This window comes from Bradyrhizobium sp. CCGUVB14 (assembly GCF_024199935.1).
GTDB lineage: Bacteria > Pseudomonadota > Alphaproteobacteria > Rhizobiales > Xanthobacteraceae > Bradyrhizobium.
In genome coordinates, this window is sequence record NZ_JANADS010000001.1 from 6,340,668 (window position 1) to 6,452,594 (window position 111,927).

General features: G+C 64.4%; 111 protein-coding genes, 3 tRNA genes and 2 riboswitches (2 of these 116 running past the window's edge). Of the genes, 57 read left to right on the forward strand and 57 right to left on the reverse strand.

Annotated elements, in window-relative coordinates; genetic code table 11:
• Both NLM32_RS29755 and NLM32_RS29760 read right to left on the reverse strand, forming a co-directional pair.
• Window positions 1-2,131: the 5' portion of a bifunctional diguanylate cyclase/phosphodiesterase gene (locus NLM32_RS29755; protein WP_254132321.1), read on the reverse strand. Its footprint begins 332 nt before the window's first position; the window shows 2,131 of its 2,463 coding nt (coding positions 1-2,131); the start codon lies at window positions 2,129-2,131; its stop codon lies off the left edge, out of view.
• 191 nt (window positions 2,132-2,322) lie between these two features.
• The gene (locus NLM32_RS29760) at window positions 2,323-3,183 is read right to left on the reverse strand and encodes a LysR family transcriptional regulator (protein WP_254132322.1); all 861 of its coding nucleotides are present in this window, start codon (window positions 3,181-3,183) and stop codon (window positions 2,323-2,325) included.
• Window positions 3,184-3,301: 118 nt separating this feature from the next.
• On the opposite strand from NLM32_RS29760, the gene NLM32_RS29765 reads away from it, so the two are divergent.
• Entirely contained in the window at window positions 3,302-4,294 is a 993-nt protein-coding gene (locus tag NLM32_RS29765; protein WP_254132323.1) for a zinc-dependent alcohol dehydrogenase family protein, read from the forward strand.
• Window positions 4,295-4,359: 65 nt separating this feature from the next.
• Here NLM32_RS29765 and NLM32_RS29770 read toward each other — a convergent pair whose 3' ends face one another.
• Both NLM32_RS29770 and NLM32_RS29775 read right to left on the reverse strand, forming a co-directional pair.
• A complete protein-coding gene (locus NLM32_RS29770; RefSeq protein ID WP_254132324.1) occupies window positions 4,360-4,554 on the reverse strand; it encodes a hypothetical protein in 195 nt (64 codons plus the stop codon).
• Window positions 4,555-4,845: 291 nt separating this feature from the next.
• On the reverse strand, window positions 4,846-5,829 hold the full coding sequence (locus NLM32_RS29775) for an aldo/keto reductase (RefSeq protein ID WP_254132325.1): 984 nt from the start codon (window positions 5,827-5,829) through the stop codon (window positions 4,846-4,848).
• Window positions 5,830-5,932: 103 nt separating this feature from the next.
• On the opposite strand from NLM32_RS29775, the gene NLM32_RS29780 reads away from it, so the two are divergent.
• Window positions 5,933-6,826, forward strand: a complete 894-nt coding sequence (locus tag NLM32_RS29780) for a LysR family transcriptional regulator (protein ID WP_254132326.1) — start codon at window positions 5,933-5,935, stop codon at window positions 6,824-6,826.
• 158 nt (window positions 6,827-6,984) lie between these two features.
• Here the strand turns inward: NLM32_RS29780 and NLM32_RS29785 are convergent, their stop codons facing one another.
• Complete coding sequence (locus NLM32_RS29785; protein WP_254132327.1) at window positions 6,985-8,061, reverse strand: hypothetical protein; 1,077 nt, start codon at window positions 8,059-8,061, stop codon at window positions 6,985-6,987.
• A 243-nt stretch (window positions 8,062-8,304) separates the two neighbouring features.
• Between NLM32_RS29785 and NLM32_RS29790 the strand changes: the two genes are divergently transcribed.
• Window positions 8,305-9,333, forward strand: a complete 1,029-nt coding sequence (locus NLM32_RS29790; protein WP_254132328.1) for a patatin-like phospholipase family protein — start codon at window positions 8,305-8,307, stop codon at window positions 9,331-9,333.
• A gap of 21 nt (window positions 9,334-9,354) precedes the next feature.
• Here NLM32_RS29790 and NLM32_RS29795 read toward each other — a convergent pair whose 3' ends face one another.
• Window positions 9,355-9,783, reverse strand: a complete 429-nt coding sequence (locus NLM32_RS29795; RefSeq protein ID WP_254132329.1) for a CBS domain-containing protein — start codon at window positions 9,781-9,783, stop codon at window positions 9,355-9,357.
• Window positions 9,784-9,971: 188 nt separating this feature from the next.
• Window positions 9,972-10,781, reverse strand: a complete 810-nt coding sequence (locus NLM32_RS29800; RefSeq protein WP_254132330.1) for a rhomboid family intramembrane serine protease — start codon at window positions 10,779-10,781, stop codon at window positions 9,972-9,974.
• A 453-nt stretch (window positions 10,782-11,234) separates the two neighbouring features.
• Here NLM32_RS29800 and NLM32_RS29805 point away from each other — a divergent pair, with 453 nt between their 5' ends.
• Window positions 11,235-11,789 (forward strand): PAS domain-containing protein, encoded by a 555-nt coding sequence (locus tag NLM32_RS29805; protein ID WP_254132331.1) that lies wholly within the window; start codon window positions 11,235-11,237, stop codon window positions 11,787-11,789.
• 64 nt (window positions 11,790-11,853) lie between these two features.
• Window positions 11,854-12,282: a cupin domain-containing protein gene (locus NLM32_RS29810; RefSeq protein ID WP_254132332.1), complete on the forward strand. Its 429-nt coding sequence runs from the start codon at window positions 11,854-11,856 to the stop codon at window positions 12,280-12,282.
• A 56-nt stretch (window positions 12,283-12,338) separates the two neighbouring features.
• Here NLM32_RS29810 and NLM32_RS29815 read toward each other — a convergent pair whose 3' ends face one another.
• Complete coding sequence (locus tag NLM32_RS29815; RefSeq protein ID WP_254132333.1) at window positions 12,339-12,728, reverse strand: hypothetical protein; 390 nt, start codon at window positions 12,726-12,728, stop codon at window positions 12,339-12,341.
• 143 nt (window positions 12,729-12,871) lie between these two features.
• Between NLM32_RS29815 and NLM32_RS29820 the strand changes: the two genes are divergently transcribed.
• Both NLM32_RS29820 and NLM32_RS29825 read left to right on the forward strand, forming a co-directional pair.
• Complete coding sequence (locus tag NLM32_RS29820; protein ID WP_254132334.1) at window positions 12,872-13,375, forward strand: GNAT family N-acetyltransferase; 504 nt, start codon at window positions 12,872-12,874, stop codon at window positions 13,373-13,375.
• Between the two features lie 126 nt (window positions 13,376-13,501).
• Window positions 13,502-13,852 carry a hypothetical protein gene (locus NLM32_RS29825; protein ID WP_254132335.1) on the forward strand — a complete coding sequence of 117 codons (351 nt, stop codon included), beginning with the start codon at window positions 13,502-13,504 and terminating at the stop codon, window positions 13,850-13,852.
• Window positions 13,853-13,930: 78 nt separating this feature from the next.
• Here the strand turns inward: NLM32_RS29825 and NLM32_RS29830 are convergent, their stop codons facing one another.
• Window positions 13,931-15,940: a DEAD/DEAH box helicase gene (locus NLM32_RS29830; RefSeq protein WP_254132336.1), complete on the reverse strand. Its 2,010-nt coding sequence runs from the start codon at window positions 15,938-15,940 to the stop codon at window positions 13,931-13,933.
• 307 nt (window positions 15,941-16,247) lie between these two features.
• Here NLM32_RS29830 and NLM32_RS29835 point away from each other — a divergent pair, with 307 nt between their 5' ends.
• The 3 genes from NLM32_RS29835 to NLM32_RS29845 all read left to right on the forward strand — a co-directional run bounded on the left by NLM32_RS29835 (window position 16,248) and on the right by NLM32_RS29845 (window position 17,721).
• Window positions 16,248-16,769 carry a hypothetical protein gene (locus NLM32_RS29835; RefSeq protein ID WP_254132337.1) on the forward strand — a complete coding sequence of 174 codons (522 nt, stop codon included), beginning with the start codon at window positions 16,248-16,250 and terminating at the stop codon, window positions 16,767-16,769.
• A gap of 115 nt (window positions 16,770-16,884) precedes the next feature.
• Window positions 16,885-17,250, forward strand: coding sequence for a nuclear transport factor 2 family protein (locus tag NLM32_RS29840; protein WP_254132338.1), 366 nt, complete (start codon window positions 16,885-16,887; stop codon window positions 17,248-17,250).
• 117 nt (window positions 17,251-17,367) lie between these two features.
• Entirely contained in the window at window positions 17,368-17,721 is a 354-nt protein-coding gene (locus tag NLM32_RS29845; protein WP_254132339.1) for a cupin domain-containing protein, read from the forward strand.
• Between the two features lie 11 nt (window positions 17,722-17,732).
• Here NLM32_RS29845 and NLM32_RS29850 read toward each other — a convergent pair whose 3' ends face one another.
• The 3 genes from NLM32_RS29850 to NLM32_RS29860 form a co-directional block, all read right to left on the reverse strand.
• Complete coding sequence (locus NLM32_RS29850) at window positions 17,733-18,245, reverse strand: hypothetical protein (protein WP_254132340.1); 513 nt, start codon at window positions 18,243-18,245, stop codon at window positions 17,733-17,735.
• A gap of 135 nt (window positions 18,246-18,380) precedes the next feature.
• A complete protein-coding gene (locus tag NLM32_RS29855; protein WP_254132341.1) occupies window positions 18,381-18,863 on the reverse strand; it encodes a DUF5680 domain-containing protein in 483 nt (160 codons plus the stop codon).
• A 3-nt stretch (window positions 18,864-18,866) separates the two neighbouring features.
• Complete coding sequence (locus NLM32_RS29860) at window positions 18,867-20,018, reverse strand: zinc-binding dehydrogenase (protein ID WP_254132342.1); 1,152 nt, start codon at window positions 20,016-20,018, stop codon at window positions 18,867-18,869.
• 109 nt (window positions 20,019-20,127) lie between these two features.
• Here NLM32_RS29860 and NLM32_RS29865 point away from each other — a divergent pair, with 109 nt between their 5' ends.
• The 4 genes from NLM32_RS29865 (at window position 20,128) to NLM32_RS29880 (ending at window position 24,005) form a co-directional block, all read left to right on the forward strand.
• Window positions 20,128-20,607, forward strand: coding sequence for a GNAT family N-acetyltransferase (locus NLM32_RS29865; RefSeq protein ID WP_254132343.1), 480 nt, complete (start codon window positions 20,128-20,130; stop codon window positions 20,605-20,607).
• A 250-nt stretch (window positions 20,608-20,857) separates the two neighbouring features.
• The gene (locus NLM32_RS29870; RefSeq protein WP_256568304.1) at window positions 20,858-22,105 is read left to right on the forward strand and encodes an MFS transporter; all 1,248 of its coding nucleotides are present in this window, start codon (window positions 20,858-20,860) and stop codon (window positions 22,103-22,105) included.
• A 52-nt stretch (window positions 22,106-22,157) separates the two neighbouring features.
• On the forward strand, window positions 22,158-23,324 hold the full coding sequence (locus NLM32_RS29875) for a CynX/NimT family MFS transporter (protein ID WP_254132344.1): 1,167 nt from the start codon (window positions 22,158-22,160) through the stop codon (window positions 23,322-23,324).
• A gap of 69 nt (window positions 23,325-23,393) precedes the next feature.
• Window positions 23,394-24,005 (forward strand): PilZ domain-containing protein, encoded by a 612-nt coding sequence (locus NLM32_RS29880; RefSeq protein ID WP_212331855.1) that lies wholly within the window; start codon window positions 23,394-23,396, stop codon window positions 24,003-24,005.
• Here the strand turns inward: NLM32_RS29880 and NLM32_RS29885 are convergent.
• Window positions 23,992-24,195, reverse strand: coding sequence for a hypothetical protein (locus NLM32_RS29885; protein ID WP_254132345.1), 204 nt, complete (start codon window positions 24,193-24,195; stop codon window positions 23,992-23,994). The two genes, NLM32_RS29880 and NLM32_RS29885, sit on opposite strands and share 14 nt — an antisense overlap.
• Before the next feature lie 140 nt (window positions 24,196-24,335).
• Between NLM32_RS29885 and NLM32_RS29890 the strand changes: the two genes are divergently transcribed.
• Window positions 24,336-24,962, forward strand: a complete 627-nt coding sequence (locus NLM32_RS29890) for a transglutaminase-like cysteine peptidase (RefSeq protein ID WP_254132346.1) — start codon at window positions 24,336-24,338, stop codon at window positions 24,960-24,962.
• A 164-nt stretch (window positions 24,963-25,126) separates the two neighbouring features.
• Here the strand turns inward: NLM32_RS29890 and NLM32_RS29895 are convergent, their stop codons facing one another.
• From NLM32_RS29895 to glsA, 4 genes are all read right to left on the reverse strand, one after another.
• On the reverse strand, window positions 25,127-26,467 hold the full coding sequence (locus NLM32_RS29895; RefSeq protein ID WP_254132347.1) for an amidohydrolase family protein: 1,341 nt from the start codon (window positions 26,465-26,467) through the stop codon (window positions 25,127-25,129).
• Window positions 26,468-26,492: 25 nt separating this feature from the next.
• Window positions 26,493-27,056: an HdeD family acid-resistance protein gene (locus NLM32_RS29900; RefSeq protein ID WP_254132348.1), complete on the reverse strand. Its 564-nt coding sequence runs from the start codon at window positions 27,054-27,056 to the stop codon at window positions 26,493-26,495.
• Between the two features lie 399 nt (window positions 27,057-27,455).
• Entirely contained in the window at window positions 27,456-29,096 is a 1,641-nt protein-coding gene (locus NLM32_RS29905) for an MFS transporter (protein ID WP_254132349.1), read from the reverse strand.
• A gap of 69 nt (window positions 29,097-29,165) precedes the next feature.
• Window positions 29,166-30,164 (reverse strand): glutaminase A, encoded by a 999-nt coding sequence (glsA, locus tag NLM32_RS29910; protein ID WP_254132350.1) that lies wholly within the window; start codon window positions 30,162-30,164, stop codon window positions 29,166-29,168.
• A gap of 374 nt (window positions 30,165-30,538) precedes the next feature.
• Here glsA and NLM32_RS29915 point away from each other — a divergent pair, with 374 nt between their 5' ends.
• Window positions 30,539-30,748 carry a hypothetical protein gene (locus NLM32_RS29915; protein ID WP_254132351.1) on the forward strand — a complete coding sequence of 70 codons (210 nt, stop codon included), beginning with the start codon at window positions 30,539-30,541 and terminating at the stop codon, window positions 30,746-30,748.
• 18 nt (window positions 30,749-30,766) lie between these two features.
• Here the strand turns inward: NLM32_RS29915 and NLM32_RS29920 are convergent, their stop codons facing one another.
• Window positions 30,767-31,474 (reverse strand): GntR family transcriptional regulator, encoded by a 708-nt coding sequence (locus NLM32_RS29920; protein WP_254132352.1) that lies wholly within the window; start codon window positions 31,472-31,474, stop codon window positions 30,767-30,769.
• Window positions 31,475-31,742: 268 nt separating this feature from the next.
• Here NLM32_RS29920 and NLM32_RS29925 point away from each other — a divergent pair, with 268 nt between their 5' ends.
• The 6 genes from NLM32_RS29925 (at window position 31,743) to NLM32_RS29950 (ending at window position 37,383) form a co-directional block, all read left to right on the forward strand.
• On the forward strand, window positions 31,743-32,729 hold the full coding sequence (locus NLM32_RS29925; RefSeq protein WP_254132353.1) for an ABC transporter ATP-binding protein: 987 nt from the start codon (window positions 31,743-31,745) through the stop codon (window positions 32,727-32,729).
• Window positions 32,730-32,772: 43 nt separating this feature from the next.
• Window positions 32,773-34,062: a PotD/PotF family extracellular solute-binding protein gene (locus tag NLM32_RS29930; protein WP_254132354.1), complete on the forward strand. Its 1,290-nt coding sequence runs from the start codon at window positions 32,773-32,775 to the stop codon at window positions 34,060-34,062.
• Complete coding sequence (locus NLM32_RS29935; RefSeq protein WP_254135451.1) at window positions 34,062-35,021, forward strand: ABC transporter permease; 960 nt, start codon at window positions 34,062-34,064, stop codon at window positions 35,019-35,021. Before NLM32_RS29930 ends, NLM32_RS29935 begins: the two co-directional genes overlap by 1 nt.
• A 3-nt stretch (window positions 35,022-35,024) precedes the next feature.
• Entirely contained in the window at window positions 35,025-35,903 is an 879-nt protein-coding gene (locus NLM32_RS29940; protein ID WP_254132355.1) for an ABC transporter permease, read from the forward strand.
• A gap of 5 nt (window positions 35,904-35,908) precedes the next feature.
• Window positions 35,909-36,640: an aspartate/glutamate racemase family protein gene (locus NLM32_RS29945; protein ID WP_254132356.1), complete on the forward strand. Its 732-nt coding sequence runs from the start codon at window positions 35,909-35,911 to the stop codon at window positions 36,638-36,640.
• Between the two features lie 248 nt (window positions 36,641-36,888).
• Window positions 36,889-37,383 carry a hypothetical protein gene (locus NLM32_RS29950; RefSeq protein ID WP_254132357.1) on the forward strand — a complete coding sequence of 165 codons (495 nt, stop codon included), beginning with the start codon at window positions 36,889-36,891 and terminating at the stop codon, window positions 37,381-37,383.
• A 218-nt stretch (window positions 37,384-37,601) separates the two neighbouring features.
• Here the strand turns inward: NLM32_RS29950 and NLM32_RS29955 are convergent, their stop codons facing one another.
• Window positions 37,602-37,952, reverse strand: coding sequence for a hypothetical protein (locus NLM32_RS29955; protein WP_254132358.1), 351 nt, complete (start codon window positions 37,950-37,952; stop codon window positions 37,602-37,604).
• Window positions 37,953-38,147: 195 nt separating this feature from the next.
• Here NLM32_RS29955 and NLM32_RS29960 point away from each other — a divergent pair, with 195 nt between their 5' ends.
• Complete coding sequence (locus NLM32_RS29960; RefSeq protein WP_254132359.1) at window positions 38,148-38,378, forward strand: hypothetical protein; 231 nt, start codon at window positions 38,148-38,150, stop codon at window positions 38,376-38,378.
• Window positions 38,379-38,384: 6 nt separating this feature from the next.
• Here NLM32_RS29960 and NLM32_RS29965 read toward each other — a convergent pair whose 3' ends face one another.
• A complete protein-coding gene (locus NLM32_RS29965; RefSeq protein ID WP_254132360.1) occupies window positions 38,385-38,915 on the reverse strand; it encodes a gamma carbonic anhydrase family protein in 531 nt (176 codons plus the stop codon).
• Window positions 38,916-39,002: 87 nt separating this feature from the next.
• Complete coding sequence (locus NLM32_RS29970; protein WP_254132361.1) at window positions 39,003-39,332, reverse strand: DUF6949 family protein; 330 nt, start codon at window positions 39,330-39,332, stop codon at window positions 39,003-39,005.
• 224 nt (window positions 39,333-39,556) lie between these two features.
• Here NLM32_RS29970 and NLM32_RS29975 point away from each other — a divergent pair, with 224 nt between their 5' ends.
• A complete protein-coding gene (locus NLM32_RS29975; protein WP_254132362.1) occupies window positions 39,557-40,270 on the forward strand; it encodes a hypothetical protein in 714 nt (237 codons plus the stop codon).
• 163 nt (window positions 40,271-40,433) lie between these two features.
• Here the strand turns inward: NLM32_RS29975 and NLM32_RS29980 are convergent, their stop codons facing one another.
• From NLM32_RS29980 to NLM32_RS30005, 6 genes are all read right to left on the reverse strand, one after another.
• Entirely contained in the window at window positions 40,434-41,597 is a 1,164-nt protein-coding gene (locus NLM32_RS29980; protein WP_256568305.1) for an aminotransferase class V-fold PLP-dependent enzyme, read from the reverse strand.
• Between the two features lie 17 nt (window positions 41,598-41,614).
• A complete protein-coding gene (gene glyA / locus NLM32_RS29985; protein ID WP_254132363.1) occupies window positions 41,615-42,913 on the reverse strand; it encodes a serine hydroxymethyltransferase in 1,299 nt (432 codons plus the stop codon).
• Between the two features lie 64 nt (window positions 42,914-42,977).
• Entirely contained in the window at window positions 42,978-43,772 is a 795-nt protein-coding gene (locus NLM32_RS29990; protein ID WP_256568306.1) for an amino acid ABC transporter ATP-binding protein, read from the reverse strand.
• Window positions 43,769-44,902: an amino acid ABC transporter permease gene (locus tag NLM32_RS29995; protein WP_254132364.1), complete on the reverse strand. Its 1,134-nt coding sequence runs from the start codon at window positions 44,900-44,902 to the stop codon at window positions 43,769-43,771. The genes NLM32_RS29990 and NLM32_RS29995 overlap by 4 nt, the downstream gene beginning before the upstream one ends.
• A complete protein-coding gene (locus NLM32_RS30000) occupies window positions 44,899-46,092 on the reverse strand; it encodes an ABC transporter permease subunit (protein WP_254132365.1) in 1,194 nt (397 codons plus the stop codon). The genes NLM32_RS29995 and NLM32_RS30000 overlap by 4 nt, the downstream gene beginning before the upstream one ends.
• A gap of 53 nt (window positions 46,093-46,145) precedes the next feature.
• On the reverse strand, window positions 46,146-47,174 hold the full coding sequence (locus tag NLM32_RS30005; RefSeq protein WP_254132366.1) for a transporter substrate-binding domain-containing protein: 1,029 nt from the start codon (window positions 47,172-47,174) through the stop codon (window positions 46,146-46,148).
• Between the two features lie 193 nt (window positions 47,175-47,367).
• On the opposite strand from NLM32_RS30005, the gene NLM32_RS30010 reads away from it, so the two are divergent.
• Genes NLM32_RS30010 through NLM32_RS30020 form a run of 3 tightly spaced genes read left to right on the forward strand, consistent with a single transcriptional unit; the run spans window position 47,368 to window position 49,565 of the window.
• Window positions 47,368-48,276, forward strand: a complete 909-nt coding sequence (locus NLM32_RS30010; RefSeq protein ID WP_254132367.1) for a LysR family transcriptional regulator — start codon at window positions 47,368-47,370, stop codon at window positions 48,274-48,276.
• A gap of 5 nt (window positions 48,277-48,281) precedes the next feature.
• Entirely contained in the window at window positions 48,282-48,677 is a 396-nt protein-coding gene (locus NLM32_RS30015; RefSeq protein WP_254132368.1) for a PaaI family thioesterase, read from the forward strand.
• Between the two features lie 15 nt (window positions 48,678-48,692).
• Entirely contained in the window at window positions 48,693-49,565 is an 873-nt protein-coding gene (locus tag NLM32_RS30020; RefSeq protein WP_254132369.1) for a PhzF family phenazine biosynthesis protein, read from the forward strand.
• A gap of 126 nt (window positions 49,566-49,691) precedes the next feature.
• On the opposite strand, the gene NLM32_RS30025 is transcribed toward NLM32_RS30020, so the two are convergent.
• Window positions 49,692-49,910, reverse strand: a complete 219-nt coding sequence (locus NLM32_RS30025) for a DUF3126 family protein (protein ID WP_007602550.1) — start codon at window positions 49,908-49,910, stop codon at window positions 49,692-49,694.
• Window positions 49,911-50,033: 123 nt separating this feature from the next.
• Entirely contained in the window at window positions 50,034-50,858 is an 825-nt protein-coding gene (gene cysE / locus NLM32_RS30030) for a serine O-acetyltransferase (RefSeq protein ID WP_254132370.1), read from the reverse strand.
• Window positions 50,859-51,134: 276 nt separating this feature from the next.
• Between cysE and NLM32_RS30035 the strand changes: the two genes are divergently transcribed.
• A complete protein-coding gene (locus tag NLM32_RS30035) occupies window positions 51,135-52,514 on the forward strand; it encodes a hypothetical protein (RefSeq protein WP_254132371.1) in 1,380 nt (459 codons plus the stop codon).
• On the opposite strand, the gene NLM32_RS30040 is transcribed toward NLM32_RS30035, so the two are convergent.
• Both NLM32_RS30040 and NLM32_RS30045 read right to left on the reverse strand, forming a co-directional pair.
• Window positions 52,500-53,255, reverse strand: a complete 756-nt coding sequence (locus tag NLM32_RS30040) for an alpha/beta fold hydrolase (RefSeq protein WP_254132372.1) — start codon at window positions 53,253-53,255, stop codon at window positions 52,500-52,502. The genes NLM32_RS30035 and NLM32_RS30040 overlap by 15 nt on opposite strands.
• Before the next feature lie 34 nt (window positions 53,256-53,289).
• A complete protein-coding gene (locus NLM32_RS30045; protein WP_254132373.1) occupies window positions 53,290-54,426 on the reverse strand; it encodes a hypothetical protein in 1,137 nt (378 codons plus the stop codon).
• Window positions 54,427-54,746: 320 nt separating this feature from the next.
• Between NLM32_RS30045 and NLM32_RS30050 the strand changes: the two genes are divergently transcribed.
• The gene (locus tag NLM32_RS30050; protein WP_007602543.1) at window positions 54,747-54,992 is read left to right on the forward strand and encodes a zinc-finger domain-containing protein; all 246 of its coding nucleotides are present in this window, start codon (window positions 54,747-54,749) and stop codon (window positions 54,990-54,992) included.
• A gap of 19 nt (window positions 54,993-55,011) precedes the next feature.
• Complete coding sequence (locus NLM32_RS30055; protein WP_254132374.1) at window positions 55,012-56,214, forward strand: FAD-dependent monooxygenase; 1,203 nt, start codon at window positions 55,012-55,014, stop codon at window positions 56,212-56,214.
• Between the two features lie 100 nt (window positions 56,215-56,314).
• Here NLM32_RS30055 and NLM32_RS30060 read toward each other — a convergent pair whose 3' ends face one another.
• Window positions 56,315-56,725, reverse strand: coding sequence for a twin-arginine translocation pathway signal (locus NLM32_RS30060; RefSeq protein ID WP_254132375.1), 411 nt, complete (start codon window positions 56,723-56,725; stop codon window positions 56,315-56,317).
• A gap of 172 nt (window positions 56,726-56,897) precedes the next feature.
• Here NLM32_RS30060 and NLM32_RS30065 point away from each other — a divergent pair.
• Window positions 56,898-56,986: transfer RNA gene (locus NLM32_RS30065), tRNA-Leu, on the forward strand.
• 333 nt (window positions 56,987-57,319) lie between these two features.
• Here the strand turns inward: NLM32_RS30065 and NLM32_RS30070 are convergent.
• The 4 genes from NLM32_RS30070 to NLM32_RS30085 all read right to left on the reverse strand — a co-directional run bounded on the left by NLM32_RS30070 (window position 57,320) and on the right by NLM32_RS30085 (window position 62,606).
• Window positions 57,320-58,900 (reverse strand): patatin-like phospholipase family protein, encoded by a 1,581-nt coding sequence (locus tag NLM32_RS30070; protein WP_254132376.1) that lies wholly within the window; start codon window positions 58,898-58,900, stop codon window positions 57,320-57,322.
• Window positions 58,901-59,031: 131 nt separating this feature from the next.
• Entirely contained in the window at window positions 59,032-60,378 is a 1,347-nt protein-coding gene (locus NLM32_RS30075; RefSeq protein WP_254132377.1) for a hypothetical protein, read from the reverse strand.
• A complete protein-coding gene (locus tag NLM32_RS30080; RefSeq protein ID WP_254132378.1) occupies window positions 60,375-61,682 on the reverse strand; it encodes a hypothetical protein in 1,308 nt (435 codons plus the stop codon). The genes NLM32_RS30075 and NLM32_RS30080 overlap by 4 nt, the downstream gene beginning before the upstream one ends.
• Window positions 61,683-61,826: 144 nt before the next feature.
• A complete protein-coding gene (locus tag NLM32_RS30085; protein ID WP_254132379.1) occupies window positions 61,827-62,606 on the reverse strand; it encodes a crotonase/enoyl-CoA hydratase family protein in 780 nt (259 codons plus the stop codon).
• A gap of 89 nt (window positions 62,607-62,695) precedes the next feature.
• Here NLM32_RS30085 and NLM32_RS30090 point away from each other — a divergent pair, with 89 nt between their 5' ends.
• Together NLM32_RS30090 and NLM32_RS30095 are read left to right on the forward strand one after the other, a co-directional pair.
• Window positions 62,696-63,277, forward strand: a complete 582-nt coding sequence (locus NLM32_RS30090) for a TetR/AcrR family transcriptional regulator (protein ID WP_254132380.1) — start codon at window positions 62,696-62,698, stop codon at window positions 63,275-63,277.
• Window positions 63,278-63,414: 137 nt separating this feature from the next.
• On the forward strand, window positions 63,415-64,665 hold the full coding sequence (locus tag NLM32_RS30095; protein ID WP_254132381.1) for a multidrug effflux MFS transporter: 1,251 nt from the start codon (window positions 63,415-63,417) through the stop codon (window positions 64,663-64,665).
• A gap of 205 nt (window positions 64,666-64,870) precedes the next feature.
• Here NLM32_RS30095 and NLM32_RS30100 read toward each other — a convergent pair whose 3' ends face one another.
• From NLM32_RS30100 to NLM32_RS30110, 3 genes are all read right to left on the reverse strand, one after another.
• Window positions 64,871-66,469 (reverse strand): glycosyltransferase family 39 protein, encoded by a 1,599-nt coding sequence (locus NLM32_RS30100; RefSeq protein ID WP_254135454.1) that lies wholly within the window; start codon window positions 66,467-66,469, stop codon window positions 64,871-64,873.
• Window positions 66,470-66,731: 262 nt separating this feature from the next.
• Entirely contained in the window at window positions 66,732-68,342 is a 1,611-nt protein-coding gene (locus NLM32_RS30105) for an ABC transporter substrate-binding protein (protein WP_254132382.1), read from the reverse strand.
• A 114-nt stretch (window positions 68,343-68,456) separates the two neighbouring features.
• Window positions 68,457-70,067 (reverse strand): ABC transporter substrate-binding protein, encoded by a 1,611-nt coding sequence (locus NLM32_RS30110; RefSeq protein WP_254132383.1) that lies wholly within the window; start codon window positions 70,065-70,067, stop codon window positions 68,457-68,459.
• A 268-nt stretch (window positions 70,068-70,335) separates the two neighbouring features.
• Here NLM32_RS30110 and NLM32_RS30115 point away from each other — a divergent pair, with 268 nt between their 5' ends.
• From NLM32_RS30115 to NLM32_RS30155, 9 genes are all read left to right on the forward strand, one after another.
• Complete coding sequence (locus NLM32_RS30115) at window positions 70,336-71,466, forward strand: M20/M25/M40 family metallo-hydrolase (protein WP_254132384.1); 1,131 nt, start codon at window positions 70,336-70,338, stop codon at window positions 71,464-71,466.
• A 95-nt stretch (window positions 71,467-71,561) separates the two neighbouring features.
• Window positions 71,562-71,666, forward strand: a riboswitch (glycine riboswitch).
• Window positions 71,667-71,669: 3 nt separating this feature from the next.
• Window positions 71,670-71,795, forward strand: a riboswitch (glycine riboswitch).
• A 67-nt stretch (window positions 71,796-71,862) separates the two neighbouring features.
• Window positions 71,863-73,176: a D-amino acid dehydrogenase gene (locus NLM32_RS30120; protein WP_254132385.1), complete on the forward strand. Its 1,314-nt coding sequence runs from the start codon at window positions 71,863-71,865 to the stop codon at window positions 73,174-73,176.
• A 181-nt stretch (window positions 73,177-73,357) separates the two neighbouring features.
• Window positions 73,358-74,299: an ABC transporter permease gene (locus NLM32_RS30125; protein WP_254132386.1), complete on the forward strand. Its 942-nt coding sequence runs from the start codon at window positions 73,358-73,360 to the stop codon at window positions 74,297-74,299.
• Window positions 74,300-74,317: 18 nt separating this feature from the next.
• A complete protein-coding gene (locus NLM32_RS30130; protein ID WP_254132387.1) occupies window positions 74,318-75,205 on the forward strand; it encodes an ABC transporter permease in 888 nt (295 codons plus the stop codon).
• On the forward strand, window positions 75,205-76,872 hold the full coding sequence (locus NLM32_RS30135; RefSeq protein ID WP_375143581.1) for an ABC transporter ATP-binding protein: 1,668 nt from the start codon (window positions 75,205-75,207) through the stop codon (window positions 76,870-76,872). Before NLM32_RS30130 ends, NLM32_RS30135 begins: the two co-directional genes overlap by 1 nt.
• Window positions 76,873-77,166: 294 nt before the next feature.
• Window positions 77,167-78,672, forward strand: coding sequence for a M81 family metallopeptidase (locus NLM32_RS30140; RefSeq protein WP_254132388.1), 1,506 nt, complete (start codon window positions 77,167-77,169; stop codon window positions 78,670-78,672).
• 27 nt (window positions 78,673-78,699) lie between these two features.
• Window positions 78,700-79,863: a M20 aminoacylase family protein gene (locus NLM32_RS30145; protein ID WP_254132389.1), complete on the forward strand. Its 1,164-nt coding sequence runs from the start codon at window positions 78,700-78,702 to the stop codon at window positions 79,861-79,863.
• 2 nt (window positions 79,864-79,865) lie between these two features.
• Window positions 79,866-81,287, forward strand: coding sequence for an amidase (locus NLM32_RS30150; RefSeq protein WP_254132390.1), 1,422 nt, complete (start codon window positions 79,866-79,868; stop codon window positions 81,285-81,287).
• Between the two features lie 299 nt (window positions 81,288-81,586).
• A complete protein-coding gene (locus tag NLM32_RS30155; protein ID WP_254132391.1) occupies window positions 81,587-82,477 on the forward strand; it encodes a crotonase/enoyl-CoA hydratase family protein in 891 nt (296 codons plus the stop codon).
• Between the two features lie 104 nt (window positions 82,478-82,581).
• Here the strand turns inward: NLM32_RS30155 and NLM32_RS30160 are convergent, their stop codons facing one another.
• The 3 genes from NLM32_RS30160 to NLM32_RS30170 all read right to left on the reverse strand — a co-directional run bounded on the left by NLM32_RS30160 (window position 82,582) and on the right by NLM32_RS30170 (window position 84,999).
• Entirely contained in the window at window positions 82,582-83,559 is a 978-nt protein-coding gene (locus NLM32_RS30160) for an NADPH:quinone oxidoreductase family protein (RefSeq protein ID WP_254132392.1), read from the reverse strand.
• Window positions 83,559-84,167: a 2-hydroxychromene-2-carboxylate isomerase gene (locus tag NLM32_RS30165; RefSeq protein WP_254132393.1), complete on the reverse strand. Its 609-nt coding sequence runs from the start codon at window positions 84,165-84,167 to the stop codon at window positions 83,559-83,561. Before NLM32_RS30165 ends, NLM32_RS30160 begins: the two co-directional genes overlap by 1 nt.
• A 130-nt stretch (window positions 84,168-84,297) precedes the next feature.
• Window positions 84,298-84,999, reverse strand: coding sequence for a glutathione S-transferase N-terminal domain-containing protein (locus NLM32_RS30170; RefSeq protein WP_254132394.1), 702 nt, complete (start codon window positions 84,997-84,999; stop codon window positions 84,298-84,300).
• 109 nt (window positions 85,000-85,108) lie between these two features.
• Between NLM32_RS30170 and NLM32_RS30175 the strand changes: the two genes are divergently transcribed.
• Window positions 85,109-86,131, forward strand: a complete 1,023-nt coding sequence (locus NLM32_RS30175; RefSeq protein ID WP_254132395.1) for a methionine synthase — start codon at window positions 85,109-85,111, stop codon at window positions 86,129-86,131.
• Entirely contained in the window at window positions 86,131-86,364 is a 234-nt protein-coding gene (locus NLM32_RS30180) for a hypothetical protein (protein ID WP_254132396.1), read from the forward strand. The genes NLM32_RS30175 and NLM32_RS30180 overlap by 1 nt, the downstream gene beginning before the upstream one ends.
• Here NLM32_RS30180 and NLM32_RS30185 read toward each other — a convergent pair.
• From NLM32_RS30185 to NLM32_RS30200, 4 genes are read right to left on the reverse strand one after another with little or no spacing between them, the layout of a single operon-like run.
• Window positions 86,361-86,978: a hypothetical protein gene (locus NLM32_RS30185; protein ID WP_254132397.1), complete on the reverse strand. Its 618-nt coding sequence runs from the start codon at window positions 86,976-86,978 to the stop codon at window positions 86,361-86,363. The genes NLM32_RS30180 and NLM32_RS30185 overlap by 4 nt on opposite strands.
• Complete coding sequence (locus tag NLM32_RS30190) at window positions 86,978-87,775, reverse strand: class II aldolase/adducin family protein (protein WP_254132398.1); 798 nt, start codon at window positions 87,773-87,775, stop codon at window positions 86,978-86,980. Before NLM32_RS30190 ends, NLM32_RS30185 begins: the two co-directional genes overlap by 1 nt.
• Before the next feature lie 13 nt (window positions 87,776-87,788).
• Window positions 87,789-88,316 carry a xanthine phosphoribosyltransferase gene (gpt, locus tag NLM32_RS30195; RefSeq protein ID WP_194482023.1) on the reverse strand — a complete coding sequence of 176 codons (528 nt, stop codon included), beginning with the start codon at window positions 88,314-88,316 and terminating at the stop codon, window positions 87,789-87,791.
• Window positions 88,317-88,354: 38 nt separating this feature from the next.
• Window positions 88,355-89,092: a molybdopterin-binding protein gene (locus tag NLM32_RS30200; protein ID WP_254132399.1), complete on the reverse strand. Its 738-nt coding sequence runs from the start codon at window positions 89,090-89,092 to the stop codon at window positions 88,355-88,357.
• Between the two features lie 277 nt (window positions 89,093-89,369).
• Here NLM32_RS30200 and NLM32_RS30205 point away from each other — a divergent pair, with 277 nt between their 5' ends.
• From NLM32_RS30205 to NLM32_RS30235, 7 genes are all read left to right on the forward strand, one after another.
• Window positions 89,370-90,788, forward strand: coding sequence for a circularly permuted type 2 ATP-grasp protein (locus NLM32_RS30205; RefSeq protein WP_254132400.1), 1,419 nt, complete (start codon window positions 89,370-89,372; stop codon window positions 90,786-90,788).
• 4 nt (window positions 90,789-90,792) lie between these two features.
• Window positions 90,793-91,737, forward strand: a complete 945-nt coding sequence (locus NLM32_RS30210; RefSeq protein WP_234679117.1) for an alpha-E domain-containing protein — start codon at window positions 90,793-90,795, stop codon at window positions 91,735-91,737.
• A 169-nt stretch (window positions 91,738-91,906) separates the two neighbouring features.
• Complete coding sequence (locus NLM32_RS30215) at window positions 91,907-92,755, forward strand: transglutaminase family protein (protein ID WP_254132401.1); 849 nt, start codon at window positions 91,907-91,909, stop codon at window positions 92,753-92,755.
• A gap of 112 nt (window positions 92,756-92,867) precedes the next feature.
• A complete protein-coding gene (locus NLM32_RS30220; RefSeq protein ID WP_254132402.1) occupies window positions 92,868-94,064 on the forward strand; it encodes an acyl-CoA dehydrogenase family protein in 1,197 nt (398 codons plus the stop codon).
• Window positions 94,065-94,118: 54 nt separating this feature from the next.
• Window positions 94,119-94,526, forward strand: a complete 408-nt coding sequence (locus tag NLM32_RS30225) for a carboxymuconolactone decarboxylase family protein (RefSeq protein ID WP_254132403.1) — start codon at window positions 94,119-94,121, stop codon at window positions 94,524-94,526.
• Window positions 94,527-94,632: 106 nt separating this feature from the next.
• Entirely contained in the window at window positions 94,633-95,391 is a 759-nt protein-coding gene (locus NLM32_RS30230) for a proteasome-type protease (RefSeq protein WP_011088363.1), read from the forward strand.
• A gap of 24 nt (window positions 95,392-95,415) precedes the next feature.
• The gene (locus NLM32_RS30235; RefSeq protein ID WP_254132404.1) at window positions 95,416-96,174 is read left to right on the forward strand and encodes an SDR family oxidoreductase; all 759 of its coding nucleotides are present in this window, start codon (window positions 95,416-95,418) and stop codon (window positions 96,172-96,174) included.
• A 273-nt stretch (window positions 96,175-96,447) separates the two neighbouring features.
• On the opposite strand, the gene NLM32_RS30240 is transcribed toward NLM32_RS30235, so the two are convergent.
• The gene (locus NLM32_RS30240; protein ID WP_254132405.1) at window positions 96,448-97,683 is read right to left on the reverse strand and encodes an MFS transporter; all 1,236 of its coding nucleotides are present in this window, start codon (window positions 97,681-97,683) and stop codon (window positions 96,448-96,450) included.
• 159 nt (window positions 97,684-97,842) lie between these two features.
• Here NLM32_RS30240 and NLM32_RS30245 point away from each other — a divergent pair, with 159 nt between their 5' ends.
• Entirely contained in the window at window positions 97,843-99,093 is a 1,251-nt protein-coding gene (locus NLM32_RS30245; RefSeq protein ID WP_254132406.1) for a NupC/NupG family nucleoside CNT transporter, read from the forward strand.
• Between the two features lie 35 nt (window positions 99,094-99,128).
• Here NLM32_RS30245 and NLM32_RS30250 read toward each other — a convergent pair whose 3' ends face one another.
• Entirely contained in the window at window positions 99,129-100,199 is a 1,071-nt protein-coding gene (locus tag NLM32_RS30250; RefSeq protein ID WP_254132407.1) for a low specificity L-threonine aldolase, read from the reverse strand.
• A 27-nt stretch (window positions 100,200-100,226) separates the two neighbouring features.
• Window positions 100,227-101,147, reverse strand: coding sequence for an amino acid ABC transporter substrate-binding protein (locus NLM32_RS30255; protein WP_254132408.1), 921 nt, complete (start codon window positions 101,145-101,147; stop codon window positions 100,227-100,229).
• Between the two features lie 150 nt (window positions 101,148-101,297).
• Between NLM32_RS30255 and NLM32_RS30260 the strand changes: the two genes are divergently transcribed.
• Entirely contained in the window at window positions 101,298-102,218 is a 921-nt protein-coding gene (locus tag NLM32_RS30260; protein ID WP_254132409.1) for a LysR substrate-binding domain-containing protein, read from the forward strand.
• Window positions 102,219-102,237: 19 nt separating this feature from the next.
• Here the strand turns inward: NLM32_RS30260 and NLM32_RS30265 are convergent, their stop codons facing one another.
• The 3 genes from NLM32_RS30265 to NLM32_RS30275 form a co-directional block, all read right to left on the reverse strand.
• Entirely contained in the window at window positions 102,238-103,452 is a 1,215-nt protein-coding gene (locus NLM32_RS30265) for a rhomboid family intramembrane serine protease (RefSeq protein ID WP_254132410.1), read from the reverse strand.
• Between the two features lie 294 nt (window positions 103,453-103,746).
• The gene (locus NLM32_RS30270; RefSeq protein WP_254132411.1) at window positions 103,747-104,313 is read right to left on the reverse strand and encodes a cupin domain-containing protein; all 567 of its coding nucleotides are present in this window, start codon (window positions 104,311-104,313) and stop codon (window positions 103,747-103,749) included.
• Window positions 104,314-104,497: 184 nt separating this feature from the next.
• Window positions 104,498-104,785, reverse strand: coding sequence for an usg protein (locus tag NLM32_RS30275; protein ID WP_254132412.1), 288 nt, complete (start codon window positions 104,783-104,785; stop codon window positions 104,498-104,500).
• A gap of 388 nt (window positions 104,786-105,173) precedes the next feature.
• Here NLM32_RS30275 and NLM32_RS30280 point away from each other — a divergent pair, with 388 nt between their 5' ends.
• Together NLM32_RS30280 and groL are read left to right on the forward strand one after the other, a co-directional pair.
• Complete coding sequence (locus NLM32_RS30280; RefSeq protein WP_014494241.1) at window positions 105,174-105,488, forward strand: co-chaperone GroES; 315 nt, start codon at window positions 105,174-105,176, stop codon at window positions 105,486-105,488.
• Between the two features lie 48 nt (window positions 105,489-105,536).
• Entirely contained in the window at window positions 105,537-107,177 is a 1,641-nt protein-coding gene (gene groL / locus NLM32_RS30285) for a chaperonin GroEL (RefSeq protein ID WP_254132413.1), read from the forward strand.
• Window positions 107,178-107,354: 177 nt separating this feature from the next.
• Here the strand turns inward: groL and lepB are convergent, their stop codons facing one another.
• The 5 genes from lepB to NLM32_RS30310 all read right to left on the reverse strand — a co-directional run bounded on the left by lepB (window position 107,355) and on the right by NLM32_RS30310 (window position 110,918).
• A complete protein-coding gene (gene lepB / locus NLM32_RS30290; RefSeq protein ID WP_254132414.1) occupies window positions 107,355-108,104 on the reverse strand; it encodes a signal peptidase I in 750 nt (249 codons plus the stop codon).
• A 160-nt stretch (window positions 108,105-108,264) separates the two neighbouring features.
• On the reverse strand, window positions 108,265-109,416 hold the full coding sequence (locus NLM32_RS30295) for a slipin family protein (RefSeq protein WP_254132415.1): 1,152 nt from the start codon (window positions 109,414-109,416) through the stop codon (window positions 108,265-108,267).
• Window positions 109,417-109,752: 336 nt separating this feature from the next.
• Window positions 109,753-109,818 (reverse strand) — tRNA-Asn (locus NLM32_RS30300).
• Window positions 109,819-109,822: 4 nt separating this feature from the next.
• A tRNA-Ser gene (locus tag NLM32_RS30305) sits at window positions 109,823-109,891 on the reverse strand.
• A gap of 193 nt (window positions 109,892-110,084) precedes the next feature.
• A complete protein-coding gene (locus tag NLM32_RS30310) occupies window positions 110,085-110,918 on the reverse strand; it encodes a LysR family transcriptional regulator (RefSeq protein ID WP_254132416.1) in 834 nt (277 codons plus the stop codon).
• Between the two features lie 126 nt (window positions 110,919-111,044).
• Between NLM32_RS30310 and NLM32_RS30315 the strand changes: the two genes are divergently transcribed.
• Both NLM32_RS30315 and NLM32_RS30320 read left to right on the forward strand, forming a co-directional pair.
• Complete coding sequence (locus NLM32_RS30315; RefSeq protein WP_254132417.1) at window positions 111,045-111,638, forward strand: cysteine hydrolase family protein; 594 nt, start codon at window positions 111,045-111,047, stop codon at window positions 111,636-111,638.
• 12 nt (window positions 111,639-111,650) lie between these two features.
• Window positions 111,651-111,927, forward strand: the start of a protein-coding gene (locus NLM32_RS30320) for a glutathione binding-like protein (RefSeq protein ID WP_254132418.1). The gene runs 362 nt beyond the window's last position; the window shows 277 of its 639 coding nt (coding positions 1-277); it begins with the start codon at window positions 111,651-111,653; the stop codon falls past the right edge of the window.

The following is a 111,927-nucleotide window of genomic DNA, read 5'->3' on the forward strand; positions in this document are numbered from 1 at the left end:
TCACGCCGAGCTCGCGCAATTGATGCAGGATCGCGAGATTGGCATCGGTCTCGGCCAGGAAGATCGACTCGGTGATTTCGAGCTCGAGCCGCTTCGGCGACAGGCCGGACTGCGCGAGCGCCGAGATCACGACCTGAACCAGGTTGCGGCTGCGGAATTGCGCGGGCGACAGATTGACCGCGACCTTGACGTCGGCTGGCCACTTCACCGCTTCGGCGCAGGCCTCGCGCAACACCCACTCGCCGAGCTGGGTGATCAGGCCGATATCCTCCGCGACCGGAATGAACTCCGCCGGCGAGATCATGCCCTTGTCGGGATGACGCCAGCGCAGCAGCGACTCGAAGCCTGAGATGCGGTCGGAAGCGATCGACACCAGCGGCTGGTAGTGCAGCTCGAACTCGCCATTGGCGAACGCACGACGCAGGTCGAGCTCCATGTCGCGACGCTTCTGCGCCTGCAGATCCATCTCGCGCTCGAAGAAATGATGCACGCCGCCGCCGTCGGATTTCGCCCGATACAGCGCCATGTCGGCGTTGCGCATCAACTCCTCCGAGGTCACGCCGTCGCCCGGCGACAGCGCGATGCCGATGCTGGCGCCGATCACCATCTCCTGGCCATCGATGTCGTAGGGCGCTTTCAGCATGTCGATCAGCAGGGCCGCACAGGCGCTGGCCTCGTTCGGCGAGACCTCGGCCGCCAGGATCACGGCGAACTCGTCGCCGCCGAGCCTTGCTACGAGGTTGACGCCGCGGACCACGGTGGAGAGGCGTTGGGCCACCTCCTTGAGCAGACGGTCGCCCGCCGGATGCCCGAAGGAGTCGTTGATGTTCTTGAACAGGTCGAGGTCGATATAGAGCACGCCGACACGCTTGCCTGCGGCCTGATCGAGTGCCTGCTTCAGGCGCTCCTGGAAATATTCACGGTTCGGCAGATCGGTGAGCCCGTCATGGTGGGCCATATGCGCGATCCGTGCCTCGGCCTTGCGCCGTTCGGTGATGTCGACGACCGCGACCAGGTAGCCGTCGCGATCGTCGAAGGTGACGCGGCGGCCGAAGGTCAGCACCTCGATCTCGCTGCCGTCTGCGCGCAGATGCCGCCAGTTGCGCGAGGAATGATAGGTGTCGCCGATCCGCTCGAGCGCCTCGGCATGGCTGTCCCATTCGTCCTGCGGCCAGATCTCGGGCAACGTCATGCGCAGGAACGCAGCGCGGCTGTAGCCGTAATGCTGGACCGCGGCATCGTTGACGCCAAGGAACTGCTTGGTCTCGGCGTCGAACACCCACATCGGCATCGGGTTATTGTCGAACAGCAGGCGGAACGAGGCGTCGCGGCGCTTCAGCGCAGTGACATCGGAGATCGTCAGCGAGACCACGTCGGCGAAGGCCGTGGCGCTGAACCGGAGGTATCGACCCTCGTGCTCGATCTCGAGCTGCTCGCCGCGGCCGCCGGAGACGGCCTTGAGCAGAAAATGCATGATCTCGGGCGAAGCCAGCAGCGTGCGGCCCTCGCCGATCCGCCGCCAGAGCAGGCTTCCGCTCGCGACCTTCAGCAGCAGGCCCGCGCTCTTGTTGTGGTGCACGACCTGCAGATCGAACGGCGCGCCGTTGGCGTCGCGCAGGGTCGCCAGCGACACCACCGCGTCATCGGTCGACGAGAAGATCGCGTCGAGCAGATTATATTGCGCGCCGCGTTCGTTGACGTAGGCGCCGACCAGCGTCGCGCCCCAGCGCGAGGCCGTCGGCAATGCCAGCACATCGTAGGTCCGGACCATGCCGTCGCGCACGCAATGGGCGCTGGCCTGGTGCGGCTGTCCGTTCTTGAGCGCGCTTGCCACCGCTTCCGACAACGCGGTGGCGCAGTCCGGCGACAGCTCAGCGACCGGAATGTCCCAGCGCTCCTCGCCGAGCCATTTCTGCACGTAGCGTCCGCTGCGCGAGAGTTCGAGCGCGCCATCACCCTTGAGCAACGCGATATGGTCGGCCAGCCGTCCGAGGCTGCCGAGCATCACGTCCTCATAACGCGGCAGCCGGTCACCCGGCTTCAACGCGGCACGCCATTTGCGCTGAAGCACCGGGATGTCGTCAAACATTTCGGTGACCGGTTTGCCCGGTATCTTCTTCGCGGCACTCATTGTAGTCCCCAACGCACTTTCCCACCGCATCCAATGCAAGCCCGCTTAATGGCATGTAAAAAGGCCGCAGCCGCGGTTCCATTTTAGCGATTATGACAGTTTTAAGTCGCGCCTTGGTTAGTGCGCGTTAGAGACTATGACGGTCGCTTAAAATGCGATGCGTCGCCACGTCGTCATTGCTTCGTCCGAGGCTACGGCCGCGCTTCTGCCAGTTTCTCGATCACCAGATCCAGCAACGCCCGCAAACGCGCCAAACGCCTGAGATCGCGGTGATAGCCGACATAGGTGTCGCGACCGGGCGGGCTGGCGCCGATGTCGAGCGCGACCAGGCGGCGATCGCGATCACCAAGTGGACGTGGCAGCACAGCAAGGCCGCCACCACCGGCGCAGAGCTCGGCCTGCGCCTGGCGGTTGTTGCTGCGTGAGGCGATCTCCGCCTTCGGCAGCGTGCGCTTCAGCCAGACCGCGTCGGGCATATCGGAAAATTCGGCGTTCATGGTCACGATGCGGACGCCGCTGCCGTCACCGGCACGCGGCGGCTTGCTGCCCTTCTTGCCGTAGAGCCCGTAGGGAATGTGGAGCAGTTTCCTGGAAATGACCTCGGGCTCATCGAAAGGCTTGATGCGAAACACCAGATCGGCTTCGCGCCGCGGCAGGCTGTAGAGCCGCGCATCGGTGAGGAGCTCGACGACCACCTTGGGATGGCGTTTGCCGAAGGCCGCAATCACCGGCGACAGCATCACCGTGCCGAACCAGTCCGACGAGGACAGGCGCAAAGTCCCGTCGAGCTGCGTCTCCGTGCCCGTCGCCTGCCGTTGAAGCGCGATCGCCTCCTCCTCGATCCGCTCGGCATGCGCCAGCACGGCCGTGCCTTCATCGGTGAGGACAAAGCCGTCGGCGGTGCGCTGGAACAGCGTCTGCCCGAGCGCCTGTTCCAGCGCACGCAGCCGCCGCCCCATGGTCGGCTGGGTCTGGCCGATTTTTCGCGCGGCAGCGCCGAGCGTGCCCTCGCGCGCAATCGCCAGGAAGATGCGCAGATCGCCCCACTCCATCGGAGTTCCCCCGATCAAAACCTGGTCATTCAAAAATGCACGATCATCGTACATCCTTGTTCGTTCCCATGCAAAAAATCATGGGCATATTGGAGGGCGACAACGGAGCAAGACGATCATGACGAGACAATCGACAATGCGCGCAGGCGTGCTGGAGACCCATAACGCGCCCTTGCGCATCTCCACCATCTCAACGCCCGAGATCGGCCCCCGCGAGGTGCTGGTGCGGGTGCGCGCAAGCGGGGTCAATCCGCTCGACACCAAGATCCATGCGGGCGCCGCCGCCCATGCCCGCCATCCGCTGCCCGCGATCCCCGGCATCGATCTCGCCGGCATTGTCGAGCAGGCCGGCCGCGAGGTCTCGCGGTTCAAGGCTGGCGACGAAGTCTATGGCATGACCGGCGGGGTCGGCGGCGTGCAGGGGTCGCTCGCCGAATTCGCCGCAGTCGATGCCGACCTGCTGGCGCTCAAGCCGGCCAATCTCAACATGCGCGAGGCCGCCGCGCTCCCCCTGATCTTCATCACGGCGTGGGAAGGCCTGATCGACCGGGCTGGCCTCAAGGCCGGACAGAAGGTCCTGATCCATGGCGGCGCAGGCGGCGTCGGCCATGTCGCGATCCAGATCGCGCGCGCGTTCGGCGCGGAGGTGTTCGCGACCGGCTCGGCGTCCCAGCGCGCGACGATCGAAAGCTTTGGCGCTGCATTCATCGACCGCGATACCACGGTTGAGGCCTACGTCGGCGAACACACCGGCGGCCGCGGCTTCGACATCGTCTACGATACCGTCGGCGGCAAGGTGCTCGATGCGTCCTTTGCGGCGGTGCGCCGCTTCGGTCATGTCGTGAGCGCGCTCGGCTGGGGCACGCATGCGCTGGCGCCGCTGTCGTTCCGCGCCGCCACCTATTCCGGCGTGTTCACGCTGCTGCCGCTGCTCTCCGGCGAAGGCCGCGGGCATCACGGGGAGATCATGGCGGAAGCCACGCGGCTCGCCGAGGCCGGCAAGCTGGTGCCGCTGCTCGATGCCAGGCGCTTCACGATGGAGAGCGTTGGCGAGGCCTATGCGCTGATCCGGGACCATGCCGCCAAGGGCAAGCTGGTGGTCGATATCTGAGGGCGCGAACTCTTGTAGCCCGGATCCAGCGAAGCGAAATCCGGGCAACCAAGCTTCACGCGCCCCTAATCCTCGCTCGACGCCGTGAAGCGGTTGCGCAAATGGGCCTGCGACAACAGGAAGAACAGCGCGCGCTCGCCATAATATTTAGCGGACGGCCGCGAACGTTCGAAGCCGTCGGCAAATATCTTGCCGGACTGGTCGCAGACCTGCCACCGCCAACCGAACCGTTTGCGTCTGGTGAGGATCACTTCGAACATGCCGACGAGTTTGCCCCTGCTCCTTGCCGGTCGCGCAAGCCCACAAGGCTGCGCCGGCCTCCCCCATTGGACGGATGCCCGACATATAACCCAGCAGGAAGGAAAGCGAATTAAATTGATTATCGGAAATACGTATCCTGCACCGGTATGACGAAGTCGCAACGCGCCTGGAATAAGCGGGTGCCGCCGGTGTTTTTAATGCCTTCGCGGCAGAGCTTGGTAGCGCTTACAGCGATACACAGGGGAGAAATGTCCGGTAAGCGAACGCTCACCGGGCATTCACAACAAATGTTAGCGGCCGACCCGCGCCTGAAGATGTGCGGGGTAACGGTCGCCTTGCACCGTCACATTGGCCAGCTCCCCCAGAATCGCAGCGAGATCCGCAGTCGTTAGTGTCACCGCAGCCGCGCCGAGATTTTCCGCGAGCCGGTGCAGCTTGGTGGTGCCGGGTATCGGCACGATCCAGGGCTTCTGTGCGAGCAGCCAGGCCAGCGCGATCTGTGCAGGAGTCACATTTCGCGCTGCGGCGAGCTCGCCGAGCAGATCGACCAGCGCCCGATTAGCTTTGCGTGCGCTCGATGAGAAGCGCGGCACGATATTGCGGAAATCGCTGCTGTCGAACGCCGTGCTCTCGTTGATCGCGCCGGTCAGAAAGCCCTTGCCGAGCGGGCTGAACGGAACGAAGCCGATGCCGAGCTCCTCCAGCGTCGGCAAGATCTCCTGCTCCGGCTCACGCCACCACAGCGAATACTCGCTTTGCAGTGCGGTGACGGGCTGCACCGCGTGGGCACGACGGATGCTCGAGGCGCCCGCCTCGGACAGGCCGAAATGCAGCACCTTGCCCTCGCGGATCAAATCCTTGACCGCGCCGGCGATATCCTCGATCGGCACCGCCGGATCGACGCGATGCTGATAGAACAGATCGATGCGGTCGGTCCTGAGCCGCTTCAACGCAGCCTCCGCCACCGCCTTGACGTTGGCGGGAGAGCTGTCGAGCCCGGCGTCGACCTTGCCGCCCTTGAAGCCGAACTTGGTGGCGATCACCGCCTTGTCGCGGAACGGCGCTAGCGCCTCGCCCACCAGCTCCTCGTTGACGAAGGGGCCATAGGCCTCGGCGGTGTCGAAGAACGTCACGCCGCGTTCGAACGCCGTCCGGATCAGTGTGATTGCTTGTGACGTCTCGGTCGCGGGGCCGTAGCCGTAACTCAGTCCCATGCAGCCGAGGCCGAGGGCCGAGACCTCGAGACCACTCTTGCCCAGTTTGCGCGTCTGCATTGCTGCTCTCCTCTAGAGATCAATTTCGGCAGCAAATTTAGGCCGCGCGCGGGCCTGCGATTAGGTGATAAAATCGGCATGTACTCATGATCTGGACTCATGAATGGCCCGCACCAACACCAACGATCTGCTCGCCTTTCTCGCCGTCGCGCGCGAACGCAGCTTTACCCGCGCAGCCGCCCAGATCGGCGTGTCGCAATCGGCGCTCAGCCACACCGTGCGCGCGCTGGAGGAGCGGCTGGGCTTGAGGCTTCTCACCCGCACCACCCGCAGCGTCGCGCCAACGGAGGCCGGCGAACGGCTGCTCCGAACCATCGGGCCACGGTTCGACGAGATCGATGCCGAACTGTCAGCGCTCACCGCGCTGCGCGCCACACCTGCCGGCACGGTCCGCATCACCACGGGCGAACACGCGGCGCAGACGATCCTGTGGCCGGCGCTGGCAAAACTCTTGCCGCGCTATCCCGACATCAAGGTCGAGCTCGTCGTCGACTATGGCCTCACCGACATCGTCGCAGAGCGTTACGACGCCGGCGTCCGTCTCGGCGAGCAGGTCGCCAGGGACATGATCGCGGTGCGGATCGGGCCGGAGATGCGGATGGCCGTGGTCGGCGCGCCCGCCTATTTCGCCGCGCGCGGCAGGCCGAAGCGGCCGCAGGATCTCACCGAGCACAATTGCATCAACCTGCGCCTGCCGACCTATGGCGGGATCTATGCCTGGGAGTTCGAGAAGCGCGGCCGCGTCATGAAGGTACGCGTCGACGGCCAGCTCGTGTTCAATACCGGCCTGCTCAGGATGAATGCCGTGGTGGCGGGGCTCGGCCTCGCCTACATCCCGGAAGATCTCGTCAAGCGCGAGATCGCCGACGGCCGGCTAATCCGCGTGCTCGCCGACTGGTGCGCGCCGTTCGCCGGCTATCACCTGTATTACCCCAGCCGGCGGCAGCCGACGCCGGCGTTTGCGGTGCTGGTGGAGGCGCTGAGATACCGGAAGTGAGGGAGCACGCTCTCGTGCCCCGGACGCAGCGCAGCGTCGCTTCGACGGTGCGCTGCTGAGCCGGGGCCCACGTCTCCGCATTGTGCCGTGTTGCTTCCTGGGTCCCGGCTCTGCGGAGCGTCACTTCGTGCCGCACCGCGTCCGGGACACGAGCAAGGTTAGCGCGCGACGACTTCGACTTCGCCGTCGACGCCGTTGACGACGTTGAAACCGCGCTCGTAGACCTTGCCCTCGTTCTTGGCGATGGCGCGGTACTCGCCTTCGGAGAGCACGACGCGCGGGAAGGCGCCGATCGATTCCTTGATGACGTCGCCACCCGGGGTCAGCACCGACCAGGCGGTGTTGGCGAGCGCCTCACCGCCCTTGTCGCTGACGAGCTTGAGAGTGATCACGGCGGCGCGGTGGGTGATGGTGACGTCGGTCAACTTGCCGGCCTGGACGCGGATATCCGAGCGCACTACCGAGTTGGCGTCGCCATAGTTGGAGATGATGTAGTAGGTGCCCTCCGGCAGCAGCACCACGTCGCCGGCGGCGACGTTCGGCACCAGCGAGGCACGCTCGCCGGACTCGAACTGGCTGCCTTTGTAGATCGCGAACGAGATCTGGTTCAGCGGAATGCGGCTGGTGCCGACGCGGCCCTCGATGCGCAGGCCGCCGGCCGGCAGCACGAAGGATTCGCGATCGGTCTCTGCCTTCAGGCTGACGGTGCGCACCGCGCTGACGAGGCCGAAGGCGACGTGCACGACATAATTGCCCGGCGGCAGCACGATGTTGGGCGTCGCACTGCGATCCTCGCGGATCAGCTTGAAGGTGCCGTTCTCGTCGGGACGATCGGCGAACACCCGCCACACCAGGCCGCTGCTGATCGCCGGCGTGTCCTTGCCGTATTTGGCGCTCAGCGACAGCACGGCCTGTCCGGGTGCGGCCGCATTGAGGGGGGCTGCCGGCGGAACGCTCGTCACCGCGGGCGGCGGCATGCTGGGCGTATTCGGCTGTGTCAGGGTCGGCGGCAGGCTCGGCGGGGGACCGGCGCCTGGACCGGAGGGCGGCGCCAGGCTGACGGCCCCGCCGGGATCGGGCACCGAAGCCGGAGGTACCGGCGGCGGCCGATCCGAAAAAAGCTGCGCTTGGGCGGCAGTCTGGCCGAGAACGACAAGGCACGCGGCAAGGACAAGCGCCGGCAGCAGCCTGCCGCCGCGCCGCCATCCGATGATGCCGTCACCCCCGAGAGTCATGCTCTCTGCTTTTCACCGAAAACGCGGCAAATTCAAGCCTCTGAAACCCCAAGAACTACGGCCTCAAGGCATTCTTTGGAACCCGGTTGACGCCTGCGTGATTACATCAGAGGCAACCGGCCCCCGCCACACTCCTGGCCCCTGCGTCCCAAACGCTATAAACCAAGCTTTGCCGTCTTTCTGGCGAAGCGGAAGCGCGGCGCCTACTCTGGAGTGAGGACGGCCCGGAGTAGGAGAGTTTCGGTGCTGGAAATCTTGAGAGGTCGCGGCGTGAACGGCGCGAACGGAGAAAAAGTCGGCCTCGGCAGCATCCGCCGGCCCGTCATTGGCCTGGCGCTGGGCGGCGGCGCGGCGCGCGGTTTTGCCCATATCGGTATCATGAGGACGCTGCTGGCCAACGGCATCGTACCCGATGTCGTGGTCGGCACCTCGATCGGCGCGGTGGTCGGCGGCCTCCATGCGGCCGGCCGCCTCGATACGCTCGAAGAGTGGGGTCGCAGCCTGCAAGGCATGCGCAACATCCTCGGCTATCTCGACATCCGTCTCGACGGCTCCGGCCTGATCGGAGGCGAGAAGCTCGCCATCCGGCTTGAGAAGGCGGTCGGCCCAACCCTGATCGAAGACCTTCCGGTCAAGTTCGCGAGCGTCGCGACCGAGGTCCGCACCGGCCACGAGATCTGGCTGACTCGGGGACGCCTGGTCGAGGCGATGCGCGCCTCCTATGCGCTGCCCGGCATCTTCTCGCCGGTGATGATCGGCGACCGCTGGCTGGTCGACGGCGCGCTAGTGAACCCGGTGCCGGTTTCGGCGGCGCGGGCGCTCGGCGCCGAAATCGTCATCGCCGTCAATCTGTCCACCGACGTCTTCACCCATTCGACGACGATCTACCAGCACGGTGCGGTGCCCGCGCCGGTCGCCCAAGTGACCGAGGAGGCCCCGGCCAAACGGCGCTTTCCGCGCTTCTTCTCGGCGGAGAAAACCGTCAAGCGCGAGTTCTTCGGCAGCGCCGGACGTCCCGGCATCTCCTCGGTGATGATCGACGCCTTCAACATCATGCAGGACCGCATCACCCGCGCGCGGCTTGCCGGCGATCCGCCGGACCTCCTGATCACGCCACGAGTCGGCCAATTCGGCTGGTTCGACTTCCATCGTGCCGAGGAGCTGATCGCGCACGGTACCCGCGCCGCCGAACGCGCGCTGGAGTCGATTCAGGAGACGATCGACGTGCTGGCGCCGGCGCCCGAAGGCACCGCGCCCAAAGCGATCGAGTAAGCCCGCGGCGCCTAAGCCCGCTCAGGCCGTCTTGATGTAGTCGCGCAGGGCTTCCTGCTCGGACTCGTATTCCTGGACCCGGCGCTTGACGATGTCGCCGATCGAGATCAGCCCGACCACCTTGCCGTTTTCGACGACGGGCAGATGGCGGAACTTGCCGGTGGTCATCATCTCCATGAGTTCGGCAACCGTGTCGGTCTCCTTGCAGGTGACGACCTTTCGGGTCATGACCTGAGACACCGGCTCTTCCAGCACACCCGCACCGCGCTCGCCAAGCACACGAACGATATCGCGCTCCGACAGGATGCCCTCGAGCCGGCTCTGGTTCATCACCAGCACCGCGCCGATCTTCTTCTCGGCAAGCAGCTTGACCGCGGCAGCCAGCGTCGCGTCGGGCTCGACGCTCATGATCTGGTGGCCCTTGGTATTGAGAATGGAACGTATTGTCATTGTCGCCTCCCTGAATCGAATCCGTCCGCTTGGCGCGGTTTGGACTTGTTCGCGAGTCTTCAACTAACAGTTTCGGCGCCGGTTTCACGTTCAGGCGCTTTGCGAAGCGCAGCTTCTATGAGCTTGCTGCTTCGGAACATTCTTCCAGCGAATGATGGATGAATTCGGGCCGCGCCGCAAGCGCCGCGTCAAATACCGTCCGAAATGTCCTGTGATGACGCATCCGCAGCATCATCGTTTCGCACGCGCGGCACGGGATCGAACAGCGCGAACAGCAACAGCCCAGCGAAGAAGCCACCGATATGCGCTTCCCAAGCGACACCCGCGCTGTCGCTTTCGACACCGATGGCGCCGACGCCAAAGACGATGTTCATCACGAACCAAACGCTCAGGAAGCCGACGATCCGCCGGTCGCGCAGTGCCTGCAACAGCGGCAGTGCCGGAACCTTGGCGGCGGTATCGGCGTCCGAACGGCTGAACGACAGGAAGCTGCCACGCACAAAGGCAAACCGGATCGCCGCCGCCATCGCGCCCGACACCGAGGCTGAGGCGCCGATCATCGGCACCACCGCGTGCTCATGGGTGACGAGATGGGCGAGCGCGCCGGCAGCCGCCGTCACCGCCAGGAACACGAAGAAGCGCACCGCGCCAAAGCGCCGCGCCAGCGCACTGCCGAACGGCAGCAGCCACAGCACGTTGAAGGCGAGATGGGTGAGATTGGCATGCAGCAGCGAATAGGTGACGAAGGTCCAGACCTTGGCACCGGCGCCGCCCTCAAACTGCAAATTGACCAGCGAGGAATCGTAGCGCTTCGGGATGAAGCCGAACACGTCGATGGTCCAGTTCTCCAGCTCCGGCGGCAGCAACACCCGCAGATGGATCACCGCCAGCAGGACGACATAGGCCGTCAGCGGCCAGGGCAGCGTCAGGATCGGCTCGCGCGGGGCCTCTTCGGCGACGACCGGCTGGTCTGACGGTGGTTCTAGCGGGGAATCCAAGGCGGTTCGCTTTCAGGCGCGATCGAAGCAAGAAACTTGGAGATAGTCGCCTTTACCGGCCTTGCGCAAGTGCACAAAAGGAAAAGGCAGGGCCCTGGGAATGCCCTGCCTGTCCGTGTCGATCTTCCTGACACTGCAGAGGAACAAGGCGTATCCCCACCCCTCCCCGCGGCCAGTGACCAAACTGTTTGACGCCCGTGTACAGGCCTCGCCGAGAACCTGGAAGAAAGCGGCGAAGCTTGCGACCGCGATGACCTTAGCAGCCGCGCGGCCGAGCGAAAGCGCATAGTTAATTTAACGTTAACGACGCAAAGACGGCCCGCACGAGGCCAAAAACGCTCCCACGGCATGGACGCTGCAATTCCCCTCCTGCACAACAACACAGGGATCTCAGGTGCACTGAAGCGGGACAGATTTGTCCCATGAGGTTGCGCCGAGGGGTGAGCGTCAGTCATGAAACATCCATCGAGCCGCGCGTTCTTCGCGTATTGGGACAAGAAGCGCGGCGGCGCGCGAGCGCCTGACCGAGCCGATATCGATCCCGCCGCCGTGCGAGAATTGCTCGGCGACATCTTCGTCCTGTCCTGCGAGCCGAAGCTCGGCTTCCCCTTCCGCGTTGCCGGCACCCGTGTCTGTGCGCTCGCAGGCTGCGATCTCAAGGACCAGAGCTTTGCGGCGATGTTCACCGAGGCCAGCCGCCGCGAGATCGAGGAAATCACCACCATCGTCGCCGACGAGACGTTAGGTGCCATCGCCGGTCTCACGGCTACGCGCGAGGACGGCAGCAAGGCCCATCTCGAACTGCTGCTGCTACCTTTCAACGCTCGCCCGCACACGCCGGTCAGCGTCACCGGCGTGCTCGCGCCGTTCGACGACGAATGCGGCGCGCTCGGCCCGTTCACCGTCACCTCCTGGCGCTATCTGCACCAGCCGGAGAAATTGTTGCCGCGCGCGATCCGAAAATTGCAGATCGCACGCGGGCTGATGGTGTATGAGGGGCTGCGGTAGCTTTCGTTTCGACGTGAGCGAGCGCCGCAGCTTCGATGCAGCCCCCTCACCTGGACGAAGAACCATGTCCGACATCATCAATTTCGGCGCGCTCGCGCTCCGCTTCCTGCACAGCAAGGATGACACCGGCGGCAGCGTCGACATCTTCGAAATGACGTTGCAGCCGAATGCGCGGATGCCGATCCCGCATTATCACGATCGCTGGGACGAAACGATCTACGGGCTGTCCGGCGTCTCGACCTGGACGATCGACGGCAAGCAGAACAACGTTGCCCCCGGAGAATCGGTCTTCATCAAGCGCGGCATCGTGCACGGCTTTACCAACCGCTCCACGGAGCCGGCGACCTGCCTGTGCATCTTGAGTCCCGGGGTATTGGGCCCGCAATATTTTGCGGAGATGGCCGCGCTGCTGTCGGCCGGCGCGCCACCCAATCCCACAAGGATGAAAGAGACGATGCTGCGCTACGGTCTGGTGCCGGCGCCGCCTGCGTAAAACCCGCGATGCGAGGACAGGCTGCATGGTACAACCCGCCCCGCGCGTGAGATCGCTTACGGCATCGCCAGATGCCAGGCACCGTTCAGGAAGCCGTCGCCGGTGACATCACCGGGCTTGGTGTCCTTGGCGAAGGTGTAGAGCGGCTTGCCCTTGTGGGCCCACTGCTTGGAGCCATCGTCGCGGGTGATGATGGTATAGCCGTCGCCGGCGGCGTCGCTGGCCTCGGCCTTCAGCGCCGGCCAGTTTGTCGCACACGGGCCGTTGCAGGCCGACTTGCCGTCCATGTCCTTGTCGAAGGTGTAGAGCGACATGCCCTTGGCGTCGGTGAGCACGTTGCCCTTGTCGGTCTTGCCGGTCTTGGTCGGCGGCGCCGCGAAGGCGGCCGAGGTCATCGCGAGCGTTGCGGCGAGCGTCAGCGCGAGGCGGATCGAGGATGTCGTCATGGTCTCTCCTGTCATGCAATTGGCTTGCACGAGGTAGGACGCCGCGCGACAACTCATATTCCTGAGACGGCAGCAAAGATATTTTTGGCTGCGCACATCAGCGCGGCGGAATAAATCGCGATGGTTGATACGGAACAAGCAAGATGAGCAAGCCGCACTGGCGCCGCGCGCACGCCGGCGACCTCGCCGCGATCAGCGCGATCGCAGCGCGCATTCATCCCGATCTCCCCGAGCGCCCGGACGTGTTCGCGGAAAAGATGCGGCTTTATCCGGATGGCTGTTGCGTGCTCGCTGCAGGCGACGAGATCGCAGGCTACGGCCTCGCGCATCCCTGGATGCAGCAACAGATTCCACCGCTCGACGGATTCCTCGAGCGATTGCCCGATGCTGCAGACTGTCTCTATGTGCACGATGTCGCCGTGCTGCCCGACTTCCGCGGCGGCACGACGCGCGCTTATGTCGCGGAGATCGAACAGCTCGCGCGATCATCAGGCATCACGACGTTTGCGCTGGTCTCGGTCTACACCACGCGACCGCTGTGGGAGCATCTCGGCTTCCGAGGCGTCGTGCCGGATGCGGCGCTGCGCGACAAACTCTCGTCCTACGGCGCGGGCGCGACCTACATGCTACGCGAGCTCGCCCAATAGCCGCCCCCTCCGCGCAGTCGGCCTCACGCGGGCGTGAAGCCGATCCCCGAACCGATTTCCACCAGCCGTCGTCGAAGACCTGTGCGAGCCCTTCCGGTCTCGCCGAACAGAGGCTGGAGAACTCCCATGAAACTCACATTGCCTGGCGTGGCGTTGATTGCACTCGCGGCGACGACCGCGTTCACCGCAACCAGCGCCAACGCGCTGCAGCTCCGCACCTATCGCTGCGACGTTCCCTTCTTCGAAAGCTGCGGCGTCATCAACCTCCAACCGCAGCCCCCTGCACCGCCCCCCATCACCCGCCGCAACCGCGATACGTCGCCGACCTACATGAAGCAGATCGATTCGCGTTACAGCTCCGCGATGAATAACGCCGGCGGAGGCGGTGGTGGCGGCGGCGGTGGCGGTGGTGGCGGCGGCGGTGGCGGTGGCGGCGGAGGCGGTGGTGGTGGTGGTGGTGGTGGCGGAGGTCGCTGAGCTCACACTTTGCTTTTCAGATGATGTCGCCGGCGCAACCCGGCGGCATCATCGCTGTCTGCGCTGACGGTCGGCCGCTCAGCCGCGGTGCTTCTTCTTGTTCTTCTTCCCGGCAGCACCCGGCCATTCGGTGACGGACGGCGCATATTTGGCGTCACCCGATTTGTTTCCGAATTTCTTGTTCTTCTTCCCAAACGCCGGCTTGCCGAATTTGTCGCCGTCGTGAGGCTTACCGTGGGGCTTGGCCTGCGGCTTACCCTGGTGCCTGGCTTCCGGCTTTCCGCGCGGCCTGTCGTGAGGCTTCGGCCCCTTCGCATTCCAGGGATCGTCACTGCGGCGGACAACATGATCGTCGTCCCCTTCATCGCGCTGCGGAGCGCGTGAGCGCTTCTCCGCAGGCGCCTGCTCTTGCGGCGCGCCCGTCATCGGCTCGATGCGGATGCTGTCTTCCTTGTCCGGACGCTTGACCTTGGCGGCGAAGGACTCGGCGACACGCTCGGAGATCTCGAACTCGGTGGTGGTGTCCGAGATCTTGATCGCGCCGATGTCGCGCTTGTCGATGCCGCCACGGCGGCAGATCATCGGCAACAGCCAGCGCGCTTCCGCATTCTTGCGGCGGCCGATGGCAGCGCGGAACCAGACCGTGGGCTCCGCCATCACATGCTTTTTCCCCGATTTGGCGCGAGGCCTCTCGGACCGGTCGTCGTCACGCGGCCTTCGATCGTCGCGCGATGTGCGATCGTCACGATGACGCTCATCGCGCGGCCGGCTGCTTCGCTCACCGGGATCGATGATGTCTTCAGGCGACGGCAGTCGCGCCCGATAGAGCCGCGCCAGCGCTGCGGCGATATCCTCGGCCGACCGCTCGGCCAGCAGGGCCTTCGCCAGCTCCAGATCGTCGGCGGTCGTCTCTTCGGTGAACAAGACGTCCTTCATGCGCTCATGATCGAGCTTGCGGATCTCATCCGCCTGCGGCGCCGTGCCCCAGACCGCATCGGTGCCCGAGAGATTGAGCAGCAGCTCCGCGCGACGCCGTCGCGCGGGCGGCACCAGGAGGACGCTTGTCCCCTTGCGGCCCGCGCGCCCGGTTCGGCCGGAGCGATGCTGCATCACCTCGGGGTCGTTCGGCAGGTCGGCATGAATGACGAGGTCGAGGCTCGGCAGATCGATACCGCGGGCGGCAACGTCGGTCGCGACGCAAACGCGGGCGCGCCCGTCCCGGAGCGACTGGAGCGCCAGAGTGCGCTCGTTCTGCGTCAACTCGCCTGACAGAGCGACCACGGAGAAACCGCGCTCCAGCAGCGCCGCCTGCAAGTGCCTGACGGCATCGCGCGTGTTGCAGAACACCAGCGCGCTCGGCGCCTCGTAGAAGCGCAGCACGTTGACGGCCGCATGCTCGACATCGCCGGGAGCGACGCGGATGGCGCGATACTCGATGTCGGCGTGACCGCCCTCGTCGCCGGCGACCTCGATCCGGAACGCGTCCTGCTGGTACTGTTTTGCCAGTGCCACGATGCCGCGCGGGAACGTCGCCGAGAACAGCAGCGTGCGGCGCGTCTCCGGCGTGGTCTCGAGGATGAACTCCATGTCCTCGCGAAAGCCGAGATTGAGCATCTCGTCGGCCTCGTCGAGAACGACGACCTTCAATTCCGAGATGTCGAGCCGGCCGCGACGCAAATGATCGCACAGGCGGCCGGGCGTGCCGACGACGATGTGGGCGCCGGCGGCAAGCTCGCGCTGCTCGCGGCGCGGGTCCATGCCGCCGACGCAGGAGACGACGCGCGCGCGCGCTTGCGCATAGAGCCATGTCAGCTCGCGCTGGACCTGCAAGGCGAGCTCGCGGGTCGGCGCGACGATCAAGGCCAGAGGTGCTCCGGCCTGCTCGAACTGCTCGGCACCATCGAGCAAATCCTTGGCCATGGCCAAACCGTAAGCGACGGTCTTGCCCGAGCCGGTCTGGGCCGACACCAGGAGGTCGCGGTCGACCGCATCCTCGCCGAGCACGGCGAGCTGAACGGGGGTCGGGGAATCGTAATTGCGCTCAGCCAAGGCACGGGCGAGCGGCGGGGTCAGGGCCGGAAAGGACACGGAATGGAAAACCTTGGTTGGTCCGGGGGCGCGGAACGGAAAGCCGAGGGGCCCGACGCTACAGTCACTGCAGAAGGCCCGGTCACACCCATGATGATTTTGATTTGGACGCTCTTTACGCCAGAAGCGGCCAAATCACCATGGCTTTGATGCATGGCATTGGCGACAGGGTGAACACGGCCGGGATGCTCAGCCCCGCATTTTTGGCGCGCTTTAGCCCCTTCAGCGCACTTTTGGGCCGGAACGGCGGATTTTTGCGGTCATCTCGCCTAGATTGCGCGCGGTCGGGCGTACCAGGGATGCATGAATGACCTCGGCGGGCGAACGTCAGTGCGGCGACTGCACGCTCTGCTGCAAGGTCATGGCGATCGAGGCGCTCGCCAAGCCGGCCGGCAGCTGGTGCGCGCACTGCAAGCCCGGCCGCGGTTGCGCGATCTACGCCGACCGGCCTGCCGAATGTAAGGAATTCGCCTGCCTCTGGCTCGTCAACGAGCTCCTCGACGAGCGCTGGAAGCCGAGCCGCTCGAAGCTGGTCGTGACCACGTCGGACGACGGCGTCGAGATCCGCTGCGACCCGGGCTCTCCCAACGCCTGGCGCAAGGAGCCTTACGCCACCGATATCCGCACCTGGGCCGTCGAAGGCGAGCACAACGACATGACGGTGCTCGTGATCATCGGCCAGCGCATGATTTTGGTCACGCCGGAGCACGAGTTCGATCTCGGCATTGTGGGGCCGGATCAACGTATCGTCCGTGAGCTGGAGGGCACGAAAGTGGTGGGCGTAACGGTAAGCGACGTGACAACCGCGTGCAGCCACGACCAGGACTAAATGCTGTGGCCGAGTGAGCATCCTTCGGTCGACACCGAACCATCAGATCGGCCCATTGCGCTAGGCTCCGGACAATCGCGGCAATCGATGCGAGCATGCGAAGAGGTGAACACAGATGCCCGACAACAAGACAGCCGAGGCCGCTTTGGCGGATCTCAATCGCAACTATGTCCGCGCCGTTGACGAGGCCGATGTCGCCTGGTTCGACGCCAATCTCGCCGTTGACTTTCGCAACACCAACCCGGACGGCACACTGATCGACCGGTCGGCATTCCTGGTGCAGATCGGCCGCGGCTCGACGGTACGCGACATTCGCGAGCACGACGTGATCATCCGCGTGCTCGGCGACTTTGCCATCATTCACGCGCGCACCAGCTATCGTAAGCCGGACGGCAGCGAAGGTGCAGGCCGGTACACGGACGATTGGCAGTTCCGGGACGGACGTTGGCAGTGCGTCTCTGCTCACGTGTCACGCGCATGAACGAGAGGACCGCGGCCGATGCCCGTCGCTCCGCCGCTGTCACGCGGATGGATGCCGGGCTTGCCATATCGGTCATCCGATCCCAAATCGGGGCTCACGAGACTCATGGGGTGAAATATGGCCGACAGCATATCGCTTGCCGACAAGCTCGCGACCTTTCAAGATTTCTGGTCGCCGCGCACGGTCACGACCTTCAACGATTGCGACGTGATGGTGGTGAAGGTGAAGGGAGAGTTCACCTGGCACAAGCACGACGACACCGACGATTTCTTTCTCGTGCTGAAGGGCACGCTCGACATCGAGTTGCGGGACCGCACCGTGACGCTCGGACCGGGCGAGCTCTATGTGGTGCCCAAGGGTGTCGAACACCGCCCGGTGGCCCGCGAGGAGGTTCACCTGATGCTCATTGAGCCCTCGGGCACGCCGAACACAGGCGACAAGGCCACCGCGGCAGCGCGCAAGCTCGCGTAGCAAGTGCGGTGCTAATCCCTTGAGGCCACCAGCCTGCTGACACCGCCGGCCAGCCTTGCCTTGGTCCGCACCACAAAATCTTTTGCCGCACGGCTCAAGGCGCGGATGGCGCGCCAGGCCTCGGTCGCCTGCAGCCATGCCTTCATCTCGGAAAACTTCCCGTAGACCCAGGCGAACGCCGGAATTCGCATCAGCTTGTCGCGCGTGAGGTGGAACAGGCGCTCGACCAGCACGAGCTTGAGCAGCTCGCAACCGATGAACGCCGCAACACCGCTCAGGAACTGCCCGGTCGCGACGAGGTACGCCGCCACCGGCTTGATCGGCTCCAGGATGATCACGGGCACGGAGAACAGCGCGAGCGACGGATAAGGCGGCAGCGACTTGATCCAGGCGCGCAGCCGCTTGAATTCGAAATGCCGCGAAAGCCAGCGCGAGATCGGCCGCGCCACGGCCATGAACATCGCATCCACCAGAAAGTAGATGGCAGCCAGGATGTAGGTGATGGGCTTCAGGATTCGCTTCACAATAACTCTCCCGCGAACTGAAAGCCGGAACCTTGGCCTAAGTTTCACCGCGACGTGAATAAGTCGCGGATTCCCTGTGGAACTTTTGGGGCAGTTGCCCTGCCCTGATTTAGATCTCGGCGTGGATCTCCAGATTCATCGCAACAAGCCGCCACTATACCGCAGTTCGTAAAGCGATGCGCCATCATGCCGCGCGATCGTCTCGATGCCATGGAAGCGATCGAGCGCGCCCTCGGCCTCGTTGCGATAGATCATGCCCGCCTGCTCAAACCGGCGCGGTCCTCGAACGGGCTCCTCGACGCTGACGCCCAGCAGCGCCTGGCGCAGGGATTTGTAGACGGCGAGAAAACTGTCCCGCTCCTTGATCTCTGCGCCGACGCCTCCGCTGTAGCTCATCGACCAGATGACGCGATCGTCGCGCGACACGGTCTCCTGGCCGACGAAAAATCCCATCCCGAAATAGATATCGCGATAAGCGTAAGGCAGCGCACGGTGCTCGAGCTGCTTTGAGCCGGCGAGCAGCGGCGCGGCCACGGTCGCGTCGTCATCGAGGCCTGCATAGGTGCGCCGCTTGGCTTCGACCAAAAATGCCGCGAGATCGCGCGGAATGGACGACATCGTCTACTCCACCAAGTCCGGCCACGGCACGATGGTCGATTTCACCGTCTTCATCGCCATCGCGTCCTTCACGGCTTGCGAGACGCCCTCCTCCGTGAACGGATAGATCGTCTGCATCTTCAGCCAGGGATATTTGTCGCGGGTGCGATAGAGCATGTCGACGCCGAGCGGCAGATCGTTGCCGGTGAAGCCCCAGGATCCCAGCACGTTGAGGTCCTTGGTGCAGATGCGGTGCCAGGAGGTCTCGATCGAGCCGGCGTCGGTGAACTGGCCCATCTCGACATAGGTGCCGCCGTCGCGCAGCATCTCGATGCCCTCGGGCCCCGCGGTCGGGTGGCCCGAGCAATCCATCACCAGATCAGCACCAAAGCCGCCGACGATCTCGCGCACGCGCGCGATGCGCTCCTGCGGTGATTTGATCTCCTCGATATTGACCGTCGCTTCCGCGCCGAACTCGCGCGCCAGCTTGAGGCGCGGCTCTTCCGGCGCGCCGACGCAGATGACGCGCCCTGCTCCCATCTCGCGTGCCGCCGCGACCGCCAAAATGCCGATCGGGCCGGAGCCCTGGATCACCACCGTGTCGGCCCAGGTGAACCCGCCGGCGCGGGTCGCGCGGTTGAAGGCGCGGATGCAGGAGGTCAGCGGCTCCGACAGCGCGCCAAGGCGCAGCGACATGTCGTCGGGCAGCTTGTAGATCTTGGTGCCCGGAAGCATGTCGAGATCGACATAGACATATTCGGCCCAGCCGCCCCACATGTGCGGCGCCTTGTCGAAGCCGAGATAGCGGCCGTAATAGACCGGCGTCAGGCATTTGTTGGCGGTCTGCGGATAGTGGATGCAGTAATAGCATTTGCCGCAGGGCATCAGCGGCGGGATCATCACCTTCGATCCGACCTTGAGCGGCTTGCTCATGAAATCCTCGGTGAACTCGTCACCGCATTCGACGATGACGCCGCCGATCTCATGGCCAAGCGTGAACGGCCAGGGCAGCGGCTTCGGCCAATGGCCTTTCAGGATATGCAAATCCGTGCCGCAGACGCCGCACGCGCCGATCTTGATCAGCGCACCCTTGCGGCCGACCTTCGGCCACGGCACGGTCTTGATCACGGGCTCCGAGCCCGGTCCGGCGTGGGTGCAGACGCGGATCTGTTCCATGGCTGTTTCCTCGGGGCCCGTCTGTTATGATTGATGGGTGCGGGCGTGGGGCGAAGCGTATGTGAGATGCGCGGTCGTGCCAAGGTGCGATAGTTCGGGGACAACGCCGATGCTGCGTGATTATCGCGACGACGATGCCGAAGCGATCATACGCGTCGCGCTCGCCGCATTCGCCGAGTTCGAGCAGCACTATTCCGACTGGCCGTTGTTCAACACCAATGTCGCAAAAATGCCGACGCTCGCGAGAACCGGCGAGATCATCGTCGCCGAACATGACGGCCAGATCGTCGACGCCGTGGCCTATGTCGGCCCGAAGGCGCCGAAGCCGGCCTTCTTCGAGCCGGCCTGGCCGATCATCCGCATGCTGGTGGTCGACCCCTCCGTACGCGGCAAGGGCATCGGCCGGCAACTGACGGAAGAATGCCTGCGCCGCGCGGAGCGCGACCAGTCGGGTGTCATCGCGCTGCATACGACGCCGATCATGACGGTCGCGCTGCCGATGTATCTGCGGATGGGATTTGTCTGGGTTCGCGAGGCGCCGGATATTCTGGGCGTGCCGTATGGGGTGTATGTGAAGTCGCTTGCGTAGTCTCCTGGCTACATCGCCGCGACAAACTCCGCCGTCATCCTGAGGTGCTCGTCTTGCGAAGCAAGGCGAGCCTCGAAGGATGGGCCGCGAGCGCTTGCGGCTCATCCTTCGAGGCTCGCTTCGCTCGCACCTCAGGATGACGGCGGTGTGTGTGGCGACAGTGCATGGCAGATGCCTGAGCACATCCAAGTGTCTTGAGCGCCCGCCGTCGAACGTGTAAGGCCCGAGCAGTCCCCATCCAGGTGCTCCCTTGAACCCCCTCCCCCAAAATCCCGTGGCTGCGTCCGGCTCGTTCGCGGCGATGAAGTCCGTGCCCTATCGACTCCAGTTCATCGCTTACGTGCTGGCGATGATGGCGGACAATATCGAGCATGTGATCAGCTACTGGGTGGTGTTCCAGAAATTCCACTCGCCGACGCTGGGCGGTTTTGCGGTGCTGTCGCACTGGCTGCCGTTCCTGCTGTTCTCGGTCGTGGTCGGCGGGCTCGCCGACCGGTTCGATCCGCGCCGCATCATCCAGTGCGGCATGCTGCTGTTCATCGTGGCCTCGGCCGGCTGGGGCTTCTTCTTCATCACCGACACCATCCAGATGTGGCACGCGATGCTGCTGCTGGTGATCCATGGTTGCGCCGGCGTGCTGTGGCAAACGCCGAACCAGCTGCTGCTCTACGATCTCGTGGGTCCTGCCGACCTTCCGAGCGCGGTGCGGCTGAACGCGATGGCGCGCTATCTCGGCATCCTGGTCGGGCCTGCGGTGGGCGGGCTCATCATGCTGACGCTCGGCACCTCGCACGGCATCATCTTCAACACGCTGTTCTATCTGCCGATGCTGCTGTGGCTGTTCTGGGCGCCGGTGCGCGACAGCAGCATGGCCGTGCGGCGTTTCGCCGTGCGCGGCTTTGCTGACATCCTGCTGACAATGCGCGCCATCGGCACCCAGCCGGTGCTCACCGCCATGACATGGCTCGCCGGCCTCACCTCCTTCATGATCGGCAACGCCTATCACGCGCAGATGCCGGGCTTTGCCGGCGATCTCGGCCATGGCGATCCCGGCGTCTCCTACAGCGTGCTGCTCGCGGCCGATGCCGCCGGCGCGCTGCTCGCCGGCATCGCGCTGGAATCCTGGGGACGGTTGAAAGGCACGCCGCGCACCGCGATCCTGCTGGCAACGCTGTGGAGCGTCGCGCTGCTCGGCTTCGCCGCGGTGCGGATCTATCCGGTCGCGATCGTGCTGCTGTTCTTTGCCGGCTTCTTCGAGCTATCGTTCAACACCATGGCGCAGGCGCTGGTGCAGTTGAATGCGCCGGCCGATATCCGCGGCCGCGTCGTCGGCCTCTATAATATGGCGGGACTTGGCATGAGGGCGTTCAGCGGCATCACCGTCGGCGTCTTTGGTGCCGCGATCGGCATTCACTGGTCGCTGGGACTATCGGCCGCAGTGCTGCTGATGCTGCTGCTTTTGCTGTATCAGCGCGCGGCGAGGACGACTGTCGGTTGACTCTCGTCCCTCCCCACCGCACGCTCGATCAGCGGGCGGGGGAGATCAGGCATTGCGCAATCGCTGGACCATTCTTGCGATCCTGTTCGTCGTTCGCCTCACCATCGCGTTCCAGTTCCAGAGCGTGGCCGCCGTCGCGCCGCTGCTCAGCAAGACATTCGGTGTCGGGCTCGCCGACATCGGCATCCTGATCGGGCTCTATTTCACGCCGGGTGTCGTGCTGGCGCTGCCGGGCGGCGCGATCGGCCGCACCCTCGGCGACAAACCGACCACGATCGCCGCGCTGCTGCTGATGACGGCCGGCAGCCTGGTGATGGCCACCACCGAGATCTGGGCCCTGCAGATGGCAGGCCGGCTGATCTCCGGCGCCGGTGGTGTGCTGCTGACGGTGCAGCTCACCAAGATGGGCACCGACTGGTTCGCGGGGAAGGAGATCGCCACCGCGATGGCGATCTTCGTCAACTCCTGGCCGGCGGGCGTTGCGATCTCGCTGCTGGTGCTGCCGGCGATCGGCACCGCCTATGGCGCGGGCGCCGTATTCGCCGCGACGGGTGCGCTGAGCGCGATCGGTGTTGCGCTGATCATGTTCTATCAGCCGCCACCGGGCGCAACGGTCAGCGCCGCCGGCTCTGCGCGTCTCGATCCGCTCGCGCTGCTCGCAGTGATCGTCGCGGGCCTGATCTGGGGCCTCTTTAATGTCGGCTTCGCCATGATCTTCTCGTTCGGCCCCGCCTTGCTCGCCGAACGCGGCTGGAGCATCGCCGCGGCAGGCTCGGCGATCAGCGTCGTGATGTGGCTGTCGGTGGTTTCGGTGCCGGCCGGCGGATACCTCGCCGATCGTTTCAAGCACCCCTTTATATTGGTGATCACCGCCAGCCTCCTGGTGGCCGCTCTGCTGGCCTGGTTGAGCCGGTCCGACGCCGTCATCACGATTCTGGTCCTGATCGGCCTGATCGGCGGCCATCCGGCCGGCCCGATCATGAGCCTGGCCGCCCGCGTGCTCGTGCCGGAGACCCGGGCGATCGGGATGGGCGTGTTTTACACCCTCTTCTATGCCGCGATGATGCTGGGGCCGGCGGTGGCCGGGCGGCTGGCCAAATCGGCGGGGACGGCGGCGGTCGCGCTCGACCTCGGCGCGCTGACGGTATTGGCCTGCCCGCCCTTGATGTGGCTTTTCGAATGCATTGTGTCGGTGCGTATTCGTCGCGCCAAATCATAACGCGGCATTAACCCTATGCACCTTAGGGTCGTGCCGGACTCCGCCCGGGCGGGGGGTCGGGTAGTGAAAATGGCGTTGGCGAACAAAAAATTTCTTCCGGCCGCCGAGGAACGTCGGCGTTTCCAGCGGGTGAAGGTGCACCTGCTCGGCCGTTACATGCTGCCGGATCGCCGTGAATTCCCCTGCCAGGTGATCAACATGTCGCCCGGCGGGCTGGCGCTGCTGGCGCCCGGCATCGGCAATGTCGGCGACCGCGTGGTCGCCTATCTCGACCATATCGGCCGCGTCGAAGGCAAGATCACCCGGATCATCGACAACGGTTTTGCCATGACGGTCGGCGCGACGCCGCGCAAGCGCGACAAGCTCGCCGCCCAGCTGACCTGGCTTGCCAACCGCGACATTCTCAACCTGCCGGAAGATCGCCGCCACGACCGTATCGTGCCGCGCAACCCGATCGCGGTGCTGACGCTCGAGGACGGCACCAAGATGACCTGCCGCATCATCGACCTCTCGCTGTCCGGCGCGGCCATCGCCGCCGAGAACCGCCCGCCGCTGAAATCGACGGTGATGCTCGGCCGGGTCCAGGGCCGCGTGGTCCGAAACCTCGAAGACGGCTTCGCGCTGGAGTTCCTGCACTCGCAGCCGATCGAGACACTCGAAGAGAGCGTTACCGCGCGGTAAAGCGAGAGCTCCCCAAAACCGCTGTTTTCCAGGCCTCAAAGGCGGCTTCCGTGATCCGGACGCCGCCTTTTTCGCGCGCGGCGGTGACCATTTGCGCGTTAACGCGCAGCCTGTTCGCGCGCTGAAACATCGGCTCCGCCAGCGTTTCCGCGTTAATCCCTAAAATTTGAATCAATTGCAGTATTCTCAAATTTTACTCGAATTTTCTTCAAGTATAGATCGAATTCACCTCGCCTTTTACTTGCATTCGTCTCGACTTGACTTGGTCGACTTAGCGGCAACTCAAAAGCTCCATGCGAAATGTGGTCCCAACAAGAAACGGGGGCCGCAATGTTGGACTTCAGGGGACGGGGGAAGGCACTGGCACTTGCTGCCATGCTCTTCGGGATCAGCGCTGCAGCGCAGGCCGGTGAAAGCCGTCTGCTCTACGCGAGCCTCGGCGACACCACGCGTGCGCCGATCGGCTGGGTCGAGTTTTGTGCAGAGAATGCCGCTCAGTGTCAGGGCGGGCCGACGCAGCCGCGCGACATCGTGATGTCGCAGACCGCGTGGCGCGATCTGACCAAGGTCAATCGCTGGGTCAACGAGACCATCAAGCCTTTGACCGACCAGGAGCACTGGGGCGTGATCGAGAAGTGGTCGCTGCCGACCGACGGTTACGGCGACTGTGAAGACTACGTGCTGTTGAAGCGCAAGATGCTGATTGATGCCGGTTGGCCGCGTGAGGCCCTGCTCATCACCGTCGTGCGCGACAAGAAGGGCGAAGGACACGCGGTGCTGACGGTGAAGACCGACAAGGGCGAGTTCGTTCTCGACAATCAGAACGAGAGCGTCGTTGCCTGGACGGAGACCGGCTACCGCTTCGTCAAGCGCCAGTCGCAGGCCGATCCCAATGTCTGGGTTTCGCTCGGCGATACCAAGCCGGCGGTCTCCACCGCCAGCGCAAGAGACCAGTAGTTAGATCAGTAGGAACGAGACAACGAGTTACGCGACCCGGTCACATCCCCACCCCTCCCCGTCCCAGACCGGTTCGCGCGCGGCCAGCCATCCCCCAATGGCTGGCCGCAACTTTTTTGAGACTTTAAGACAGCCCTTCGAGGTGCAAACGACGCGCGCCTTCGTCAGCGCGGCAGGATGTTCTTGTAGACCTTGCCGTCCTTCATGATCACCACAAAACTCTTCGCGGGATCCGCAACGAGGGTGATGTCGTCAAGCGGATTGCCATCGACCAGCAGGAGATCGGCGAGCGCGCCCTCCTCGACCACGCCGAGCTTGCCGGGATAGGGATTGCGCAGGCCCGACAGGCTCAGCAGTTCGGCGTTGGTCGACGTCGCCATCACCAGCGCTTCGGCCGGCGTGTACCACCGCGTCAGCGCGGCCAGCATCGAGCCCTGCTTCTCCGCCAGCGCCTGCGAGAACAGGACGTCGGTGCCGAAAGCGGTCTTGAGGTGGTATTTCTTTGCCAACTCATAGACACGGTCGGTGCCGGCAACGACCTGCCGCAACTTGTCCTGCTCCGAAGGCCCGAGCCCGGCGCCGGCCGACATATCCAGGAACGGCTGTGTGCTCAGCCAGATCCCCTTCTCCGCCATCAGCTTTGCGCTCGCCTCGTCCATGAGGTGACCGTGCTCGATACATTTCACACCGGCGGCGATGGAGCGCTGGATCGCGACCGGCGTATAGGCGTGCGTGGCGACGTAGGTGCCCCAATTGTCGGCGGCCTCGACGGCGGCGCGCAGCTCGGGCTCGGTGAAGGTGGAGACGTCGAGCGGGCTGAACGGGGATGCGACGCCGCCGCCCGCGGTGAGCTTGACCTGCGAGGCCCCCTGCATCAGCTGCTCGCGGGCGCGCACGCGCACTTCGTCGGGACTGTCGGCAACCATGCTGCCGCCGATCCGCTCCATGCGGCTGAGCATGCCGCCGATGGTGCGCGGCAGATCGGAGAGCTGGCGGAAGTCGCCGTGACCGCCGGTGATGGTGATGATGGCGCCGGACGGATAAATGCGCGGACCGGCAACGAGGTCCTCGTCGATGGCCTGCTTCAGGCCAAAGGTCGGCCCACCCATGTCGCGTATGGTGGTGAAGCCGCGCATCAGCGTTGCGGTCGCCTCGCTGGCGGCGAGCAGATTGTTGTAGCCGATATCGCCTGCAAGAGCCGCCATCGGCGTCGGGCGCACCAGCATGGCGTGCCAATGCGCATCGATCAGCCCCGGCATCAGCACACGGCCGCCGCCGGCGATGATCTGGCTGGTCGCGGTGATGTCCGTGGTCGAGATCTTCTCGATCTTGCCGTCCCTGACGAGGACATTGGATGCGGCCGAGAGCGTCGCGTTCCTACCGTCAAAGATCCTGACGTTGCGGAACAGGACGGTCGCGTCCTGCTGGCCGGCCGCAGGCGATGCGCTACAGACAATCATTGCGAGCAGCGCCGCGAGGCCGGCCCGCATACTCAATCCCGACATGTTCGATCTCCGCGCTGAGGTGCCGCTACGCGGCGGCTCCGACAGGCCGCCAGGCAATGGTCAGCCAGCCGATGCCGTGCGACAACAGATCAATGCCGAGCAGCATGCCCAACACCCAGAGCCCTGTCATCGGAAAACCGGTGAGAATGATCAGACCGGCGAGCACGCCGAACAGTCCGGACGCCAACATGATGCCGCCGCCCTGCTGCCAGCGGCCGATGCCGATCAGGATGCGGACTATTCCGGAGATCAGGAGTGCAAGGCCAAGCGCATAGGTCAGCAGCAGCGCGCCGGTCAGCGGCTGGCTGATGAGCACGATGCCGAAGGCGATGTAGAGAACGCCAAGCACCACCTGCCAGACAAAGCCGCCCCAGCCCTTGGTCCAGAACGCGTGGAAGACCTCGAAGGCGCCGGTGGCAATCGCCATCCAGCCGATGAACAGCGCGCTGATCACGGTAAAGAAGGCAACATCGCCCAGCACCATCAGCCCCGTGAACACCATGAAGAGACCCAGGAGCACGCAGACCCAGCGGCGTGGCTGCGGCAGGCCGGTCGCGCCCATGGGCGCACCATGATCGTAAGTCGTCATGACCTTCTCCCTTGATTATCTCCAGCGCCAGCCGCAATGGCGCCGACCGCGATGCCACCAGCACACCCAGCGCCGGCGCTTCCGATGCCGCGGCGGTGGCCGGTGCGGCGGTCGATGTGGTGGTCGATGCGGTGGGCGGTGTGGCGGCCGAGGCGATGGGCGGTTGGGTGACGCCGACGACGGACCGGCACCTTGCGCGTAGGTTTGGCCGGCAGGATCACGCGCGCCGGAGGCAGAATGATCGGCCGGCGACGCCTCAGGCAGAGCCTCGGCGTCCCCTGACCAAATGCTTGCTCCTGCGCCCGCCAGGATAACACCGCCGAACAGCGTGCGCAGCGCATCGCGGCGATCGATCTCATGCATAGGACCCTCCTTCACAAAGTCCCCTGCCCTCTGAACTCACGTCTTTGCAGCCGATTCATCACTCGGAATCTCACCCGGCAGATAATCCGGCAGCCGCCCGGCCGGGATGATCGCGATCAGTGCGAGGCCCGCCATGAAGAGCAGTCCAATCTTCAGCGCACGCAGCCGCGCTTCGGTATTCACGCGCACGGCTTCGGCGACCTGTTGCGGCGATCCGTTCGTGCGTTCCAGAACGCTGAGCAGACGGTCGTTGCTGACGAAAGTGATGTTGTCGAGATCGACCTGGGCCTGCAGTTCCGGCGTCAGCAGCGGGCTCGCCGTGATCTTGCCGAGCGCGATCGTGCTGAGCAGGCCGACCATCAGCGCACCGGCCACCGCCGTTCCGACCGCGGAAGCCAGGTTCTGCGTCGTCCCGCGCAGGGACCCGACGTCGCCCGCGAGTATCTTCGGCGACGACGTCACCAGGACGTTGAACAGCAACGTCACCAGCGAGCCCTGACCGATGCCGAACAGGACGAGCCCGAACAGCACCGGAACCTCGCTCCAGTCGTTGTGCACGACGAAGGCGAGCCAAGCCAGCCCGACGGTGCAGAAGGCGAAGCCGTAGCGGCCGATCTGGCGCGGTGTCAGCCGGTCGTAGACATTGACGATCAGCATTGCCGCGAAGAAGACGGTGAGATTGAACGGCATCATCGCGATCGCGGTCGCGAGCGGCGTGCGCCCCTGCACGATCTGGATGTAGAGCGGCACGGTGAAATTCAAGGCGGCCTCGAGCGCCACCACCGCAAACAGCGAATAGACGGCGCAGCGTTCTTCGGGAGAGTCGATCACCGCAAGCGCCAGCAACGGCGTCTTGCCGGCGGCCTGCCGCCGGTGCGTCCACATCAGGAAGGCCTGGCCCAGCACGATTCCGAGCACGATCATGACCGGCGCGGGCGAAAGACCGACGAGATCGAACGGCGCATTCGCCGTCGCAACCGCAAGGCCCCATCCGTTGAGATTGTTGAAGCCGAAACTGATGAGGACAATCGCACTCGCGGCGAGCACGACGCCGACGAGATCGATCTCCACATCCGGCCGGCCGTGATCGGGCTTCAGACGGAAGCTCAACAGGAACGCGATGGCGGACGCAGCAATCAGAACGCCGAACGTCGGCCGCCAGCCGATATAAGTTCCGAGCACGCCACCGATGATGAAGGCCAGAACGCCGGCGGCTGCGCGCGCCGAACCAAGCGCACCAAGTGCGGTTGCCTGCTGCTTGCCTGCATAATTCTCGGCAATCAGCGCAACCAGCGAGGGCACGATCACCGATCCCGCCGCGCCACAGAGCGCCTGCGCAGAGATCATGACGGAAGCCGACGGACTGAAGGTCATCATGATTTGCGAGATGAAGAACAGCACCACTGCGCCGCGAAAAACCCGCAACGCACCGAAACGCTGCGCAAGCTTGGCGCCGAGCATCACAAAACCCGCAACCAGCATCGAATACGCCACGATGCCCGTCGCGACGGTCGTTGGCGGCACACCGAAACTCGCGACCATTCCGCCCATCGCCACTGGCAGTGAAGCGACATTGAACGACATGATCATCTGGCCCAGCGCAATCGCGATCATGGGAACCCACGACGCGCGCTCCTCCTGGTGAATGCCGCCGATCGACATTGTCTGCGTGACCATGACGTCCCTCCGGCTTGGTTAGCGTTGCGATCGGTCAGGCCTGCGGGCCCACCGATCTTTTTTGCGCATTCATTGTTCCGGTTGCGATACGAACAGATCCATCCCCAGCCGCTGCGACAGGAATTTTGCCGCGAGCTGTCCCCGCACGCTGTTGCCGGCCGCGTCGAGCGGCGGCGCGAAGGTGCCGAAGCCTCCCTTGCCCGGCGACACCGCGACGATGCCGCCGCCGATCCCGCTCTTGCCGGGCAGCCCAATATCGTAGAGCCAGTCGCCCGACGTCTCATACAGCCCGGCGGTGATCATGACGGCGAGCGCGTAATGGCAGACCGCGGCATCGACGACACGCTGCTTGGTGACCGGGTTGACGCCGCCATCGGCCAACGTCGCTCCCATCACAGCGAGATCGCGGGCGCTCACGTTGAGCGAGCACTGCCGTGTGTAGAGATCGGTCGCTTCCTTGGCGTCGCAATAGATGCGGTCGAAGCTCTCCAGCAGCCGCGCGATGCTGCGGTTGCGGAAATTGGTCTGCGACGCCGACGTATAGACCTCTTCGTTGAGCGGCAGCGTGCGGCCGGCAAAGCGCGACAATCCGTCGTGGATGAATGACCACCGCGCTTCGGCAGTCGCGCCCGGCGCAAGGCTCGTCGTCGCGATCGCGCCGGCGTTGACCATCGGATTGGTACGGCCGCTACCCTGCTCGATTGCGGCAAGCGAATTGAACGGAAGACCGGTCGCGTTGGCGCCGAGCTTCGCGCGCGCTTCCTCGGGTCCGATGGTCTCACAGACCAGCGCGAACAGGAACGGCTTCGACACGCTCATGATCGAGAATTCGTAGTCGACGTCGCCGGCGCCATAGACGTGCCCGCCGGTGCCGACCACGCAGACGCCGAACAACTCGCTCGGCACCCGGGCAAGCGCAGGATAGACCTGCGAGTTCTCGCCATCGCGATTTGATTTGAAGCGCCGCTGCGCCTCGTTGACCAGCGACTGCACAGTGTCTGGGGCCGGCAGGTGGCCGGTCGAGACATAGGCCGGCTCCCGCTCTTCGACTGCCGAATGCGACGCCATTGCACCACTCCGTGGAACGGATTCGACTGTGGCCGAAACAGATCCAGAACTCTCCGCGCGACGGTAAGTTGATGCTCCTGTCCTACCAGAGTCAATTTGCAACTATAGGGCGATTTTGCAATTCAGCCATACGCCTCCAATGGAAATACATCTCAAGAGGCATTTGTTTGGGACGCTTCGAAAAATGAGTAAGCGAGGCTGCCTCGCTTGCATCAAACTCTCGTCAAAATCGAGCAGCGCGCACAGCCTCCAGACAACGCAAGATTGCAACCGAAGCTGACAGGCGTACGATCGGGCGATCTGCGCGCCAGGAGACCAATGGGGCGAGCGGTGGGCTTCAAGCCCAAGGCGCGCAGCAAGCGGTGAGGCGTAACATGGTGGCACAAACGACTGATGGTCCCGTCCTGCTCATCAAGAAACTCGGCGGACTCTTCGCAATCATTATCGGATGCCTGCTGACCGCGGTCGGCGTGACCTTTGAATCCGGCGGCACGACGTTCATCGGTGTCCTTCTGCTGGTCATTGGCGCTGTTCTGCTGGTGCTGAAGATCATCAGGCGCAACGAAGGATCTTCGCTGTCCTAGCCGAGCGGTGCGGTTCGCTTACGCGCCCAGCACGTCGGCGAGCCGCAGCTCGTCGGCGGCGGGATCCTTCAGGAACAGCTCGGCCTCGATCTCGTTCAGATGCGACAGCATCTGCGAGCGCGCAGCCTGCTTGTCGCGCTTGCGGATCGCGGTGACGATCTCCGCATGATGATCGGTGCCGCAGGCCGGCGTGTCGTGACGGCGATAGAGCAGGATGATCAGCGAAGAGCGCGCGATCAGCTCCTTCAGAAAGCCGAGATAGATGCTGTGACCGCTCATCTCGGCGATGAGACGGTGAAATTCGCCAGAGAGCCGAACTGACGCGCGCGCGTCGCCGCGCAATTCCGCCTCACGCTCTTCGGCGAGATGTTGCTGGAGACGATTGATCCATGCGGGCGAGACGGCTTCGCAGGCGTGATCGACGATGGTGGGCTCGATCAGGCGGCGCGCTTCGAACACCTCGCGGGCATCCGCAGGCGTCGGGCGCGCGACGAAGGCGCCGCGGTTCTTCTCGATGTTGACGATGCCCTCATGCGCGAGCTGCTGCAGCGCGGTACGGACCAGCGTGCGGCTGGCGCCATAGATCTCGCCGATCTCGTCTTCGCCGAGCTTGGTGCCCGGTAGCAGGCGATGCTCGAGGATCGCCGCAGTCACGCCTTCCCTGATCCGGCTGACGCGATCGCTCACGTCGGGCGCATCGGATTTCGGGCGGGATTTGGCGGCCATTCGTTCGAGGGTTGGGTTTGAGGGTTTGGTCGGCGACGTTCGGTCTCGAATGGTAATCGACGAGCTGTATCCAATCACAGGCGAAACTTTATACAATCTTCGCCCATTTTGTGTGCATACTATCGCCCGCGCGGCAGGTCGCGCAGCGCTGCTGGATTCGATCTAACGATTTGACTCCACTGCACAGTTCTAAGATTCGGCCGGCCAAGGGCGGTTGGCACGGACCTTGCGGAGAGACGCGGAGCACCGCCCCTCCTTCGGACACACCATGGCCACTCCTGCCGCTCTCGAACTGGTCGCCGTCACCAAGCGCTACGACACGACGCTGGCGGTCGACACAGTCAATCTGAAGATCCCCGCCGGCACCTATTGCTGTCTGCTCGGACCGTCCGGATGCGGAAAAACCTCGACTTTGCGGATGATCGCGGGCCACGAAGCCGTCAGCGATGGCGACATCATCCTGGGCGCGCAGAACGTCACCGACCTCGAGCCCGCCAAGCGCGGCACGGCGATGATGTTCCAGTCCTACGCGCTGTTTCCGCATCTGAGCGTGCTCGACAATGTTGCGTTTGCCCTGAAAATGCGCGGCGTCGACCGCGCGACGCGGCACAAGCGGGCCGGCGAATTGCTGGAGCTGGTGGCGATGAGCCCTTACGCCGGCCGCCTGCCGGCCCAGCTCTCCGGCGGCCAGCAGCAACGCGTCGCGCTCGCCCGCGCGCTGATCACCGAGCCGCAGATTCTGCTGCTCGACGAGCCGCTGTCCGCACTCGATCCGTTCCTGCGGGTGAGGATGCGCGGCGAGCTGAAGCGGCTGCAGCGCGAGCTCGGCATCAGCTTCATCCAGGTCACCCACGGCCAGGAAGAGGCAATGGCGCTCGCCGACCACATCGTGGTGATGAACCAGGGCAGGATCGAGCAGCAGGGCACGGCCCGCGACATCTTCCATCATCCCCGCACCGAATTTGTGGCCCGCTTCATCGGCGGCCACAACGTCCTCAGCGACGCCGGCAAGCTCATCGCCGTGCGCGCCGATCAGCTCGGCATCAAGCCGGTCACTGACGGCGCGTTCGGCGCACCGGCGCTGCTGACCCAGACCGAGTACCAGGGCTCCTACGTCGCCGTCTCGCTCACGCTCGACGACGGCACCGCCCTGTTCTCCCATGTTCCCGAGGCCACCTTCGACGTCCACCCGTTCCGTCCGGGCGACCGCGTGCTGGCCACCTGGGATCCCGCCAAGGCGCAACGTCTGCAATAGCGCCGTCACCATAGAAAATGCGCAACACAGAGGAGTGACTGGAATGACTGAGACCACCAAGAAGACCGGCGTCAGCCGCCGCACGCTACTCAAGAGCACCGCAGGTCTCGCCGGCCTTGCCGCCGGCTCCGGCGCCATCACCGGCTTCCCCTACGTGATGTCGGCCGAGCCGAAGGTGCTGCGCTATCTCGGCACCGCTGTGAACGAGGGCGACGACATCTCCAAGCAGTGTCTGAAAGACACCGGCATCAAGATCGAATACATCACCGCGACCACCGACGACGTCACTAAGCGCGTGATGACCCAGCCGAACTCCTTCGACGTGCTGGATACCGAATATTTCTCGCTGAAGAAGATCGTGCCGTCGGGCAACATCCTTGCCCTCGACGCCAAGAAGATCAAGGAATTCGACAACATCACGCCGGTCTTCACCAAGGGCGAGACGCCCGGCGGCAAGAAGATCGGCGGCCAGGGCACCGCGCCCTGGAAGGTGCTGTATCTCGAAGGCAAGGACTCCAAGAAGTTCGCGACGTCGGCGACCGAGTTCGTCACGCTGATTCCGACCGTCTACAACGCCGACACGCTCGGCATCCGCCCCGACATCATCAAGCGCCCGATCAACTCCTGGGCTGAACTGCTCAACCCCGAGTTCAAGGGCAAGGCCTCGATCCTCAACATCCCCTCGATCGGCATCATGGATGCCGCGATGGTCGTGGAAGCCACCGGCAAGTACAAATATGCCGACAAGGGCAACATGACCAAGGAAGAGATCGATCTCACCATGAAGGTGATGACCGAAGCCAAGAAGGCCGGCCAGTTCCGCGCGTTCTGGAAGGACTTCAACGAGAGCGTCAACCTGATGGCCTCGGGCGAAACGGTGATCCAGTCGATGTGGTCGCCGGCGGTGACGAAGGTGCGCTCGATGGGCATCGCCTGCACCTTCCAGCCGCTCAAGGAAGGCTATCGCTCCTGGGCCTCGGGCTTCTGCGTCTCCAAGGGCGTCTCGGGTCCGAAGCTCGACTGGGCCTATGAGTTCGTGAACTGGTTCTTGTCCGGCTATGCCGGCGCCTATCTCAACCGCCAGGGCTATTACTCGGCCGTGCTCTCGACCGCGAAGGCGAACATGGAGCCCTACGAGTGGGCCTACTGGATGGAAGGCAAGCCCGCTGAGAAGGACATCAAGGCGCCTGACGGCTCGCTGCTGGAGAAGGCCGGCGCGGTGCGTGACGGCGGCTCCTACGAGGACCGCATGGGCGGCGTCGCCTGTTGGAACGCCGTGATGGACGAGAACGACTACATGGTACGCAAGTGGAACGAGTTCATCGCCGCGTGATGGATACGTCGGAAGACATCCTGCAACAACCATCCCCGGACCTCGTCCGGGGATCGGTGACGGCGCGCCCTGCGAAAGCGGCGCGCCTGTCGCCCTCCTTCATCTCCTGGCTTCAGGCCGGGCCGATGATGCTGGTGTTTCTCGCCTTCTTCCTGATCCCGCTCGTCTTCGTCGTCATCGTCTCGTTCTGGGACTACAACGAATATCAATTGCTGCCGGCCTTCTCCGGCCGCGGCTACACCGACACGTTCGAAGGCTGCATCGCGCAGCTCCCCGATCTCTGCACCATCGCCAAGACCTATCTGAAGACGCTGAAGCTGTGCTTCCTGGTCTGGGCCATCACGCTCTTCATCGGCTTCTGGGTCGCCTATTTCCTCGCCTTCCACATCAAGTCCAAGACCTGGCAGATGGGACTGTCGCTGCTCTGCACGATCCCGTTCTGGACCTCCAACGTCATCCGCATGATCGCCTGGATCCCGCTGCTCGGGCGCAATGGCCTGGTGAACTCGGGCCTGATGAAAACGGGCCTGATCGGCCAGCCAATCGAATGGCTGCTGTTTTCCGAATTCTCCGTGGTACTGGCGCTGGTTCATCTTTTCACCTTCTTCATGGTGGTGCCGATCTTCAATTCGATGATCCGCATCGACAAGTCGTTGATCGAAGCCGCCTATGACGCTGGCGCCACCGGCTTCCAGACGCTGGTCAACGTCATCATTCCGCTCGCCAAGCCCGGCATCGTGATCGGCTCGATCTTCGTCATCACCATCGTGATGGGCGACTTCATCACCATCGGCGTGATGGGCGGCCAGCAGATCGCGGCGGCCGGCAAGATCATCGAGACGCGGGTGAACGCGCTGCAATTCCCGGCCGCGGCCGCCAATGCCGTGATCCTGCTCGTCATCACCTTCCTGATCATCACGATGATGTCGCGCATCGTCGACATCAAGAAGGAGCTGTAGGCGATGAAGGAAGGACGCCCGCGCTCGTTCTACGTACTCGCGATCTTCTTCGCGGCCTATGTGCTGTTTCTCTACGGGCCGATGATCGCGATCTACGTGCTGTCGTTCCAGGGACCGCAAGGCGGCCTCACCTTCCCGATGAACGGCGTATCGACCTACTGGCTGACAAAGCTGTTCCAGGGCACCGGCATCGTCGATCTCGGCGCGGCCTTCCGCCGCTCGCTGCTGCTCGGCGTCATCGTGATGGCCGTCACCGTCGTGCTGTCGGTCGCCGCCGGCATGGCCTTCCGCAGGAAATTCAAGGCGCAAAGCATCCTGTTTTACTCGGCGATCGCGAGCCTCATCGTGCCCTCGATCATCACCTCGCTCGGGATCTCGCTCGAATTCCGCATCGTCGACGATTTGATCAAGGCGCATTGGAACGAGAATTTCGAGACCTCGATGGGCCTGCTCACCTCCGGGCTCGGCGCGCATCTGACCTGGACGCTGCCGTTCGGCCTGCTCATCATGTTTGCGATCTTCAACCGGTTCGACCCGCGCCTCGAAGAGGCCGCGCGCGATCTGGGTGCGACGCCGTGGCAGGCGTTCCGCCATGTCGTGTTGCCGATCATCCTGCCCTCGGTGATCGGCATCGGCCTGTTCGGCTTCACGCTGTCCTGGGACGAACTGGCGCGCTCCAGCCAAGCGATCGGCGCGGTGAATACGTTGCCGCTCGACCTCCAGGGCCTGACCACGACCGTGACGAACCCGGACATCTATGCGCTCGGCACCATCATCTCCGCGGTCTCCTTCGCGGTGATCACGCTTGCGCTCGGTACCATCCACATGCTCAACAAGCGGCAGGCGGCCAAGGGCTCGGACGCCGGCAAAGGACTTGTCTGATCGCGATGCGGCTGCACGTCGTCAATCCCAACACCACCGCCACGATGACGGCGAAGATCGCCGCGGCTGCGCGCGCGATCGCGCTGTCCGACACCGTGATCGATGCTCGCCAGCCCGCGATGGGGCCGGTCTCGATCGAGGGATTTTACGACGAGGCCTTCGCCGTCCCCGGCATGCTCGGCTGCATCCGTGAAGCCGACCGCGACGGCGCGGACGCGCATATCATCGCCTGCTTTGACGACACCGGCCTCGACGCGGCACGTGCGGCGGCCAAAGCGCCTGTGATCGGCATTGGCGAGGCCGGCTTCCATGTCGCGAGCGTGGTCGCGGCGCGCTTTGCGGTGGTGACGACGCTCGGTGTCTCCATCGTGCCGATCGAGCATAATTTGCGGAAGTACGGCCTCGCCGAGCGCTGCGCCCGCGTGCGCGCCGCCGAGGTCCCCGTGCTCGCGCTCGAGGACCGCAACGCGGACGCCCTCGGTAAAATCTCCGCGGAAATCGCCGCCGCGATCCGCGACGACCGCGCCGAGGCCATCGTGCTGGGGTGCGCCGGCATGGCCGATCTTGCCGCCGAGCTCTCGGCCACCCACGGCCTGCCGGTGGTCGACGGCGTCGCGGCCGCGGTGACGCTGGCCGAGGGACTGGTGCGGCTTGGGCTGACGACCTCCCGACTAGGCCCCTACGCGGCGCCGCGTTCGAAGACCTATTCAGGTCCGTTCGCGCCGTTTCAGCCGTGAGCTTCCTGTACCCTGATACTCTCGCTCATCCCGAATTCGGCCCGGACGGCGACTTCTTTTAGGCCTGCCGGCCGCGCCCGCCGGGGCCGCGGCCTTGGGCGAATTGCGCTTTTTCCGCCTGCGGCCACCTTTTCGTCCCATTTGTTGCTGAACTGTAACGCTTTCGGGACGCCCCGGCCGCCTTGTTCTGCGTTCTTGTGCTGCCGCTCTTCGCCACGCACCAAGTTTCAATTTGGGTTTTGTCAGCGATGATCGATCTCGCAGAGGACACACCGTCCAATCCGTTTCTCCGTCTCGGTGGCCAGCCGATCGCGCTGACGGCCGCAGCGCTGGTGCTGCTGATCGCCGGCGTCACCTCGATCGCGGTCTGGCGCGCCTATACCGGCGTTGCGCCCGAGACCGACCGGGTGGTCGCGTCGCGGCAGCTTCAGGCGCGCACGGCGCAGGCCTCCGAGCAGCTCGTCGAGAAGACCAGGGGACTGGAGGCGACCCAACAGGAATCGATCGACCAGCTTCAGGTCGTGCAGGACCAGCTTTTGACCATGAAGAAGCTGCTCGCCTCGCAGCAGGCCGACACCAAGCGCCTGTCGGACCAGGTCGCCAGCTTGAACGAATCGATCGACGGTCTGCGGCAATCCTTTGCCAGCGTGCGCTCCACCGAGGCGGATACGCCCTCGGTTACCCGGAAGAAACCAGTGCGTCACCGCGTCCATGCCAGCGCCCGCAAACGCTCACGCGGCTGATTCGATCCCGGGCCGCCGCCTTTTATTTTCGCTACTTGTGAACTGGATCACATTCATCCGTATGATTCCGCGCGATGCTCGCCCATACCGGATGGCGTGAGCCGATTTTAATATCCGGGGCTGGCAAGGTCGTTGACGGTATACTGCGTCAACGGCCTTGTTTTTTACTGCCGCGGTATTCTGATGCCTCGGCTAGGCACCCACACTCCTCGCAGCCCCTATTCGCAGACCTGCGCGCGACGAATCCGCCAGCCCGACTGCGTCATGACGCGCTTCCGCACGAGATAGCACTGCGCGCCATAGCCGCTATCGTCGTAACCAGCGCCGTAATAATAGGGATCGCCGTAGTACGGGTAGCCGTAGCCATAGGCACCGTAATAGCCGGCGCCTGCAATGCCGGCGCCGATGGCGACACCCGGCCAGAAGCCGCCGCCGTGCCAGCCATGGCCCCAGCCACCGCCGCCCCAATGGCCGCCTCCGCCAAAGCCGCCTCTCGCTTGCGCCGCCTGGGGCGCTGCGAGTCCGACCGCCGCGATGGCCAGTGCGGCCATGATCGTCTTGCGCAACATCAACTCATCCTCCGCGTGGAAACGCTCCACATTCCAAAGAGAGGCCAAGCTAATGTCACCCGATCATTGATGATAGGCAGGGTGGCTCACTTCCGCGCGAGCGTCAGCAGCCGCGGCAGATGCTCTTCATCCTCTTGTCGAGCAGCTGGTTTCTCGGCGTTCACATCGGCTTGAAACAGGGAGGCAGAAACGATCATGCGCAAACTGATCGCATTCGACGAGGATACGTTCGACAAGCTGAAGCAATTGGGGCGCGACAGGATGGCGACGTTTCAGGAGCTAGCCGACGAAGCCTTCGCCGACCTCCTGAAGAAGCACGGCATCCCGATCGACCTCAGGGACGCACTGCGCAAGAGCGCGAAACTCGACGCCGCGGCGGACAAGACAACGGCGCGCTCCCGAACCCGAAAGGCAAAAGCACGATGACGGCTGCTAGCCGATCCGCTTCAGGCCCTTCTTGAAGCGCGGACCGTTGGCGACGTAGAAGCGCGCGGCGCTCCCCATCTTCTGCACCTGGGCGTCGTCGAGCGTGCGGATCACGCGCGCGGGCGAGCCGATGATCAGCGAGCGTTCGGGAAACTCCTTGCCCTCGGTGATAACGGAGCCGGCGCCGACGATGCTGTTGCGGCCGATCTTCGCGCCATTCATCACGATCGAGCCCATGCCGATCAGCGCGCCCTCTTCGATGGTGCAGCCGTGCAGGATGACGTTGTGGCCGACGGTGCAGTTCTTGCCGACCACCATGGGAAAGCCGAGGTCGGTGTGGCAGGTCGAGCCGTCCTGGATGTTGGCGCCCTCGCCGATCTCGATCCACTCATTGTCGCCGCGCAGCACCGCGCCGAACCAGACGCTCGCGCCCGGCTTCAGGCGCACGCGGCCGATCACGGTCGCAGTCTCCGCGATGAAGTAATTTCCGTCGGAGGGAAGATCGGGCGCCTGCCCGTCGAGCTCGTAAATCGCCATGGAGGTCTCCTGTCGCGTCAACCCCAGCCATAGCGAAACGACGACGAACAGGCAAAGGGCTGCCGCGGCGGGCAGCCCTGCGAAACCTCAGCCCAGCACGCCGGTGGCGCGCAGCGTCATCAGGAAGAAGGTGCCGCTCATCATGCTCCAGAAGCCGGCGATGACGGTCGCCATCATCACGAATTCGAAGCGGCGGCTTTCCAGCCGCATGCCGCGCAGCGTGTTGCGCATGATGATGAAGGGTGCTGCGAACACCAGGAACGGCACCGCCGCAAAGGTCTTCGGTGCCACGCCTTCCTGCAGCAGCCCGAAGCCCGCGGGCCGCTGCGACATCGCCTGGTATCCATTTGCGAGCGCGCCCGCGAGCGCGAAGCCGATGCAGATCGAGAAGAGGGTGTTGAAAGCTTCAGGTGTCATCGGAACAGTCCGCCCATACGCAACGCCGGTACCTTCCTGTGACAAATAGTGCCGGTTAACGCTACATTATCCTTAAGCGAAGGTTAACGCTGCCGCCCGGCCCGCGCAGAGCCCTCCTCCGGTCCCGGCCGCCCGGAACCTTCCGCGATATCGCCGCCGCGTGGCATATTCGCCGGTGATTCGTCGGCCACCGGCCGACACCCCGGGTCCATGTGCGCGACGTCATGACGGTGTTTTCGGCAACCTCCCCTCGCTCCTCCAGGACCAGCGCAAAGGCGCGGACGCATCTCGTCCCGTTTGCGCTCACCGGCATCTTCGCGGCGAGCGCGGTCGCGCTGGTTGCCTACCTCTTGTGGCCGACCTGGAGCACGGGCGGTGCGGAGGCGCCGGACAAGCTGCCGGTCAGCGTCGGCGGAACGCTGTTCAACCTGCCGATCTCCGCGATCCGGATGAAGATCCAGCGGCACTCCGGACCGCAGGAGCGCATCGACCTCGATTTCCTCTATCCCTCGCTGGAAGCGCCCAACGGGCCGCGGCACGTGACGGCCGAGACTGTCGACACGGCGATGCAGCCGATCGACCGCATCTTCCTGTCGATATCGGCGCATCACGATGCGCTGTCGCCCGAGCAGCGCACCGCGACGATCTATCCGCGCTATTTCGATCAGGCCGCGGCGACGCCGGACAACGGGCTGACGATGCGGACGTTCCGCAGCGATACGCCCTATGGCAGCGAGGATCTCTATTCCGCGACGAGCCCTGCGCTCACCGCGCGCTGCACGCGCGATGGGGCCACGCCCGGCATGTGCCTGTCCGAGCGCCGCGTCGGCGGCGCCGACCTCACCTTCCGCTTTCCGCGCAGCTGGCTCTCGCAATGGCGCGACGTCGCGGACGGAATGGAGAAGCTGACGACGCAGTTGCGCGGACCGCACAGCTGAGCGCGGAGCCTCCGCGACAAAAAGTCGAAAACAACCCCATGCACAGTAGCCGACGGTCGGGCCACTGTTCGTCTTTACCGAATTTACGCTTGACGCGTCGGGCAAAACAGGGGCAAGATGAGATCATCGCATGATCCCACCAGCCGCCTGCCTCGCCTGCTGTTCACGCAGCCGCACCCGCGCGGGCCGGCAGGTTGCCGCTCTCGGCGAGCACCTGTGCGAACCGGTCGACATCCCCGGCCGTGTTGAACAGGCCGAAGGAAATGCGGATGCCGTCGCGCTCGGGGGATACGCGCACCTGCCGGCTGGCCAGATAGTCGGCCCACGAATCCGCCGGCAGATCCAGCACGTAGATGTGCGGCGAGCGATCGGCGCGCGCGCGCGGCCCGACGAGGCGGACACCGAGATCATCCATGCGCTCGATCAGGCGATCACCGAGATCGTAAAGATGCGCTTCGATGGCGGATTGACCGACGCTCTCGATCAGCGTCAGCGAAGCATCGAGCGCGTGGATATCGGGCAAATTCAGGTTGCCGATCTCGAACCGCCCGGCGTCCGCCTTAAGCTGCATGTTGTCGGCGCGCGCGATGTAGTCGCCCGGCGGATGCGCGAGGCTGGACATGGCGAGATAGGCCGGCTGCAATTCGTCGAGACCCTGCCGGCAATAGAGGATGCCGAGGCCCTGCGGCACCAGCAGTCCCTTGTGGCAGCCCGAACCGATCAGGCTCGCGCCGCTCGCCTTCGCATCCAGCGGAATGACTCCGGTCGACTGCATCGCGTCGATGACGAAATAGAGCTTCTTCTGCGCGCAGAGCGCTCCGATGCCGTCGATGTCGAAACGATGTCCCGCATGAAAGGTGACGTGCGAGAGCGAGATCGCGCGCGTGCGGGCATCGATATGAGGCGCGAACATCTCGGCGCGCGCCGTCTCGCCCGTCATCGGCACGAAACGCACCTCCACGCCCTTCCGCCGCAGATTGAGGAAAGCGTAGGCGTTGTTGGGATGGTCGCCTTCGACGAGAAGCACGTTGTCTCCCGCCGTCAGCGGCAACGCGTTCGCCGCAATATTCATTCCCTCGGAGGTGTTCTTGGTGAAAGCGATCTCGGCCGGCGCGGCGTTCAGCAGTTTTGCCACCCGGGCGCGGACCTGCTCGATCCGGTCAAGCCAGACAGGCTTGGGGCCGGCCGTCTCGAGCCCTTCCCGATAGAAACCGATCAGGGCTTCGCGAACGCTGGTGGCAAGCGGCGTCTGATGGGCGGAATCGAGATAGAGCAAGCGCTCGGTCACGGGGAACTGGCGGCGGATTGCGGCAACATCGTAGTGCATGATGATTGGCCCTGGCATCAATCGACAAAGGACGGAACGGGGTGGGCCGCAGCGAGCTCCTTCAGCCAGCGAAGCCGCGCCGAATTGACGGGAGCCTTCGGGCCGGCGCGCAGGATCTCCGCAACCTCGCGACCGAGCCTGGTTGCCTCGGCCGTGTCGAAGCCGCGGATCGTCAGCGCGATGCTGCCAAACCGGAAGGCGGTCCGTGGTTCGCCCGCCTGCCCCGGTGCACGCATGGCGTTGCCGACGATCCCGTGGGCGCCGAGCCCCGCGACCAGCTCCGGCTGCGTCCAGCTCTCGCCGGTGTAGGCCATGATCATGTGGGAGTCCGTGCCGCCGGTGTAGAGCTCGATCCCGCCCTCTTCCAGGCCCGCGCCGAAGGCCTTTGCATTCGCGACGACGTCACGCATCAGCTGCGCGAAAGCGGGTCGGGTAATCATCTCCATCTGCACCGCCCGCGCCGCGATCATGTTCGAGGCCGCCGGGCCCTGCAGACCGGGATAGACGGCGGCGTCGATGGCGGCGCCGAAACGCTGCCTGGCGAAGACGAAGGCGCCGTTGCGCGGTCCGCAGAGCGTCTTCTGCGTCGAGGTGGTGGACACGTCGGAGAAGGGAACGGGATTGGCATGAAGGCCGGCCGCGATCAGCCCCGCGACATGGGCGATGTCGGTGAAGAACAGCGCGCCGACCTCGTCGGCAATGGTCTTCAGTCCGGCAAAGTCGATCTCACGCGGATACGAGGATGGACCGGCGAGCAGGACGTGCGGCTTCACCTTGCGCGCGAGGTCGCGGGCCTGATCCAGGTCGATCGCGCCGGTGCGGGTGACGCCGAACGAAACCACCTCGCGGTTCGCGCCAGTGATATGACGCATGGCGCCGTGGCTGACATGGCCGCCGGCGAGCTCGTCGAAAGTCAGCAACCGCGCGCCTTCGGCGGGCAGGATCGCGCGCAGCACCGCGACGTTGGCGATGGTCGAAGACAGCGCCTGCACGTTGACATATTCGGCGCCGAAGATCGCCTTGGCTCGATCGATGGCGAGGTTCTCGATCGCGTCGAGCTCTTCGCAATTGGCGACGCTGCGGCGGCCCGGCAGTCCCATCGGCGCACGGTTGACGAGATGCGTCCCCTCGATCTGGCGCAGTCCGAGCGGCGCATAGGACGCCGAAGCGATCATGTTGAGGGACGACGTCTCCCGCTTCCGATCCTGATCGATCAGCGCGACGACGTCGGCGCCGATCTGATGGGCATTGGCGCCGAAGAGATCGGGCCAGTTGGCGTCAGTTGAATGGGCCTGAACGGCCGTCGGAAGTGACATGTGTCGTCCTCTTTGCAGGTGATCGGAATGCGCTTGGTTCGCGCGTGCGTGGGCGCCAGCTTCGTCAGTGACGGAGCACGCGCGAGAGAAAGGTTCTGGTACGTTCATGGGTCGGCCGGTCGAAGATCTCCGCCGGCGTGCCGACCTCCAGAATGCGTCCGTGATCGATGTAGACGACGCGGTCGGCGACTTCGCGGGCAAAACCCATCTCATGGGTCACGATCATCATGGTCATGCCCTCGCGCGCGAGCTCGCGCATGACGTCAAGAACTTCACCGACCATCTCGGGGTCGAGCGCCGAGGTCGGCTCGTCGAACAGCATGATGTGCGGCTCCATTGCGAGCGACCTCGCAATGGCAACGCGCTGCTGCTGACCACCGGACAACTGGGCCGGAAGCTTGTGGGCGTGATCGCGCAAGCCCACCCGCTCGAGCAGACGCAATGCGTTCGCCCTCGCCTCATCCGGCTTGCGGCCGCGAACGCGGATCGGCGCGATCGCGACGTTGTCGATCGCGCTCATATGCGGAAACAGATTGAACTGCTGGAACACCATGCCGACGCCCTTGCGGATCCGGGCCAGCTCCTTCTCGCCGCCGATCGCACGATCGGCCTCCGTCGGCATGCTGAAGCCGTCCACGGTCAGCCGCCCGCTCTGGTACATCTCCAGACCGTTGACACAGCGGATCAGGGTCGACTTTCCCGACCCGCTGGCGCCGATGATGACGACGACCTCGCCGCGCCCGACGTCGAGATCGACGTCTTTCAGGACCTGAAACGCGCCAAAGGACTTGTTGAGATGGCCAATGCTGACGATGGCATCGCGCGACTGCACGGCCGCCGGACTCTGGATGGCGTTCATCGTGATCCCCTTGCGAGATGGGCTTCGAGGCGGCGCGACGCGTAGGTGATGGCACCACCGATGGCGAGATAGACGGCAAACAGGAAGACGTAGATCTCGTAGGTCCGGCCGCTGTTCTGCGGATCGGCCAGGATCATCTGCCCGGCGCGCAGGAAATCGGTCAGGCCGATGATGAAGACCAGCGTCGCGCCGTTGAAGATGTCGAGGATCTGTCCGACCAGCGAGGGAACGACAACGCGCAGCGCCTGCGGCAGGACGATGTCGACATTGAGAGTCCAGCTGCTCATCGCGAGCGACTTTGCCGCTTCGATCTGGCCCTTCGGCACTGCCTGAAGTCCGCTGCGGACATATTCGGCGACATAGGCCGCAAAGAACAGCGCAAAGCCCGCCATGCCGCGCAGCAGCCCCGGGACCGACGTATCCGGCGCCAGCAGCGGCACGATGATCCAGATCCAGTAGACGACGAGGATCAACGGCACCGACCGCATCGTCTCGATATAGGCGGTCGAGATCACGCGCAGGCTGGTGATGCGGCTCTGCCGGCCGAGCGCGAGCAGGATTCCGAAGGGCAACGTCAGGATCGAGACCGCGATCGTCAGGACGACGCTGAGCAGCAGACCGCCCCAGACCTCGAAGCCCGGCGGCGAGAGCACGACGAAGATTGCGACGACGCCCGCGAGCAGTCCGGACAGCACGATGCGCTGGTCCACAGTCCAACGGTGGGCGCCGATCCATGCCGCGATGCCGAGCGCGGCGCTGGCGGCCGTGAGCATGCCGGAATGCACGTCGATTGCGGTTGCTACCGCTGCCGAGATCAGGATCGCGAGCACAGCGACTGCCGTCAGCGCCGATCGACCCGGGCGGAGTGAAAGGCCGAGCCCCGCACCGAACATCACGCAGAGCGTCGCGACGGAGAACCATGCCCGCCACAACTGGTCGGCGGGATAGATGCCGGTCATCAGCACCTTGAAGCTGCCGCCAACGACTTGCCAATGCGCCTGGACCAGCACCCAGTAGCCAAAGGCATAGACCGCCCAGGCCAGCAGCGGGATCACGACGAGCGACAGCGCGGCGTCGAACGGTTTTGCGAAGAGATTGCGGTGGACCCACCGCAGCGCGAGCGTGGTCATCGCGTCCTCCGTCCGTTGACACGCGCGTTGAGGCCATTCACGCAGGCGCTGATGATCCAGCTCAGCGCCAGATAGGTCAGCATCACGATCACGACGCCTTCGAGATTTCTCCCGGTCTGGTTCGAGACGGTGCCATAGACGTTGAACAGGTCGGGGAAGCCGATGGCGATCCCGAGCGAGGTATCCTTGGTCAGGCTGATGTAGCGGTTGGCCAGCGACGGCAGGACGATCCGGAAGACCTGGGGAAGGATGATGTCGCGCAGCGTGTGGGAACGCGACAATCCGAGCGAGGCAGAGGCCTCCCATTGCCCCTTCGGCAAGGACTCGATCGCGCCGCGGACGATCTCGGCGACATAGGCGGAGCTGTTGACGACGATCGCGATGAGCAGCGCCGTCATTTCCGGTGAAATGGCAAAGCCTCCTCGCGCGCCGAACCGGGTCGCGACAGGCAGGTCAAGGCCAAGAGGAAAACCGATGACGGCGGCTGCGATCAGGGCCGAGATCGCCGCTGCCAAGAAGATCAACCGGAGTCGCTGCCCGCGCAGAATTACGCAAGCGGCAACCAAGGCGAAGGCCGCAGCGAGCAATCCCCAGGACGCGGCTCCTGCGCGCTCGGACATCGCAAGGCCGGGCAAGAACACACCCGAACGACTGGCAAGCAGGCCGCCGAACCAGTTCGACGCGGCACTGGCGGGAGGAAACCGCAGGACCACCGCAAAATACCAGAACACGATCTGGATCAGCAGCGGCGTGTTGCGGATGGCTTCGACCAGTCCAAAGCAAAGGTTACGCACCAGCCAGTTGGTCGAGAGCCGGCCGATGCCGACCAGCGTACCGAACATGGTGCAGAGGACGATCGCCGAGAGGGCGACCTTGAGCGAATTCCAGAGGCCCGCGAACAGCGCCTGCAGATTGGTGTTGGAAGGAGAGAAAGGCTCCAGAATTGGCCACCCACCCGCGAACGAAGGCACGACGCCTTCACTGAGGGAGAAGTTCGCGACATTGCCGAGGTAGCCGAACGAGAACTGGATGCCCTTGCGGGCGAGCGCCTCACGGACCGCGAGGCCGAGCCAGATGACGAGCCCCGCCACCGCAATGACGATCGCCGCCTGCACGAGCCATTTGAACGCGATCAGCAGCCCGCGACGCGCCGGCGGGAGGCTGTGATATTCGGCGATCTCTGTGCTCATGATGCCCTCCCCGGATCGAGGCGAGCCCGTTGGCTCGCCCGCGACCATGTGGCTCAGTTCCACGGAGGCGAATATTCGGCACCGCCCTTGGTCCACATCGCGTTGGGCGTGCCGGCACGGTCGATGAAGTACGGCGTCTTGGGGCCGAGGTTGCGGTCGTAGATCTCGCCGTAATTGCCGACCGACTTGATCATGCTGGCGACGAAATCATCGGCGACGCCGAAGTCCTTGCCAAAACCGTCCTTCACGCCGAGGAATTTCTGGACGAAAGCGGTCTCGTCCTTCTGCCTGTCGGCGAGATTAGCCGACGTGATGTCCCATTCCTCCGCCTGGAACAGCGCGAAGGTCGCCCAGCGCAGCACGTTGCGCCATTTGGAATCGTTGGCGATGACGAAACCCGCGAACGGCGACTTGTTGAGAGTCTCGGGCAGGATGGTGAAGTCGTCCGGCTTGGGCGAGTTGCCACGCCAGGCCGCAAGCGCGGATTTATCCGTCGACATCGCGTTGCAGCGGTCGCTTTGCAGCGCGCCAAACAGCTTCTCGAGATTCTCGAAGGTGAGAACTTTTGTGGTCTTGAAACCGCGCACGCGGACGAAGGCAGCGAGCGTGGCTTCGGTGCCGGAGCCCTGCGTCGTGCAGATCGTCGCGCCGTCCAGCTCGGCCACGGATTTCACGCCGGATGCCGACTTCACCATCATGCCGGTGCCGTCGTAGAAATTGATCGGCAGGAAATCGATGCCGACCGCGGATTCGCGCACCGGCTTGACCGTCGTGTGCGCAAAGACGACATCGGCCTGTCCGGTCTGAAGAGCGTTGAAGCGGCTCTTGTCGGTGACGATGACGAAGTTGACCTTGCTGGCATCGCCGAGAACGGCCGCGGCCATGGCGCGGCAGAAATCGGCATCCAACCCCTCGATCTTGCCGGTCTTGGTGTTGAGGTAGCCGAAGCCGGGAGCGGTGTTGTCGGTGCCGCAGTTGAGGATGCCGCGCTGCTTGACGTTGTCGAGGACGGAGGCGGATGCACCGCTTGCCCACAGCGATGCTGCGGCGAGCGCAGCGACCAGGAATTTGGAACGAGCCATCTGAAACCCCTCTTTGCCTGTTGTCGTCCAACGCGTGTCAGCCGGGCTTGGGATGTGCTCCTCTTGTGACGACCCGAACTGCTCTGGGAGTAAGGCTACAGCCGCAAAACAATTCTGGTCTACTTAATTAATTTCGCGATATACATTAGAGAATATGCATGATTGTGTTCTGGGCATTTGCTGGAGCTAAAGGATGGATTTCGCCCGACTCCGCACGCTTCGTGAGCTTTCGCTGCGAAAAACAATGGCAGCGGTGGCCGAGGCTCTGCTGATCTCTCCGTCAGCGGTTTCGCAGCAAATCGCGCAGCTCGAGGACGAGACCGGCGTCGAACTGGTCGAACGCAGGGGCCGCGGTGTACGGCTGACGCCGGCGGGACAGCGACTGGCAGACCATGCCGGGCGGGTCATCGGCGTCCTGGAGGAAGCAAAGACCGACCTTGCGGAGCTGAAGAAGACCGTCGCGGGAGAATTGCGCGTCTCGGCTTTTCCCTCGGTCGCCGCATCGCTCATTCCGCCGACGATCCGGGCGATGTCGGCGCGCTTCCCTGATCTGGTGACGATATTCGAGGAGCTCGAACCCGACGACAGCCTGGCCGCGTTGCGCGCCTGGCAGACGGATGTCGCGATCGTCGACGACCTGACGACGTCGGCAAGCCTCTCGGAGACGCAGGTCGAGATGCTGCATCTCCTCGACGATCACCTCCACGTCCTGCTGCCGCGCGACCATCCGCTGGCCGAGCGTCCTCACCTCACCCTGCCCGAGCTGGCGGCGGAACGATGGGTCCTCGACACGACCTCGGCCACCTATTCGGACGTGATCGTCGGCGCCTGCCGCAGCGCCGGCTTCGATCCCATCGTCAATGCGCGCTGCCACAGTTTCGAAGTGGTCAGGGCGATGGTCGAGGCAGGCTGCTCGGTGTCGATCAATCCCGGCTTGCGCGGGCGCGACCATATCGGCACGTTGCGGCTGAAGGAGATCAAGCCGATCATCACGCGGCGGATCTTCGTGGCGTTTCGCACCGGTGAAAGACGCAATCCGGCGATCGCCGAATTCGTCAGCGCGCTTCGGGTGGTGGCTGAGTCGATGAAGGCGCAGCGGTGATCGCTATGAGTGATGCAGCAGCAAACCTGCCACCGGGCGCCCGGCTCCTGGGACGCGAATGGATTGGCTTTGACGAGAGCGGAGACGCCGTGATCCGCTTCCAGGCTCAACCCGCCTTCACCAACAGACACGGGACCGTCCAGGGCGGATTTCTCGCGGCGATGCTGGACTCCGCGACCGGAATTTGCGCGCTCGCAAAACTCTCGCCCGACCTGACGGTGGTCACCAAAAGCCTCGACACGCGCTTCCTGAAACCTGCGGCGGTGGGAGCCATCACGGCACGGGCGCGCGTGATCGAGCAGACGGAGCGCGACATTGTGGTGCAAGCCGAGCTCGTCGATGCGGAAGGCATCACGGTCGCCGACGCAACGGCGCGGCTACGCATTCTTGCAAAGAAATAGATTATGGAGACAGATATGCGCCGCGCCTTCAAAGTCGTCGATGCGTTTTCGGCAAAGCCGCTCCTGGGCAATCCCGTCGCAGTCGTCCTCGATGGTTCGGGACTGACCGACAACGACATGCAGGCCATCGCCGGTTGGACGAACCTTTCCGAAACGACGTTCGTTCTGCCGCCGACCAAGCCCAGCGCGGACTATCGTCTGCGCATTTTCAATCCGGCCGCGGAAATGCCGTTCGCCGGCCATCCGACATTGGGGAGCGCCCACGCCGTCCTGGAAGCCGGCGTCGCGCGGCCGAGGCATGGCAAGCTCGTTCAGGAGTGCGGTGTCGGGTTGGTGGACGTTGCGGTGAATGGCGAGGGTCCCGATCGGATTTTGACCCTCACGCTTCCGCCGGCGACGGTGACCTCACTGACAGACGATGAGATTGACGAGGTTGAAGCGATCCTGCGGCACCCGATCTTGCGCGATGCCAGGCCCGCAATCATCAATGTCGGGGCCGTCTGGATCATCGCGCAGCTGGCAAGCGTCGGCGCCGTGCTCGGCCTGCAGCCCGATCTGGTCCGCTCGGCCGCGTTCGAAAGGCGCAAGGGTGCAACCGGCATCACGGTGTTCGCGACGCAATCCGAAGGCAGTCATGACATCGAGGTCAGGACCTTTGCCCCGTCCTGCGGCGTCAATGAAGACCCGGTCTGCGGAAGCGGCAACGGCAGCGTTGCCGTGTTCCGGTCAACGCGGGGCCTGCTGCCTGCCGGCGGGACGCGCTACAAATCCGAGCAAGGCAGGCGTGTCGGGCGCGATGGCAAGATCAGCGTTGCGGTCGACGCAGACGGTCGCGTTCACGTCGGCGGAGCCTGCGTTACGACCGTCGACGGCCTGATCGCGTCATAGCGCGGGTCCGCCTTCGACCGATCTCGCGCACGGCCCGTACGGTCATTGCGAGCGAAGCAAAACAATCCGGTTCCCTTCGCGGAGACAGCCTGGATTGCTTCGCTTCGCTCGCAATGACGAAAGTGACTATTCCTGATCGACCAGATCGTCCTCGAGGATCGCCATCTGGAACTGGAACGAGCGATCATCGTCCTCGTCGTCGACGAAGAGCACGCCGATGAACTCCTCGCCGATATAGACCTCGGCGCTGTCATCCTTCTTCGGCCGCGGCACGACGCGGATCTTGGGATTGCCGAATACGCGTTTCAGATACGCATCGAGCTTTCTGACTTCTTTGACGTCCACGGCAAGTCTCCGATCAAAATTGGTCGGCGGGTTTTAGGACGAGACGCGGCGAACCGCCAGCAGGAATTGCCAAAGAATTTGGGGACGAAAAGGGCCGGAGAATCCGGCCCTTAACGCGCGAGTCTAGAGCCCCATCGCGTTGATCATCTGGTCCATGGTGCGCGACGGCTCGGCGCAGCCGGCCTCGCCCACGATCTTGGCGGGCACGCCCGCGACGGTGACGTTGTGCGGCACCGGCTTGACCACGACCGAGCCGGCCGCGATGCGCGCGCAATGGCCGATCTCGATGTTGCCGAGGATCTTGGCACCGGCGCCGATCAGCACGCCGTGGCGAATCTTGGGATGACGATCCTCGTTCTCCTTGCCAGTGCCGCCGAGCGTGACGCCGTGCAGGATCGAGACGTCGTCCTCGATCACAGCCGTCTCACCGCAGACAAAGCCGGTGGCGTGGTCGAGGAAGATGCCGCGGCCGATGCGCGCGGCGGGATTGATGTCGGTCTGGAACACCGCGGACGCGCGGCTCTGGAGATAATACGCAAAATCCTTGCGGCCCTTCAGATAGAGCCAGTGCGCGAGGCGATGGGTCTGGATCGCATGGAAGCCCTTGAAGTAAAGCAAGGGATCGATGAAGCGCGAGGTCGCGGGATCGCGGTCGTAGACGGCGACGAGATCGGCGCGGAAGGCGTTGCCCAAATCAGGATCGTCGCGCAGCGCCTCGTCGAAGGTCTGGCGCACCAGATCGCCCGACAGCGCGGCGTGATCGAGCCGGTCGGCGACGCGGTGGACCACCGAATCCTCGAGGCGGCTGTGATGCAGCACCGTCGAATAGATGAAGGTCGCAAGCTCGGGCTCGCGATGGACGATGTCCTCCGCCTCGCCGCGGATCCGGTCCCAGATCGGATCGAGCGTTGCGAGCTTTCCTCCCGGATTGACCTGATGCACTGCCATGGGATCTGCTCTTTCGAATTGGCTCGTTTGGCTGGGTCTATACCACAGTCTAGACGACAAAGTCCTGACCGGCTTGCCTGAGAGTGAACAGCGCCTTGCCCCGCGAAAGCATACCAACGCGTTGAAACACAAGAGTTTCCCGGAACGCCCCCAAGCGGCAAGGTCGGCTTGAAATGGTCAGAGTTGCGCCAAATTCAAGCCGGGCGGCGTCAAACTATTGGTGAATTTCGTCTCAACCGTTATTGCGGGCATGGTCCGGACGAGGACGGAGCGGATTTGAGCATCACCACCGACAGTTTGCGCAGGCGCGCCACGGATAGCTTTTGGCTGCGGCTGGCGGCGGTGGCACTGCCCCTTCTCCTGATCGCGCCGGCGTTCTGGAACGGCTATCCGCTGTTACAATGGGATACCGGCGGCTATCTGGCGCGCTGGTACGAGGGCTATCTCGTCCCCAGCCGCTCCACCGTGTTCGGCCTCTATCTGCATTACGGCGAGAATTTCGGCTTCTGGATCAACCTCGCGATCCAGTCGCTGGCGACGCTGTGGCTGTTGCAGCTGACGCTGCGCGTGCTGGGCTTGATGCAGACGTTCCGCTTCGTTGCGATCAGCCTGCTGCTGATCCTGTCGACGGCCCTGCCCTGGCTCGCCAGCATGCTGCTCACCGACATCTTTGCGGGACTGTCGATCCTGTCGCTGTTCCTGCTGATCGTCGGCGCAGGCCGGACGTCGACGCTCGAAAAGATCTCGCTGTTCGTCTTTACCGCCTTTGCCGCCGCGACCCACAGCGCCACGCTCGGCGTGCTGCTCGGGCTGTGCGCCGCCGGCTGGATGGTGCGGCCGTTCCTCGGGCCTCGCCTCCCGATGGCCGGACTGGCGCAGGCGAGCCTGACGATTGTCGTCGGCGGCTTGATGCTGGTGTCGGCGAACCATGCGCTATCCGGCAAATGGGCCTGGACGCCCGGCGGCACCGGCGTCGCCTTCGGCCGCATGATGCAGGACGGCATCGTCGCGCAATATCTGAACGACCACTGCCCGCGCGAAAACTTCAAGCTCTGTCCCTATCGCAACGAGCTGCCGGCGACCGCCGATGAGTTCCTGTGGGGCCACAGCATGTTCAACACGCTCGGCCGCTTCGAGGGCATGAACGACGAGATGGGCACCATCGTCGTGCAATCGCTCGCGGCCTATCCGGCCTGGCAGGCCGAGGCGGCCTTGCGCGCGATGGGGCAGCAATTGCTGCATGTCGCGACCGGCGAAGGCACCAGCGGCTGGATTCCCCATACCTACGGCATCATCGAGCGCTACATCCCGACGCAGGTGGCGGCGATGCGCGAGGCGCGGCAGCAGCAATGGGGCCTCGATTTCAGTTACGTCAACTGGCTGCACGTGCCGGTCGCACTGGTCTCGATGCTGGGACTGCTCGCACTGCTCGGACGCGCGCTCGGCGATCGGAAGCTCGACGATCTGACGCTGCTGGCCGCGACGGTGACGCTGGCGCTGCTCGGCAACGCCTTCATCTGCGGCATCATCTCGGGGCCGCACGAGCGCTACGGCGCGCGCATGGTGTGGGTTGCGACCTTCGTGGTGCTGATGGCGCTGTTCCGCTCGATCGGCGACGACGACGAGCCGGCGGACGAGGCCTCAGCCGCGGCGTGACAGGAAGTCGAGCACGCCGGTCTTGTAGACCTTGTCGCCGACCGCGCGCATGTGATCGCGGCCCGGGATATCGAGCACTTCCGAGCCGGGGATGATCGCACCGAGCGCGCTGGCCGAGCCCGCAACATCATCAAGACTACCGACCGCGATCAGCACGGGCACGTCGATGCGCGCCGCCTCCTCTTTTGTCATGAGATCGCGCGTGCCGCGCAGGCAGGCGGCGAGCGCGCGGCGGTCGGATCGGGTCTGGTCCGCAAACGCTCGAAAGGTGCGGCCGACGGGATCGGTGACGTCGTCGAGCGAGGGCGCTTCCAGCGCCTTGGCGACGTTCTCGCCGGGCCCGGTGCCCTCGATCAGGCCGCCGATGCCGATGCCGCCGAGGATCGCCGAGCGCAGGCGCTGGGGCTCGTTGAGCCCAAGCCAGGCCGTCATCCGCCCGCCCATCGAATAGCCCATGATGTCGGCCTGCGGGATGGCGAGATGGTCCATCAGCGCGAGCACGTCGCCGGCCATGGTCGGAATCGAGTACTGCGCGGACTCGTAGAGTTTCGCGCTGTCGCCATGGCCGCGATTGTCCAGCGCAATGACGCGGCGGCCGTTCTTGCGCAGCTCAGAGACCCAGGTCGGGTAGACCCAGTTCACGTTCTTGCTCGAGGCAAAGCCGTGCACCAGGATGATCGGATCGCCCTCGCCTTCGTCGAGATAGGCAATTTCAACAGCGCCGTTGTGAAAGCTCGGCATCAGCAGTTCCGCAGATTTGAGGGAAAGGGTGATCTTAGGCCGTGACGGCCGCACTGGCCAGAGCGGCCTCGGCGGCGGCCTGCGCCCGGCGCAGCCGCCGGGCCCGCCTGCGATCGCACCAGGCTTGCGTCAGGCGCTCGGTGGTGGCCTTGATCGAGGACAGCAGGCCGAACAGCGTCAGTGCCGCGCCGAACAGCCACAGCGTGAGATCGAACGCGCCGCCGACGAGCAGCAGCGCGCCGCGGCCGAGCAGCTTCATGATCGCGCGTGTCTTGCCGCCCTGCGCTTCCGCAAGCCGCGCCGCGCGCGCGACGTCTTTCGGGCCCTCCGCGATGCGCAGCGTGTCCATGGCGCCGCGCGTGCCGGTCTTCTCGGCCACGCGCGTGACGTCCTTGCCGAGCCGGACCAGCGCCCCGGCCTTCTCGACGCGGAACGCGGCCTTGATCGCGCTCACCGTCTCGCCCGGACGCAGCACCGAGCCGGAGGCAACTGCGTTCTGCAGCATCGGCGTGTCGACGACGTCGCGCGCGGAACGGCCGGCCCATTCGGCGAGCCCTTCGCCGAGCCGTCCGACCTTGCGGGCATCCTTCACCAGCGTCAGCCCGGCCCGCACCGGCGCGGCACCTCCGGCCGACACATAGGTCACGGCCGTCACCGCGAGGCCCGCGGTCGCAAGGCCGAGCACGAGACGATCGGTGTCCTCGCCCATGGCGAGATGCTTGCTCTCGCGGACGACGTCCCTGACATCGCCGATCACGAAGAGATCGCCGGCCACGGTCCCGGACAGGCTCGCGACATCGTCGGCATTGCCGGTGACGAGCCCCGTGGCAAAACGCTTGGCAAAATGCGAGGTCGAATTTTCGGTTTTGACGGCATCGCCGACCCGGCTCAGGAGATCATCGGGCAGCGCGATGTTGCGGTCACGCGCGAGCGCGACAAAACTGTCGGCGAGATCGGCATCGCCCGCGCCAAGCGCCGCCTCGATATTGTCCTGGACCAGGCGGTCGTTGTTCGCGAGAGCCGCATCGAGCTTGAGCTCGGACAGGGCGGCGGGATCGTCCTGGGCGGCGAGAATCGCGCCGGCCTCGCGGGCATGCGGTGCTACCTGCGCGAGCACAAGGCTGCATGCAGCGATCCCGGTCAACGCTGAGCTGATTCGCAGCCACTTCATGTTGAAAGCCTGGACGGTCCTAAGATCGGTTGCCTAAGATCGGTTGCGCCTGATCGTTCGTCTTTTGCCGCAATTGGACGCGTCCACAGACATAGTATGCCAAAATTGCGACACAACGTCCCCGACGAAAGAAGGGCTTCTCTCAGGCCGCAAGATTGTGTCGAATTTGCATGAGCAAATGAGCATGGGGCAATTGCGAACCTTTCGGTTCCGGCGGGCTAGCAATCAGCTGCACCCATCAGTATGGTCCGCGGCGTCGAAATTATGCCGCGTCACCGCTGATTGTGTCTGCCGCCATTGCCACTCCAGGATGAACTACGATGTCCGACCATGTCGTCCCGCACTTCCATAACGATGCCGGTGTCCCCGTCATCGAGATCGGCTCGCAAGAGTTCATGTGCGTCGGCGCCAACCCTCCGTTCGATCATCCGCACGTCTTCCTGGACCTCGGCAACGACAACGAGATCATCTGCCCGTACTGCTCGACGCTGTACCGCTTCGCGGCCGACCTGAAAGCGGGCGAAGCCCGTCCGCCGGAATGCGTCCTGAAGGACAAGGTCGCCTGACCGCTCACCTCGGTCAGGGGTGGCTCTCCCGCGAACGATCGTCATTGCCGGTGCCGGAATCGGAGGACTGACGGCTGCGCTTGCGCTCGCCGCCCGCGGCTTTCGCATCGTCGTGCTGGAAAAGGCCGAGCGGCTCGAAGAGGTCGGCGCCGGCCTGCAACTCTCCCCCAATGCCAGCCGGGTGCTGGTCGAGCTTGGTCTGACGGAACGGCTGAAGCTGCGCGCTGTCGTGCCCGAAGCGGTCTCGATCATGAGCGCGCGCGCCGGCGGTGAACTTTTGCGGATGCCGCTCGGCGAGGCCGCGGCCACACGCGCCGGCGCCCCCTATTGGGTGGTCCACCGCGCCGATCTGCAATCCGCGCTCGCAGGCGCCGTCGCGGATCATCCCGACATCGACTTGAAACTGGGCGCGACATTCGAGGATGTCGCACCCCATGCCAAGGGACTGACGGTGGTCCATCGCAGCGGAACCATCCGCCGCAGCGATCTCGCCAGCGCCCTGATCGGTGCCGACGGCATCTGGTCGACAGTCCGCCAGCATCTGTTTCCCGAGGTGCAGCCGCGCTTCTCCGGACTGATCGCCTGGCGCGGCACGCTGGATGCCACGCAGCTGCCCAAGGACTACACCGCGCGGCGGGTGCAGCTCTGGATGGGCGCGAACGCCCATCTCGTCGCCTACCCGATCGCCGGCGGCCGCCAGCTCAATGTGGTGGCGGTGCTGCCGGGCACCTGGAACAGGCCGGGCTGGAGCACGCCAGGCGATCCCTCCGAGGTGATGGACGCCTTCGCCGCACCACGCTGGCCGCCGATGGCGCGGATGATGCTCGCGGCGGTCGAGAGCTGGCGCAAATGGGCGCTGTTCGGCGTTCCGGACGGATGTCCCTGGAGCGAGGGTCCGGTCGCGTTGCTCGGCGACGCCGTGCACGCGATGCTGCCGTTCGCGGCCCAGGGCGCCGGCATGGCGATCGAGGATGCAGCCATGCTCGCCCGGCATCTGAGCATCGAAGCTGCCGAGAACGCAGGCAGCGTCGCGGCTGCGCTGAAGCAATATGGCCTGATGCGTCAGGCCCGTGTCAGGAAGGTGCAGCGGACCGCGCGGCAGCAGGGCCGGATCTATCATCTCGGCGGCCCCTTCGCGCTCGCGCGCGATCTCGCCATCCGCGCGCTCGGACCGGAGCGCATGCTGGCGCGGCAGGACTGGATCTACGGCTGGCGTCCCTAGAGCATGATCCGGAAAAGTGCGCAGCGGTTTTCCCTCGCGACAAACGCGGAACGCGTTTGCGCGGAGATCATGCTCAAAAAAACTAACGGACGCGGAAGCCTCAGCGTTTCGGCGCGGGCTTGATGTCCGGCCGTTGCGGCGCGGCCGCAACCGGTGGCGTATTGGGCGGCGTTTCCCGGCACTTGTTGCGCCGCCAGGCGTCGTCGGCCAACTGCGCCATGCCACGAACCGCGACATAATCGTTGCGATAGGCAAGCTCGGACACGACGGCGCCGCCGGCCCCGGTCTCCGCCTTGTTCATCAGCTTCTGCAAATCGGCGGTGCGGTCGGCGAGCGCCTTGCGCTCCCCTTCGAGCTGCTTGCAGTCGTACAATTCGTATCGGGCGGGATCGGCAAAGGCCGGAGCGATCGTCTCGCTCACGCCGGCGCAGCCGGACAGCGCGAAGCCCGCCGCGACCAGCGCGGCAACCGCGCAGCACGCGCGCAGGGAAGAGGAAAGCGAAGCAGGCATGGCCGGAAAAATAGTCCCCGTGAATTGAGAATGCCTAAAGCAGGGCCAGATGTCCGGATTGAGGCTTTGCCTTGTGCCGCCGGCTCGCTTAAGGAAGAACCGCCTGTCCGGCGCACCAGCGCCAATTCCAGACCGCTGGACAGGACTTAAGTGTTTGATCTCGTTGGATCAAGCGGGCATGGCGGAATTGGTAGACGCAAGGGACTTAAAATCCCTCGGTGCGCAAGCGCTGTGCCGGTTCGACCCCGGCTGCCCGCACCAACGTCGATTATCGTAGTTTCTCGAGAGGTTCGCGCCTAGCTATCTCCTCGGCTGCTTAGTCAGCCCTGCATTGAGCCTTCCATATAAACGTATTGGTCGGCTCCGGTGGAGCGCTAAGCATCCGTGCGTCGTGTGAAGTTTTGTGTACTGTCACCGTAAACGCGAAAAGCGAGTGGACGAGAGGGCGCGCTACACGTTGATCGTGTCAATCTCCACGCCCGATGAGAACGTCGATATTTACACTCCGGTCGCGATCCAAATCCGGAAGCCAACGGTAGTCCCTCAAGCGATCCCTGACTCTTGGACTCCTGCCGGCTAGTGGGCTAGCGCCGCTCAATGAACCACGTAATTGAGGAGCACCGCTCCCCTTTGCGTTTTGGCGATCCACAGATGACCGACATAAGTGGTGATCTGAACTGTTTGTGAAGGCGCAAGCACACCATAGGGAATTTGCTTACCACCGGTATCCACCCAATAGAGTTCGACGGGCTCGCCGGCGCGGTTGATGAACGTCCGAGACGCTGAGTCTGTGCTCAATCGCGAGGCTGTAATTTCATCAGGATTGTCAGTTCTTGGCACCCCAGAGATAAATACATCATTCACACTAGATGGAGCCGAAGCGACAGGTTTCGTGGCGTCTCGGAGAATGCTCTGTCGATAGAAGTTCAGCCCGAAATAAGTAACCAGCGGAGCGACCAGTACGAACTTGATCAAAACAACGACAAACGCCCAATCGCGAAAGTTGATGACAGTGATTCTGAGACGCTGCGCAGCCTTCAAGATCTTGGAATGCTTCTGCAACTGTTTACCGTCCCACTCTTCCCCGAGAAACGGGCTCGGCGGGACCCGTTTTAGGTTTCGATCAAATACTCCTTCTTCCTGAAGCGCTTGGTAGGCTACATCGTATCCGTGTCTACTGAGCAATGAGTTCACGTCGGAAAAGTCATCCAGGTCTGTCCTTACGAACGACATCAGTCGCTGAAGACCGAGGGGAAGCACTCCTTCCGTTTCCTCGGGCAACGTGGCGCTGATCGAGCACATCACTCTCGTCGGCTTACGAGCCGAGGATTGCGACAGCGTCAAATCAGTCACGCGCTTCATCAGAATGTTGGTCGAACGCACATTCCTTGGCAAAATCCACCAATTGTCGCGTTTGATATCCCAATTGAAGGATGCACCTGCGTCGCTGACCAATATACACTCAGCGTCTAGAGAGCCCTCCTCGCACAACCGGCCAGCGAGCTCACTTCCGAAGTTATCGAAAATTCCTCCGTCGATAAGATACTCAGGCTCTCTAGGGAGTTTACCTACATGGCCCACGCTGAGCATTTCGGTCGTGATGGCAACCGGTGGGAAAAGCGGGGGAAATGCCGACGATGCAGCCACGCCCCTTGCAAGAGAAATCGCGCTACCGTCAAGCGGCTCCTGATCCCGCTTGGGATCCCAAAGATGCAAGCCATGTCGGGAAAACGAGCAAAGCTCGCCTGTAGTCAAACTGGTTGTGAGCAGGTGGAGTTCTGGACGAGGCGCCTCGTCTGATCCATGCAAGTCGGCTAGCGCGGCATGGTTCAGAAACTTGGCGTACTCTCGCTCCAAATATCGCGTTAGTCCGAGGGAATAGAACAACAAATCTAAGGGCCAAGTCAGCAACCATCGTCGAACTGCGTTCCCTCGAATGTCCTGTCTTGCTAGCGAAATAAGCGCCTTCTCGGCTTTAGCAAACTGCTCATCTGTTCCGATGTAGTCTTCCCAATTGGCCACCAGATGTGCGGCGAGAATGCTCCCGCCAGACACTGAGAAAATATGCGAGACTTTTCCGAGCAGCCGCGCATCTCGCAGGAGGCGAACTACGCCGAAGTGAAAGAAGGTGGCCCGGAGCCCTCCACCGGAAAGACAAAGTGCGATATTTCTCATCTGAAATGTACGTCGCGTAACATGTAGGTCATACGGCGCATCAGCCGATCGACCCGAAGCCATTCAATGGTCCACTACCTTAGCGGGTGCTGGCTGTTGGTCAAGTGATGATCGTCGCGACCTGAATATACTTAGAATCCGTCGGCGCCCAGGCGCTTTGCTGCCCGCACCGCCTGCGCTGACGAGGCCGACTGCGTCCACAGCATGATCCAGAAGCAGACGATCGCGACCGTGAGCAGGTCGAATCCGTCCACGAACGCAACGCCCGCGACCGCCACCGCGAAGGGAATGGCGATCGCCATTGTCAGCATCACCGCGATCATCATCGCGGGCAAATCGACGATGAGGATGGCGGCGTAGAGCGCCGCCTCGAAGAAGGCATAGACCTTCAGTCGCGGCGCGCAGAGATAGAGCGCGTACATCGCGAGCACGGTGATGCGCATCGCGGCGTCGGGATGATCCAGCAACCAGTCGTCGAGCGCCCTCAGCGGCGAGATCTTCTTACCCCTGCCCTGTGCCCTGACCATGCGCCACACGACAACAGCGAGCGGCGCGAGCAGAAGCGCGACAGCAATGAGCCCGTAGAGCGCGGCAACGACCGGCTTGCTGTCGGCGAGTGACACGCGGTCCGCAAGCGTCTGGGCGAAGAAGAGCAGCGACGGATTGTCCTCGCCTCCCGGCGAATGCTGTTCGGGAATCTGGCCGAGGATCGCGTTCAGCCAGCTTGAAGACAGCTCCGGGTAGAACACCACCGACACCAGAATCGGCAGCGCGAACATGCCGGCCGCCACCGCGATCAGGACGAGCTTGCGACGTCTCGATTGCGGCAGCAGATAGAGCGCGGCGAGGACCGGGACGAAGACCAGCTTGAACGAGGTGACGAGACCGAGCAGGGCCGCACCGGCGAGCTGCGGCACGAAGCTCGCGTCGCCGTGCCCTTCGGACTGCGCGGGACGCAGCAGCAGCGCAAGCGATGCAGCCGTCAGCAGGCCGCTGAGCATCGCGAAATTGCCGCTCGCCAAAACCCATTCAAACCCGAGAAATCCGCCGAGCGCGAACACGCCACGCAGCACGGCATCGCGCGGGCGCTCGCGCCTCCCGCCGAGACCGGGCAGCAGCAGCACGCAGATCAACCCAAGAACGAGATAGATGGCCTTGTAGTGCGCGACCAGAAAGCCGCCGGCACAGAGCGGCCGAAAGGCATCGAGGGTGACTGGAAGATAGGGATAGGAAAGATCGGTGTCCTTCAGGTTTCTGACGAAATAGGGATCGCGTCCCTCGCGATGGGCGTCCACCGCCGCGCAGTTCACCCGCACGTCCGAGCCGAAGGTGTTGTTGACGCTGAGATCGACGGCGACGGCGGTGGGAAGCAATATGGCCAAAATCAGCAGGAAGCGGCTCAGCCGGCCCCTCGGCGGCATCCCGGCCGCAAGCGGCCGCCCCTCACCCGCATCTGCGGACGAGGCAACGCTCGTCATGGACGCACGCCGTGTTGCTCGAGACGCGTCGGCTCGGCGCGAAAATCGAGCAACAGGATCCAGAAGCACATCAGCGCGACCGCGACCTGGACGAAGCCACCTTCGATCGTGATCCCCGTGATCGAGACCAGCGTCGGCACGGCAACGCCGATGGTCAGCACGGCTGCAAGGGCCGCGGCCGGAAGATCGACGATCAGGACGGCGGCGTAGACCGCGAGCTCGAAGAGCGCATATTCCTTCAGGCGCGGCGAGCAGAGATAGAGGCCGTACATCGCAAGCACCGTGATCCGCATCGCGGCCTGCGGATGATCGATCAGCCAGCGGTCGAGGCGCGCCGGCAACGATCCCTCATTGTTGCGGATCGCACGCAGCAGCGACCAGCCGAGCGGCGCGAGCACGAATGCGGTCGCCGCCAGCGCGTAAATGGCGAACACGAGCGGCTTGCTGTCGACGAGGCCGACCCGGTCCACGATGGTCTGGGCCAACAGCAGCAGCGACGGATTGGTTTCCTCGATCTGGACCGAATGCTGACCGGGGATCCCGCCCGTGATCGCGAGCAGCCAGCTCGCGAACAAGTCTGGATAGAAGACGACCGAAGCCAGGATCGGCAACGCGAAGCCGAGGCCCGCCACGATCATCAGGACGAGTTTCCGCCGCCGCGACAGCGGCAGGAAATAGAGCGCGGCCAGGACCGGGCAGAACACCAGCTTGAACGACATCACGAGACCGAGCAGCGCCGCCCCTGCAATCCGAAGGACGTCATTTCGATCGTCGGGCTTCGCGGGGCGAAGCAGAAGGGCTAGCGCTGCGGCTGTCAGTCCGCCGCCCAGGATCGCGAAATTGCCCGAGGCCAGCACCCATTCGAAGCCGACGAAGGCGCCGAGCACGTAGAGGCTCCTCAGCGCCACATCACGCAGACTGCGCGTCCGGCCGATCCCGGGCAGCACCAGGCCGCAGAGCACGGCGATGACGAGAAAGACGCCGCGGTGGTGCCCGACGAGAAAGCCGCCCGCGCACAGCGGACGAAAGGCGTCCAGCGTCACCGGCAGATAGGGATAAGAGAGCTTGGTGCCCTTCAGATTCTTCACGTAGTACGGATCGAGCCCGTCGGCATGCGCATCGACGGCCGCGCAGTTGACGCGGACGTCCCAGCCGTAATTCACATCGAGCGCGCTATCGTTGGCGAGATTGCCGATCACCAGCACCGCCACCAACGCGATCAGGCAGGCAAGCCAGGCGTTGCGCTTGCCGGCCATGTCGGCCGACGGTCCCGACCATCGTGCAGTTCCGGTGATGTCGGACACGTCTGATACCTGCCTATTCCCAAAGTTCCCTCGGCGCCTGACCCGGCGCCCGGTCTGGCCACATTGGACAGGATGCGTTGCGGATTCATCTCTCCGATGGGTTGTCCCCGCGGTTATGGTGAATCTCTGGTTTCCAACCATCGCCTATCGCGACGCGCGGGCAGCCAGCCAGGCATCGAGCGCCTCGCGCGTGTCCTGCGTCGCTGCCATCCGTGCGAACTGCTCGCTTTCGATGGCGAGGCCCTCCGCGATCGAGACGTTGAGGCCGCGGGTGGCAGCGGTGATGACCCGGGCCACCGCAAGAGGCGAATGCCGCGTGATGCGGTCGGCCAGCGTCAGAGCGGCATCCAGGAGCTGCTCGTGCGGGACGACGCGATTGACCAATCCAATCTCGAGCGCACGTTGCGACGAAAAGGAATCGCCGGTCAGAAGATATTCCAGCGCCCGCTTCCGGCCCGCGAGCCGCGGCAGGCGCTGCGTGCCGCCGAAGGTCGGCGTGATGCCGATCGCGATCTCCGGCTTTGCAAATGTGGCGCGCTCGCTGGCGATTGCGAGATGCACGGCTTCGGTAATCTCGCAACCGCCGCCGAAGGCGATGCCGTTGACGGCGGCGATGACCGGTTTCGGAAACGCTTCCATGCGCGCCGTCATCGCCTGCCCGCGCCGCACGAAGGCTTTTGCCGCGGCATCGGGACCGGCCTTCACGCTCTCGGAGAACTCGGCGATGTCGGCGCCCGCGGAGAAGGCGCGATCTCCGGCGCCGGTCAGCACGACCGCGCGAATGTCTTCGTCGTCCTCAATGCGATCGAGCGTCGTCATCAGCTGATCGATCAGCGCGTAGCTCAGCGCATTGAGCTTGTTCGGGCGGTTGAACGTCAGCAATGCGACGGCGCCGCGTGTTTCCGAGAGTACGAGATCAGGCAAGTGCAGGCTCCTTCCAGGCGCGAACAGGCGCGGAAGTCAGCCACAGCGGTTCTGTTGTGTATACTCACTAGGCGGTATACATTGCGCCGATGGCGCCAAGGGGTGACAGCACACGCGAGCAGATCGTCGTCGCGGCGACGCGCCTGTTCTATGGCGAGGGCATCAGGGCGGTCAGCATGGATGCCGTCGCCGAGAAGGCGGGCGTCACCAAGAAGACGCTCTATTATCACTTCACCAGCAAGGACGAGCTCGTCGCCGAAACCATCGCAGCCCGGGACCAGCCGACGCTGGAGCTCTACATGCGCTGGTTCGCCGAGACCGACGGAACGGTAGCGGACAAGGTCCGCGGTCTCTTCACCAGGCTCGGCAAATCAATGGATACGCCGAAGTGGCGCGGCTGCGGCTTCCTGCGCACCATCGCCGAGCTCGCCAACACGCCCGCACACCCCGCGGTCAAGGCCGGCGCGGCCCACAAGAAGCGTTTCGAGGCGTGGCTGGAGACGGAGCTACGTGACCACGGCATTCACGGCGCGGCGGGACTTGCGCGGCAGATCGTGATCCTGCTCGACGGCGCCACGACCGTGATGCTGATCCATCGCGATCTCGATTATGTCGACACGGCCGGCCGACTGGCGCTCGATTTGGTCGAACGGGCACGTCGCGCGGGCTGATCTCGGGCTGGCTGGGCCAGCGACGTCTTCACCATTTGTTGTCCGTCCCCGGCCCCGCCGGACAGCCATCCCAAAACATGGGTTGTGCGATGCAGCATGTACCTTAGATATGGCCTTTGAAATCAGGGGTGAGCTGCTTGTCCGACGTCAATGCCGACGACTGGGTGTCCTCCGGACACCGTCCGATGGGATTTCCCGAATTCGTTGTCGTGATTGCGTCCATCATGGCGCTGAATCCGCTGGCGATGGACATGATGCTGCCGGCGCTGCCCAATATCGGGGCGGCCTTCGGCATTCCCAACGCCAATCATCTCCAGCTCGTGCTGTCGACCTTCCTGATCGGCTTCGGTGCCGGTCAATTCGTCATGGGTCCATTGTCCGACCGGTTCGGGCGCCGGCCTGTGCTGCTCGGCGGCATGGCGGTCTATGCGGTGGCGAGCGTGCTGGCGGTCGCGGCGCCCTCGTTCGAGACGCTGCTGCTCGCGCGCGCGCTGCAAGGCCTCGGCACCTCGGCGACGCGCGTGATCGCGACCTCGATCGTGCGCGACTGCTATGCCGGCCGCCGCATGGCGAGCGTGATGTCGCTTGCCATGATGATCTTCATCGCCGTCCCCGTGATCGCGCCCTCGTTCGGACAGGCTGTGCTGCTGGTCACGCAATGGCGCGGCATTTTCGTCGTGCTGATGCTCTACGGCATCATCGCGCTGGCGTGGAGCGTGTGGCGGCTTCCGGAGACGCTGCCCGAGACGGAGCGCAGGTCGCTCGCGCCCGCCGACGTGCTCTCGGCCTTCCGCCAGACCGTCACCAACCGCCAGACCATCGGCTATGCGTCGGCCGCCGGCGCCGTCATGGGCGCGCTGTTCGCCTTCGTGTTCTCGGCCCAGCAGGTGTTCACCGGCATCTATCATCTCGGCCACTACTTCCCGCTCGCCTTCGCCGCGATCGCGGCCGGCACAGCGGTCGCCGGCTTCCTCAACGCAAAACTGGTCGGGCGGCTCGGCATGCGCGTGATCTCGCACGGCGCGCTGACGCTCTACACCGTGGTCGCCGGCGTGATGCTGCTGACCGAGATCCTCGGCGTGCTGCCGCTTCCGCTGTTCATGGTGCTGTCGGCGCTGATGATGTTCTCGTTCGGCATGATGGTCGCCAATTTCACCGCGCTTGCGATGGAGCCGCAGGGCCACATCGCTGGCACGGCCTCCTCGCTCTACGGCTCGATCACGACGCTGATCGGCATCGTGGTCGGAACAGCGATCGGCCAGAGTTTCGACGGCACGCTGCTGCCGTTCTCGATCGGATTCTTCCTGTCGACGCTTGCGGCGCTGGCGATCGTTCTGGTGGTGGAGAAGGGGCGGCTGTTCAAGCCGCATCATCGCCCGATCGTGTGAGGAACTTCGCAGGCGCCTCGATGTTGTCCTGCAGCATTTTCGAGAGGTCGCCTCATGGAACCGAAACGCAACGAAACCGATCACGCGTCGGAACCGACTGAGGCGCAGCGAAAGGCTGTTGGCGCCAAGCAGCCCGCCTTCACACCTCCCTTCGCAAGCGAAGGCCTTGAACGGGTGCGCGACAGCCACTGCTGAGAGATGCGCCCTATTCCGGGCTGCGCCGGCTGGCGCCGAACTCCAGCTCTGCGCTTTCGGGCGATGCGCCGCTGTTCGCACGCGGGGGCACCATCAGCACGATGACGTCCCGGCTCAGGCCCGGCCGGCCCCATAGCGAGGCCTGCACGGTGAATTCCCGCCGGACAAAACTCCCGGCGCGCGAAGACACAAATTCCATCCAGCGGCCGCAATAATCCTGGCCACGGAAGCAGAGCGCGGCCCAGCCGCGATCGAGCGTCGTCTTTCGCGGCAGGCCCCAATCGTACTGGTGCTCGAACGGCCGCGCATAATGCGGATGATCGGGGCTGTAGAAGGCCGTGGCGAAGGCGAGCGAATCGTCGCCGCTGACGGCGCCGAGCGGCTCGCCGGTCAGCTCGCGCCATTGCCGGGTGAGCTCGCCAGCCGCTTGCGCGTAAAGGTTCCGTCCCTCTTCATAACCGCGGCTGTTGCGATAGACGGCATGGATTGGTGCGGCGACCAGCACGGCGACAAGCGCAACGCACGCGACAATGACCGTGACATTGACGGTGTAGAACCGTTCGAGCGGATAACGGGCACCACAGACGATCAGCACGACGAACAGGAACAATCCCTGTAGGGCCCATAGCGACGGCAAATCCGTCCCCATCGCGAGCGCGGTGAGGACCGGCAGAGCGATGGTACCGATGGCCACGTAGAAGAGAAGCCGAAGGCTCGGGCTCATCGCGACGAAGTCGGCCGGGAACTGTTTGAGGCGCGTGCCCGCGATGAGCACCCAGAGCACGGCTGCGACGCTGATGGCCGCGACCAATCCCAGCAGGAAATTCGTCACGTCGTCGAGCGAGCTGACGGCATTGCCGTTGGCATGGTTCAGCGCGTAGGTGAAGGTCGATGCCCCCGTGGTCGCGAGCCAGTAGATGTGCGGCGACAACACTGCGAGTCCCGTGACGACCGAGATCCACGGCGACGCGGAGGTGAAATAGGCGCGTCGCGCCGGGTGCGCCAGCGCGGCGAATGCAAAGCTCGTGAGCAGGAAGATCGAGTAATATTTTCCGACCATGGCGAGCGCCGCGGTGCATCCAAGCGCGACCGCCCACACGGCGGACCTGGTCTCGAACGCGCGCAGAAAGCACCATGTGGCGAGCGGCCAGGTCGCGAGCAGCACGGCGTTGGCGTTGAAGCGTTGGGCGTGGAATTGATAGGCCGGCGTCAGCATCAGCAGCAGCAGCACCAGGATGCGCTTGTGCCCGGTCACGAATTGCCGCGCGACGCAATCGACGAAGACCAGCGCGAGGCCCGCGTTCACCATCGCCATCAGTTGCAGCGACCAGTCGCTGACCGGGAAGACGGCGGTCCAGCTGGCTGCGATCCAGCCCATCAGCGGCGGATGCTTGTGATAGCCGAACGCGAAGTGCCGCCCCAGTGTCCAGGCTTCGAGCGTATCGGGATGCAGGCCGCCGCCGGCATAGGCGATGGCGAGATACAGCGTCCAGACCACAACGAAGCACGCAATGAGAAGCGGCACGGCCCAGCCGGCCTCCACGCCGTCGAGCCAGCGCAGCAGCGGCCGCCGCCAGCGCGCCGGCGCGCGATCCGACCGTTCGGCCATCGCCTGGAGTGCAAAATCGATCGGCACGGGAATCAGATCAACAGATTCAAAACGATGGAAGGGAAAGTGATACTCGAAGACGAGCCATCTATTTCAGTTTGGAAACAAATAGCAATCATTGGAGTCTGGAAGACTTAAAAGCTCCCCGGCTTTCACCTCCGCGGGGACCGCCAGGAGACACCGGCGCCGCTGATCACGGTGGCGCCGCGTGCTGATCGGCACCAAAGGTGCAGGAAGCACCCTCGCCCGGTCCCGGCGTGCCTCACTCGGACTTGTCGATGTTCCAGAACACCGGGGTGGCCGGGCCGTCGATGACGCCGGTCAGCGACTTGCGCCATGCGCTCGGCGACTGATACTGGCCGAGCGGTATGTACAGCACCTGGTCGTAGGCTTCCTTCTGGATCTCGGCCGCAATCTTCTTCTGCTCGTCAAGCGAGGCGGCGCGGACGAAGGCGTCCTTCAACTGTTCCACCTTGGCGTCCTCCGGCCAGCCGAACCAGCCGCCCTTCGTGCCCTGCCCACCGACGGCGATGTTGGAAATCGGGTTCGAGGCGTCGGCGCTGACAAAGTTTGTGACGAACATGTTCCAGCCGCCCTCCTTCGGAGGCTTCTGGCTGGCGCGCCGGCTTACCACCGTCTGCCAATCGGTGGCCTGCAAATCAACCTTGAAGCCGGCTTCGCGTAGGTGCTGGGCCATTACGATCGGTTGAGCCTTCAGCGTCACGACGTCGCCCGGCGCCATGAGCACGACCGGTGTGCCGTCGTAGCCCGACTCGGCGAGCGCCTTTCTGGCCGCAGCCATGTCGCCGCCCTTCGCAAGGACCTCACCGCCAATCTCCGTCGCGAACGGCGTGTCGCAGATGAAGGCCGCAGCGCACGTCTTGTAGTATTTGGGATTGCCGATCAGAGCATCGAGCACGTCCTTCTGGTTGACCGCCAGGAATGCCGCGCGACGAACCTTGACGTTGTCGAATGGCGGATGGAGGAAATTCATCCGCGCACCAGTCTGGAATCCGAACTTGTTCAGGATATCGACCTTGAGGTCCTTGTCGGCCTCAATGGTGGGCAACATTTCGATGGCAGGCACTTCCATGAAATCGATGTCGCCCGACTGCAGCGCGTTCAACGCCGTCTGCGCGTCCGGCATGGTGATCCATTCGACGCGGTCGACCTTCACCACCTTGCCGCCGGCCGTCCAGCTCGGCGGCTCCTTGCGTGGTACGTAATCAGTGTTCTTGACATAGACCGACTTCACGCCCGGCTGGAATTCAGTCGGAACGAATTTGAAGGGACCGGAGCCGATCTGCTCGGGAATCTGCTTGTCCACCGGGGTATCGGCCAGACGCTTCGGCATCATGAAAGCGACGCGCGAGGACGGCTTGCCGATCGCGTCCAGCACCAGCGCATATGGCTCCTTCAGCTTCAGCGTGATCGTCTTGAGGTCAGTCGCCTCGAGACTCGCGGTGAACAGCATCATCTGCTGCCCCATGCTGTCGACGGCGGCCCAGCGCTTCAGCGAGGCGACGCAGTCTTCCGCCGTCACCGGCGTACCGTCATGCCACTTCAGGCCATCGCGCAGCGTAAAGGTGTAGGTCAGCTTGTCGTCGGAGACCTTCCAGTCCGCCATCTGCGGCTGGATCTTGAAGTTGGAATCCGTCGCGATCAGCGTGTCGTAGACCATGTAGCCATGGTCACGTGCGATATAGGCGCTGGTGAAAATCGGATCGAGGATGCGCAGATCCGAATGCATCACCGCGGTAATGGTCTTGCCCGCGGCAAGTACCGGCGTGGCCAGTGCCGTGGAAAGGGCCACGACCGAAACTGCAAGTTTGGAGGCGAACGACCGACGCCCCCGACGCATGAGATGGAACACTGAAGTTCTCCTGGCGAGCGGCTGGCCGACGAACGGCGCCGCTGTTGACAGCGGCGCCGCGTAACGTTCGAGACGAGAGGCGCGAGACGCCCCGTTCCCTTGTTTGACTTGGCCTTACTCCGACTTGTCGATGTTCCAGAAGATCGGGGTCGCCGGGCCGTCGAGCACGCCGGACAGCGACTTCCGCCACGCGCTCGGCGCCAGGTATTGACCAAGCGGGATGTAGATCACTTGGTCATAGGCTTCCTTCTGGATCTCGGTCGCGATCTTCTTCTGATCGTCGAGCGAGGCCGCGCGGACGAAGTCGTCCTTCAGCTTCTCGATCTTGGCGTCTTCCGCCCAGCCGAACCAGCCGCCCTTCTTGCCTTGGCCGCCGATCGAGAGATTGGAGATCGGATTGGACACGTCGGCGCTGACCCAGTTGGTGAAGAACATGTTCCAGCCGCCCTCCTTCGGGGGCTTCTGGCTGGCTCTGCGGCTCACCACCGTCTGCCAGTCGGTCGCCTGCGCATCGACCTTGAAGCCGGCTTCGCGGAGCAGCTGCACCGCGACGGTCGGCTGCGCCTTCAGCGTGACGACATCGCCGGGAACCATGACCACGACGGGCGTGCCGTCATAGCCGGACTCGGCGAGCGCCTTCTTGGCTTCCGCCATGCCGCTGCCCTTGACCAGCGTCTCGGAACCGACGTCGGTCGCGAACGGCGTATCGCAGATGAAGAAGGCGCCGCAGATCTTGTAGTACTTCGGGTTGCCGACCAGCGCGTCGAGCACGTCCTTCTGGTTCATCGCCAGGAAGGCGGCGCGGCGGATCTTCGGATTGTCGAAGGGCGGATAGAGGAAGTTCATGCGACCGAGCGTCTGGTAGCCGAACTTGTTCAGCGTCTCGACCTTGAGGTCGGAATTGCCTTCAAGCACGGGGAGCAGATCCCACGGCGGCACTTCCATGAAGTCGATGTCACCCGATTGCAGCGCGTTCACCGCGGTCTGCGAGTCCGGCATGGTGATCCACTCGACGCGATCGACCTTCACCACCTTGCCGCCGGCGGTCCAGCTCGCCGGCTCCTTGCGCGGCACGTAGTCGGTGTTCTTGACGTAGACCGCCTTCACGCCGGGCTGGAATTCGCCCTGCACGAACTTGAACGGACCGGAGCCGATCTGCTCGGGGATCTGCTTGTCCGGCGGCGTCTCGGCGAGGCGCTTCGGCATCATGAAGGGCACGCGCGAGGACGGCTTGCCGATCGAATCCAGCACGAGGCCGTAGGGTTCCTTCAGCTTCAGCGTGATGGTCTTGGCGTCGGTCGCCTCGATGCTGGCCGTGAAGGTCATCATCTGCTGGCCCATGCCGTCGACGGCGGCCCAGCGCTTCAGCGAGGCGACGCAATCCTCGGCGGTGACCGGCGTGCCGTCATGCCACTTCAGGCCGTCGCGCAGCGTGAAGGTGTAGGTGAGCTTGTCGTCGGAGATCTTCCAATCCGCCATCTGCGGCTGGATCTTGAAGTTCGCATCCGTCGTGATCAGCGTGTCGTAAACCATGTAGCCATGGTCACGCGTGATGTAGGCGGTGGTGAAGATCGGATCGATGATGCGCAGATCCGAATGCATCACCGCGGTGATGGTCTTGCCGGCCGCAAATACCGGCGATGCCATCGCCGTCGAGAGCGCGACGACCGACAGCGCGAGTGTGGAGGCGAACGCGCGTCGCCCCCGGCGCATCAAGCTCAACATAGAAAGTTTCTCCTGACGTGAAACTGTTCAAAGGCGGGTTATTGGTTGAGCATTCGGTTCGTTCCCTAGGCGAACTAACCTCATGCAATGCCTTTATCTTTCGAGACTTGCAGACAGTCTTGAGCGCGTCAATCCGGTTTCGGTGCAAGCCCTTGCGGCGCATGCACGGGCTCCACAAAGATCGGTTTGGCTCTACAACTCTCCCCGCTTGTCCTGCCCGCGCTGATGCAATGCGCATTCCATCTTTCGAAGCTTGAGAGACATTAAGATGAATCCAGCCAATCTTCCCTTCGATTCCGAGGCGATGCTCGAGGGCCTGCGCACCTGGGTGGAATGCGAAAGCCCGACCTGGGATGCGGGCGCGGTCAACCGCATGCTCGATATCGCAGCGCGGGATATGGCGATCATGGGTGCGACCATCGAGCGCATCGCCGGCCGTCAGGGCTTTGGCGGCGTCGTTCGCGCACGCTTCCCGCATCCCAGGCAAGGCGAGCCCGGCATCCTGATCGCCGGGCACATGGATACCGTCCACCCGGTCGGCACCATCGAGAAGCTGAAATGGCGGCGCGAGGGCAACAAGTGCTACGGCCCCGGCATCTACGACATGAAGGGCGGCAACTATCTCTCGCTGGAAGCGATCCGGCAGCTGGCGCGCGCGGCCTTCACCACGCCGCTTCCGATCACCATCCTGTTCACGCCGGACGAGGAAGTCGGCACGCCCTCCACGCGCGACATCATCGAAGCGGAAGCCGCGCGCAACAAATATGTGCTGGTGCCCGAGCCCGGCCGCGCCGACAACGGCGTCACCACCGGACGATACGCGATCGCGCGCTTCAATCTGGAGGCGACGGGGCGGCCGAGCCACGCCGGCGCGACCTTGTCGGCGGGACGCTCGGCGATCCGCGAGATGGCACGGCAGATTCTTGCGATCGACGCGATGACGAGCGACGACTGCACCTTCTCGGTCGGTGTCGTGCATGGCGGGCAATGGGTCAATTGCGTTGCCACGACCGCCACCGGTGAAGCGCTGTCCATGGCCAAGCGCCAGGCCGATCTCGACCGCGGCGTCGAACGGATGCTTGCGCTCTCGGGCACGGCGAATGATGTCTCCTTCAAGGTGACACGCGGCGTGACGCGGCCGGTGTGGGAGCCCGACGCCGGTACCATGGCGCTGTATGAAAAGGCGCGCGGCATCGCCAAATCTCTTGGCGCGGAATTACCGCATGCGAGCTCCGGCGGCGGCTCCGACGGCAACTTCACGGGCGCGATGGGCATCCCGACGCTCGACGGCCTCGGCGTACGTGGCGGCAATGGCCACACGCTCGAAGAGTTCATCGAGGTCGATAGCCTGGTCGAACGCGGTCGCCTGATGGCGGGACTGCTGGCGACGCTCGAGTAAATTGAATCAACTTCGCACTGCACAATGCGTTGGCAGTCGCGGATGAAATTTAGCCTTGTCTAAAAATGAGGCGCATCGTACTGCTCGATGGTCCACGCGACGATGCGGGAGAGATCGCAATGAAGGCATCCAGCTTTCATTGCGGCGCCGACGGAGCAACCGCCCCGGAAACTCTCAGGCAAAAGGACTGTATCGTCAGGACGATCTGGAGAGAGACGGCACGATCGACGTCGTGACGTCCACCGAAGGGGATAGTCTGCGCAGGTCTCGTGAGGTTCTGCCTCGTCGAGGTCCGCGCCGGATCAAGCTCTCAGGTAACCGTGACAGATGGGGCGCCGCCAACGGCTTTCGGGCCGGCGGTTAGCCTATCCTAACTCACGGGAGCCCCTGCTCAACATGACACATATTGCCATCATCGGCGCCGGCATCACCGGCGTGACGACTGCCTATGCTCTGCTCGAACGCGGCTTTGAGGTCACGGTGCTCGACAAGCATCGCTACGCCGCGATGGAGACCTCGTTTGCGAACGGCGGACAGCTCTCCGCCAGCAATGCCGAGGTGTGGAACAGCACCGCAACGATCCTCAAAGGCCTGCGCTGGATGTTCCGGCGCGATGCGCCGCTCTTGATGAACCCGCGCCCGAACTGGCACAAATATTCGTGGATGAGCGAGTTCGTCGCCAATATCGGCAACTACCGCGCCAATACGATTCTGACGACGCGGCTCGCGATCGAAGCCCGCAAGCACCTGTTCGAGATCGCGACGCGCGAAGGCATCGACTTCGATCTCGAACGCCGCGGCATCCTCCACATCTATCACGACAAGAAGGGTTTTGAATCCGGCCTGCGCGTCAATGCGCTGCTGCAGGAAGGCGGACTCGATCGGCACCCGGTGACGCCGGAAGAAATCCACACGATCGAGCCGACGCTGCGCAAGGATTATTACGGCGGCTTCTACACGCCGTCGGATGCCACCGGCGACATCCACAAGTTCACGCGCGGGCTGGCAGAGGCCTGCAAGCGGCGCGGCGCAACCTTCATCCATGAGGCCAATATCGATTCCATCGCGCAAGCTCGCGGCGGCTTCGTCATCGGCTGGGCCGATCTCAGCGCAAGCGACGCGGTCGCCTCCGCGCGCGGCATGCTGAAGGTCGATGGCGTCGTGGTCTGCGCCGGCGTTGCCAGCCGTCATTTCGCGGCGATGCTCGACGAGCGCGTCAATGTCTATCCGGTGAAGGGTTATTCGATCACCGTCCAGCTCGACACCGCCGAGAGCCGCAATGCGACGCCGACCGTCAGCCTGCTCGACGAGGCCGCCAAGATCGTCACCAGCCGGCTCGGCGCCGATCGTTTTCGTGTGGCCGGCACGGCCGAGTTCAACGACTTCAACCGCGATATCCGCGCCGATCGCGTGCAGCCGCTGGTCGACTGGGTGCGCAGCAACTTTCCGGCGGTCGAGACGTCTCGCATCATTCCGTGGGCCGGGCTCAGGCCGATGATGCCGAACATGATGCCGGTGGTGCGCGCGGGCCGGATGCCCGGCGTGTTCTTCAACACCGGCCACGGCCATCTCGGCTGGACCTTGTCGGCCGCGACCGCGCAGATGATCGCCGGAACCATCGACGGCTGGCGCGGGCTCAACGCACCGCCAACCGTCCCCTCATTTCGGGGCGAACTTGGGGTTGAGCGCGAGATGCGTCGTGCATCCTGAGTGGTCGCAAATCGATGCGGGGCGGCCCCTTGCGACCGCCCTGCCCTTGGCACACAATTTGCCCCACGAGGACGGCTCTCCGGCCGGGTCTTCCAGCCCGAGAGACAGGCGCGCATGATAGACACGACCGAATCCACGGGCGCCTCTCGGCCCCCCACAATCTGCAGCCGGAGATAGGTGCATGCTAGGTTATCTCATTCGCCGCGTTCTGGCTGCGGTGCCCGTGATGGGCGTCGTGGCGCTGTTCGTGTTCCTGCTGCTGCGGCTGACGCCCGGCGACCCCGCCGCGATCCTCGCCGGCGACAATGCGACACCGGAACGGCTGGAACGCATCCGCACCTCGCTCGGCCTCAATGAACCCCTCATCGTGCAGTTCGTCACCTGGGTCGGCAAGCTGCTGCACGGCGACCTGGGAACCTCCCTGATTTCCAACCTGCCGGTCATGAAGATGATCGGCCAGCGCGTCGAGCCGTCGATCTCGATCGCGCTGTCGACCATCATCCTCGCCGTCATCGTTGCGGTGCCGCTCGGCGTCATCGCGGCCTGGAAGCACGGCACCTGGATCGACCGTTTCGTGATGGGCCTGTCCGTGCTCGGCTTCTCGGTGCCGGTGTTCGTGGTCGGCTATGTCCTGATCGAGGTCTTTGCGATCGACCTGCGCTGGGTGCCGGTGCAGGGCTTCAAGAGCATCTCTGCCGGCTTCGGCGCGTTCTTCGAGCGCATCATCCTGCCGACCTGCGCGCTCTCCTTCATCTACATCGCGCTGATCGCGCGCATGACGCGCGCCGCGATGCTCGATGTGCTCGGCGAGGATTACGTGCGAACGGCGCGCGCCAAGGGCATCAACGAGGTCGCGGTGATGATGCGGCACGCGCTGCGGAACGCCGCCGTGCCCGTGATCACCGTGATCGGCACCGGCTTCGCGCTCCTGATCTCCGGCGTCGTCGTCACCGAGAGCGTGTTCAACATCCCCGGCATCGGCCGCCTCACCGTGGATGCGGTGCTGGCGCGCGACTATCCGGTGATCCAGGCGATGATCCTGCTGACGTCGCTGATCTACGTCGTCGTCAACCTCCTGATCGACGTCGCCTACACGCTGCTCGATCCCCGGATCCGGTACTGAGGCAAGGACAACAACAAGATGTCAGTCGATACCCTTCCCCAGTCGTCCATCCCGATCACGTCGCCGCTGCGGCCGCGTTTCGGCTTCCTCACCTCGACGCCGATCATCGCCACGGCGACGGTGTTGCTCGCGCTGATCGTGCTGATCTCGGTCCTGGCGCCGTTGATCGCCCCGCACGATCCGATCCAGCTCGCGCCGTCGCAGCGGCTCAAGCCCGCGTCGGCGCAATTCCTGCTCGGCACCGACGCCTACGGCCGCGACCTGTTGTCGCGCGTCATCTATGGCGGCCGCATCTCGCTCCTGATCGGCATCGGCTCGGCGATCCTCTCGATCGCCATTGGCCTTGTGATCGGTCTCGTCTCCGGCTTCTTCAAGCTGATCGATTCCGTCCTGATGCGCATCATGGACGGCCTGATGGCGATGCCGAGCATCCTGCTTGCAATCGCCGTGGTGTCGCTGTCCGGCGCCAGCATCTGGACGGTGCTGGTGGCGATCACGATCCCCGAAATCCCGCGCGTGGCGCGCCTGGTGCGCTCGGTCGTCCTGTCGGCGCGTGAGGAGCCCTATGTGGAAGCCGCGATCTCGGTCGGCTCCTCGCTGCCGAAGATCATGTGGCGGCACCTGATGCCGAACACGATTGCGCCGCTGATCGTCCAGGGCACCTATGTCTGCGCGTCGGCGATCCTCACCGAGGCCATCCTCTCCTTCCTCGGCGCCGGCATCTCGCCGGAGACGCCGACCTGGGGCAACATCATGGCCGAGGGCCGCCAGTATTTTCAGCTCAAGCCGACGCTGATCTTCTGGCCGGGCCTGCTGCTCTCGATCGCCATCCTCAGCATCAACCTGATCGGCGACGCAGCCCGCGACGCACTCGATCCCCGCATGAAGCAGCGGGAGGGCAAATAATGACCGATCAAGTGATGACCAAAGACATCGTTCTCGACATCAACAACCTCGTCGTCTCCGTCGGCAAGAAGCCGGGCGGTGCGAAAATCATCGACGGCATCTCGATCCAGGTCCACCAGGGCGAGACGCTGTGCCTGGTCGGCGAAAGCGGCTCGGGCAAGTCGGTGACCTCGCTGACCACGATGGGCCTGCTGCCGAAGGGCACACTGGTTCCGACCAGTGGCAGCGTAAAACTCGTCGGCGAGGAGATCCTCACCGCGACCGACCGCCGCCTGCGCCAGTTGCGCGCGACGAAGATGGCGATGATCTTCCAGGAGCCGATGACCGCGCTCAATCCGGTCGTGCCGGTCGGCCGACAGATCGACGAAGTCTTGCGCGCCCACACCAAGCTCGACGCGAAGGCACGGAAGAAGCGCATCCTCGACATGATGGAGCAGGTCCACCTGCCTCAGGTCGAGCGCATCTTCGCCTCCTACCCGCATCGGCTCTCCGGCGGCCAGCGCCAGCGCATCATGATCGCGATGGCGCTGGTGCTGGAGCCGAAGCTGCTGATTGCCGACGAGCCGACCACCGCGCTCGACGTCACCACGCAGAAGCAGATCCTGTCCCTGATCCGCGAGCTGCAGCGCGATCACGGCACCGCCGTGCTGTTCATCACCCACGACATGGGCGTGGTCGCCGAGATCGCGGACCGCGTCGCGGTGATGCGGCAGGGTCGCCTGGTCGAGACCGGCCAGCTCGAGACCGTGCTGCGCAACCCCACGATGGAATACACCCGCAATTTGCTCGCTTCGGTGCCGAGCCTGGTGCCGCGGCCGCCGCGCGAGGAGAGCAAGGAGCCGGTGGTGCTCGAGGCCAATGATCTCAGCAAGATCTACAAGGAGCGCGCGTTCTTCGGCAAAGGCCGCGAGGTCGTCGCCGCCGACAAGGTGACGCTGACGCTGCGCAAGGGCCGCACGCTCGGCATCGTCGGTGAAAGCGGCTCGGGCAAGTCGACGGTAGCGCGCTGCATCGTCCGCCTGATCGATCCGACCTCCGGCGGCGTACGGCTGGCCGGCCGCGAGATCTCCGATATCTCGCGACGCCTGCTGCAGCCGCACCGGCAGAAGATCCAGATCGTGTTCCAGGACCCCTACCGCTCGCTCAACCCGCGCATCACCGTCGGCGAGAGCATCGCGGAAGGCCCGATCAACTACGGCACCTCGCATGCCGCTGCGATGAAGCGCGCGCGCGAGCTGCTCGAACTCGTCGGCCTGCCGGCCGATGCTGTGTCGCGCTATCCGCACCAGTTCTCCGGCGGCCAGCGCCAGCGCATCGCCATTGCCCGCGCGCTCGCGCTCGATCCGGACGTGCTGGTCGCGGACGAAGCGGTCTCCGCGCTCGACGTCTCCGTGCAGGCGCAGGTGCTGGAACTGCTCGACGAGATCCAGAAGCGGCTCGGCATCGCCATCCTGTTCATCACCCACGATCTGCGCGTCGCAGCCCAAATCTGCGACGAGGTCGTGGTGATGCAGCACGGCCGCGTCGTCGAGCAAGGCCGGGCCGCCGAGGTGCTGACGCATCCGCAGGAGGCCTATACCAAGGCCCTTCTGGATGCGGCACCAGGACGCAACTGGGACTTTGCGAATTTCCGGCCGGTGTCGGAGGGTGTGGGGGCTGCGCTGTAGCGGCACTCTCGGCTGTCGCCCCGGCGCACGCCGGGACCCATATCGCGGAATATATCGATCGCGCCTGGCTAATCCCGAACGACCAGCCTTCGCCAAACTCCTCCCTGGGGTTATGGGTCCCCGCGTTCGCGGGGACGACACCGAGAATGTGGAAGCGGCGTCGCTCACCAACCACCGCATCCGCAGCATTCCCAAAACAGCCTGAGGCCATGCGTGGCGCGACTGCTTCCCACCTTGCCCTCGCCGCAGCGCCATGGCTAATTTCGCGCAACTTTCAACGCTGGACTTGCATTGATGACACGCATCGCCGTCGGCGGCTTCCTGCACGAGACCAACACCTTCGCCCCGACGAAGGCGACGTTCGCGGACTTCCAGCATGGCGGCGGCTGGCCGGCGATGACCACAGGTCCCGACGTGCTGAAGGTAATGCGGCGCATCAATGTCGGGCTGGCCGGTTTCGTCGACAGCGCCGAGGCTAATGGCTGGGAACTCGTTCCGACGATTGCCTGCGGCGCGAGTCCCTCGGCGCATGTCACCAAGGATGCGTTCGAGCGCATCGTGAAGGTCATGGTGGACGGCATCGCAGCCGCCGGCCCTCTCGACGCCGTCTATCTCGATCTGCATGGCGCCATGGTCACCGAGCACCTCGATGACGGCGAAGGCGAGATCCTGGCGCGCGTCCGTCGCGTCATCGGCAAGGATGTCCCGCTGGTCGCGAGCCTCGACCTTCACGCCAACGTCACGCCCGAAATGATGGAACATGCGGACGCGCTGATCGCCTACCGCACCTATCCCCACGTCGACATGGCCGAGACCGGCCGTGCCTCGGCCAAGCACCTTGCTCTGCTTCTGAAGACAAAGCAGCGCTTCGCAAAATCGTTCCGGCAGTTGCCGTTCCTGATCGCGATCAGCTGGCAATGCACCAACGACTTTCCGACCAAGGGCATCTACGAGAAGCTCGCAGCGCTGGAGAACGATGCGGTTCCCACGCTCTCCTTCGCGCCGGGTTTTCCAGCCGCCGATTTCCGCGATTGCGGGCCGAGCGTGTTCGCCTACGGCAGGACGCAAGAAGATGCCGACCGCGCGGCAGATGCGATCGTCAGACTGATCGAAAGCCACGAGGACGATTTCGACGGCAAGATCTGGTCGCCCGATGACGGCGTCCGCCACGCCATGGAACTCTCGAAGAACGCCAGCAAGCCGATCATCATCGCCGACACCCAGGACAATCCCGGTGCCGGTGGTGATTCCGACACTACCGGCATGCTGCGCGCGCTGGTGCGCAACAAGGCGAGCGCAGCGACCGGCGCCATCTACGATCCGGTCTCCGCCAAGGCCGCGCATGCAGCCGGCGTCGGCGCCACCGTGACGCTCTCGCTCGGCGGCAAGTCCGGCATTCCCGGCGACGAGCCCTATACCGAGACCTTCGTCGTCGAAAAGCTCTCCGACGGCCGCTTCATCGCGCCCGGCCCTTACTATGGCGGCCGCGAGATGGAGATGGGCCCGTCCGCGGCCTTGCGCATCGGCGATGTCCGCGTCGTCGTCTCCTCGCACAAGGCGCAGCTCGCCGATCAGGCGATGTACCGCTATGTCGGCATCGAGCCGACGACAGAGAAGATTCTGGTCAACAAGAGCTCGGTGCATTTCCGTGCCGATTTTGAGCCGATCGCGGAAAAGCTGATGATCTGCGCAGCGCCCGGCGCGATGCCGGCCGACACCGCCACCCTGACCTGGACGCGCCTGCGGCCGGGAATCCGCATCAAGCCAAACGGCCCCGCTTTCGCGCCCAAATCTCGCTAATCAAGTCACGCCAACCGGACAGGACACATGCCCACCATTGACCGCATCGACGGCTACGCCGACGAACTCACCGCCATCCGCCGCGACATCCACGCCCACCCCGAGATCGGCTTCGAGGAGGTCCGCACCTCCGGCATCGTCGCCGACAAGCTGAAGAGCTGGGGCATCGAGGTGCATCGCGGCCTCGGCGGCACCGGCGTGATCGGCGTCATCAAGGGCAAGGGCTCGGGCGGCAAGCGCATCGGCCTGCGTGCCGACATGGACGCGCTGCCGATGGAAGAGAACACCAATCTGAAATGGAGCTCGAAAATCCCCGGCCGCTTCCACGGCTGCGGCCACGACGGCCACACCACCATGCTGCTCGGCACCGCGCGCTATCTCGCCGAGACCCGGAATTTCGACGGCACCGTGCACCTGATCTTCCAGCCGGCCGAGGAAGGCCTCGGCGGCGCGCGCGCGATGATCAAGGACGGCCTGTTCGAGAAGTTTCCGTGCGACGAGCTCTACGGCCTGCACAACGCGCCCGATCTCAATCTCGGCGAGATCGCGATCCTGCCCGGTCCGGCGATGGCCAGCGCCGACTTCTTCGACCTCCGCATCACCGGCTATGGCGCGCATGGTGCGATGCCCGAGCGCTCCAAGGACGCGGTGATCATCGCGACCACGCTGGCGCAGGCGATCCAGACCATCGTCAGCCGCAACGTCGAGCCGCTGCAGGCTGCTGTCGTCTCGATCACCCAGATCCACGCGGGCTCCGCCTACAACGTCATTCCCGGCGACGCGCATCTTTGCGGCACCATCCGCACCTTCTCCAAGGAAGTCCGCACCCTGGTCAGCGAACGCATCCGCACGATCTGCGCCGGCATCGCGAGCGCCTATCAGTGCGTGATCGACGTCGACATCCGCGACACCTTCAACGTGCTGGTCAACCAGGTCGAGCAGTCCAAGGTGGTCGAGGACGTCGCCCGCACCATCATCGATCCCGCCAAGGTGATCACCCGCAGCCAGCCGAAGATGGGCAGCGAGGATTTCGCCGACATGCTGGAGACCATTCCCGGCGCCTATTTCTGGGTCGGTCATGACGGCTCGGTGCCCGTGCACAATCCCGGCTTCGTGCTCGACGACAAGATCCTGCCGATCGGCGCCAGCATGTTCGCCCGGATCATCGAAACGCGCATGCCGGTCGCTTAGCAATGCAGAAAAAGAGCGTCGAAGAGGCGGTCACCTCGCTGCACGACCTGTCCGCGGTCGATCTGATCGCGGGCTATCGGGCCAAGCAGTTCTCGCCGAGCGAGGTGCTGGAGGACGTGCTTGCGCATGTCGCCGCGTGGGAGCCGCACCTGAAGGCGCTCTATGCGTTCGATCCCGACAGCGCGCGCGAGGCCGCAGCCGCCTCAACCGCGCGCTGGTCAGGGGGCGAACCGTCAGGCCCGCTCGACGGCGTGCCCGTCACGGTGAAGGACAATATCGCGACCAAGGGCGTGCCGGTGCCGCTGGGGGCTGCGAGCGTCAAGCTCGTGCCGGCCGAGAAGGATGCCCCGCCCGCCGCGCGTCTGCGTGAGGCTGGTGCGATCATCTTCGCCAAGACCACCATGCCCGATTACGGCATGCTGTCATCGGGGCTCTCCTCGTTCCATGCGCTCGCGCGCAATCCCTGGGATCTCTCCAAAAACCCCGGCGGCTCCAGCGCGGGTGCAGGCGCTGCCGCGGCGGCCGGCTATGGGCCGCTGCATCTCGGCACCGATATCGGCGGCTCGGTGCGCCTGCCTGCGGGCTGGTGCGGTCTCGTCGGCCTGAAGCCCAGCTTCGGCCGCGTGCCGATCGATCCCACCTATGTCGGCCGCGTCGCCGGCCCCATGACCCGCACGGTCGACGATTGCGCGCTGATGATGAGCGTGATCGCAAAGCCCGACCGGCGCGACGGCATGAGCCTGCCGGCAGAGCCACTGAACTGGAAAGGGCTGGAAAAATCTCCGCGCAAATTGCGGATCGGCCTGATGCTCGATGCCGGCGTCGGCCTGCCGGCGGAAAGGCCGGTCCGCGACGTCGCGGTGAAAGCCGCAAAGGCGTTCGAATCCGCTGGCAGCGTCGTCACCGAAGTCGACGGCATCCTCACGCGCGAGATGCTCGATGGTCTCGACAATTTCTGGCGCGCCCGGATGTGGGACGATCTGTCGAAGTTGACGCCGGCCGAACAGGCAAAGGTGCTGCCCTATATCTTCAAGTGGGGCGCGTCCGGCGCGAAGCTGTCGGGCGTCGACGTCATCCGTGGCTTCAACCAGACCATGGCGATCCGGGCTGCGGCTTCAAAGCTGTTCTGCGAGCTCGACTATGTGATCTCGCCGACCGCGCCGAACGTGAACTATGCGGCGGACTGGGCCTCGCCCACCAACGATCCGATGCGACCGTTCGAGCACATCTGCTATACCGTGCCGTGGAATATGTCGGAGAACCCGGCCGTCTCCATCAATGGCGGCTTCGACGCCAACGGTTTTCCCATCGGTGTCCAGATCGTCGGTCGCCGCTTCGACGATATCGGCGTGCTCGGCATGGCCAAGGCGTTCGAGGGCCTGCGCGGGGCGCAGCAGCCCTGGCCGAAGCCGCCGGCGAAGTAAGACGCTCCGCCATCTCGGGAAGCGCGCCCTTTAGGCGCAAGCCCGGATGCCTTCGAACGGGCAGCATGCGAAGCCTCTTGCTTACCCTCCCCTGGAGGGGGAGGGTCGGTTCACATTGAGCGAAGCGAAATGTGAGACGGGGTGGGGTGACGGTCTCTCCGCGATGAGCGCTGCCCGTTTGGAGAGATCACCCCACCCCGCTCGCGCTACGCGCGATCGACCCTCCCCCTCCAGGGGAGGGTAAGAAAACTCAAGCCCTCTGCCATCTGCGCAGCGAAAAACTAAAGGAAGGAAACCATATGGCGTATGAGACGATCAAATACGAGGTCGCCGAGCAGATCCTCACCATCACGCTGAACCGGCCCGACAAGCTCAACGCCTTCAACGCGCAGATGCAGGCCGAGCTGATCGACGCGTTCGATGCCGCCGACAAGGACGACAATGTCCGCGCCATCATCGTCACCGGCGCCGGCCGCGGTTTTTGCGCGGGCGCGGACCTCTCGTCGGGCGCGGATACCTTTGATCGCGACGCGCGGCGCGGGCCGGTGAAGCGCTTTGCCGACGGCAAGGTCGATTACAGCGATCCGCAGGTGCGCGATGGCGGCGGCCAGGTCACCTTGCGCATCTTCAAGTGCCTGAAGCCGGTGATCGCCGCGGTGAACGGGCCAGCCGTCGGCATCGGCGTCACCATGCAGCTCGCCATGGACATCCGCATCGCCTCGGACGCGGCGCGCTTCGGCTTCGTGTTCTCCCAGCGCGGCATCGTGCCGGAGGCGGCCTCGAGCTGGTTCCTGCCGCGCATCGTCGGTATCTCGCAGGCGCTGGAATGGTGCTATTCGGGCCGAGTCTTCCCGGCGCAAGAGGCTCTCGCCGGCCGTCTCGTCAGCAAGGTCGTAGCGCCGGATGATCTGTTGCCGACCGCCCGCGCGCTCGCCAAGGAGTTCGCGGCCAAGACCGCGCCGGTGTCGGTGGCGCTGATCCGCCAGATGATGTGGCGCATGATGGGCGCGGACGATCCGATGGAAGCCCACAAGATCGACAGCCGCGGCATCTACGCCCGCGGCCGCTCCGAGGATGTGAAGGAAGGCGTGGTGTCGTTCCTGGAGAAGCGGCCGGCGCAGTTCAAGAACAAGGTGTCGAGCGATATGCCGGACTATTTCCCGTGGTGGACGGAGCGGGAATACAAGTAGCTTCGTAGGGCGGGTTAGCCGAAGGCGTAACCCGCCACTTCTCTCGCGGCAATCAAACGGCGGATTACGCTTCGCTAATCCGCCCTACGAACATAGCGGCACCGTCAATCCATCACCAGCGCCACGCGCCCGATCGCCTTGCGGTCGAGCAGCAACCGCATCGCCTTGGCGTAGTCCTCCAGCGGCAGGCGATGCGAAATGTTCGGGCGCAGCTTGCCCTCCTCCGCCCATTGCAGCAGCGCCTTCAGGCGCACTTCGCCAAGCGTCGGATTTTTCCGCACCGCCTCACCCGCACGCACGCCGAGCACGCTGGCGCCCTTGATCAGCAGCAAATTGGTCTTGGCCGAGCCGATGCCCCCCGTGAAACCGATCACCAGCAGCCGCGCGCCCCAGGCGATGCAGCGCATCGAGTTCTCGAACACCTCGCCGCCAACGGGATCGAACACCACGTCGGCGCCGCGGCCATCGGTGATGCGCTTGACGGCATCACGAAATGGTTCGCGGTCGTAGCGCACGAGATGATCGGCACCGCGCGATTTGGCAATGGCCAGCTTCTCGTCGCTGGACGCCGTCGCGATCACGGTCGCGCCCAGCATCTTGCCGATCTCGACAGCCGCAAGGCCGACGCCGCCGCCGGCGCCGTGCACCAGCAACACCTCGCCCGGCTCGACCCGGCCGCGATCGATCAGCGCGTGATAGGCGGTGCCGTGGCCGGCGAGATAGGTCGCACCTTCCGCATAGTCGAAGGTCGACGGCATCGGCGTGAGCTGCGCCGGCGTCACCACGGCCTCATCCGTGAAGGCGCCGTGACGCATCTTGACGATGACCTTATCGCCGACAGCGACGCCCTTCGCCTCCGCGCCGACTTCGGTCACGTCGCCGGCGGCTTCCATGCCGGGCGTGAACGGCAACTCGGGCTTGAGCTGATATTCGCCGGCCGCCATCAGCACGTCAGGGAAATTGAGGCCAGCGGCGCGGATCGCGACGCGGACCTCGCCCGGCTTCAGGGCACGCGAGGGAAACTCTTCCAGCAGCAAGCTCTCGGGCGCACCGAGCGCGCGGCAAACAACAGCCCGTACCATCAGGCCGCGCTCGCCTTGCTGCGCTTGAGCGCCTCACGGATCAGCGGCAAGCGATCATTGCCGAAATACATGTCGGTCTTGTTGACGAAGATCGTCGGCGAGCCGAAGCCGCCGCGGGCGACGACTTCCTCCGTGTTGGCTTTGAGCTGGTCCTTGATCGCCTGCTCCGAGATGCCCGCGAAGAACTTTTGCTCGTCGATGCCGGCCTTCTTGCAGATCTCGGCCAGCACCGCGTCCTGCGAGATGTCCTTGTCACCGCCCCAATAGGCCTCGAACACGCTCGTGGCGAACGGCACCATGTCCTTGCCCAACCAGATGCAGCCGCGCATCGCCTTGACGCTGTTCACCGGAAACACCGTCGGCGGCATCTTGATCGCAAGGTCAGCCGAGCGCGCCCAGTCGGCGAGGTCCTTCTTCATGTAACGCGCCTTCAACGGCACCGGCGTCTCCCGCTGCGCGTAGACGCTCGGGTTGACGGTGTTGAAGATGCCGCCGACCAGGATCGGCCGCCAGATGATCTCGGCGCCGAGCTCTTTTGCCAGCGGCTGGATGTTGTGGAAGGCGAGATAGGTCCAGGGGCTGGAACAGTCGAAGAAGAACTCGATCATGGTGTTTCCTTTGCTGACGGACCTCATCCTGAGGAGGCCGCATAGCGGCCGTCTCGAAGGATGGCCGCGGGTGACAACCGGGCCTTCATGGTTCGAGACGCGCCTGCGGCGCTCCTCACCATGAGGGGCACTACCTCTTTCCCAACACTTCCTTAGCCCGCTGGCCGAACATGATCTTGCGTGATTCCTCGTCGAACGGCTCTTTCACGAATTTTCCGATCGCGAGCCCCGCCTGTACCTGCGGCCTGGCCCGCACCTCGGCGTACCAGCGCTTGGCGTTTGGATAGTCGTCGAGCGTGAATCCCTGCGCCTTGTGGGTCATGGTCCAGGGGAAGCAGGCGATGTCGGCGATCGAATAGTCGCCGGCGACATAGGCGCCGGTCTTGGCGAGTTGGCGATCGAGCACACCATAGAGCCGCGCGGCCTCGTCGCGGTAGCGCTCGATCGCATAGGGAATCTTCTCCGCCGCATAGAGCGCAAAATGGCCGTGCTGACCGAGCATCGGCCCGAGCCCCGCCATCTGCCACATCACCCATTGGATGGTGGTGGAGCGACCGCGGAGATCACCGGGGAGAAAGCGGCCGGTCTTTTCCGCCAGATAGATCAGGATGGCACCGGTCTCGAACACCGAGAACGGCGCACCGCCATCGGCGGGATCATGATCGACAATCGCGGGAATGCGGTTGTTGGGCGAGATCGCCAGAAAGTCGGGACTGAACTGCTCGCCGGCGCGGATGTTGACGGGCTTCACCGTATAGGGAAGCCCGAGTTCCTCCAGCATGATCGAGATTTTCCAGCCGTTCGGCGTCGGCGCGTAGTGGAGGTCGATCATCACCTTCCCTGTCGTCGCCAATGGAATAGAGAGCGACTTTTGTTGTTCTGTACCTCGACGTTAAGACATGGCAGACAGAGGCGCAATCACAACCCGCCGGGAGGGACCCATGCTGTTTCCAACGACGATCGCCGGCTCCTTGCCGAAGCCGGAATGGCTCGCCGAACCCAACATGCTCTGGGCGCCCTGGAAGTCGCAAGGCGACGAGCTGCTCCGCGCCAAACGCGACGCCACGCTGATCTGGCTGAAGATCCAGGAGGACGCCGGCATCGATATCGTCACCGAGGGCGAGCAGGCCCGGCAGCATTTCGTGCACGGTTTCCTCGAGAAGATCGAAGGCATCGATTTCGCCCACAAGGTCGAGATGGGTATCCGGAAAGATCGCTACAAGGCAATGGTGCCGCAGGTCGTCGCGCCGCTGCGGCTGAAGGGGCGCGTCCACGACTTTGAGGCCCGCGTGGCGCGCACGCATACGAGGAAGAAGCTCAAGTTCACCCTGCCCGGCCCAATGACCATCATCGACACCATCTCCGACAGTTACTATGGCGATCGCGTCAAGATGGCCTTTGCCTTTGCCGAGCTGTTGAACGAGGAAGCCAAGGCGCTGCAGGCCGACGGCGTCGATCTCGTGCAGTTCGACGAGCCTGCTTTCAACGTCTACATGGACGAAGTCAACGACTGGGGCATCAAGGCGCTGGAGCGCGCCGCGCAGGGCCTCACCTGCACCACCGCCGTGCACATCTGCTACGGCTACGGCATCAAGGCTAATACCGACTGGAAGGAAACGCTCGGCGCGCAGTGGCGGCAATACGAGCAGATTTTTCCGGCGATCGATGCCAGCCCGATCCAGCAGGTCGCGATCGAGTGCCGTAATTCCAAGGTGCCGCTCGATCTGCTCGCGCTCTTGAAGACCAAGATCGTCCAGGCCGGAGTGATCGATGTCGCCAGTGACACGGTCGAGACTGCCGAGGACGTCGTCAAGGTGATCGACGCGGTGTCGAAATTCGTGCCCAAGAGCAACATCATCGCCACCACCAATTGCGGCATGGCGCCGATGCGGCGCGAGATCGCCGAAGCCAAGCTGATGGCGCTCGGCGCCGGCGCCGCGCTGGCGCGTGAGAAGCTCGGGTGATGGTGGTTGTTCGGACGGCACTCGCGGTCGCCGCACTGGCAGCGCTCATGCTGCCGGCGCAGGCGGAAGATCGCTCGGTGCTCATGAATTGCAAGGCGATGGTGGAGCGTGCGTCGAGGGATGCCAGTGCCGCGAGCGAAGCCGAGCTGACCCGCTGCCGCCAGGTGATCCGCGAATGGGCGCTGCGCGATGCGCGCACGACGGTGGATGAAGAGGGCAAGCCGCTGCGCTAGCCGCGTGCGGTCGGATGCAGCACGGGCTGGTAGCCCGCATTCATCGTGCGCAGCGTCGATGGCGGCGTCAGCAGCGTTGCTTCGGCGGGGTGACGCTCGACCGCGCCATAGCCCTCCGGCGACCACAGCAGCGCCCTGCCCTGCGTGACCAGATAGCTCTCGTCCCCCTGCTGCAGCATCGCGCCTTCGGGAAGCTGGTCGAGCGGCACCAGCAGCGCGTGCAGCCGCTTCCTGCCGTGATCGAGCCGCTCGTGGTGCAGCACAGTGTCGATGTCGTGCATGCGGACGTCGTGCACGCGGTTGCCCTTCTCCCACGCGGCGCGGAAGCGGTTGGCGTCGTCGCGACGGCAGTAGAAGCAGGGGCGATGGCCGGCGGCGAGCGCGGTCGCCTCATCCAGGAAGAACAGCTCCGTCCAGCTCCGCTGCGCCATCACCTCGCGGCGGCGGCCCCGGAATTCGCAGGTGCAGGTGAGCCAGGCCGGCGACGACCAGCGCTTCTTCAGCAGCGTCTTCGTCGCGGGATCGTGGATGATGCCGCGGTTGCCGGTGAACAGCCCACGATGCGGGGTGGCGATGATGTCGCCGGTGGGCGTGACGCGGTTTTGCAGGGGCATTATTTTGTCGCCGCTGTGACACGCATCTTCCAGAGATTCCAGACGCGATCGAGCACCTGAACGTTGACCGCATCGGCCTTCGTCGCTTCGACCGGGGTCAGATAGTTGACCTCGCCGCCGAGCGCGAGGGCCTGCGACTGCAGCCGTGCATCGACGTCGGTGTAATAGGCGCGGAACACCGCGAGCTTCACGGACGGACCGACCGTCGCATCGCCATGGCCGCGCATCAGCACCACCGATTTGTCTGCGAGCGCGAGCGCCAGCGACTTGCCGATCGCCGCGTTGCTGACGAGCATGTTGGTCTCGCCGAACTCCTTGCGTATCTCCCAGACCGGCGCCCCCGCGCCGAGGAAGGCCGCGTTGTGGAAGATGGGCCGCAAGCTCACCTGGCTGACCGTGAACGGGATCACGCCAGGCGAGTGCGTATGCACCACCGCCATCACGTCCGGCCGCGCCTTGTAGATCTCGCTGTGGATGAAGCGCTCGAGGAAGACGGTGCGGCCGTTGGCATCGACGGCGTTGCCGTCGAGATCGAACTCCATGACGTCGTCGGCGGTGACCAGCGCCGGCGCCAGCGAGCGCGACATCAGGAAGCGATCGGGATGGCCGGGATCACGCGCGCTGACATGGCCGAATGCGTCAACCACACCGAACTCGGCGAGAACGCGGCTGCCGACCACGATGTCGTCGATGACAGAAGCACGGTCCTGGCTGCGCGCCTCGGCCGTCAGGACCATCGCCGCGAGCGCGACGATGAAGCCACAAAATGCCAACCGCGCGCGTCCGGCCATGGCCATCAGCCTTTCGTGCTTACGCAGCACCGTCGCGGAGCGGCGGGTGGTAGGAGAGCGCGGTGTCCCAGGGGAAGAAGATCCAGGTGTCCTGCGAGACCTCCGTGATGAAGGTGTCGACCAGCGGACGCCCCTTTGGCTTGGCGTAAACTGTCGCGAAATGCGCATCGGGCAGCATCTCGCGCACCAGTTTGCCGGTCTTGCCGGTGTCGACGAGGTCGTCGACGATCAACAGCCCCTTGCCGGTGCCGCCGCCGAGCTTCATGGCTTGTTCGGAAATACCCTTGAGCACCTGCAGCTCGCCCTGCTTGTCGTGGTCGTAGCTGGCGATGCAGACCGTATCGATCACGCGCACGCCCAGCTCGCGCGCCACGATCGCGGCCGGCACCAGGCCGCCGCGGGTGATCGCGATCACCGCATGGAACGGACCGACCTCATTCAGCCGCCAGGTCAGCGCCCGGCAATCCCGGTGGAACTGATCCCACGACACCGGAAAGGGCCGGCCCGCCCGCTCCTGCGCGCTCAGTTCCGGTGCTTCACCAGCCATCATCGTCTCCTGCATTCGTCTGCCGGCAGCTCCATTTGCTACCGGGTGATGTTCAATCCCGCCAGCATTTCCTTCACCGCCGACATCGCGGATGCGAGCTTATCCGCATCGCGCGAGCGCACCACCAGATTGGTGTTCGGCTTTTGCTCCTCGTCCATGAAGGGATAGCTGCCGATGATGGTGTCGGGATGCGCGGCGGCGATCGCCCGCAGCGGGCTGCCGATGTCGCCTTCCCGCGCATTGGCGCGGACCGATTCGGACAGCATGCGGACGCCGGATTTCAGCTTGGGCGAGACGATGTCCATCATCGCCTGCATGATCGAGGGCACACCGGCCATCACGATGACATTGCCGATCTTGAAGCCGGGGGCGAGGATGGTCGCGCTCTGGATCAGCTCGGCGCCGTCGGGAATGCGGGCCATGCGCAGGCGGGCCTCGTTGAGGTCCTGTTCGCTCCAGCGCTCCTTGAAGCGGGCGACCACCTCCGGGTGATGGTCGATGCCGACGCCGAACGCCTTGGCGACGCTGTCAGCAGTGATGTCGTCATGGGTTGGCCCGATGCCGCCGGTGGTGAACACATAATTGTAGCGATGCCGCAGTGCATCCAAGGCGGCGATGATGTCGGGCTCGTCGTCGGAGACGACCCGGACTTCCTTCAGGTCGATGCCGATATTGGTCAGGTATTCGGCGATGAAGCCGATATTCTTGTCCTTGGTCCGGCCGGACAGGATTTCATCCCCGATGACCAGAATGCCCGCCGTGACGATCTCGCTCATGCCTTAAGTCCCTCACCTCTGGTCCCGACTTTGCCGAGGTAACGCGTTGAAGTCACGCGGTTTTGCTGCCGAAATAAGCAGTCATCAGCCATTTTTTCAGGCAGGTCACCGGTCATCCCCGGCAAATGCCCCTTCTCAATGCTTATAGCGCTGGCCCGCCCCTTGCTACCTCCTCAGAGTCATGCACTCTTGCCGCATGGCCAGGACGTTGCGGTCTTCATCAAGGCCTGACGACCTGTCCAATGGCGCAACGCCTAGCGGAGACAAGTCGGGATCTATGGCAGTCGCGTTTGACGAAATGAATATTCCAGGTGGGGACCTTCGTCCCGCCTATCAGGAGCTGGCACGCTGGCTCAAGGAGACGCCTCCAGAGGCGCTCGAATATCGCCGCCAGGAGGCCGAGCTCCTGTTCCGCCGCATCGGCATCACCTTTGCGGTCTATGGGGACTCCGAATCCACCGAGCGCCTGATCCCGTTCGACGTGATCCCGCGGATCATGTCCGGCAAGGAATGGACGCTGCTGGAGAGGGGCCTGAAGCAGCGCGTCAAGGCGCTGAACATGTTCCTGCGCGACATCTATCACGGCCGCGACATCCTCCGCGCCGAGATCGTGCCCGACGATCTGATCTTCCAGAACCCGGTCTTCCGCCCCGAGATGAACGGCCAGCAGGTGCCGCACGACGTTTACGTGCACATCGCCGGCATCGATATCATTCGGGTCGATGCCAACGACTTCATCGTGCTGGAGGACAATGCGCGCACGCCGTCGGGCGTGTCCTACATGCTGGAAAACCGCGAGATCATGATGCGGCTGTTTCCGGATCTGTTCGCCCGCCACAGGGTGGCGCCGGTCGAGCGCTATCCGGACGAACTGCTCTCCGCGCTGCGCTCGGTCGCACCGAACAGTGCCTCAGGTGAACCGACGGTCGCCCTCCTCACGCCCGGCGTCTACAACTCCGCCTATTACGAGCACTCCTTCCTTGCCGACAAGCTCGGCATCGAGCTGGTCGAGGGCCGCGACCTCATCGTCAAGAACAACGAAGTGTTCATGCGGACGACCGAGGGCGTGAAACGGGTCGACGTGATCTACCGCCGCGTCGACGACGATTTCCTCGATCCCCTCACCTTCCGTCCCGACTCCGCGCTCGGCGTGCCCGGGCTGATGTCGGCCTACGCGGCCGGCAACATCACGCTCGCCAATGCGGTCGGCACCGGCATCGCCGACGACAAGGCGATCTACTCCTACATGCCGGAGATCGTGAAATTCTACCTCGGCGAGGAGCCGATCCTGAAGAACGTGCAGACCTGGCGCTGCCGCGAGCCGAAGGATCTCGCTTACGTGCTCGACCATCTCGGCGATCTCGTCGTCAAGGAAGTGCACGGCTCCGGCGGTTACGGCATGCTGATCGGCCCCGCGGCGACGAAAGCAACGATCGAAGCTTTCCGCGAGAAGCTCAAACGCGAGCCGGAAGGCTTCATCGCCCAGCCGACGCTGGCGCTCTCGACCTGCCCGACCTGCACGGCAAGCGGCCTCGCGCCGCGCCATGTGGACCTGCGCCCCTTCGTGCTCACCGGCAGCAAGAGCACGACGATCGTGCCGGGCGGGCTGACACGTGTTGCGCTGAAGGAAGGTTCGCTCGTGGTGAATTCGAGCCAGGGCGGCGGCACCAAAGATACCTGGATTTTGGACGAGTAGAGATATGCTGTCGCGTACCGCCGAAAACCTCTACTGGCTCGCCCGCTATGTCGAACGGGCCGAATATCTCGCGCGCACCATTGATGCGACCTTGCGCGTCACCGCGCTTCCCGCCGCCTATATCGGCAAGACCAACGAGTGGGACTCCGCCCTGCTCACCGCCGGCGTCGCGGAAAGCTTCTATCAGACCCACGAGGAAGCCAACGAGCACAACGTCGTCGATTACCTGTCGTTCTCGGCCGACAACCCGTCCTCGATCAGGAACTGCATCGAGGCCGCGCGGCTGAATTCGCGCTCGGTGCGCACCGCGCTGACCAGCGAGATGTGGGACACCATCAACTCGGCCTGGATCGAGCTGCAGGCGGTCTGGAGCAAGGGCACCTCCACACGCGAGGACCTCGCGAAATTCCTGCGCTTTGTGCAGGAGACCTCGCTGCGCTTCGACGGCTCGGCATACCGCACCATGCTGCGCAACGACGCCTACTGGTTCTCGCGCCTCGGCCTGCATCTGGAGCGCGCCGACAACACCGCACGCATTCTCGACGTCAAGTATCACGTGCTGCTGCCCGAGGAGGAGCACGTCGGCGGTCCGCTCGACTTCTATCAGTGGAGCTCGATCCTGCGCTCGGTATCGGCGCTGACGGCCTATCACTGGGTCTACCGCGAGACGCTGAAACCGTGGCTGGTCGCGGATCTGCTCATCCTCAACGGCACGCTGCCGCGCTCGCTTGCGAGCTGCTACGACAATCTCACGCGCAACCTCGACCAGATCGGCGTCGCCTATGGCCGCCAGGGTCCGGCGCAACGCCACGCCCGCGGCATCCGCAACCGGCTGGAACACAGCAACATGAACGACATTTTCCAGCACGGCGTGCATGAATTCATTCAGGAATTCATCGCGGACAATTCCAGGCTGGGCGAAATCATCACGAAGCAGTATTTGATCTGATGTCCCCCGGCTGACGAAACGGGATATCGTCATGGCCGGGCTTGTCCCGGCCATCCACGTTCTTGCTGCCGCGCGGTGAGGAAGAGCGTGGATGCCCGGAACAAGCCCGGGCATGACGAGCTTCTTCGCGAAAGGCAGTCGGGCCTAACCACTAACTGCACGGTTCCCCATGCGCCTGCGAATCCAGCACACCACGACCTATCGCTACGAGCCGCAGGCGACGAGCGTGATCCAGATCCTGCGCATGACGCCGTGCAGCCATGACGGACAATATGTGGCGGAATGGCAGATCGACGTCTCGACCGACACCAAGCTCGACATCCATGAGGACGCCTTCGGCAACGTCACCCATGTCTTGTCCTGCGGACCCGTCGGCGACATCAAGATCACGGCCGAGGGCCTGATCGAGACCCACGATACCGGCGGCGTGCTGCGCGGCGCCGACGAGCGCTTTCCCGCCGACATGTTTCTGCGCACCACCGATCTCACGACCGTCAATCCTGCAATGGCAGCGGTCGCGCGCCAGTTGCGCAGCGAGGCCGAGAGCGACACGCTGGGCTTCCTGCACACGCTGATGAGCGAGATCAGCGACCACATGACCTTCGACGAAGACCCGACCAACAGCGGCACGTCGGCGGCCGAGGCGTTCACGCTCAAGCGCGGCGTCTGTCAGGACTATGCGCATATCTTCATCGCCTGCGCCCGCACCGGCGGCGTGCCGGCGCGCTTCGTCTCCGGACACTTCTTGCGCTCCGACGGCACCGTGCATCAGGACGCCGGCCATGCCTGGGCGGAAGCCTACGTTCCCAATCTCGGCTGGGTCGGTTTCGACCCTGCCAACAGCATCTGCACCACCGACGCCCATGTCCGCGTCGCCATCGGGCTCGATTATCTCGGCGCGGCACCGGTGCGCGGCACCCGCTATGGCGGCGGCGCTGAGACGTTGACGGTCGCGGTCAAGGTCGAGCAGGCCGGCCGCGGCGGCCAGTCGCAATCGCAGTCCCAGCGGCAGAGCTAGGCCCGGCAGCAAGGGTTACAGCCGTAATCGACGGCGACCGCGCTGAAACCGCATCGTAGCGCCGCCTCTTCAACCTCCGTTGCGATCCATCCCGCAACAGAGGTTGAGACAGATGCGGCTTCAAGAAAAAATCAGCAATTCCCTGGCACTGCGCGATCCCCACAAGGGCATGCTTCTGGGCATCGGCGAGTTGGCGCCCGAGATCACGGCACGCGCCGCCGAGATCGAAGCTGCGCGCCGTCTCCCGCCCGATCTGGTGGAACGGCTGAAATCGATCGGGCTGTTTCGGATGTTCGTGCCGCGGAGCCATGGCGGGCTGGAGCTCGATCTGCCGGCCGGGCTCGAGGTGATGAAGACGCTGACCCGTCTCGACGGCTCGATCGGCTGGATCGCGATCGTTGCCGGCGTCGGCGGCCTTTTCGCCGCCGCGTCGCGTCCTGAACTGTATCAGCAGATCTATCAGGACGGACCGGACGTGGCGATCTGCGGCTCGTCGCAGCCGGCAGGAACGGCGGAGCGCGTGGCCGACGGCTATCGCGTCAAGGGGCGCTGGCCGTTCGCCAGCAGTTGCACCCATGCCGACTGGATCGGCGGGTTTTGCGTTGTCACCGACCGCGGCAAGCCGGTCCCGGGCCCGCAGGGCAAGCCGTTGGTTCGTGCAATCATGCTGCCGGCGCGCGATTGGGAGATCGAGGACACCTGGCACGCAGCAGGGCTCAAGGGCACCGGCAGCCATCACATCACGCTGCGGGAGACGTCCGTTCCCGATACCCACGTCTTCGATGTCGATGCTGCCCCGCGCCTGTCGGGTCCGCTCTATCAGTCGTTGCGGCAATGGCTGCCGTTGCTGCACGGGACCTTCTCGGTGGGCCTGGCCGAGGGCACCGTCGATGATCTGCTCGCGCTGGCCCATACCGGGCGGCAGCAATTATACGCGGCCGTACCGATGCGGGAGTCCGAGATCTTCCAGTACGAGCTCGGCCGGATTTCCGCGGACCTGAAGGCGGCGCAGGCGTTTCACGAGGTGCAGGTCGCCAGCCATTGGCGGCGCGCGCTGTCGGGAACGCTGAACGATCCGGATCTCCTGGTCGAGGGAGCCCGATCCGCGGCCTGGCTCGCCACGACCTGCGTCGGCATTGCGGACGCCTGCTTTGCGCTGGCGGGAAGCAGCGCGGTCTATGACAGCTCGCCGCTGCAGCGGCGTCTGCGCGACCTTCACATCGGCGCGCAGCACGCTCACGCACAGCAGCGGCAATATATCGAGGTCGGCAGGCTGGCGTTGCGTCGCTCGGCCGAGCAGGCCTGTTGATCGCACCAGCCGTGCTACAATCGCAGGATCAACCCCGACCCTGCGAGGACCCCCATGGCGACCGTGAAGCTGCTTTCGGACGATGAACTCTCCAGCGAGGCGCGCGCCGTTTTCGACGACATCCGAAAAGTCCGACAATCGGATTTCGTCAACAATTTCTGGCGCGCGCTGGCGCATGATCCGAAGACGCTGCGGCGGACCTGGGAGAGCATCAAGGAGGTGATGGCGCCGGGCGCGCTCGATCCCAAGATCAAGGAGATGCTTTATGTCGCGGTCTCGATCGCGCATGGCTGCAGCTACTGCATCCATTCGCACACCGCGGCCGCCCGGGCCAAGGGCATGACCGAGGCCGAATATGGCGAGCTGCTTGCCATCGTCGGCATGGCTTCGGAAACCAACCGGCTGGTCACCGCGCTCGGCGTCCCCGTCGACCGGGCGTTTCTCGCCGATGCCGCTGACTGAGCTAGGCTTTTTGCCCCGTCGATGCATCCCATTGGGGGTTTCATGCGCCCCCGAAATTGGCTACTAGATTGGCGCCGGCAAAAGCGCTCGCGTTCGGGGACTGGAAATGACCTATTGTTGTGGAATCCTGGTTCGGGACGGGCTGGTCATGATCGCCGACACCCGTACCAACGCCGGCCTCGACAATGTCTCGACCTTCCGCAAGCTGCACATCTTTTCCAAGCCGGGCGACCGCATCATGGCGATCGCCAGCGCCGGCAATCTCGCCATCAGCCAGTCGGTGCTCTCCACCCTGACCGAGGGTCTCGAGGACCCGAACACGGGCGAGATCGAGACGCTGATGAACGCGCCGACCATGTTCCAGGCCGCCCAGCGCATCGGCCGGGCGATCCGGGCGGTGCACGCGACCGAAGGCCCGGCGCTGAAATCCGAGGACGTGTCGTTCGACGTTTCCTTCCTGTTCGGCGGCCAGATCAAGGGCGCACGGATGCGCCTGTTCATGGTCTACACGGCCGGCAATTTCATCGAATGCACCACCGACACGCCCTACCTGCAGATCGGCGAGCACAAATACGGCAAGCCGGTGCTCGACCGCGCCATGCATTACGACGTCGAGCTCTACGAGGCGCTGAAGACCGGCCTGATCTCGATGGACTCGACCATGCGCTCGAACCTCGGCGTCGGTCTTCCCATCGACGTGCTGGTGGTGCGCGCGGATGCCTGCGATGCCGATCTCAACCACCGCATCGAGGCAGGCGAGCCCTATTTCCACGACCTGCGCTCGCGCTGGTCGGCGGCGTTGCGCGCGGCGCATCAGAATATTCCGCGTCCGCCCTACAAGAACGAAAAAGAACCCAAAACCTGACAACTGAAGAAAAGGCAGGAAACGATGAGTGAAGCAAAAAAGATCGCAGTGGTGACGGGCGCCGGCACCGGTGTCGGACGCGCCGCGTCGCTGGCGCTGATGAACACCGGCTTCACCGTGGTGCTGGTCGGGCGCCGGCTCGACATGCTCGAGGAGACCGCCAAGCTCGGCCCCGCGGGCAAGAGCCTGTGCGTCACCGCCGACATGACCAAGCCCGACTCGATCGCCGCGCTGTTCGACAAGGTGAAGGCGACCTACGGCCGGCTCGACGTGCTGTTCAACAACGCCGGCATGGGCGCGCCCGCCGTCAACTTCGAGGACCTCAGCCTCGAGCAGTGGCAGGCGGTGGTGAACACCAACCTCACCGGCCCGTTCCTGTGCACCCAGCACGCCTTCCGCATCATGAAGGACCAGAGCCCGCGCGGCGGCCGCATCATCAACAACGGCTCGATCTCGGCGCATGCGCCGCGGCCGTTCTCGGCGGCCTACACCTCGACCAAGCACGCCATCACGGGCCTCACCAAGGCGTCCAATCTCGACGGCCGCATGTACGACATCGCGGTCGGCCAGGTCGACATCGGCAATGCCGCGACGCCGATGACCGACCGCATGGTCAACGGCCCCGGCGTGCTGCAGCCGGACGGCACCACCAAGCACGAGCCGCGCATGGATGCGAAAGCGGTCGGCGATGCGGTGGCCTACATGGCCGGCCTGCCGCTCGATGCCAACGTGCTGACCATGACGGTGATGGCCAGCAAGATGCCGTTCGTCGGACGCGGCTGAACCAAAACTACGAAAACAACCCCATGCACAGTAGGCGTCAAGAGGCGCCTGCTGCTGCCGGGCTTGCGGGGTGACGCGGCGTAAGTCCACGCGCTGCTTCAGCAATCGTCATTACGCGCGCAGACTTGCCGCTCTCGTGCCCCGGACGCAGCGCGGCATGCAATGACGCGCTGCTGAGCCGGGGCCCATGCCTCCGCGATCTCGCTCTCGGCCTTCTGGGTCCCGGCTCTGCGCAGCAACGCTCCGCGTTGCAGCGCGTCCGGGACACGAGCCCTACTCCAAACTCTCCACCTGCCGCAGGCTGGGGAACAGCTTCATCCACAGCAAGGCCACCGCAACCGTGCAGACGCCGCCGAGCACGGCGGCCGGCATGGCGCCGAACAGCGCCGCGGTCAGCCCGCTCTCGAACTGGCCGAGCTGGTTCGAGGCGTTGATGAACAGGAAATTGACCGCGCCGACGCGGCCGCGCATCTCGTCGGGGGTGGCGAGCTGCACCAGCGAGAAGCGGATCACGACGCTGATCGTGTCGGCAGCGCCGAGGATCGCGAGCGAAAACACCGACAGCCACATCCAGGACGACAGCGCGAACACGATCGTGGCCACCCCGAATACGATCACCGCCTGGAACATGCGCAGGCCGACATGCCGCGTGATGGCGTGGCGCGCCAGCACCATGGTCATCAGCAGCGCGCCGACGGCCGGCGCGGCACGCAGCACGCCGAGCCCGACCGGGCCGGTCTGCAAGATGTCGCGAGCATAGATCGGCAGCAGCGCGGTCACGCCGCCGAACAGCACCGCGAACAGGTCGAGCGAGATGGTGCCGAGGATCGCCGGATTACTGCGGATGAAGCGGACGCCCGCAAAGATATTGTCCGTGCTCTCGTCCCTGGCCACGGCCTGCGGACGCGGCTGGATGAAGCCGGTCAGGATCATCCCGAGAATCCAGAACAGCAGCATCACGGCGTAGGCCAGATGCGGCGCGATCGCATAGGCAAAGCCGCCGAGCGCCGGCCCGGTGATGGTCGCGACCTGGCCTGCGCCGCTCGCCACGGCGGTGGCTCGCTGCAGCGAGCCCTGCGGCGCGATCAGTGGAAGCAGGGCCGCCGTGGTCGGGCTCTCGAAGGCGCCGGCAATGCCGAGCACGAAGGTCGCGACGAAAATCTGCACTTCGCTGACCGAGCCGAGATAGGTAATGACGGCGAGATAGAGCGCGGTCGCGGCTTCCACCAGCTGGCAGAGCTGGACAACGCGCTTGCGCTCAAAACGGTCGGCGGCGTGGCCGGCGACGAAGACGAGCAGCGCGGTGGGCGCGAACTGTACGAGCCCGACCATGCCGAGGTCGAAGGCCGAGCCGGTGAGGTCGTAGATCTGCCAGCCGATCGCGACCGCCGCGATCTGGCTGGAAAAGCGTGACAGGCTGCGCGAGAGCAGGAAGAACAGGAAGGCGCGGTGGCGGAGGAGCTCTCCGGCGCTGACCGCCGGACGGGCTGCAACTGGCTGCTCTGGCATCGCCTCTTCGGTCACGCTCGGCTGGTCCGCCCCTGATATCGACGCGCCCCCGCGTGGCTGACGCGGGCCTGCTTGTCAACAGCGGGCGGCCCCCGGCGCCATCCGGCATTGCGTTTGCAACGCACGCACGGCCATAATCATTGGGGCTTTGGGGACATCATGCTGCGGCTGCAATCGACACTCGGCGTTTTCGCATTGCTGCTGATCGCGTTCGCGCTGGCGGAGAATCGCCGCGTCGTCTCGCTTCGGCAGGCGCTGATCGGCCTCGTCGTGACCTTCGCCACCGCGATCGTGTTGCTGAAGGTGCCGATCGTGGCGCACGCCTTCGGCGCCATCAATGACGCGGTCGGCGCCATCTCGGCGGCCTCGCGCGCGGGCTCCTCCTTCGTGTTCGGCTATGTCGGCGGCGGTCCCCTGCCCTTCGACCTGAAGGTACCGGGCGCCGATTTCATCCTGGCGTTCCAGGCGCTGCCGATCGTGCTCGTCATGAGCGTGCTGACGACGCTGCTGTTCTATTGGCGCGTGCTGCCGCCGATCGTGCGCGGCATGGCGTGGCTGCTCGAACGCACGCTCGGCGTCGGCGGCGCGGTCGGGCTCTCGACCGCCGCCAACATCTTCCTCGGCATGGTCGAGGCGCCGCTGTTCGTGCGGCCGTATCTGGCGCAGATGAGCCGCAGCGAATTGTTTCTGGTGATGACCGGCGGCATGGCCGGCATCGCCGGCACCGTGCTTGTGCTCTATGCGACGCTCCTTGCTCCTCTTATTCCCGATGCGGCCGCGCATTTCGTCATCGCCTCGGTGCTGGGGGCGCCGGCCGCGATCCTGGTCAGCCTGATCATGGTGCCCGAGACATCAGACAAGCGCACCGGCGGCGCGCTGGAAGATCCGGAGATGGAAGTCTCCGGCACCATGGATGCGATCGTGAAGGGCACGACCGCGGGGATCGAGCTATTGATCAACATCGTCGCAATGCTGCTGGTGCTGGTGGCGCTGGTCTACCTCGTCAACGCCATGCTCGGCCTGCTGCCCAACATCGGCGGCGCCGCAATCTCATTGCAGCGCCTGCTCGGTCTCGTGATGGCGCCGGTGTGCTGGCTGATGGGTTTGCCCTGGGATCAGGCGGTGACAGCCGGCAGCCTGATGGGCACCAAGACTGTGCTCAACGAGCTGATCGCCTATGTCGATTTCTCAAAACTGCCGCCGGGTACGCTCGATCCGCGCTCGCGCCTGATCATGCTCTACGCGATGTGCGGCTTCGCCAACTTCGCCAGCCTCGGCATCATGATCGGCGGCCTGGGGGTGATGGCGCCGGAGCGGCGCGACGAGATCAATGCGCTGGGGCTGAAGTCGATCGTGTCGGGCACGCTGACGACGTGCTTGATGGGCGCGATCGTAGGGGTGTTGAGTTAGCAACAGGCCCGCAGCCCGTCACTTCAGCGGATGCCCTAAGCCAAAGCTCCAGCCACGGCGCGAAATGCCGTGACCGCGCGCTCAATATCCGCATCCTCGATATGGCGATGGGTCACGCAGCGCAATCGCTGCTTGCCCCAGGGCCTCGCCTTCACGCCCATCCCCTCCAGAGCCTCCGACCACGCGGCGCTGTCGCGCCCGGAGCGAGAGACATCGACCTGCACGATATTCGTTTGCGGGATTGTCGCGCTGATCCTCGGATGCATCCCGTTCAGCGCATCGCTCAGGGCGCGCGCACGCCGATGGTCCTCCACCAGACGCGCACCCATGACCTGAACGGCCTCCAGGCCGGCGGCTGCCAGGATGCCGATCTGGCGCTGCGTACCTCCCAGCATGCGGCGAAATCTGCGGCTCCGGTCGATCGCCGCGCCCGGCCCTGCGAGCACGGCACCAGCCGGCGCGCTCAGGCCCTTCGATAGGCACAGCGAGACCGTGTCGCAATGCCGCGCAACCTCGGCCGGCGCCGTTTCGAGCGCGACCGCGGCGTTGAAGAGCCGCGCACCGTCGAGATGCACCGGGACGCCACGCGCCGAAGCCATGGCGTGCACCGCCTGCATGTGCTCCAGCGGCAGCACGGCGCCACTTGCATTGTTGTGCGAGGTTTCCATCGCGACAAGGGCGGTCCTGAGCTTGTGCCCGTCGCTCTGTAGGGCGTCCTCCAGCAAGTTCAGGTCCATCGCGCCGTCGGTACCGGCAACAGCGAGGTAGAACTGTCCCGTGAATGTCGCCGCTCCTCGCTCGGACGTGTACATATGGGCTCGCGATTCCAGCACGATCTGTTCGCTGCGCTGCGACTGCGCCAGCGTCGCCAGCAGATTGGCCATGGTGCAGCTTGGCACAAACAGGCCGGCCTCCTTGCCCAATGCGGCAGCCGCGACGGCCTCCAACTCCCGTACCGTGGGGTCACCGTCCAGCCCGTCATCGCCGATCGGCGCCGAGGCCATGCGGGCATACATAGCCTCGGTCGGCTTGGTGACCGTATCGCTGCGCAGGTCGATGGGCGGCGCCCCGGCGCCCGCCGCGTTCGTCACATGTTGATCTGCCATTGCGGGACCTCTAGAGCGCCTGGTGCTTCATTCGTAGGCTGCCGGGTCGCCGGAATCGGTTGGGTTGGCCAGCGCCCGCTTGAGGGCGGCGCTCATCGGAAATTTCAGGTTGAGGCCATACGGCGGGATCGGTGAATTGAAATATTTGTCGTAGAGCGCCGCAATCTGTCCGTTCTTCATCAGGTCGATCACGGCTTCGTCGACCACCTTCTTGAAGGCAGGATCATCCTTGGGTTCGACGATGCCGTAAGGCGCCATCTCGAGACCCTTGCTGCCGATCACGAAGTCATCCGGCGTCCTTGATGTGGCGACCGTGGCATAAGCGAGACCGTCGTCGTTGGCGGTGCCGGCCGCACGGCCCGACGACAGCATCAGGAAGGTCTCGGCGGTGTCCTTGGCCGGAACCACCGAGATGCCGAGATTGTTCTTGGCGTTGATCAGCGTAATCACCTTGAAGGTCTGGCCGCCGGCCTGGGCGGCGATGGCCTTGCCGCGAAACGACGCGGGATCATTGACATCGACGCCGCCATCCTTGCGCGCGACGAGGACCACCTGCGCAACGAAGATGGTGGGAGAAAAAGCGGCGAGCTTGTGCCGCTCGATATTGTTGGTGGTGTTGCCGCATTCCAGATCGATCGTGCCGTTGGCTAGCAGCTGAATGCGCGTCGCCGAGGTGATGGGTTGATAGCGGATCTCGAGCTTGGGGAGCTTGAGGGCCGTCTTGATCGCCTGCACCACCTGTTCACAGATTTCCACGGTGTAGCCGATCGGCTTCTGGTTGCCATCGAGATAAGCGAAGGGCACCGAGGTCTCGGGATACCCCAGCGTGATCGAGCCGGTCTCACGGATCTTGTCGAGCCTGCCCGCACCCTGCGCCATGGCCTCGCCGGAAAGAACAAAAGCAGCGACGGCCGCCGCGGCGAGCGCCTTGATCGTTATCGCTTTCATCTCGTCCCCTTCTTCCGCCGATGTCCGTGATGCCGTCCACGGTAGCCAACGAAAGGACGGCCCGGCGCGAACGGCTTCATGCTCTGGACTATCGTCCAAAAGCCCGATCTGATGAAATTCCAGTTTCACACTCTCCTATACGGATTTGATATGGCCACCAGACGGATGGGCTTGAAGCATGTGGAGGCCTTCCGGGCGGTCTTCGTGACGGGATCGATGACGCAGGCAGCTCAGCGCATGCATACCTCGCAACCCCAGATCAGCCGCCTGATCGGGCAGCTGGAAGCGATCACGCAATTCCCGCTGTTCGACCGCAGTGGCGGCCGCCTCCGCCCGACCGTGGACGGATCGCGCTTTTTCCAGGAGGTCGAGAAAACCTTCATTGGCCTCGCCGGACTGGAGGCCAGCGCAGCCAGCATCCGTTCGTTCGGCATGGGTCGGCTAAGCGTTGCGGCGATGCCGCGCCTGGCCGGCGGCCTGCTGACGCGCATCGCGGCGCGTTTCAAGATGGACTATCCGCATGTGATGATCTCGATCCGGTCCGGCACGGCGAGCGCCGTGCACGACTGGATCAGCTCCGGGCTCTGCGACATCGGATTGGCCATGCTCTACGACGAGGTTGCGGGAGTCCATGTCGAATCGGTGCTCAGGACACGTTGCGTCGCAATCATGCCGAAAGCACATCGTCTTGCGCAGAAGAAGACGCTGCGCCCTGCCGACTTCGCCGATGAGGCCTTCATCTCCTTCGCCACGGGGAGTCCGCTCTACGATCGCATCGATGCGATCTTCGCGCAGGCCGGCGTTGCACGCCGCATTGTTGCCGAGACCGATCTGGGCGCATCGGTCTGTGCCCTGGTCGCAGCCGGCCTCGGCGTCAGCATCATCAACCCGATTGCCGCACACGACGAAAGCTCGGGCGCGGCTCTGGTCACGCGCCCCTTCAACCCTATCGTCCCCGTGACGATCGCGCTGCTCCATCCACCTCATGCCGCACCCGGCCGGTTGATTGATGCCTTCGGCGAATATGCCCGCAAGGTCATGGGCGCGGAGTTGGGCTATCTCGAGCGGTAGGCGACCGGCGCAATTCCGCTCAGCTGCACAGTTTCTGCTTCTGCAGGATGCGACGCACTTCAGCCATCTTGGCGCGGCACGGCTCGGCCGCCATGGCCTTCGCCTCGCTGGTTCGTCCCTGTGCCAGCAGCAACACCGCCATCAGGCTCTGCGCGCCGGAGCGCACCGGCCCGCCCGCGACATCCGAGGCGGCGAGCGACATGGCGGTTCGCGCTTCGGTCTCGGCGGAGTTGAAGCTGGCTTTTTCCAGGTAGGCGATCGCGCGGAACAGATGAGCCCGCGGGTCCTTCGGATAGCGGGTCACGAGATCGAGCGACCGGCTCGCCATCTCTTCAGCATTCGTCGGCGCTTCCGACGCGCGGATGTAGTGCAAGGCATCGGCCATGTAGGATGAATAATGCATGGCGGCAAAGCCGGCGCAGACCAGGGACACCGCCAATCCTGCGAACAACGTCATGCCGGCGCTCCGCGGCAGGCTGTCATAGGACCAGAAGGCGAGCCACGGCGTGATCGCAAGCGCGGCGCCGGCCAGCGCACCGCCCGCATGAGCATAGTAGTTGACATTGCCTGAGGCACCGAAGGCCAGCGGCAGCAGCGCGGGAATGCCGAAGAACAGCGACGTCTTCAGTCGCGAGATTGTTTGCGCGGCGTCCGCCTCCGGATCGAAGCTCGATACGAACAGCGCGGCGATGAGCCCGGTAATGGCGCCGGACGCACCGACGCCCACCGCGACGGCGGGGCCATTGCCCAGCAACGAGCCGATTTCGCCGGCGACTGCGCTGGCGACGAAGATCAGCGAAAACCAGCCACGGCCGATGAGGCTCTCCAGCCTGACGCCGACGATGAACAGCGCAACGCAATTGCCGACGAGGTGCCACTGGCTGCCATGCAGAAGCGGCGCAAGGCCGATGCGCCACCATTCCCCTCGTCCGACGACCAGATCGTAGCCGGATGCGCCCTGAGCGATCAGCGAGCGGACATCGAGTGAGCCGTCCTTGGCAATGTCGATGGCCAGACTGCGTTGCAGCGCATAGACGAGCAGCAGAACGAAAATCAGGCCAATGGTGAGGAAAGGGATATCGGCCAGAAGCTTGTTGTCGCGAAACAGCGAGCCCTCATCGGACGAGGGCTGAGTGTCGTCGCGCTCGACCGCCGGGGCGATCGGCGCGGCGGGTTGAAACGATCGACCTGGAGCTGGCGCTACAACGCCGCGTCGGCCAAAAGTGGTCGCCATGAATGCATCTCTCGCGTTCTCACAGCCTTGAGTTGACGCGAGGAATGTTTTCGACGGGTTAGCGCAAGCCCTGCGGGCGGCAGGAACCTTCCGACTGGTAACGGCCCGGTTTCCTGGATCGCGGGCTTTTTAGGGATTGCCTGGAGCCTTTCATGCGGACGCCATAGCTCGGATGGAGCGCAGCGCAATCCGGGACCAGCTTCGCCGCGGAGAGACTTTCGCGGATTTCGCTTCGCTCCATCCAGGCTACGCGCTGTCATCGCGAGCTTCTCGCAACGACGTGGAGAGAGTGGCCTACGCCTTCAGCTCCACCGTCTTGAACTCCGCCGGCAGGATCACTTCCAGCAGTTCGACGTCATCGGAGTAATCCAAAATCATGTGCTTGATCTTCGGCGGCTGGGTCCAGGCGCTGCCTTCTTTCATCAGGGTCTCGCCCTGCCCGTCCATGTAGGTCTTCACCCAGCCCTTGAGCACGTAGACCATCTGGAAGTCGACATCGTGGAAGTGGAGCTTCGAAACCTCGGCAGGATCGCAAGGACCCTGCAGGCGGATCACGTGGGCTTGCGCGAGGCCGTGGCTGGCCGCGGCGATGCCGAGGTCGCGATACTTGGCGTAGGCGCGCAGGCCGTCGGCTTTGAAATCTTCCTCGCGGTGATGGCTGATGGCGATGCGCTGCCTTGGGCGGGCGGGTTTCTTCGTCGCGGACGTTTTCGCTGAAGTCTTGGCGGTGGTCGTGCGCGCCTTCGACTTCACGGCCTTGCGTGCGGAGGAACGCGCGGCGGCCTTGGCACCGCTTCGCTTCTTCACAGCGGTCTGGGCTGCACTGCGAGATTTTGTTTTCTTGGTTGTTGTCTTGGCCATGGGCCGGCCTCCCCTGTTGTTATGGGAAGAGGCTAACACGGAAACAGGTCTCGTAGGGTGGGCAAAGCGGAGCGTGCCCACGTTCTGAGTGTGATCGGAAAGAGATCGTGGGGCACGGCGCGCGCAGAGCGCGCCTTTGCCCACCCTACGAGAGCGGTGCTCGCCGCGAGACCTGGGCCCTATCTCAATTCAATCGGAACACGCCGTCCACGGCGCGCAGCTCGGCCGGCTTGATCAGCTTGGAATGCGCCACCGTCACCGAATGCAGCGGGCCGTCGAGTTTCTCGGTCCAGAACGCGAGGAAGTCGGTCAGCGCCGGGAATTTCGGAAACATGTCGTAGTTCTGCCAGACGTAAGTCTGGAGCAGCGACGGGTGATCCGGCATCCGGTAAAGAATCTGGGCCGTCGTCAGCCCGTAGCCCAGCATCTGTTTCCGGAAGTCCTCGGAAACGCCCCCAACCCGCAATCCCATGCCAACCTCCTTTGCAGGAGCGCATTCAGGGGGCGGCTTGCCGGTACGCTGCTTACGAGCCACCCGGTGGAGATGCGCTCACATGAGAGAAATGTGACGCAAACTGATAATCCATCTCAAGCCCAAAAGTTTAACAAGCTGTTGAAATTCAATGCTTTAGCAGCAGAGACAGCTCCGTGCTAATACGGCCCCGGCACGTCCCCAAGCTCGGTTAACGATGGTAAAGAGATTTTGGCAGGCGGGCCTTCAGAGTGCCGAATTTTCTGCTAGAAGCCCTTGCCCCCGCAAAATTCCTGTCCTATTTCAGCCTCGCCTGTGCTAGCACTCGCGGGCACAGACTGCTAATGCCAAAAAATCCTTAACTCGTGCAAATGCTTAGGAGAGCTGCATGAAATTCCGTCCGCTTCACGACCGCGTCGTGGTCAAGCGTATCGACGCAGAAGAGAAGACCGCCGGCGGCATCATCATCCCCGACACTGCCAAGGAAAAGCCCTCGCAGGGTGAAGTCGTCGCCGTTGGCCCCGGTGGCCGCGACGAGGCTGGCAAGCTGATCCCGATCGACCTGAAGGTCGGCGACCGCGTGCTGTTCGGCAAGTGGTCCGGCACCGAAGTGAAGATCGACGGCGTCGATCTCTTGATCATGAAGGAAAGCGACATCATGGGCGTCCTCGACGTCCCCGCTTCCAAGAAGAAGGCGGCCTAACAGCCCCTCTCTCCCACCCGTCATTCATTATCCAAGGAAAAACTCCAGATGGCAGCCAAAGAAGTCAAATTCTCGGTTGAAGCGCGCGACAAGATGCTGCGCGGCGTCGACGTTCTCGCCAACGCGGTGAAGGTCACGCTCGGTCCGAAGGGCCGCAACGTCGTGCTCGACAAGTCGTTCGGCGCTCCCCGCATCACCAAGGACGGCGTCACCGTCGCCAAGGAGATCGAGCTCGAGGACAAGTTCGAGAACATGGGCGCGCAGATGGTGCGCGAAGTCGCCTCCAAGTCCGCTGACGCGGCCGGCGACGGCACCACCACCGCCACCGTGCTGGCCCAGGCGATCGTGAAGGAAGGCGCCAAGTCGGTTGCCGCCGGCATGAACCCGATGGACCTCAAGCGCGGTATCGACCTCGCGGTCGAGGCCGTGGTTGCGGACCTGCAGAAGAACTCCAAGAAGGTCACCTCGAACGACGAGATCGCCCAGGTCGGCACCATCTCGGCGAACGGCGACCAGGAGATCGGCAAGTTCCTCTCCGACGCCATGAAGAAGGTCGGCAACGAGGGTGTCATCACCGTCGAGGAAGCCAAGTCGCTCGAGACCGAACTCGACGTCGTCGAGGGCATGCAGTTCGACCGCGGCTACATCTCGCCCTACTTCGTCACCAACGCCGACAAGATGCGCGTTGAGATGGACGACGCCTACATCCTCATCAACGAGAAGAAGCTCTCCTCGCTGAACGAGCTGCTGCCGCTGCTCGAGGCCGTGGTGCAGAGCGGCAAGCCGCTGGTCATCGTCGCGGAAGACGTCGAAGGCGAAGCGCTCGCGACCCTGGTCGTGAACCGTCTGCGCGGTGGTCTGAAGGTTGCGGCCGTCAAGGCTCCGGGCTTCGGCGATCGCCGCAAGGCCATGCTGCAGGACATCGCGATCCTGACCGGCGGCCAGGCGATCTCGGAAGATCTCGGCATCAAGCTCGAGAACGTCACGCTCAACATGCTCGGTCGCGCCAAGAAGGTGATGATCGACAAGGAGAACACCACGATCGTCAACGGCGCCGGCAAGAAGGCCGACATCGAGGCGCGCGTGGCCCAGATCAAGGCGCAGATCGAGGAAACCACCTCGGACTACGACCGTGAGAAGCTCCAGGAGCGTCTCGCCAAGCTCGCTGGCGGCGTCGCGGTGATCCGCGTCGGCGGCGCGACCGAGGTCGAGGTGAAGGAGCGCAAGGATCGCGTTGATGACGCGATGCATGCGACCCGCGCGGCTGTCGAGGAAGGCATCGTCCCGGGCGGCGGCGTCGCCCTGCTCCGTGCTTCCGAGCAGCTCAAGGGCCTGCGCACCAAGAACGACGACCAGAAGACCGGCGTCGAGATCGTTCGCAAGGCTTTGTCGGCTCCCGCTCGCCAGATCGCGATCAACGCCGGTGAAGACGGCTCGGTGATCGTCGGCAAGATCCTGGAGAACAAGACCTACGCTTACGGCTTCGACTCCCAGACCGGCGAGTACGTCAACCTCGTCACCAAGGGCATCATCGACCCGACCAAGGTGGTCCGTACCGCAATCCAGAACGCAGCTTCGGTTGCCGCGCTCCTGATCACCACGGAAGCCATGGTCGCCGAGCTGCCCAAGAAGGGCGGCGCCGGTCCGGCGATGCCCCCGGGCGGCGGCATGGGCGGCATGGACTTCTAAGCGACGAAGTCGTCCCGGACGCGGCGCAGCGCGAAGCGGTGCACCGCAGATCCGGGATCTCGCTCCAAAAAATATGAAACCCCGGCAGCAATGCCGGGGTTTTTGTTTGTGGGGATCGTCATTCCGGGGCGCGCCCGCTTGGGCGCGAGCCCGTGACGAGACGAGAGACGCGGCGCCTCACCCCACCTTCCCCATCCGATCCGGGCGCAGCTCGCCTCGGGAATCGAGCGACCAGAAGATCCGCGTCACCTTGCCGACGAGATTATCCATCGGCACGAATCCCATTGCACCCATCGCACGGCTGTCGGTGGAGTTGTCGCGGTTATCGCCGAGCACGAAGACATGGCCGGGCGGCACCGTGACGACATTGGTGTTGTCGTAATAGCCGTTGTCGATGCAGTCATAGGTGACGTAGTTCGCGTCGTTCGGCAGCACCTCGCGCCAGCGCTTGATCTTGGCACCGGCCTCCAACCCGCAAGCAGCCCCGCCTGCGGCAAAATCCTTCAGCGCGACACGAATCACCGGCTTGTCGTTGAGGACGAGTTGCCCCTGTCGCATCTGGATGCGGTCGCCGGGCAGACCCACCACGCGCTTGACGTAGTCGACAGAAATGTCCTTCGGGTTGCGAAACACCACGATGTCGCCGTAGCGGGGCTCCGCGGCAAGGAAGCGGCCCGAGATCCATGACGGCGAGAAGGGAAACGAATAGCGGTCGTAGCCATAGGCATATTTGGCGGCGAAGACGTAGTCGCCGACCACCAGCGTCGGCATCATCGAGCCGGACGGAATGTTGAACGGCTGATACAGGAAGATGCGAAACAGGAACGGCGGCGACCACAACACGGGGACGAGCAGGATCAGGATGACGATCGCCTTCCATTCGCTGGATTTTGCCCGCGGCCGGATGGTGTTCTCAAGAGTGGTCATCGCCTGCCTGCCCAACGAGGTCGCGTGGAGAGACTAGCGCAATCGATAGCGCGAGCAATCCCGATGCGTTCGATCATGTTGGTCGCGGTGGCGCCGGCACACGTTCAACGCATCAATGCGACGGATGGATGAAGGGCCGCCCGTGGGCGGCCCTTCGGTTTCACGCGCTCTCGGGCGCCTTCAGGCGCACGAGCCGGGTCAGGAGAGCATCGAGGCCCTCACCGTTGCCGGCGTGGAGATCGATGCGGCCGACCTTCTCGACCAGCCGCTCCAGCGACTCCAGCTCCTTGAGCCGAAGCAGCAGGGGGTTCTCCTCCATCAGGCGGGCGGTGTTCAGGAGCGAACGCGTCGCCGCGGTCTCCTCCTGCCGGCGGATCAGGTTCGCCTTCGCGACCCGCTCCGCCTCCACCACCTTGTTTACCAGCTCCCGGATCTCGCCGGGCAGGATCACGTCCTTGACGCCGAGCTCGGTGACCTCGACACCGGACTCCGCGACGCGTGCACGCACATAGTCGCGCAGCTCCGCATCCAGCGCCGCCTTCGCAGACAGCACCTCGTCCAGCGTCCGGCCCGCAACCGCCTCGCGGATCGCGAACTGCACCAACCGGTACAGCCACGCATCCACGTCGGGCACGGTCGCCACCGTGCGCTCGGGGTCGACCACCCGGCGGAACGCCGTCAGCGTCACCCGCAGCGCGATGCGATCCTTGGTCAGCATCTCCTGCGCGGTGATCTCGACCGCCTGGGGCCGCAGGTCGAGGCGCTTCACCTCGATCTTGCGACCGACGGTCCAGAACGCGTGCCGGCCAGGCGCGAGCCGCTCGACGAGCCGGCCCTCGACGTAGAGCAGGCCCGCCTCGTGGTTCTCGACCACCGTCTCGGACGACACGGCCGAACGGTTGCGCTCGATCATGCTCAGGTGGCGCGCGTCGATCTTGGGATCGCTGGACACATCGATGCGCTCGACATCGATGCGGGTCGCGACCTTCCAGTAGACGCGCACCTGCCAGGGCGTCATCAGATGCACGGGCCGGCCGTCGAGGCTGACGATGGCGATCTCGTCAGCCCGCGTCTCGACCGCCTCGAACAGTTCGGCGGCAAGATCAGGACGCGCGGCCTTCAGCACCGCGTAGCGATCCGTGGGGAATTCGGTCCCCACGACGTTGTACACGGTGGCCGTCAGCTCGTTGCGCCAATCGATCAGGCGATGCCGACCAGGCGCGAGCACCCGCTCGAGCTGGCCGTTTCGCGTGAGTAGCGCGCGCTCACCGTCCTTGACGGTGACAGTGGTCGTCAGCAAATGCCAGGTCATGGCACGCCTCCTTGGTTTGCGCCCGGCCGGATGCCGGACAACACGTTTCGTTTGCAAAGGATGTGAGGACGCGGACGACGCTTCCTGCAGAGATCGGCGGGCCGTGGCTTGAGCTTGCAAGATGACGGGCGCACGCGCGCGATCACTCGACAAAAGCCGAGTGTTCGTGCGGAGCCACCCGGCATCGGCGCAAGCGGTATCTACCCGCGGCGCAAAGCCGGTCTCACAGTGTCGTTGTTCGGACGAAAGCCTTTTGGGCAATGCGGCCGGACGGCGACTGAAGCGCGCGTCCGGTCCCCTTCAGAGGAATCAGCTTTTCAGGCTGAAACGGAGCGCTGGAGCGGGATTCGAACCCGCGTCACGATGATTAACAGTCATCTGCTCTACCAAACTGAGCTATCCTTTGTGCAAGAGACCGGAATCGAACCAATGCCTCCGGGTTTCACCCCGACGCTCTCCATGAGCTACGTCCTGCGTTTGCTCTTCATTCGGCGGAACACGAAACCGCAGAGCGGCTCGCGCCAGCCGGGATCTCAACGAGCCCGGGCACATGGCCTAGCGAAGGAGCGCGCTAATAAACGAAGCACGTTCGGGTTGCAAGGGGGCGGTGCAGGATTTTTCGTCGTGCGCCTTCCGCTGTGACGCAATCGTCACACCGCAGCAACGCCTCAACTGCGCGACATGTCCTGGAAACACGCCCTCACCCAGTCGATCGTCACGCGCGTTGCGGCGTCGCGCTTGAGGTGATTTTGCACGAGCAACCAGACGTCGCGCCGTTTCGGCAGCAGCGTCGCGCGCAGGCGACGATCGCCGAGCAGATCCGCGCAAACATACTCCGGCAGCACGCCGGCAGCCTGATACGAGCGGATCAGGCTGCGGATGACGCGGACGTTGTCGGTGACGCAGCGCGCGCGTGCTTGCTTCGTGCGCAGGAATTGCATCTCGGGGATCGCACCGAGCTCGTCGGGATAGGCGCACAGCACCGGCTCGCCCTCGCTCGCAACAGGTTCGAAATAATAGATGCGGGTCTCGCCGAGTTTTGAGATCGCGAAGTCGCCCTTGTCGGGCTTGCGCAGCCGGATGGCGAGATCGGCCTCCCAGCGCGAGAACCTGACGTTCTCGCTCGAGGTGAGGAATTGCAGCGTCAGGCCGGGATTGTTGCGCAGGAAGTCACTCGCGCGCGGCGACAACACCTCTTCGGCCACCGTGTTGGTGGAGGCGATGCGCAGGCGTCCCACCGGACCGGCCAGACTTGCACCGACGCGACCGATCTCGGCGGCATGGGCGGCCATCGCCTCGACATGCGCCAGCACCGCCTCGCACTGCCGCGTCGGCCTGCGAACGCCGTCGGCAGCCTCGAACAGACGCAAACCGAGCGCGCGCTCGATGCGCGCCAACCTGCGTCCGACCGTCGTCTCGTCGATGCGCAGCCGCGCGCTGGCCCCGGCATAGGTGCCCTCGTCCCTGACGGCAGCGATGATGCGAAGATCGTCCCAGTTCATCGATCGAGGCTATACCGGCCGGCGGCAGCCTGCAATATCGCAGCCACCCGCTGCAATATCCCTGCATATCGGCAGGCGTTACCGGGGCTATCCTTTGCGCGTTTCTGTCCCGGAGATTTCCAGACCATGACGACCGCAAAGACCCTGCTGCAGCTCGCCGGTGCCGATCTCAACCCGCCGCGTCTCGGCGACGCCGCGCTGGTGCTGATCGACATCCAGAACGAATATCTCGCAGGTCCCCTCGCCTTGCCCGACGCCAAGCCCGCGATCGCGCGGGCGGCTGCGCTGCTGGCGCGGGCGCGCGAGGCAAACGCGGCGATCATCCATATCGCGCATCGCGGCAAGGCCGGCAGCCTGTTCGATCGCGGCGCCGACCGCGGCGCCATCGTCGCAGAGCTGGCACCTCGCGCCGGCGAGCTGGTGATCGAGAAGGAGTTGCCGAATGCGTTTGCCGGCACCGATTTGCAGGCGCGCCTTGCCGCAACCGACAGGAAGAACATCGTACTGGCCGGCTTCATGACGCATATGTGCGTCAGCTCCACCGCGCGCGCCGCGCTGGACCTCGGCTTTCGCACGACGATCGACGCCGACGCCTGCGCCACGCGCGACCTTCCCGACGGCCGCGGCGGCACGCTGGACGCCCGAACCATCCACGAGGTCGCACTCGCCGAGCTATCCGACCGCTTCGCGATCATCGCGCGCGGCGATGCGCTGAAATAGCGGGGCAACACGATGCTGCAGCTGTATTTCTCGCCGATGGCCTGCTCGCTTGCGAGCCGCATTGCGCTGATGGAAGCCGGCCTCGATGCGCACTATCATCTGGTGCATCTCGGAACCAAGAAAGTCGCGGACGACGACGGTGATTTCCGCGGCATCTCGTCGAAGGGCGCAGTGCCGGTCCTGGTGCTGGAGAACGGCGAGCGGCTGACCGAGAGCGCGGCGGTGCTGCAATACATCGCCGACCTGAATCCTGAGCGCGGCCTTGCGCCGCGGCCGGGAGATGCGGATC

Excerpts from the sequence above, each read along its gene's own strand:
- NLM32_RS30015 (WP_254132368.1), top strand. The coding sequence starts at position 48,282 with ATGAGTGATGCAGCAGCAAACCTGCCACCGGGCGCCCGGCTCCTGGGA.
- cysE (WP_254132370.1), bottom strand. The coding sequence starts at position 50,858 with ATGGCAGTGCATCAGGTCAATCCGGGAGGAAAGCTCGCAACGCTCGAT.
- NLM32_RS30230 (WP_011088363.1), top strand. The coding sequence starts at position 94,633 with ATGACCTATTGTTGTGGAATCCTGGTTCGGGACGGGCTGGTCATGATC.
- NLM32_RS30090 (WP_254132380.1), top strand. The coding sequence starts at position 62,696 with ATGGCGCCAAGGGGTGACAGCACACGCGAGCAGATCGTCGTCGCGGCG.
- NLM32_RS30210 (WP_234679117.1), top strand. The coding sequence starts at position 90,793 with ATGCTGTCGCGTACCGCCGAAAACCTCTACTGGCTCGCCCGCTATGTC.
- NLM32_RS29855 (WP_254132341.1), bottom strand. The coding sequence starts at position 18,863 with ATGTCGTCCATTCCGCGCGATCTCGCGGCATTTTTGGTCGAAGCCAAG.
- NLM32_RS30220 (WP_254132402.1), top strand. The coding sequence starts at position 92,868 with ATGCGGCTTCAAGAAAAAATCAGCAATTCCCTGGCACTGCGCGATCCC.
- NLM32_RS29995 (WP_254132364.1), bottom strand. The coding sequence starts at position 44,902 with ATGACCACGCTCGCGCTGCGGTGGGTCCACCGCAATCTCTTCGCAAAA.
- NLM32_RS30140 (WP_254132388.1), top strand. The coding sequence starts at position 77,167 with ATGACACGCATCGCCGTCGGCGGCTTCCTGCACGAGACCAACACCTTC.
- NLM32_RS29775 (WP_254132325.1), bottom strand. The coding sequence starts at position 5,829 with ATGCAGACGCGCAAACTGGGCAAGAGTGGTCTCGAGGTCTCGGCCCTC.
- NLM32_RS30145 (WP_254132389.1), top strand. The coding sequence starts at position 78,700 with ATGCCCACCATTGACCGCATCGACGGCTACGCCGACGAACTCACCGCC.
- NLM32_RS30165 (WP_254132393.1), bottom strand. The coding sequence starts at position 84,167 with ATGATCGAGTTCTTCTTCGACTGTTCCAGCCCCTGGACCTATCTCGCC.
- NLM32_RS30155 (WP_254132391.1), top strand. The coding sequence starts at position 81,587 with ATGGCGTATGAGACGATCAAATACGAGGTCGCCGAGCAGATCCTCACC.
- NLM32_RS29970 (WP_254132361.1), bottom strand. The coding sequence starts at position 39,332 with ATGACACCTGAAGCTTTCAACACCCTCTTCTCGATCTGCATCGGCTTC.
- NLM32_RS30280 (WP_014494241.1), top strand. The coding sequence starts at position 105,174 with ATGAAATTCCGTCCGCTTCACGACCGCGTCGTGGTCAAGCGTATCGAC.
- NLM32_RS30110 (WP_254132383.1), bottom strand. The coding sequence starts at position 70,067 with ATGTTGAGCTTGATGCGCCGGGGGCGACGCGCGTTCGCCTCCACACTC.
- NLM32_RS30260 (WP_254132409.1), top strand. The coding sequence starts at position 101,298 with ATGGCCACCAGACGGATGGGCTTGAAGCATGTGGAGGCCTTCCGGGCG.
- NLM32_RS30235 (WP_254132404.1), top strand. The coding sequence starts at position 95,416 with ATGAGTGAAGCAAAAAAGATCGCAGTGGTGACGGGCGCCGGCACCGGT.
- NLM32_RS30125 (WP_254132386.1), top strand. The coding sequence starts at position 73,358 with ATGCTAGGTTATCTCATTCGCCGCGTTCTGGCTGCGGTGCCCGTGATG.
- NLM32_RS29795 (WP_254132329.1), bottom strand. The coding sequence starts at position 9,783 with ATGACAATACGTTCCATTCTCAATACCAAGGGCCACCAGATCATGAGC.
- NLM32_RS29805 (WP_254132331.1), top strand. The coding sequence starts at position 11,235 with ATGAAACATCCATCGAGCCGCGCGTTCTTCGCGTATTGGGACAAGAAG.
- NLM32_RS30120 (WP_254132385.1), top strand. The coding sequence starts at position 71,863 with ATGACACATATTGCCATCATCGGCGCCGGCATCACCGGCGTGACGACT.
- NLM32_RS29955 (WP_254132358.1), bottom strand. The coding sequence starts at position 37,952 with ATGTTGCGCAAGACGATCATGGCCGCACTGGCCATCGCGGCGGTCGGA.
- NLM32_RS30315 (WP_254132417.1), top strand. The coding sequence starts at position 111,045 with ATGACGACCGCAAAGACCCTGCTGCAGCTCGCCGGTGCCGATCTCAAC.
- NLM32_RS30170 (WP_254132394.1), bottom strand. The coding sequence starts at position 84,999 with ATGATCGACCTCCACTACGCGCCGACGCCGAACGGCTGGAAAATCTCG.
- NLM32_RS30225 (WP_254132403.1), top strand. The coding sequence starts at position 94,119 with ATGGCGACCGTGAAGCTGCTTTCGGACGATGAACTCTCCAGCGAGGCG.
- NLM32_RS29975 (WP_254132362.1), top strand. The coding sequence starts at position 39,557 with ATGACGGTGTTTTCGGCAACCTCCCCTCGCTCCTCCAGGACCAGCGCA.
- NLM32_RS29770 (WP_254132324.1), bottom strand. The coding sequence starts at position 4,554 with ATGTTCGAAGTGATCCTCACCAGACGCAAACGGTTCGGTTGGCGGTGG.
- NLM32_RS30005 (WP_254132366.1), bottom strand. The coding sequence starts at position 47,174 with ATGGCTCGTTCCAAATTCCTGGTCGCTGCGCTCGCCGCAGCATCGCTG.
- NLM32_RS30010 (WP_254132367.1), top strand. The coding sequence starts at position 47,368 with ATGGATTTCGCCCGACTCCGCACGCTTCGTGAGCTTTCGCTGCGAAAA.
- NLM32_RS29960 (WP_254132359.1), top strand. The coding sequence starts at position 38,148 with ATGCGCAAACTGATCGCATTCGACGAGGATACGTTCGACAAGCTGAAG.
- NLM32_RS30190 (WP_254132398.1), bottom strand. The coding sequence starts at position 87,775 with ATGGCCATGGCCGGACGCGCGCGGTTGGCATTTTGTGGCTTCATCGTC.
- NLM32_RS29845 (WP_254132339.1), top strand. The coding sequence starts at position 17,368 with ATGGCCGACAGCATATCGCTTGCCGACAAGCTCGCGACCTTTCAAGAT.
- NLM32_RS29925 (WP_254132353.1), top strand. The coding sequence starts at position 31,743 with ATGGCCACTCCTGCCGCTCTCGAACTGGTCGCCGTCACCAAGCGCTAC.
- NLM32_RS30205 (WP_254132400.1), top strand. The coding sequence starts at position 89,370 with ATGGCAGTCGCGTTTGACGAAATGAATATTCCAGGTGGGGACCTTCGT.
- NLM32_RS30040 (WP_254132372.1), bottom strand. The coding sequence starts at position 53,255 with ATGCCGAGCTTTCACAACGGCGCTGTTGAAATTGCCTATCTCGACGAA.
- NLM32_RS30075 (WP_254132377.1), bottom strand. The coding sequence starts at position 60,378 with ATGACGAGCGTTGCCTCGTCCGCAGATGCGGGTGAGGGGCGGCCGCTT.
- NLM32_RS30250 (WP_254132407.1), bottom strand. The coding sequence starts at position 100,199 with ATGGCAGATCAACATGTGACGAACGCGGCGGGCGCCGGGGCGCCGCCC.
- NLM32_RS29815 (WP_254132333.1), bottom strand. The coding sequence starts at position 12,728 with ATGACGACATCCTCGATCCGCCTCGCGCTGACGCTCGCCGCAACGCTC.
- NLM32_RS30255 (WP_254132408.1), bottom strand. The coding sequence starts at position 101,147 with ATGAAAGCGATAACGATCAAGGCGCTCGCCGCGGCGGCCGTCGCTGCT.
- NLM32_RS30070 (WP_254132376.1), bottom strand. The coding sequence starts at position 58,900 with ATGAGAAATATCGCACTTTGTCTTTCCGGTGGAGGGCTCCGGGCCACC.
- NLM32_RS29950 (WP_254132357.1), top strand. The coding sequence starts at position 36,889 with ATGATCGATCTCGCAGAGGACACACCGTCCAATCCGTTTCTCCGTCTC.
- NLM32_RS29780 (WP_254132326.1), top strand. The coding sequence starts at position 5,933 with ATGGCCCGCACCAACACCAACGATCTGCTCGCCTTTCTCGCCGTCGCG.
- NLM32_RS29865 (WP_254132343.1), top strand. The coding sequence starts at position 20,128 with ATGCTGCGTGATTATCGCGACGACGATGCCGAAGCGATCATACGCGTC.
- NLM32_RS29895 (WP_254132347.1), bottom strand. The coding sequence starts at position 26,467 with ATGTCGGGATTGAGTATGCGGGCCGGCCTCGCGGCGCTGCTCGCAATG.
- NLM32_RS29990 (WP_256568306.1), bottom strand. The coding sequence starts at position 43,772 with ATGAACGCCATCCAGAGTCCGGCGGCCGTGCAGTCGCGCGATGCCATC.
- NLM32_RS30175 (WP_254132395.1), top strand. The coding sequence starts at position 85,109 with ATGCTGTTTCCAACGACGATCGCCGGCTCCTTGCCGAAGCCGGAATGG.
- NLM32_RS30265 (WP_254132410.1), bottom strand. The coding sequence starts at position 103,452 with ATGGCGACCACTTTTGGCCGACGCGGCGTTGTAGCGCCAGCTCCAGGT.
- NLM32_RS30295 (WP_254132415.1), bottom strand. The coding sequence starts at position 109,416 with ATGACCTGGCATTTGCTGACGACCACTGTCACCGTCAAGGACGGTGAG.
- NLM32_RS29860 (WP_254132342.1), bottom strand. The coding sequence starts at position 20,018 with ATGGAACAGATCCGCGTCTGCACCCACGCCGGACCGGGCTCGGAGCCC.
- NLM32_RS30275 (WP_254132412.1), bottom strand. The coding sequence starts at position 104,785 with ATGGGATTGCGGGTTGGGGGCGTTTCCGAGGACTTCCGGAAACAGATG.
- NLM32_RS29900 (WP_254132348.1), bottom strand. The coding sequence starts at position 27,056 with ATGACGACTTACGATCATGGTGCGCCCATGGGCGCGACCGGCCTGCCG.
- NLM32_RS29935 (WP_254135451.1), top strand. The coding sequence starts at position 34,062 with ATGGATACGTCGGAAGACATCCTGCAACAACCATCCCCGGACCTCGTC.
- glyA (WP_254132363.1), bottom strand. The coding sequence starts at position 42,913 with ATGTCACTTCCGACGGCCGTTCAGGCCCATTCAACTGACGCCAACTGG.
- NLM32_RS30185 (WP_254132397.1), bottom strand. The coding sequence starts at position 86,978 with ATGCCCCTGCAAAACCGCGTCACGCCCACCGGCGACATCATCGCCACC.
- NLM32_RS30050 (WP_007602543.1), top strand. The coding sequence starts at position 54,747 with ATGTCCGACCATGTCGTCCCGCACTTCCATAACGATGCCGGTGTCCCC.
- NLM32_RS30245 (WP_254132406.1), top strand. The coding sequence starts at position 97,843 with ATGCTGCGGCTGCAATCGACACTCGGCGTTTTCGCATTGCTGCTGATC.
- groL (WP_254132413.1), top strand. The coding sequence starts at position 105,537 with ATGGCAGCCAAAGAAGTCAAATTCTCGGTTGAAGCGCGCGACAAGATG.
- NLM32_RS29945 (WP_254132356.1), top strand. The coding sequence starts at position 35,909 with ATGCGGCTGCACGTCGTCAATCCCAACACCACCGCCACGATGACGGCG.
- NLM32_RS29940 (WP_254132355.1), top strand. The coding sequence starts at position 35,025 with ATGAAGGAAGGACGCCCGCGCTCGTTCTACGTACTCGCGATCTTCTTC.
- NLM32_RS30045 (WP_254132373.1), bottom strand. The coding sequence starts at position 54,426 with ATGAAGTGGCTGCGAATCAGCTCAGCGTTGACCGGGATCGCTGCATGC.
- NLM32_RS30100 (WP_254135454.1), bottom strand. The coding sequence starts at position 66,469 with ATGGCCGAACGGTCGGATCGCGCGCCGGCGCGCTGGCGGCGGCCGCTG.
- NLM32_RS29915 (WP_254132351.1), top strand. The coding sequence starts at position 30,539 with ATGGTGGCACAAACGACTGATGGTCCCGTCCTGCTCATCAAGAAACTC.
- NLM32_RS30310 (WP_254132416.1), bottom strand. The coding sequence starts at position 110,918 with ATGAACTGGGACGATCTTCGCATCATCGCTGCCGTCAGGGACGAGGGC.
- NLM32_RS29840 (WP_254132338.1), top strand. The coding sequence starts at position 16,885 with ATGCCCGACAACAAGACAGCCGAGGCCGCTTTGGCGGATCTCAATCGC.
- NLM32_RS30150 (WP_254132390.1), top strand. The coding sequence starts at position 79,866 with ATGCAGAAAAAGAGCGTCGAAGAGGCGGTCACCTCGCTGCACGACCTG.
- NLM32_RS29820 (WP_254132334.1), top strand. The coding sequence starts at position 12,872 with ATGAGCAAGCCGCACTGGCGCCGCGCGCACGCCGGCGACCTCGCCGCG.
- NLM32_RS30000 (WP_254132365.1), bottom strand. The coding sequence starts at position 46,092 with ATGAGCACAGAGATCGCCGAATATCACAGCCTCCCGCCGGCGCGTCGC.
- NLM32_RS29965 (WP_254132360.1), bottom strand. The coding sequence starts at position 38,915 with ATGGCGATTTACGAGCTCGACGGGCAGGCGCCCGATCTTCCCTCCGAC.
- NLM32_RS29810 (WP_254132332.1), top strand. The coding sequence starts at position 11,854 with ATGTCCGACATCATCAATTTCGGCGCGCTCGCGCTCCGCTTCCTGCAC.
- NLM32_RS30060 (WP_254132375.1), bottom strand. The coding sequence starts at position 56,725 with ATGCCTGCTTCGCTTTCCTCTTCCCTGCGCGCGTGCTGCGCGGTTGCC.
- gpt (WP_194482023.1), bottom strand. The coding sequence starts at position 88,316 with ATGGCTGGTGAAGCACCGGAACTGAGCGCGCAGGAGCGGGCGGGCCGG.
- NLM32_RS30215 (WP_254132401.1), top strand. The coding sequence starts at position 91,907 with ATGCGCCTGCGAATCCAGCACACCACGACCTATCGCTACGAGCCGCAG.
- NLM32_RS29760 (WP_254132322.1), bottom strand. The coding sequence starts at position 3,183 with ATGGAGTGGGGCGATCTGCGCATCTTCCTGGCGATTGCGCGCGAGGGC.
- NLM32_RS30200 (WP_254132399.1), bottom strand. The coding sequence starts at position 89,092 with ATGAGCGAGATCGTCACGGCGGGCATTCTGGTCATCGGGGATGAAATC.
- NLM32_RS30240 (WP_254132405.1), bottom strand. The coding sequence starts at position 97,683 with ATGCCAGAGCAGCCAGTTGCAGCCCGTCCGGCGGTCAGCGCCGGAGAG.
- glsA (WP_254132350.1), bottom strand. The coding sequence starts at position 30,164 with ATGGCGTCGCATTCGGCAGTCGAAGAGCGGGAGCCGGCCTATGTCTCG.
- NLM32_RS30020 (WP_254132369.1), top strand. The coding sequence starts at position 48,693 with ATGCGCCGCGCCTTCAAAGTCGTCGATGCGTTTTCGGCAAAGCCGCTC.
- NLM32_RS30270 (WP_254132411.1), bottom strand. The coding sequence starts at position 104,313 with ATGGCCAAGACAACAACCAAGAAAACAAAATCTCGCAGTGCAGCCCAG.
- NLM32_RS29825 (WP_254132335.1), top strand. The coding sequence starts at position 13,502 with ATGAAACTCACATTGCCTGGCGTGGCGTTGATTGCACTCGCGGCGACG.
- NLM32_RS29905 (WP_254132349.1), bottom strand. The coding sequence starts at position 29,096 with ATGGTCACGCAGACAATGTCGATCGGCGGCATTCACCAGGAGGAGCGC.
- NLM32_RS30130 (WP_254132387.1), top strand. The coding sequence starts at position 74,318 with ATGTCAGTCGATACCCTTCCCCAGTCGTCCATCCCGATCACGTCGCCG.
- NLM32_RS29880 (WP_212331855.1), top strand. The coding sequence starts at position 23,394 with ATGGCGTTGGCGAACAAAAAATTTCTTCCGGCCGCCGAGGAACGTCGG.
- NLM32_RS29890 (WP_254132346.1), top strand. The coding sequence starts at position 24,336 with ATGTTGGACTTCAGGGGACGGGGGAAGGCACTGGCACTTGCTGCCATG.
- NLM32_RS29930 (WP_254132354.1), top strand. The coding sequence starts at position 32,773 with ATGACTGAGACCACCAAGAAGACCGGCGTCAGCCGCCGCACGCTACTC.
- NLM32_RS30115 (WP_254132384.1), top strand. The coding sequence starts at position 70,336 with ATGAATCCAGCCAATCTTCCCTTCGATTCCGAGGCGATGCTCGAGGGC.
- NLM32_RS29980 (WP_256568305.1), bottom strand. The coding sequence starts at position 41,597 with ATGCACTACGATGTTGCCGCAATCCGCCGCCAGTTCCCCGTGACCGAG.
- NLM32_RS29765 (WP_254132323.1), top strand. The coding sequence starts at position 3,302 with ATGACGAGACAATCGACAATGCGCGCAGGCGTGCTGGAGACCCATAAC.
- NLM32_RS29835 (WP_254132337.1), top strand. The coding sequence starts at position 16,248 with ATGACCTCGGCGGGCGAACGTCAGTGCGGCGACTGCACGCTCTGCTGC.
- NLM32_RS30135 (WP_375143581.1), top strand. The coding sequence starts at position 75,205 with ATGACCGATCAAGTGATGACCAAAGACATCGTTCTCGACATCAACAAC.
- NLM32_RS29785 (WP_254132327.1), bottom strand. The coding sequence starts at position 8,061 with ATGACTCTCGGGGGTGACGGCATCATCGGATGGCGGCGCGGCGGCAGG.
- NLM32_RS30180 (WP_254132396.1), top strand. The coding sequence starts at position 86,131 with ATGGTGGTTGTTCGGACGGCACTCGCGGTCGCCGCACTGGCAGCGCTC.
- NLM32_RS30160 (WP_254132392.1), bottom strand. The coding sequence starts at position 83,559 with ATGGTACGGGCTGTTGTTTGCCGCGCGCTCGGTGCGCCCGAGAGCTTG.
- lepB (WP_254132414.1), bottom strand. The coding sequence starts at position 108,104 with ATGACCACTCTTGAGAACACCATCCGGCCGCGGGCAAAATCCAGCGAA.
- NLM32_RS29920 (WP_254132352.1), bottom strand. The coding sequence starts at position 31,474 with ATGGCCGCCAAATCCCGCCCGAAATCCGATGCGCCCGACGTGAGCGAT.